At 65.3% G+C, this 113,886-nt stretch carries 109 protein-coding genes, 1 tRNA gene and 1 riboswitch (1 of these 111 only partly in view); of the genes, 63 read left to right on the top strand and 47 right to left on the bottom strand.

From position 1 onward, the window contains the following. On the top strand, positions 1-82 hold the 3' end of the coding sequence (locus K940_RS0122230) for a DUF3017 domain-containing protein (RefSeq protein WP_081706580.1). It extends 164 nt beyond the left edge of the window; only the last 82 of its 246 coding nucleotides appear in the window; the start codon falls outside the window, past its left edge; the stop codon is at positions 80-82. 137 nt (positions 83-219) lie between these two features. Here the strand turns inward: K940_RS0122230 and K940_RS0122225 are convergent, their stop codons facing one another. From K940_RS0122225 to K940_RS34040, 3 genes are all read right to left on the bottom strand, one after another. Continuing rightward, the gene (locus K940_RS0122225) at positions 220-1,377 is read right to left on the bottom strand and encodes a homoserine O-acetyltransferase (RefSeq protein ID WP_051407452.1); all 1,158 of its coding nucleotides are present in this window, start codon (positions 1,375-1,377) and stop codon (positions 220-222) included. Continuing rightward, complete coding sequence (locus tag K940_RS0122220; RefSeq protein WP_051407451.1) at positions 1,374-2,705, bottom strand: bifunctional o-acetylhomoserine/o-acetylserine sulfhydrylase; 1,332 nt, start codon at positions 2,703-2,705, stop codon at positions 1,374-1,376. Before K940_RS0122220 ends, K940_RS0122225 begins: the two co-directional genes overlap by 4 nt. 80 nt (positions 2,706-2,785) lie before the next feature. Beyond that, a riboswitch (SAM riboswitch) is annotated at positions 2,786-2,896 on the bottom strand. A gap of 43 nt (positions 2,897-2,939) precedes the next feature. Continuing rightward, positions 2,940-3,452, bottom strand: a complete 513-nt coding sequence (locus K940_RS34040) for a TetR/AcrR family transcriptional regulator (protein ID WP_304412488.1) — start codon at positions 3,450-3,452, stop codon at positions 2,940-2,942. Between the two features lie 26 nt (positions 3,453-3,478). Here K940_RS34040 and K940_RS0122210 point away from each other — a divergent pair, with 26 nt between their 5' ends. The 9 genes from K940_RS0122210 to yhjD all read left to right on the top strand — a co-directional run bounded on the left by K940_RS0122210 (position 3,479) and on the right by yhjD (position 13,883). Beyond that, on the top strand, positions 3,479-4,891 hold the full coding sequence (locus K940_RS0122210) for an MFS transporter (RefSeq protein ID WP_231390479.1): 1,413 nt from the start codon (positions 3,479-3,481) through the stop codon (positions 4,889-4,891). Positions 4,892-5,201: 310 nt separating this feature from the next. Beyond that, the gene (locus K940_RS0122205; protein WP_028479262.1) at positions 5,202-6,419 is read left to right on the top strand and encodes an NADP-dependent isocitrate dehydrogenase; all 1,218 of its coding nucleotides are present in this window, start codon (positions 5,202-5,204) and stop codon (positions 6,417-6,419) included. Positions 6,420-7,199: 780 nt separating this feature from the next. Beyond that, entirely contained in the window at positions 7,200-7,841 is a 642-nt protein-coding gene (locus K940_RS0122200) for a TetR/AcrR family transcriptional regulator (protein WP_036529855.1), read from the top strand. Positions 7,842-8,034: 193 nt separating this feature from the next. After that, the gene (locus K940_RS0122195) at positions 8,035-9,267 is read left to right on the top strand and encodes a lipid-transfer protein (protein ID WP_036529854.1); all 1,233 of its coding nucleotides are present in this window, start codon (positions 8,035-8,037) and stop codon (positions 9,265-9,267) included. A gap of 43 nt (positions 9,268-9,310) precedes the next feature. Next, positions 9,311-9,751, top strand: a complete 441-nt coding sequence (locus K940_RS0122190; RefSeq protein WP_028479259.1) for an SRPBCC family protein — start codon at positions 9,311-9,313, stop codon at positions 9,749-9,751. 88 nt (positions 9,752-9,839) lie between these two features. Continuing rightward, positions 9,840-10,676, top strand: coding sequence for an exodeoxyribonuclease III (locus tag K940_RS29925; RefSeq protein WP_081706576.1), 837 nt, complete (start codon positions 9,840-9,842; stop codon positions 10,674-10,676). Positions 10,677-10,841: 165 nt separating this feature from the next. Continuing rightward, a complete protein-coding gene (locus K940_RS0122180; protein WP_028479258.1) occupies positions 10,842-11,771 on the top strand; it encodes an oxygenase MpaB family protein in 930 nt (309 codons plus the stop codon). A gap of 22 nt (positions 11,772-11,793) precedes the next feature. After that, the gene (gene trpS, locus K940_RS0122175) at positions 11,794-12,825 is read left to right on the top strand and encodes a tryptophan--tRNA ligase (RefSeq protein ID WP_028479257.1); all 1,032 of its coding nucleotides are present in this window, start codon (positions 11,794-11,796) and stop codon (positions 12,823-12,825) included. Positions 12,826-12,842: 17 nt separating this feature from the next. Next, a complete protein-coding gene (yhjD, locus tag K940_RS0122170; RefSeq protein WP_231390478.1) occupies positions 12,843-13,883 on the top strand; it encodes an inner membrane protein YhjD in 1,041 nt (346 codons plus the stop codon). Between the two features lie 45 nt (positions 13,884-13,928). Here yhjD and K940_RS0122165 read toward each other — a convergent pair whose 3' ends face one another. Beyond that, positions 13,929-15,215 carry a D-alanyl-D-alanine carboxypeptidase family protein gene (locus K940_RS0122165; RefSeq protein ID WP_036529853.1) on the bottom strand — a complete coding sequence of 429 codons (1,287 nt, stop codon included), beginning with the start codon at positions 15,213-15,215 and terminating at the stop codon, positions 13,929-13,931. Between the two features lie 72 nt (positions 15,216-15,287). Here K940_RS0122165 and K940_RS0122160 point away from each other — a divergent pair, with 72 nt between their 5' ends. Beyond that, the gene (locus K940_RS0122160; protein WP_028479254.1) at positions 15,288-15,899 is read left to right on the top strand and encodes a TetR/AcrR family transcriptional regulator; all 612 of its coding nucleotides are present in this window, start codon (positions 15,288-15,290) and stop codon (positions 15,897-15,899) included. 15 nt (positions 15,900-15,914) lie between these two features. Here the strand turns inward: K940_RS0122160 and K940_RS0122155 are convergent, their stop codons facing one another. Further along, entirely contained in the window at positions 15,915-16,814 is a 900-nt protein-coding gene (locus K940_RS0122155; protein ID WP_028479253.1) for a phenylalanine 4-monooxygenase, read from the bottom strand. A gap of 152 nt (positions 16,815-16,966) precedes the next feature. Between K940_RS0122155 and K940_RS0122150 the strand changes: the two genes are divergently transcribed. Further along, the gene (locus K940_RS0122150) at positions 16,967-17,170 is read left to right on the top strand and encodes a type II toxin-antitoxin system VapB family antitoxin (RefSeq protein WP_028479252.1); all 204 of its coding nucleotides are present in this window, start codon (positions 16,967-16,969) and stop codon (positions 17,168-17,170) included. Positions 17,171-17,284: 114 nt separating this feature from the next. Here K940_RS0122150 and K940_RS0122145 read toward each other — a convergent pair whose 3' ends face one another. The 4 genes from K940_RS0122145 to sdhC form a co-directional block, all read right to left on the bottom strand. Next, positions 17,285-18,058 (bottom strand): succinate dehydrogenase iron-sulfur subunit, encoded by a 774-nt coding sequence (locus K940_RS0122145; protein ID WP_028479251.1) that lies wholly within the window; start codon positions 18,056-18,058, stop codon positions 17,285-17,287. Then, positions 18,058-19,824 carry a succinate dehydrogenase flavoprotein subunit gene (gene sdhA / locus K940_RS0122140; RefSeq protein WP_028479250.1) on the bottom strand — a complete coding sequence of 589 codons (1,767 nt, stop codon included), beginning with the start codon at positions 19,822-19,824 and terminating at the stop codon, positions 18,058-18,060. The genes K940_RS0122145 and sdhA overlap by 1 nt, the downstream gene beginning before the upstream one ends. Before the next feature lie 64 nt (positions 19,825-19,888). Then, on the bottom strand, positions 19,889-20,320 hold the full coding sequence (locus K940_RS0122135) for a succinate dehydrogenase hydrophobic membrane anchor subunit (protein ID WP_036529850.1): 432 nt from the start codon (positions 20,318-20,320) through the stop codon (positions 19,889-19,891). A gap of 2 nt (positions 20,321-20,322) precedes the next feature. Continuing rightward, the gene (gene sdhC, locus K940_RS29920; protein WP_051407450.1) at positions 20,323-20,721 is read right to left on the bottom strand and encodes a succinate dehydrogenase, cytochrome b556 subunit; all 399 of its coding nucleotides are present in this window, start codon (positions 20,719-20,721) and stop codon (positions 20,323-20,325) included. A gap of 571 nt (positions 20,722-21,292) precedes the next feature. On the opposite strand from sdhC, the gene K940_RS0122120 reads away from it, so the two are divergent. From K940_RS0122120 to K940_RS0122110, 3 genes are all read left to right on the top strand, one after another. Next, complete coding sequence (locus tag K940_RS0122120) at positions 21,293-21,718, top strand: cytidine deaminase (protein ID WP_036529848.1); 426 nt, start codon at positions 21,293-21,295, stop codon at positions 21,716-21,718. Between the two features lie 24 nt (positions 21,719-21,742). Beyond that, positions 21,743-23,047 (top strand): thymidine phosphorylase, encoded by a 1,305-nt coding sequence (locus K940_RS0122115; protein WP_028479248.1) that lies wholly within the window; start codon positions 21,743-21,745, stop codon positions 23,045-23,047. A 116-nt stretch (positions 23,048-23,163) separates the two neighbouring features. Continuing rightward, positions 23,164-24,261 carry an adenosine deaminase gene (locus K940_RS0122110; RefSeq protein ID WP_028479247.1) on the top strand — a complete coding sequence of 366 codons (1,098 nt, stop codon included), beginning with the start codon at positions 23,164-23,166 and terminating at the stop codon, positions 24,259-24,261. A gap of 32 nt (positions 24,262-24,293) precedes the next feature. On the opposite strand, the gene K940_RS0122105 is transcribed toward K940_RS0122110, so the two are convergent. Genes K940_RS0122105 through K940_RS0122085 form a run of 5 tightly spaced genes read right to left on the bottom strand, consistent with a single transcriptional unit; the run spans position 24,294 to position 27,697 of the window. After that, the gene (locus tag K940_RS0122105; RefSeq protein WP_028479246.1) at positions 24,294-25,535 is read right to left on the bottom strand and encodes a hypothetical protein; all 1,242 of its coding nucleotides are present in this window, start codon (positions 25,533-25,535) and stop codon (positions 24,294-24,296) included. Between the two features lie 33 nt (positions 25,536-25,568). Then, positions 25,569-25,910, bottom strand: coding sequence for a hypothetical protein (locus tag K940_RS0122100; RefSeq protein WP_028479245.1), 342 nt, complete (start codon positions 25,908-25,910; stop codon positions 25,569-25,571). After that, a complete protein-coding gene (locus K940_RS0122095; RefSeq protein WP_028479244.1) occupies positions 25,907-26,257 on the bottom strand; it encodes a hypothetical protein in 351 nt (116 codons plus the stop codon). Before K940_RS0122095 ends, K940_RS0122100 begins: the two co-directional genes overlap by 4 nt. Further along, positions 26,254-27,381, bottom strand: coding sequence for a C40 family peptidase (locus K940_RS0122090; protein ID WP_028479243.1), 1,128 nt, complete (start codon positions 27,379-27,381; stop codon positions 26,254-26,256). The genes K940_RS0122095 and K940_RS0122090 overlap by 4 nt, the downstream gene beginning before the upstream one ends. A gap of 4 nt (positions 27,382-27,385) precedes the next feature. Continuing rightward, the gene (locus K940_RS0122085; protein ID WP_231390477.1) at positions 27,386-27,697 is read right to left on the bottom strand and encodes a hypothetical protein; all 312 of its coding nucleotides are present in this window, start codon (positions 27,695-27,697) and stop codon (positions 27,386-27,388) included. 149 nt (positions 27,698-27,846) lie between these two features. Between K940_RS0122085 and upp the strand changes: the two genes are divergently transcribed. Then, complete coding sequence (gene upp, locus K940_RS0122080) at positions 27,847-28,470, top strand: uracil phosphoribosyltransferase (protein WP_028479241.1); 624 nt, start codon at positions 27,847-27,849, stop codon at positions 28,468-28,470. A 35-nt stretch (positions 28,471-28,505) separates the two neighbouring features. On the opposite strand, the gene K940_RS0122075 is transcribed toward upp, so the two are convergent. Beyond that, entirely contained in the window at positions 28,506-30,002 is a 1,497-nt protein-coding gene (locus K940_RS0122075; protein ID WP_028479240.1) for a phospho-sugar mutase, read from the bottom strand. Then, on the bottom strand, positions 30,003-30,782 hold the full coding sequence (locus K940_RS0122070; protein WP_028479239.1) for a purine-nucleoside phosphorylase: 780 nt from the start codon (positions 30,780-30,782) through the stop codon (positions 30,003-30,005). Between the two features lie 201 nt (positions 30,783-30,983). On the opposite strand from K940_RS0122070, the gene K940_RS0122065 reads away from it, so the two are divergent. The 3 genes from K940_RS0122065 to K940_RS0122055 all read left to right on the top strand — a co-directional run bounded on the left by K940_RS0122065 (position 30,984) and on the right by K940_RS0122055 (position 34,342). Next, a complete protein-coding gene (locus tag K940_RS0122065) occupies positions 30,984-31,682 on the top strand; it encodes an enoyl-CoA hydratase/isomerase family protein (RefSeq protein ID WP_028479238.1) in 699 nt (232 codons plus the stop codon). A 102-nt stretch (positions 31,683-31,784) separates the two neighbouring features. Further along, positions 31,785-33,089, top strand: a complete 1,305-nt coding sequence (locus tag K940_RS0122060; RefSeq protein WP_081706561.1) for a M20 family metallopeptidase — start codon at positions 31,785-31,787, stop codon at positions 33,087-33,089. A gap of 53 nt (positions 33,090-33,142) precedes the next feature. After that, positions 33,143-34,342 (top strand): M20 family metallopeptidase, encoded by a 1,200-nt coding sequence (locus K940_RS0122055; RefSeq protein WP_051407470.1) that lies wholly within the window; start codon positions 33,143-33,145, stop codon positions 34,340-34,342. A 37-nt stretch (positions 34,343-34,379) separates the two neighbouring features. Here the strand turns inward: K940_RS0122055 and K940_RS0122050 are convergent, their stop codons facing one another. Then, positions 34,380-34,853, bottom strand: a complete 474-nt coding sequence (locus tag K940_RS0122050) for a gamma-glutamylcyclotransferase (RefSeq protein ID WP_028479235.1) — start codon at positions 34,851-34,853, stop codon at positions 34,380-34,382. A 175-nt stretch (positions 34,854-35,028) separates the two neighbouring features. On the opposite strand from K940_RS0122050, the gene K940_RS0122040 reads away from it, so the two are divergent. The 5 genes from K940_RS0122040 to K940_RS0122020 all read left to right on the top strand — a co-directional run bounded on the left by K940_RS0122040 (position 35,029) and on the right by K940_RS0122020 (position 42,163). Continuing rightward, entirely contained in the window at positions 35,029-36,432 is a 1,404-nt protein-coding gene (locus K940_RS0122040) for an NAD(P)H-quinone dehydrogenase (RefSeq protein ID WP_028479234.1), read from the top strand. A 306-nt stretch (positions 36,433-36,738) separates the two neighbouring features. Next, positions 36,739-37,839, top strand: a complete 1,101-nt coding sequence (locus K940_RS0122035) for a hypothetical protein (RefSeq protein ID WP_231390476.1) — start codon at positions 36,739-36,741, stop codon at positions 37,837-37,839. A 73-nt stretch (positions 37,840-37,912) separates the two neighbouring features. Continuing rightward, the gene (locus tag K940_RS0122030; protein ID WP_028479232.1) at positions 37,913-38,899 is read left to right on the top strand and encodes a hypothetical protein; all 987 of its coding nucleotides are present in this window, start codon (positions 37,913-37,915) and stop codon (positions 38,897-38,899) included. Positions 38,900-39,067: 168 nt separating this feature from the next. Continuing rightward, on the top strand, positions 39,068-40,243 hold the full coding sequence (locus tag K940_RS0122025; protein ID WP_028479231.1) for a PLP-dependent aminotransferase family protein: 1,176 nt from the start codon (positions 39,068-39,070) through the stop codon (positions 40,241-40,243). A 192-nt stretch (positions 40,244-40,435) separates the two neighbouring features. Continuing rightward, positions 40,436-42,163 (top strand): glycerol-3-phosphate dehydrogenase/oxidase, encoded by a 1,728-nt coding sequence (locus K940_RS0122020; RefSeq protein WP_036529843.1) that lies wholly within the window; start codon positions 40,436-40,438, stop codon positions 42,161-42,163. Positions 42,164-42,199: 36 nt separating this feature from the next. Here K940_RS0122020 and K940_RS0122015 read toward each other — a convergent pair whose 3' ends face one another. Together K940_RS0122015 and K940_RS0122005 are read right to left on the bottom strand one after the other, a co-directional pair. After that, positions 42,200-42,982: an Fpg/Nei family DNA glycosylase gene (locus K940_RS0122015; RefSeq protein WP_028479229.1), complete on the bottom strand. Its 783-nt coding sequence runs from the start codon at positions 42,980-42,982 to the stop codon at positions 42,200-42,202. A gap of 117 nt (positions 42,983-43,099) precedes the next feature. After that, positions 43,100-47,656, bottom strand: a complete 4,557-nt coding sequence (locus K940_RS0122005) for an ATP-dependent helicase (RefSeq protein ID WP_028479228.1) — start codon at positions 47,654-47,656, stop codon at positions 43,100-43,102. A gap of 105 nt (positions 47,657-47,761) precedes the next feature. Here K940_RS0122005 and K940_RS0122000 point away from each other — a divergent pair, with 105 nt between their 5' ends. Continuing rightward, complete coding sequence (locus K940_RS0122000; protein ID WP_028479227.1) at positions 47,762-48,307, top strand: histidine phosphatase family protein; 546 nt, start codon at positions 47,762-47,764, stop codon at positions 48,305-48,307. Between the two features lie 543 nt (positions 48,308-48,850). Further along, positions 48,851-49,687, top strand: a complete 837-nt coding sequence (locus tag K940_RS0121990; protein WP_028479225.1) for an SDR family NAD(P)-dependent oxidoreductase — start codon at positions 48,851-48,853, stop codon at positions 49,685-49,687. On the opposite strand, the gene K940_RS29915 is transcribed toward K940_RS0121990, so the two are convergent. Together K940_RS29915 and K940_RS0121980 are read right to left on the bottom strand one after the other, a co-directional pair. Further along, the gene (locus tag K940_RS29915; RefSeq protein ID WP_081706560.1) at positions 49,680-50,756 is read right to left on the bottom strand and encodes a Gfo/Idh/MocA family oxidoreductase; all 1,077 of its coding nucleotides are present in this window, start codon (positions 50,754-50,756) and stop codon (positions 49,680-49,682) included. The two genes, K940_RS0121990 and K940_RS29915, sit on opposite strands and share 8 nt — an antisense overlap. Positions 50,757-50,764: 8 nt before the next feature. Then, a complete protein-coding gene (locus tag K940_RS0121980; protein WP_028479224.1) occupies positions 50,765-51,673 on the bottom strand; it encodes a sugar phosphate isomerase/epimerase in 909 nt (302 codons plus the stop codon). Positions 51,674-51,936: 263 nt separating this feature from the next. Between K940_RS0121980 and K940_RS0121975 the strand changes: the two genes are divergently transcribed. From K940_RS0121975 to K940_RS0121950, 6 genes are all read left to right on the top strand, one after another. Continuing rightward, positions 51,937-53,070 carry an iron-containing alcohol dehydrogenase gene (locus K940_RS0121975; RefSeq protein ID WP_028479223.1) on the top strand — a complete coding sequence of 378 codons (1,134 nt, stop codon included), beginning with the start codon at positions 51,937-51,939 and terminating at the stop codon, positions 53,068-53,070. Between the two features lie 22 nt (positions 53,071-53,092). Next, a complete protein-coding gene (locus tag K940_RS0121970; protein ID WP_036529840.1) occupies positions 53,093-53,575 on the top strand; it encodes an S-ribosylhomocysteine lyase in 483 nt (160 codons plus the stop codon). A gap of 103 nt (positions 53,576-53,678) precedes the next feature. Further along, the gene (locus K940_RS0121965; protein ID WP_028479221.1) at positions 53,679-55,475 is read left to right on the top strand and encodes a gamma-glutamyltransferase family protein; all 1,797 of its coding nucleotides are present in this window, start codon (positions 53,679-53,681) and stop codon (positions 55,473-55,475) included. A gap of 479 nt (positions 55,476-55,954) precedes the next feature. Beyond that, positions 55,955-57,208: a sensor histidine kinase gene (locus K940_RS0121960; protein ID WP_036529923.1), complete on the top strand. Its 1,254-nt coding sequence runs from the start codon at positions 55,955-55,957 to the stop codon at positions 57,206-57,208. 10 nt (positions 57,209-57,218) lie between these two features. After that, on the top strand, positions 57,219-57,863 hold the full coding sequence (locus K940_RS0121955; RefSeq protein WP_028479219.1) for a response regulator transcription factor: 645 nt from the start codon (positions 57,219-57,221) through the stop codon (positions 57,861-57,863). Positions 57,864-58,171: 308 nt separating this feature from the next. Further along, positions 58,172-58,786 (top strand): GNAT family N-acetyltransferase, encoded by a 615-nt coding sequence (locus K940_RS0121950; protein WP_028479218.1) that lies wholly within the window; start codon positions 58,172-58,174, stop codon positions 58,784-58,786. A 153-nt stretch (positions 58,787-58,939) separates the two neighbouring features. Here K940_RS0121950 and K940_RS0121945 read toward each other — a convergent pair. Together K940_RS0121945 and K940_RS0121940 are read right to left on the bottom strand one after the other, a co-directional pair. Further along, positions 58,940-59,016, bottom strand: a tRNA-Met gene (locus K940_RS0121945). Positions 59,017-59,084: 68 nt separating this feature from the next. After that, positions 59,085-60,614 carry an aldehyde dehydrogenase family protein gene (locus K940_RS0121940; protein ID WP_028479217.1) on the bottom strand — a complete coding sequence of 510 codons (1,530 nt, stop codon included), beginning with the start codon at positions 60,612-60,614 and terminating at the stop codon, positions 59,085-59,087. A gap of 112 nt (positions 60,615-60,726) precedes the next feature. Between K940_RS0121940 and K940_RS0121935 the strand changes: the two genes are divergently transcribed. After that, positions 60,727-61,179 carry an Lrp/AsnC family transcriptional regulator gene (locus tag K940_RS0121935; protein ID WP_028479216.1) on the top strand — a complete coding sequence of 151 codons (453 nt, stop codon included), beginning with the start codon at positions 60,727-60,729 and terminating at the stop codon, positions 61,177-61,179. Between the two features lie 64 nt (positions 61,180-61,243). Continuing rightward, on the top strand, positions 61,244-62,620 hold the full coding sequence (gene lat, locus K940_RS0121930; protein WP_051407447.1) for an L-lysine 6-transaminase: 1,377 nt from the start codon (positions 61,244-61,246) through the stop codon (positions 62,618-62,620). Here the strand turns inward: lat and K940_RS0121925 are convergent. From K940_RS0121925 to K940_RS0121910, 4 genes are all read right to left on the bottom strand, one after another. Then, entirely contained in the window at positions 62,575-62,922 is a 348-nt protein-coding gene (locus K940_RS0121925) for a hypothetical protein (RefSeq protein ID WP_028479214.1), read from the bottom strand. The genes lat and K940_RS0121925 overlap by 46 nt on opposite strands. Before the next feature lie 31 nt (positions 62,923-62,953). Beyond that, a complete protein-coding gene (locus K940_RS0121920; protein ID WP_028479213.1) occupies positions 62,954-63,892 on the bottom strand; it encodes a patatin family protein in 939 nt (312 codons plus the stop codon). A 51-nt stretch (positions 63,893-63,943) separates the two neighbouring features. Continuing rightward, positions 63,944-65,749: a biotin carboxylase N-terminal domain-containing protein gene (locus K940_RS0121915; protein ID WP_028479212.1), complete on the bottom strand. Its 1,806-nt coding sequence runs from the start codon at positions 65,747-65,749 to the stop codon at positions 63,944-63,946. A gap of 193 nt (positions 65,750-65,942) precedes the next feature. Next, positions 65,943-66,845: a sulfurtransferase gene (locus tag K940_RS0121910; protein WP_028479211.1), complete on the bottom strand. Its 903-nt coding sequence runs from the start codon at positions 66,843-66,845 to the stop codon at positions 65,943-65,945. Positions 66,846-67,053: 208 nt separating this feature from the next. On the opposite strand from K940_RS0121910, the gene K940_RS31965 reads away from it, so the two are divergent. Further along, complete coding sequence (locus K940_RS31965; protein WP_081706559.1) at positions 67,054-67,851, top strand: metalloregulator ArsR/SmtB family transcription factor; 798 nt, start codon at positions 67,054-67,056, stop codon at positions 67,849-67,851. Here K940_RS31965 and K940_RS0121900 read toward each other — a convergent pair. From K940_RS0121900 to K940_RS0121890, 3 genes are all read right to left on the bottom strand, one after another. Then, positions 67,780-68,412: a nucleoside triphosphate pyrophosphatase gene (locus K940_RS0121900; RefSeq protein ID WP_028479209.1), complete on the bottom strand. Its 633-nt coding sequence runs from the start codon at positions 68,410-68,412 to the stop codon at positions 67,780-67,782. The two genes, K940_RS31965 and K940_RS0121900, sit on opposite strands and share 72 nt — an antisense overlap. Then, on the bottom strand, positions 68,409-68,747 hold the full coding sequence (locus K940_RS0121895; protein ID WP_028479208.1) for an acyl-CoA carboxylase subunit epsilon: 339 nt from the start codon (positions 68,745-68,747) through the stop codon (positions 68,409-68,411). The genes K940_RS0121900 and K940_RS0121895 overlap by 4 nt, the downstream gene beginning before the upstream one ends. A 202-nt stretch (positions 68,748-68,949) precedes the next feature. Then, positions 68,950-70,590, bottom strand: coding sequence for an acyl-CoA carboxylase subunit beta (locus K940_RS0121890; RefSeq protein WP_028479207.1), 1,641 nt, complete (start codon positions 70,588-70,590; stop codon positions 68,950-68,952). Between the two features lie 249 nt (positions 70,591-70,839). Between K940_RS0121890 and K940_RS0121885 the strand changes: the two genes are divergently transcribed. Continuing rightward, a complete protein-coding gene (locus K940_RS0121885; protein ID WP_028479206.1) occupies positions 70,840-71,640 on the top strand; it encodes a biotin--[acetyl-CoA-carboxylase] ligase in 801 nt (266 codons plus the stop codon). A gap of 30 nt (positions 71,641-71,670) precedes the next feature. On the opposite strand, the gene K940_RS0121880 is transcribed toward K940_RS0121885, so the two are convergent. Next, entirely contained in the window at positions 71,671-72,624 is a 954-nt protein-coding gene (locus K940_RS0121880) for an acyl-ACP desaturase (protein ID WP_028479205.1), read from the bottom strand. Between the two features lie 181 nt (positions 72,625-72,805). Here K940_RS0121880 and K940_RS0121875 point away from each other — a divergent pair, with 181 nt between their 5' ends. The 3 genes from K940_RS0121875 to K940_RS0121865 are packed head-to-tail and all read left to right on the top strand — an operon-like array spanning position 72,806 to position 75,354. Next, positions 72,806-73,351: a PH domain-containing protein gene (locus tag K940_RS0121875; protein WP_028479204.1), complete on the top strand. Its 546-nt coding sequence runs from the start codon at positions 72,806-72,808 to the stop codon at positions 73,349-73,351. A gap of 16 nt (positions 73,352-73,367) precedes the next feature. Further along, on the top strand, positions 73,368-74,045 hold the full coding sequence (locus K940_RS0121870) for a response regulator transcription factor (protein WP_028479203.1): 678 nt from the start codon (positions 73,368-73,370) through the stop codon (positions 74,043-74,045). 1 nt (position 74,046) lies between these two features. Continuing rightward, the gene (locus K940_RS0121865; protein ID WP_028479202.1) at positions 74,047-75,354 is read left to right on the top strand and encodes a HAMP domain-containing sensor histidine kinase; all 1,308 of its coding nucleotides are present in this window, start codon (positions 74,047-74,049) and stop codon (positions 75,352-75,354) included. 1 nt (position 75,355) lies between these two features. Here the strand turns inward: K940_RS0121865 and K940_RS0121860 are convergent, their stop codons facing one another. Continuing rightward, the gene (locus K940_RS0121860; protein WP_028479201.1) at positions 75,356-75,895 is read right to left on the bottom strand and encodes a GtrA family protein; all 540 of its coding nucleotides are present in this window, start codon (positions 75,893-75,895) and stop codon (positions 75,356-75,358) included. A 39-nt stretch (positions 75,896-75,934) separates the two neighbouring features. On the opposite strand from K940_RS0121860, the gene K940_RS0121855 reads away from it, so the two are divergent. The 5 genes from K940_RS0121855 (at position 75,935) to K940_RS0121835 (ending at position 80,673) form a co-directional block, all read left to right on the top strand. Beyond that, positions 75,935-77,155 carry a 5-(carboxyamino)imidazole ribonucleotide synthase gene (locus K940_RS0121855; protein ID WP_028479200.1) on the top strand — a complete coding sequence of 407 codons (1,221 nt, stop codon included), beginning with the start codon at positions 75,935-75,937 and terminating at the stop codon, positions 77,153-77,155. Next, positions 77,148-77,663: a 5-(carboxyamino)imidazole ribonucleotide mutase gene (gene purE, locus K940_RS0121850; RefSeq protein ID WP_028479199.1), complete on the top strand. Its 516-nt coding sequence runs from the start codon at positions 77,148-77,150 to the stop codon at positions 77,661-77,663. The genes K940_RS0121855 and purE overlap by 8 nt, the downstream gene beginning before the upstream one ends. A gap of 54 nt (positions 77,664-77,717) precedes the next feature. After that, the gene (locus K940_RS0121845) at positions 77,718-78,404 is read left to right on the top strand and encodes a TetR family transcriptional regulator (RefSeq protein ID WP_231390475.1); all 687 of its coding nucleotides are present in this window, start codon (positions 77,718-77,720) and stop codon (positions 78,402-78,404) included. Positions 78,405-78,581: 177 nt separating this feature from the next. Next, a complete protein-coding gene (locus K940_RS0121840; RefSeq protein WP_028479197.1) occupies positions 78,582-79,742 on the top strand; it encodes an acyl-CoA dehydrogenase in 1,161 nt (386 codons plus the stop codon). Between the two features lie 625 nt (positions 79,743-80,367). After that, on the top strand, positions 80,368-80,673 hold the full coding sequence (locus K940_RS0121835; protein WP_051407469.1) for a hypothetical protein: 306 nt from the start codon (positions 80,368-80,370) through the stop codon (positions 80,671-80,673). 140 nt (positions 80,674-80,813) lie between these two features. On the opposite strand, the gene K940_RS0121830 is transcribed toward K940_RS0121835, so the two are convergent. Both K940_RS0121830 and K940_RS0121825 read right to left on the bottom strand, forming a co-directional pair. Further along, entirely contained in the window at positions 80,814-81,098 is a 285-nt protein-coding gene (locus K940_RS0121830) for a GNAT family N-acetyltransferase (protein WP_028479195.1), read from the bottom strand. A gap of 46 nt (positions 81,099-81,144) precedes the next feature. Next, positions 81,145-82,440 carry an FAD-linked oxidase C-terminal domain-containing protein gene (locus K940_RS0121825; protein ID WP_081706571.1) on the bottom strand — a complete coding sequence of 432 codons (1,296 nt, stop codon included), beginning with the start codon at positions 82,438-82,440 and terminating at the stop codon, positions 81,145-81,147. A 302-nt stretch (positions 82,441-82,742) separates the two neighbouring features. Between K940_RS0121825 and K940_RS0121820 the strand changes: the two genes are divergently transcribed. Next, positions 82,743-83,072, top strand: coding sequence for a hypothetical protein (locus K940_RS0121820; protein WP_051407446.1), 330 nt, complete (start codon positions 82,743-82,745; stop codon positions 83,070-83,072). Here the strand turns inward: K940_RS0121820 and K940_RS29910 are convergent. From K940_RS29910 to K940_RS0121805, 3 genes are read right to left on the bottom strand one after another with little or no spacing between them, the layout of a single operon-like run. After that, positions 83,011-83,745, bottom strand: a complete 735-nt coding sequence (locus tag K940_RS29910) for a Type 1 glutamine amidotransferase-like domain-containing protein (protein WP_081706557.1) — start codon at positions 83,743-83,745, stop codon at positions 83,011-83,013. The genes K940_RS0121820 and K940_RS29910 overlap by 62 nt on opposite strands. Before the next feature lie 6 nt (positions 83,746-83,751). After that, entirely contained in the window at positions 83,752-84,588 is an 837-nt protein-coding gene (locus K940_RS0121810; protein WP_028479192.1) for a maleylpyruvate isomerase family mycothiol-dependent enzyme, read from the bottom strand. Then, positions 84,585-85,046, bottom strand: coding sequence for an HIT family protein (locus tag K940_RS0121805; protein WP_028479191.1), 462 nt, complete (start codon positions 85,044-85,046; stop codon positions 84,585-84,587). Before K940_RS0121805 ends, K940_RS0121810 begins: the two co-directional genes overlap by 4 nt. A 479-nt stretch (positions 85,047-85,525) precedes the next feature. Between K940_RS0121805 and K940_RS0121795 the strand changes: the two genes are divergently transcribed. The 4 genes from K940_RS0121795 to K940_RS0121780 all read left to right on the top strand — a co-directional run bounded on the left by K940_RS0121795 (position 85,526) and on the right by K940_RS0121780 (position 88,970). Continuing rightward, positions 85,526-86,539: an NAD(P) transhydrogenase subunit alpha gene (locus K940_RS0121795; protein WP_231390485.1), complete on the top strand. Its 1,014-nt coding sequence runs from the start codon at positions 85,526-85,528 to the stop codon at positions 86,537-86,539. Continuing rightward, on the top strand, positions 86,539-86,853 hold the full coding sequence (locus K940_RS0121790) for an NAD(P) transhydrogenase subunit alpha (RefSeq protein WP_028479189.1): 315 nt from the start codon (positions 86,539-86,541) through the stop codon (positions 86,851-86,853). The genes K940_RS0121795 and K940_RS0121790 overlap by 1 nt, the downstream gene beginning before the upstream one ends. A gap of 17 nt (positions 86,854-86,870) precedes the next feature. Continuing rightward, a complete protein-coding gene (locus K940_RS0121785) occupies positions 86,871-88,280 on the top strand; it encodes an NAD(P)(+) transhydrogenase (Re/Si-specific) subunit beta (protein ID WP_028479188.1) in 1,410 nt (469 codons plus the stop codon). A gap of 270 nt (positions 88,281-88,550) precedes the next feature. After that, the gene (locus K940_RS0121780; RefSeq protein ID WP_051407468.1) at positions 88,551-88,970 is read left to right on the top strand and encodes a thioesterase family protein; all 420 of its coding nucleotides are present in this window, start codon (positions 88,551-88,553) and stop codon (positions 88,968-88,970) included. 23 nt (positions 88,971-88,993) lie between these two features. Here K940_RS0121780 and K940_RS0121775 read toward each other — a convergent pair whose 3' ends face one another. From K940_RS0121775 to pdhA, 3 genes are read right to left on the bottom strand one after another with little or no spacing between them, the layout of a single operon-like run. Then, the gene (locus tag K940_RS0121775) at positions 88,994-90,385 is read right to left on the bottom strand and encodes a dihydrolipoamide acetyltransferase family protein (protein WP_231390474.1); all 1,392 of its coding nucleotides are present in this window, start codon (positions 90,383-90,385) and stop codon (positions 88,994-88,996) included. A gap of 16 nt (positions 90,386-90,401) precedes the next feature. Next, complete coding sequence (locus K940_RS0121770) at positions 90,402-91,385, bottom strand: alpha-ketoacid dehydrogenase subunit beta (protein ID WP_028479185.1); 984 nt, start codon at positions 91,383-91,385, stop codon at positions 90,402-90,404. Then, on the bottom strand, positions 91,382-92,494 hold the full coding sequence (pdhA, locus tag K940_RS29905) for a pyruvate dehydrogenase (acetyl-transferring) E1 component subunit alpha (RefSeq protein WP_036529832.1): 1,113 nt from the start codon (positions 92,492-92,494) through the stop codon (positions 91,382-91,384). Before pdhA ends, K940_RS0121770 begins: the two co-directional genes overlap by 4 nt. Before the next feature lie 146 nt (positions 92,495-92,640). Between pdhA and K940_RS0121760 the strand changes: the two genes are divergently transcribed. From K940_RS0121760 to K940_RS0121750, 3 genes are all read left to right on the top strand, one after another. Beyond that, positions 92,641-93,132 carry an Lrp/AsnC family transcriptional regulator gene (locus K940_RS0121760; protein WP_028479184.1) on the top strand — a complete coding sequence of 164 codons (492 nt, stop codon included), beginning with the start codon at positions 92,641-92,643 and terminating at the stop codon, positions 93,130-93,132. A gap of 140 nt (positions 93,133-93,272) precedes the next feature. After that, the gene (locus K940_RS0121755) at positions 93,273-94,079 is read left to right on the top strand and encodes an SDR family oxidoreductase (protein WP_028479183.1); all 807 of its coding nucleotides are present in this window, start codon (positions 93,273-93,275) and stop codon (positions 94,077-94,079) included. 174 nt (positions 94,080-94,253) lie between these two features. Beyond that, entirely contained in the window at positions 94,254-95,072 is an 819-nt protein-coding gene (locus K940_RS0121750) for a sulfurtransferase (RefSeq protein ID WP_369797534.1), read from the top strand. A gap of 84 nt (positions 95,073-95,156) precedes the next feature. On the opposite strand, the gene K940_RS0121745 is transcribed toward K940_RS0121750, so the two are convergent. After that, entirely contained in the window at positions 95,157-95,519 is a 363-nt protein-coding gene (locus tag K940_RS0121745) for a hypothetical protein (RefSeq protein WP_028479181.1), read from the bottom strand. 492 nt (positions 95,520-96,011) lie between these two features. On the opposite strand from K940_RS0121745, the gene K940_RS0121740 reads away from it, so the two are divergent. The 4 genes from K940_RS0121740 (at position 96,012) to K940_RS0121725 (ending at position 100,592) form a co-directional block, all read left to right on the top strand. Continuing rightward, the gene (locus tag K940_RS0121740; RefSeq protein WP_028479180.1) at positions 96,012-96,386 is read left to right on the top strand and encodes an RNHCP domain-containing protein; all 375 of its coding nucleotides are present in this window, start codon (positions 96,012-96,014) and stop codon (positions 96,384-96,386) included. A gap of 11 nt (positions 96,387-96,397) precedes the next feature. Next, entirely contained in the window at positions 96,398-96,850 is a 453-nt protein-coding gene (locus K940_RS0121735; RefSeq protein WP_028479179.1) for an RNHCP domain-containing protein, read from the top strand. A 107-nt stretch (positions 96,851-96,957) separates the two neighbouring features. Further along, complete coding sequence (locus K940_RS0121730; protein ID WP_028479178.1) at positions 96,958-99,822, top strand: DEAD/DEAH box helicase; 2,865 nt, start codon at positions 96,958-96,960, stop codon at positions 99,820-99,822. Then, on the top strand, positions 99,819-100,592 hold the full coding sequence (locus tag K940_RS0121725; RefSeq protein ID WP_028479177.1) for an SWIM zinc finger family protein: 774 nt from the start codon (positions 99,819-99,821) through the stop codon (positions 100,590-100,592). Before K940_RS0121730 ends, K940_RS0121725 begins: the two co-directional genes overlap by 4 nt. Positions 100,593-100,597: 5 nt before the next feature. On the opposite strand, the gene K940_RS0121720 is transcribed toward K940_RS0121725, so the two are convergent. After that, a complete protein-coding gene (locus K940_RS0121720) occupies positions 100,598-101,668 on the bottom strand; it encodes an amidohydrolase (protein WP_028479176.1) in 1,071 nt (356 codons plus the stop codon). 225 nt (positions 101,669-101,893) lie between these two features. Here K940_RS0121720 and K940_RS0121710 point away from each other — a divergent pair, with 225 nt between their 5' ends. Genes K940_RS0121710 through K940_RS0121690 form a run of 5 tightly spaced genes read left to right on the top strand, consistent with a single transcriptional unit; the run spans position 101,894 to position 107,347 of the window. Then, positions 101,894-103,426: a CoA-acylating methylmalonate-semialdehyde dehydrogenase gene (locus K940_RS0121710; RefSeq protein ID WP_028479174.1), complete on the top strand. Its 1,533-nt coding sequence runs from the start codon at positions 101,894-101,896 to the stop codon at positions 103,424-103,426. A gap of 3 nt (positions 103,427-103,429) precedes the next feature. Continuing rightward, positions 103,430-104,569 (top strand): acyl-CoA dehydrogenase family protein, encoded by a 1,140-nt coding sequence (locus K940_RS0121705; RefSeq protein WP_028479173.1) that lies wholly within the window; start codon positions 103,430-103,432, stop codon positions 104,567-104,569. Continuing rightward, positions 104,566-105,633, top strand: coding sequence for an enoyl-CoA hydratase/isomerase family protein (locus K940_RS0121700; RefSeq protein ID WP_028479172.1), 1,068 nt, complete (start codon positions 104,566-104,568; stop codon positions 105,631-105,633). Before K940_RS0121705 ends, K940_RS0121700 begins: the two co-directional genes overlap by 4 nt. Beyond that, positions 105,630-106,526 carry a 3-hydroxyisobutyrate dehydrogenase gene (mmsB, locus tag K940_RS0121695; protein WP_028479171.1) on the top strand — a complete coding sequence of 299 codons (897 nt, stop codon included), beginning with the start codon at positions 105,630-105,632 and terminating at the stop codon, positions 106,524-106,526. Before K940_RS0121700 ends, mmsB begins: the two co-directional genes overlap by 4 nt. 44 nt (positions 106,527-106,570) lie before the next feature. Then, positions 106,571-107,347 carry an enoyl-CoA hydratase gene (locus K940_RS0121690; protein WP_028479170.1) on the top strand — a complete coding sequence of 259 codons (777 nt, stop codon included), beginning with the start codon at positions 106,571-106,573 and terminating at the stop codon, positions 107,345-107,347. A 44-nt stretch (positions 107,348-107,391) separates the two neighbouring features. Here K940_RS0121690 and K940_RS0121685 read toward each other — a convergent pair whose 3' ends face one another. The 5 genes from K940_RS0121685 to K940_RS29895 form a co-directional block, all read right to left on the bottom strand. Next, complete coding sequence (locus tag K940_RS0121685; RefSeq protein WP_028479169.1) at positions 107,392-107,940, bottom strand: MarR family winged helix-turn-helix transcriptional regulator; 549 nt, start codon at positions 107,938-107,940, stop codon at positions 107,392-107,394. An 85-nt stretch (positions 107,941-108,025) separates the two neighbouring features. Beyond that, complete coding sequence (locus K940_RS29900) at positions 108,026-109,099, bottom strand: ABC transporter ATP-binding protein (protein ID WP_051407443.1); 1,074 nt, start codon at positions 109,097-109,099, stop codon at positions 108,026-108,028. Beyond that, positions 109,096-110,646, bottom strand: a complete 1,551-nt coding sequence (locus K940_RS0121675) for an ABC transporter permease (RefSeq protein ID WP_369797533.1) — start codon at positions 110,644-110,646, stop codon at positions 109,096-109,098. The genes K940_RS29900 and K940_RS0121675 overlap by 4 nt, the downstream gene beginning before the upstream one ends. Before the next feature lie 2 nt (positions 110,647-110,648). Next, entirely contained in the window at positions 110,649-111,668 is a 1,020-nt protein-coding gene (locus tag K940_RS0121670; RefSeq protein ID WP_036529906.1) for an iron ABC transporter substrate-binding protein, read from the bottom strand. Between the two features lie 118 nt (positions 111,669-111,786). Next, the gene (locus K940_RS29895; protein ID WP_155981063.1) at positions 111,787-112,224 is read right to left on the bottom strand and encodes a hypothetical protein; all 438 of its coding nucleotides are present in this window, start codon (positions 112,222-112,224) and stop codon (positions 111,787-111,789) included. Positions 112,225-112,623: 399 nt separating this feature from the next. Between K940_RS29895 and K940_RS0121660 the strand changes: the two genes are divergently transcribed. Together K940_RS0121660 and K940_RS0121655 are read left to right on the top strand one after the other, a co-directional pair. Further along, positions 112,624-112,968, top strand: coding sequence for a hypothetical protein (locus tag K940_RS0121660; RefSeq protein WP_231390473.1), 345 nt, complete (start codon positions 112,624-112,626; stop codon positions 112,966-112,968). A gap of 139 nt (positions 112,969-113,107) precedes the next feature. After that, on the top strand, positions 113,108-113,886 hold a 779-nt coding region (locus K940_RS0121655; RefSeq protein ID WP_028479166.1), incomplete at its 3' end, for a cytochrome P450.

Genomic DNA, 113,886 nt, shown 5'->3' with positions numbered 1-113,886 from the left:
GTTCGACGTTGGTGCGCTGACATTGCTGGGGTCGAGCATCATGTTTCTCGCGGTCACGATCGATACCCTCGGTGTCGCCTAGGGGGCGGGTCGAGCTTGCCTGGGGCGTTCCGACGTGGTGTGCGTGGTCTCGGTCCCGAGTGGGCTCGGCGAGTCGGACTGTGCCGACCCGCCGGAATCGTTCGGTACCGTCTGCCCCGGCTCCGTGCGTGATGTCGCTCAGCGTCCGGGTTTCACGCCAGCGCGGGCAAGTCGCATGGTTTCGGTCAGTAGCTTCGATACTGCCGCACTCTCGGTGAGGAACCCATCGTGGCCGTAGCGTGAATTCACCACTTCCAGCCGATCGCAGCCCGGGAGCAGATCGGCCAGTTCCTGTTGGGTGTGTAGCGGATACAGCCGGTCGGAGTCGACTCCGCCGACGACGCAGGGCACTGGGGTCGCCGCGAGGGCACGCTCGACGCCGCCGCGATCGCGACCGATGTCGTGGCGGTTCATCGCTTCGGTCAGCAGTACATAGGTGGCGGGATCGAAGCGTTTGCAGAGCTTTTCGGCCTGGTGATCGAGGTAGCTCTGCACTGCGTACCGGCCCCCGGTCCACGGATCCTCACGGTCTTGCGGGTTGTTTTCGAACCGGTCGTCGAGTTCGAACTCGGTGCGGTATGTCAGGTGTGCGATACGCCGGGCGATGCCCATGCCCGTCATCGGGGCCCGTTCGGTGCCGTGGTATGCGCCGTTTTGCCAGTCCGGGTCCGCCTTGATGGCTGAGATCTGCGTGGTCTGGGTGCCGATCTGGTCCGCAGTGGCCCGAGCGCCGACCGCGAGCACCAAGGCGGCGGTGACCCGATCGGGTGTGCCGACCATCCACTCCAGCACCCGCATCCCACCCATGGAGCCGCCGACGACGGCAGCGAGTCGGTCGATGCCCAGCAGGTCCATGAGCATGGCCTCCGCGGTCACCTGGTCGCGGATGGATATGTTCGGAAACCTTGTCCCCCAGGGGTTTCCGTCTGGAGCCACGGACGAGGGGCCGGTGCTACCTTGGCAGCCGCCGAGCACATTGGTCGCGACCACACACCATTCGTCGGTATCCAGCGGGGCACCTGGGCCGACCATGCCGTCCCACCAACCGGGTAGTGGGTGTAGGTGGTCCGGCACGCCGACGACATGGGAGTCACCGGTCAACGCATGCTCGACGAGGACGACATTGTCCGCGCGCGGGGAGAGCTCACCCCAGCGCTGTACCGCCAGACGCACGCCCGGAACGACGCCGCCACTCTCCAGCGGGACATCTCCGATGTCGATCAGGCCGAGCTGTCCGTCCGATGGTGGCAGGATGAGGCCGGAGACCGGGGTGCTCGATTCGGCACTCGCTGTCACGTCGCCGCCGTGAATCCGGTGCGCAGATCGGCCAGTATGTCCTCGATCCCTTCGATCCCGACTGCAAGTCGGACCAGGCCGGGGGTGACCCCGGAGGCCAGCTGTTCTTCCGGCGTGAGCTGAGAGTGTGTCGTCGATGCCGGGTGGATCACGAGGGAGCGCACATCTCCGATGTTGGCCACGTGGCTGTGCAGGGACAAACTATCGACGAACTTCTTGCCAGCGTCCGCTCCGCCTCGAAGTTCGAACGCCACGACCGCGCCCGCGCCCTTCGGCGCCAGCTGCCGAGCGCGCTCGTGCCACGGCGAGGAGGGCAGGCCCGCGTAGTGCACCGTCTCGACCGCCGGCTGCGTGTTCAGGAACTCGGCCACCGCCTCGGCATTGGCGACGTGTCGCTCCATGCGCAGGCTCAGGGTCTCGATGCCCTGGCTGATCAGGAAGGCGTTGAACGGCGAGACCGCCGACCCGAGATCGCGCAGCAGCTGTACGCGAGCTTTGAGCGCATACGCGGGTGCACCGAGATCGGCATACACCACACCGTGGTAGCTCGGGTCGGGAGTGGTGAAGCCAGGGAATCGGGACTGTCCCTGTTCGTCGGTCACCGTCCAGTCGAAGGTGCCGCCGTCGACGATCACGCCCGCGACGGCCGCGCCGTGCCCGCCGAGGTATTTCGTCGCCGAGTGAACCACGAGGTCGGCACCGTGTGCCAGCGGTTGGATCAGGTAGGGGGTGGCAACGGTGTTGTCCACGATCAAGGGGATTCCTGCGGCATGGGCCACAGCGGAGACGCTGGGGATGTCGAGTACCGCGCTGCTCGGGTTGGCGATGGTCTCGGCGTAGCAGGCTTTCGTGTTCGGGCGAATCGCCGCCTTCCACTGTTCCACGTCGTCGGGATCTTCGAGGAAGGAGACCTCGATACCGAGCTTGGCCAGTGAGTAGCGGAACAGGTTGTAGGTGCCGCCGTAGAGCTGTGGGCTGGAGACGATGTGGTCGCCCGCTCCGGCGACGTTGAGTATTGCGAGAGTCTCCGCCGCCTGACCGGAGGCGAGCATCAGCGCGGCGACACCGCCTTCGAGTGCCGCAATGCGTTGCTCCACCACGTCCTGGGTGGGGTTCATGATGCGGGTGTAGATATTGCCCGGTTCGGTCAGACCGAACAGCGCCGCGGCGTGATCGGTGTCACGGAAGGTGTAGGAGGTGGTTTGATAAATCGGCAGGGCACGGGCTCCGGTGCTGTCATCGGGCGCCTGCCCCGCGTGGATCTGCTTGGTCTCGAAGGACCACAGCGTCGGGTCGTTCTCGGCCACGGGCGCGGTGGCTTCACTCATCGTTGCTCCAAAGTACTGATCGCCGGTTCGAATTGGGGTTAGCGGTGTGACGGGCGACAACACATGCCGGCGACCTCCTGAATGCGCGCTTGCCCCCGACTCTCGGGAGCCAGGTCATCACCCGGAGCACCCCACCGCGGCTGGAGGGTTGCCGACCAGCGAGCCGGGGCTTGTCGCTGGTACTCATGACCTTTTCGGCATCATAGCCGGCGAGCGGTCCGTGGCGGAAATCCGTCAGTGAACTCGCTGGCCGGTGTCGGTGTCGGTGTGCGGGGCGCAGCACACGCGGACGAACGTATCGAAGCTCTCCTGCAGGGCGTTGCGTACCTCCGTGGCGGCAGTCGCGGCGTCCCGCTGTAGGAAGCTCTCTTTCGCTACCGGTGCGAGGCAGCTCGCGCAGGGTGGTTGCGATAGCGGTATCGAAGTCTCGCGCAGGGTCGAGGACGATGTCTCTTTGCTATCGAAATAGCGGTTGATCGTGCGCGGCGAGACGTCGGCCACGCTGGCGATCTGCTCGATCGTTGTCGCGTCGAAGCCATGCCTGTCGCACAGATCCAGACCGGCGGCGACGATGCGCGCCTTGGTCTGCTGCTTCTTGCGTTCCCGTAGTCCTGGCGGTGTCGGGAGTCCTGGCGGTGTCGGGGGGCTCTGACCGTGTTGTCGCGGACGTATCGACGGACGAGGAGACGACTGTGACTCGAACGATGACGGCGGCGGAAACGCCACGAAGACAAGAGAGTTCGACACGCTGGCTCGCACTCGCAGTAATCGCGGTGGCCCAGCTCATGGTGGTGTTGGATGCCACCATCGTGACCATCTCGCTGCCGTTCGCTCAGCGCGATCTCGACATCAGCGACAGCGATCGGCAATGGGTGATCACGGCCTACACGCTGATCTTCGGCGGCCTTCTCCTGCTCGGCGGTCGATTGGCCGACTATCTGGGTCGCCGGCGAATCTTCATCGTCGGTTTGATCGGCTTCGCCGCCTCCTCGGCATTGGCGGGACTCGCGCAGAACGGTGCGGAGATGTTCGCTGGCCGAGCGCTCCAAGGCGCGTTCGGTGCGCTCCTCGCGCCTGCCGCGCTGTCGTTGCTGTCGGTGACGTTCACCGAACCCGGGGAGCGCGCCACTGCCTTCGGGGTGTTCGCGGGTATCTCTGCCGCGGGGGCCGCGCTCGGTCTGATCGTTGGGGGTGCACTCACCGAATACGCTTCGTGGCGGTGGTGTCTTCTGGTCAACACTCCCGTGGCGCTGCTCGCGCTGCTCGGCGCATTGGCATGGGTGATCAAAGATGTGCCGGTGCCACGCACGGGGGGCTATGACGTGCCGGGTGCGCTCACGGTCACCCTGGGTCTCGTCGCCGTCGTCTACGGGTTCGGCCTCGCCGCCGACGACGGCTGGCTGGCTGGCAGCACTCTGTCGCTACTGATCGCGGGAACCGCTTTGCTGGCTGCCTTCGTCGTCGTCGAACGGCGTTCGTCCAACCCGCTATTGCCACTGCATATTCCAGGAGAAATCAATCGAGGTGGCGCATTGCTCACCGCGTTGCTGATCCCGATCGCCATGTTCGCGATGTTCCTATTTCTCACCTACTACTTCCAGGTAACGCTCGGTTATTCGGCACTGAAGGCCGGTTTCGCGTTTCTGCCCCTGCCGGCCGGCATCGCGGTTTCTGCGGCCGTCACCAGTGTGTTGTTGCCGAAGCTGGGCCCACGTCCGTTGATGGTGGTCGGCAGTGTGCTCGGTACCGTCGGCATGCTGTGGTTGGCTCAGCTGAGCTATGGCGACAGCTACCTGGCCGGTGTCGCGCCTGCTCTGGTGCTCACCGCGCTTGCCATGGGTCCGCTGTTCGTCGGTATGCAGGCTGTGGCGCTGCACAATGTGGAAGAGGAAGATTCGGGTGTCGCCTCCGCGCTACTGAACGCAGCGCAGCAGGTCGGCGGGGCGGTCGGCACAGCGCTGTTGACCACGATCTCGGTGCAGGTCGCCGAAACCTACGCGCAGAACAATCCGACCCTCGACGATCTGGCCGCTCGTGCTGCGATCCACAGCTACGACGTAGCCTTCTACATCGGCGCCGGATTCTTCATCGCGACGATTCCGATCATCGTGGCGATGATTCGCGATCGACCGGCGAACTCGATCGAAGGCTCCGACGAAACGCCTCGGGTTTCGCCGGCGGAGTGACCGGGCGACCCGACGCCGCGCGCCGCATCGGCGGCGCGTGGCGTCGGCTGTCGCAGGCCATGGTGGATGGTTGCGGCGCGCACGGCCGGCATCGCGGTCCACCGACGGGCCGTAGAGGTGATCTCGGTCACTCGTGGGGTTGCCCGCGTAGTGTGGACGCAAGCAGCAGTACGCTCGTCTTGCTTGCACCATACGTCTCGTGGACAGCACGGGACACAAACGTAGTCTGTTGGAACAGCTGGGGTCCGCTCACAAGCGTGTTCACCTGGCCGTGCAATGAGGGCACCATCCTAGGAGGACACGAAGATCCATGTCCAAGATCAAGGTTGAGGGCACTGTCGTCGAACTCGACGGTGACGAGATGACCCGGATCATCTGGCAGTTCATCAAGGACAAGCTGATTCACCCGTACCTCGACGTGAACCTGGAGTACTACGACCTCGGCATCGAGTATCGGGACAAGACCGACGATCAGGTCACCGTCGATGCCGCCGAGGCCATCAAGAGACACGGCGTAGGTGTGAAATGTGCCACTATTACGCCAGATGAGGCGCGAGTCAAGGAATTCGGCCTGAAGAAGATGTGGCGTTCGCCCAATGGCACCATCCGCAATATTCTGGGTGGCACCATCTTCCGGGCTCCGATCATCATCTCGAACGTTCCTCGGCTGGTGCCCGGATGGACCAAGCCGATCATCATCGGCCGACATGCATTCGGTGATCAGTACCGTGCCACGGATTTCAAGGTGCACCAGCCGGGCACCGTCACGCTCACTTTCACTCCGGAGGACGGCAGCGAACCGATCGTCCACGAGGTCGTGAAGATCCCCGACGAGGGCGGCGTCGTCCTCGGCATGTACAACTTCAAGAAGTCCATCGAAGATTTTGCGCGGGCCTCCTTCAACTACGGCTTGCAACAGAACTACCCGGTGTACCTCTCTACGAAGAACACCATCCTGAAGGCCTACGACGGCATGTTCAAAGACACTTTCCAAGACGTCTTCGACGCCGAGTTCAAAACCCAGTTCGATGCCGCGGGCCTGACGTATGAACATCGCCTGATCGACGACATGGTCGCTTCGTCCATGAAGTGGGAGGGCGGCTATGTGTGGGCGTGCAAGAACTACGACGGCGACGTGCAGTCCGACACCGTAGCCCAGGGTTTCGGTTCGCTCGGTCTGATGACGTCGGTGCTGCTCACTCCGGACGGGAAGACATGTGAAGCCGAGGCCGCGCACGGCACCGTGACCCGGCATTTCCGTCAGCACCAGCAGGGCAAGCCGACCTCGACCAACCCGATCGCCTCGATCTTCGCGTGGACTCGTGGACTGGAGCATCGCGGCAAACTGGACAGCACACCCGAGGTGATCGGCTTCGCGCAAACCCTGGAAGATGTCGTCATCAAGACCGTCGAGGGCGGCCAAATGACCAAAGACCTGGCGCTGCTGGTCGGTGGAGATCAGGGCTACCTGTCCACCGAGGAGTTCCTCGGTGCGCTGGATGCCAACTTGGCTCGGGCGCTGCGCTGAGACCGCCACGACTCGCTGGGCCGATGGCGGTGTGGGGTCACCCCGCGTCGTCATCGGGTCGGGGGGACCAGACCGTGTCACATCGTGATATCCACAAGGTGGCCAATTCGTCACCATAGTGCTGAATGCACTACATTTTTCCTGCTAGTGCGACATAGGGCGCTGATTGCCTATATTATTCTGGCCTTGAACGCCGCCAATGTCGTCGGCGTTCCTGGTACTGATTTCCTCGAGTATCGGAACGTGGTTCGGACGATTCGTCCACGCGGATGCACTGGTCGACTCGCCGTTGTCTGCCCTCCAGATGACAGCCACACTGAAGATGGCTGGTCGGTGTAGCGGCTGGTCGGCAGGGAAGAAGGCAGTTGCAGCTTGCGCGGTGGGTCCACAGAGCAGGTGGGCGCCGGTTCGAACAGGGAGGGCGCCATGCGCGCCAGATGTCAGTCGCAGTCGGCATCAGGGACTGCAGACAACGCGTTCCGCACACGACCGGCGCCGGTGTATCGGCAGGGTCGTCGATCGACCGAGTTCGCCGGTGACGGTGACGTCGGTCGGCACGCCTCCACTCATGAGATATGACTGTGTGGCGAACCGACAGCTCGCGCTGTCGACGATACGATCCTCGTGCCACTCGCGTGGAACGACGCAGCGGCTTCGGCCTGCGCCGCGCTTACCAGCGCCGCGTGGGCAGGGGCGTGATGTCCCGCTTTCGCGGCATACCCGGGGAGGGCGCCCGGAAAGATAAACATGCAAGCCTGCAGGTAAGTGTACGATCGGCCGATGGCGATGAGCACAGTCGTGAAGCAGCCGCGTCGTACCCAGGAGCAGCGCAGTACCGAGATGCGCGTCCGATTGCTCGACGCGACGGTCGACTGCTTGGTCGAGTACGGATATGCCGGAACGACGACGCCACGGGTAGCCGAGCGTGCGGGAGTCACCCGCGGGGCGCAGGCGCACCATTTCGGATCGAAAGCCGACCTGGTGGTGGCCGCAGTGGGCCATCTGGCTCGGCGACGTGCCGAGACCCTCATGCGAGAGGTGTCCCGAGTCGAGACCGCCGCCGATCCGGTGGCGACCGCGCTGGACTTCCTGTGGGAACTCCACCAGGGGCCACTGTTCGTTGCGACTATCGAACTGTTCGTGGCCGGACGAACCGAACCAATGCTTGCGGAGGCGATGACGAAGCTGGAGCCGCTCGTCGACGATGCGGTCCTGTTGGCGGTTGCTCGGCTCACCCCCGAGGGGGTCAACGTCAAGGTTGCACGCGACTTCGTCCACACCGCAATGGACGCGCTGCGCGGCATCCTCATCTCGAACTTCATCGATCCGGATATCGACTGTGCGCGCCGCCGGTGGGCGCGCGCGTCCGCGCATCTGCGGGAGATCGGCAACGGCGTCCTCGACGCGCACCGTCGCGAGTAACGGCACCGATGCGGCCGGTGTGTCACAGGGTTTCCGCTGGCATCGGACGGGGTCGTGCCCCGCCGCTGTCGACACCGATCCGAAGGTCGCGGTCGGAGGGCTTGCCCACTTACATACAAGCTCGTATGTTTGTTCCAATTCGTTCGGGATGGTGGTCCGCGTCACGCGGTGCGCTCATGATGTGAGGTTTTCCATGGCCAGCAGGTTTGATGCCAACCGGGTCTACGTCGTCGGTGTCGGCATGACGAAGTTCGAAAAGCCCGGACGTCGCCAGATCGAGGCCGCCGACGGGACCAGTCGGCCCTGGGACTACCCGGACATGGCCCGAGAATCGGGAAGCAAGGCGCTCGCCGACGCGGGGATCACCTTCGACCTGGTGGAGCAGGCATACCTCGGGTACGTCTACGGCGAATCGACAGCCGGTCAGCGCGCCGTCTACGAACTCGGTATGACCGGCATCCCTACCGTCAATGTGAACAACAACTGTTCGACCGGTTCGACGGCGCTGTACATGGCAGCGCAGGCGATTCGCGGCGGGCTGGCCGAGTGCACGCTGGCCCTCGGTTTCGAGAAGATGCGGCCCGGGTCGTTGGCATCCACGTGGGATGATCGCGAGCAACCTCTTGGTAAGCACGTCACGGCTCTCACCGAAATCTCCGAGGCGGCGTTTCCGGTAGCGCCGTGGATGTTCGGGGCCGCGGGACGTGAACATATGAAGCAGTACGGCACCACCCCCGAGCATTTCGCCAAGATCGGCTACAAGAACCACAAACACTCGGTCGACAATCCGCACTCGCAGTTTCAGGACGAATACACGCTCGACGACATTCTGGGCTCTCGAATGATCTACGACCCACTCACGAAACTGCAATGTTCGCCGACGTCCGACGGGTCCGGCGCGGTTGTCCTGGCGAGTGAAGAATTCGTGAATGCCCACGATCTGGCCGGGCAGGCGGTGGAGATCGTGGGGCAGGCGATGACCACGGATTTCGCCTCGACATTCGACGGCACCGCCAAGAATCTCATCGGCTACGATATGAATGTTCGTGCCGCACAGCAGGTCTACCAGCAAGCCGGGCTCGGCCCAGAGGATTTCCAGGTCATCGAGTTGCACGACTGCTTCTCGGCCAATGAGCTGTTGCTGTACGAGGCGCTCGGTCTGTGCCGACCGGGTGAGGCCGGGCATTTGATCGACGCCGGCCAGACCACCTATGGCGGGAAATGGGTGATCAACCCTTCCGGGGGCCTGATCTCCAAAGGGCATCCACTGGGTGCCACAGGTCTGGCGCAGTGCTGTGAGCTGACCTGGCAACTGCGCAGTGCGGCGGGCGAGCGACAGGTCGACAACACTGCGGCCGCTCTGCAACACAATATCGGTCTCGGCGGCGCCGCTGTCGTCACTGCTTATCAGCGCGCAAACCGCTGACCCGCAGTTCGGCTCCGGGCGAAATCCAACAAGGAGCACAGCGATGATACACATCGAATCAACCAAAGACGTCAACGCTTCCCCGGATGCGGTGTGGGCGTTCATCTCCGATCCGTCCACCTGGAGCCAATGGATGACCATCTACGACCAGTTCGTAGAGGAGCCGCCCGCGGCGCTGAGTCAGGGCACCACAATGGTGGCCAGGGTCAAGGCATTCGGTATGTCGAACAATGTAGAAATGACCATCGACTCGATCGATGCACCGAACACGCTGAAGCTGAACGTAGCCGGCGGCGCCGGGGCCGCTGGGACTGCTGATTTCGTCTTCGAAGTCCAGCCCACGGCGGACGGTAGCACCATCACGATGAGCTTCGAGGTCAAGGGAGTGGCGTCCCGGGGCCCGATGGGGAAGACGGTGGAAGCGGTCGCCATCGACCAGACGAATCAGACACTGGCGCAGCTGGTCGATATCGTGCTGGCGTGACCGGTGGTCTCCGACGATCGGGTGGACGGGGCGATGGGGACGTCGATCCCCGCCCGGTTGCTTCCGACCGGCATTGTACGGTCTGGGCGTGCCATACATCTCGACCGTGAACGTGAACGGTGTCCGCGCGGCAGCAGGCAAGGGGCTACTCGCCTGGTTGGCGGTCACCGAGGCCGACATCGTCTGTCTGCAGGAGACTCGCGCAACCGATGCGCAGGTCAGGACCGCCTTGGCGGCTGCGCTCGATGCGGGATGGCACGTGTCACATGCCGAGCCGGAATCCAAGGGGCGTGCCGGCGTCGGAATTCTGTCTCGCTGGGCGCCCGCCGACGTGCGCGTCGGATTCGGTAGCTCTGAATTCGCCTCCGCTGGCCGCTACCTCGAAGCCGACTTCGACGGCATCACGGTAGCGAGCGTGTACGTACATTCCGGAGACGTCGGCACTGTGCGCCAGGACGAGAAATACCGTTTCATGGCTGAACTCGGCAGCTATTTGGCGACGCGGACCGGCGACTTCGTCGTGGCGGGCGACTGGAATATCGCGCATACCGAGCACGATCTGAAGAATTGGCGCGGCAATCTGAAATCCTCTGGCTTCTTGCCGCGAGAACGAGCATGGATCGACGAGGTGCTCGGCATGGGCTATGTCGATGTGGTGCGCAGCCTGTATCCAGGGGTCGCCGGGCCCTACAGTTGGTGGTCCTATCGAGGCCGGGCGTTCGACAACGACAGTGGGTGGCGCATCGACGCGGTGTACACGACCGATGACATCGCACCGTTGGCGGTGTCGGCGCGGGTGGAGCGGGCAGCGACGTACGCGGACCGGTGGTCCGACCATGCGCCGGTCACGGTGGAATTCAGTGAGCTTCCGGGATTCGGCGTCGCCGATCCTGGACGCACGACCCGATCGTGCTCCGGCGCATAGTTCGATTTCGAAAACTGTCACGATGTGGTCGCGCCTGGTTCGATCACGCCGCGATCACCGTGCAGTATCGGTGACCGCCTCGGGACCACGAGCTGCGGACCGGCCACCGAAAACGTCGTATCCTGGGGTCATCTCGTTGCCAGAGCTCTCGATGAGGAGGCGGCAATGTCGGAGCCCGGGTATTTCGGTGACCATTCGATGGTGCGGCGGGTGATGCGCACTCGTGCGGTGGGACTCACCTACGGTCTGCGCGCGTTGGTGGTCGGTGCGGTGCACCCCTTGTTGTATGTCGGCACCGCCGAGAACACCGGATATCGGACGATGCCCTATACCAGGCTGGCGCTGACCGGCCGGCTGTTCGAGGCGGTGTTCCTCGGCAGCAAGGCCGAGGCCGATCGGGCACTGGCATTCACTCGCAAGAAGCACGTCCTGGTGCGTGGTGTGCTGCCGGAGGACGCGGGAGTTCACTACCCGGCGGGCACGAGGTACTCCGCGTTCGACTCCCGTTTGATGTTCATGACGATGGCCTTCACCTTCGATTCGGCGGAGGTGATGTACGACGTTCTCGTGCGCACCATGACCGACGGCGAGCGTGAAGGTCTCTATCAGGACTACGTGCGCTGGGGCGAACTGTTCGGGATGTCCGTGGACGCAGCGCCCGCCAGCTACCGAGAGTTCCGTGCGTTCTTCGACGAGTATCTCGCGTCCGAGCAATTGTTCCTCACCGATGAGGCGCGAATGGTCGGCTCCTACTTGTCCGGACAGCGCCGTGCCCATCCGCTCGGCATCCCGGTGCAGCAACTCACCGCAGCGTTCTATCTTCTGGTGCAGGGAAGTTTGCCGCCTCGTATTCGCCGAATGTACCGAATGAACTGGGGTCTGGCCGAGGAGGTCGGCTACCGAACGCTGTCGCAGGCGGTCCGCGCGACGCACGCAGCGACCCCGGTGGCGCCGGTGCTACGTAGCGCTCTGAGCGGTCGTAGCGCGCCGGCCTATGCAGCGCTCGCCGATCGTGAGCGGGCGCTGGTCGGCAGCGGGCGATCGAGCATGCCCGGGATCGATCCGCGCAACTGGGTGCAGCGGAATTCGGCGTGACACGCATGCAAAGATCGGTGGTATGTCCAGTCCTGCGCCCATGCCGGCCGCCGAACGCAAACAGCGGGTTCTGTCCGGGATCCAGCCGACCAGTTCCTCGTTTCATCTCGGGAACTACCTCGGTGCGCTGCAGTACTGGGTGACCATGCAGGATGACTACGACGCGATGTATTTCATCCCAAATCTTCATGCGATCACCGTGCCGCAGGATCCGAAGGAGTTGAAGGCGCGGACCTCGTCGGCTGCCGCACAATTGCTTGCGCTGGGTATCGACCCGACGAAGTCCACTTTGTTCGTGCAGAGCCAGGTGCCCGAGCATGCGGAACTGGCTTGGGTGCTCAGCAGTATCACTGGTTTCGGCGAAGCCGGGCGGATGACTCAGTTCAAGGACAAGTCGGTCAAGCAGGGCACCGAGAATGCGACTGTCGGTTTGTTCACCTACCCGGTGCTGATGGCTGCGGATATTCTGCTCTATCGTGCCCACCAGGTCCCAGTTGGTGAGGATCAGCGTCAGCACCTGGAACTGACCCGAAACCTCGCGCAGCGTTTCAATACCCGTTACAAGAAGACCTTCGTGGTGCCCGAGGCGCATATCGTGCGGGGCACAGCGAAGATCTACGACTTGCAGGATCCGACGGCGAAGATGAGCAAGTCGGCTTCCACGGATGCAGGTCTGATCAACCTGTTGGACGATCCGAAAGTCACTGTGAAGAAGGTGAAGTCGGCAGTCACCGACACCGAACGTGAGATCCGATACGACGTCGAACACAAGCCTGGCGTCAGCAATCTGTTGGTGATCCTCAGTTCCCTGACTTCTACGCCGATCGTCACCCTGGAGAAGGATTTCGAAGGCAAGGGGTACGGCGATCTGAAAACAGAGGTGGCCGAAGCATTGGTGGAGTTCGTGACGCCATTGCGGGTGAAAGTGCAGCAGTACTTGTCGGATCGAGCCGAACTCGACCGCATCCTCGCCGCCGGATCCGAGCGGGCGCGCGCGATTGCCGGCAACACCCTCGCACAGGTATACGACCGGGTCGGCCTGCTGGGGCGTTGAGCGCATCCCGCGGGTCGGTGTCCGAAAGGGCGAACGGCGCAGTGTTCGACTCCATCGTGACCGGAGTCGAACAACGAATCCGGGCGCGTCCGTGGCTGGATCATCTGGTCCGCGCCGCAGCGCGGTATCGGCGGCAACGGGGCGACTACTACGCCGCCGGTATCACGTATTTCACGGTGCTGTCAGTGTTTCCACTGCTGATGGTCGCCTTCGCGGTCGCCGGTGTATTCCTGTCCAGCAATCCGGATCTGCTGCTGACACTCCAGGACAAGATCGTCGAGATCTCTCCTGGATCATTCGGTGAACAGGTCACCGACCTGGTCGACCGGGCGGTTGCTTCACGGGGCACAGTTGGCGTGCTGGGTCTGCTCGTCGGTCTGTATACCGGTCTGGGCTGGATGAGCAACCTGCGGGCTGCGCTCACCGAGCAGTGGGAGCAGAAGACGCCGGCTCGCCCGTTGTGGAGAACCAAGCTGTCGGATCTGGGCGCACTGATCGGACTCGGTCTCGCGTTCGTTGTCTCGCTGGGGCTGTCGGCGCTCGCGTCCAGCGCTCTGGGGCCGCAGGTGCTCGCCGGTCTGGACCTCGTGCACCTCCCCGGCGCCGAATTGCTGCTCACCGCGGGGTCGATCCTGCTCGGCCTCGTTGCCTCATGGGCCGTGTTCGCCTGGATCATTGCTCGGCTTCCCCGCGAGCCGGTGACTCTGGCCAGTGCTGCCAAGGCGGGCGCGCTGGCCGCGCCGGTGTTCGAAGTATTCAAGATCGTCGCGTCGATCTATCTGCAATGGGTGTCGAGCAGCCCGGCGGGTGTTGCATTCGGTTCCATCATCGGGTTCATGGTGTTCACCTACACCACCTATCGCATCACCCTGTTTGCCACGGCATGGGCGGCCACCGCCGTCGAAAACGAACCGGACACCGAGCTGCCTGCACCGGCACCCGCGGTGATCGCGCCGCGAGTCGGCGTCCACGACGCTTCGTGGGGCGTGGGTGCGGTTCTTTTCGGCCTGGGTGCTCTCGTGGCGCTGGGACTTTCGCGATTGCGTCGGCTTCGGTGACCAGCGGTGAACCGACGATGACCGATCGTGCGGCGGTTGGTTGTCTCAGCGCTTTCGGCCGAACCTACTGGCGCCCGCCAGTAGGGCGACGACCACGAGGCCGCCGCCGAAGATCAGCAACGTTCTGGTATCGGCGTAACGATCATGCGCGTTCGATACATCGGTGGGAGCGGTTCTCAGCGAGGTCGGCCGCGCCGTGGTGACCACGGCCTCGGGCTGTGCAAGGCCGTCACCGGGCAGTGTGCCGATGACGGCCTCGTGCGGCAGGGCGAAACCGTAGTCGAGCAGGCGGGCCGCCTGTTCCCATGGGCGCACCGGCTGTGCTTCGGCATGCAACAGTGTGACGACGAGCCGATGGCCGCCACGCTCGGCGGCGGCAACGAACGTATGGCGCGCATCGTCGGTGAAGCCGGTCTTGCCGCCGAGGGCGCCGTCATAGGTATAGAGCAGGCGGTTGTCGTTACCGATCGCGAAGCCGGGACGGTCGCTGTCACCGGGAGTCGTCGGGTCGGCGGGGTAGCCGGGAAAATCGATTTCCTCGGTGCGGATCACCTCGGCGAACAGCGGGATTGTCATGGCCTCGCGGAACAGCACGGCCAGATCGTAGGCGGAGGTGCTCATCCCGGGGCCGTCCAGGCCGGAAGGGCTGGCCGCACGCGTGTCCGAGGCGTGCAACGTTTGCGCCAGCGTATTCATCCGCGCAATGGTTGCTGCCTCACCTCCGAGTTGGGTGGCGATGGCGTGTGCCGCATCGTTGCCCGAGGTCATGATCAGCGCCTGCACCAGTTGCCGGTTCGTGTAGAGACCGCCCGGACCGATCCCCACCTTGCTGCCTTCGACGTTCGCGTCGTCCTGGGTGCCGACGACCACCTGGTCCATGTCCAGGCTTCGGAGCGCGAGTATGGCCAGCAGCACCTTGATGGTGCTGGCCGGCCGGTAGCGTCCGTGCGCGTCCTTGGCTGCGAGCACCGCGCCGGTATCCAGATCCGCCAGCAGCCACGCCGTCGCCGAGAGGCCCTGCGGTGCGGGTGGCGCGGCTTTCGGTAGCGCTACACCACATTCACCGAGTAGCCCGCCGCCGATCGGAGGGTTCGGGACCGACAGCGGAGCGGGACTCGGCTGTCCTGGCGCGGGTACCTCCGAGGCGTCGATCGGCGGCGGCGGCTGTGTCCGGTGCGGGCAGTCGTCGGTGTTCGGCGCGGTAGCCGGTGTCGTCTCACTCGGCGCACCGAGCGCTGGCACGGTCGTCACCCCGAATGCGACGACCAGGACACTGCCAACGACGAGCGAGACACGGCCCACGCAGAGTATGGCGCGGCGGACGCATTCCATGCTCTCCACCGCAGTGAGCCTAGTCGGCGCTCACGAACGCCTCGCACGCGCCGGCTGCGGCAGAATCGATACATGTCGGTGGAGCTACCTGCGGATGGCGCCGCACAGAAGGTGTACCAGCAGCGACAGGAACCGAATCGCCGGAGGATTCGTCAGCAGGCCTACCGGTTGTTTCGGGAGCAAGGGTACAACGAGACGACGATCGAGCAGATCGCCGCGGCCTCGGGGGTCTCGCCGAGTGTGGTCTTGCGCTACTTCGCCACCAAGGAGCAGCTCGTGCTCGCCACCGATCTCGATTCTTTGATGACGGCGGCGCTCGGTCGCCAGCCGCGCGACGCTCCGGCGAAAGTCGCCTTCCGTGACGCGGCGATCGAGGTCTTCCGGTATTTGCCCGCGGCCGAGGTGGGTTTCGAGCAGGAGCGGCGGGCATTGCTCAACCATGTGCCCGAACTGCGATCGGCCATCGGTGTGGAACTGCTACGCAACATCGACGTGGCCGCAGAGTTGCTGGCCGACCGGTCCGGTAGGTCCGCCGATGATTTCGAGGTCCGAGTATCGGCTGGCGCGATCGCCGGCGCCGTTTTGGCCATCTGGACGATGACGCCGATGAATGTCGACAACATCACCCGTATCTTCGATCTTCTGGACGCGGGTTTGCCGCTCGGGTCGGATCGCCGGTCATGACGGCGTCGTCGTGTTCTATCGCGTTCGGATGCCGCTCGAGCGCAGCAGCCGCTCGGGCGTGTCGTCGTCCATGTCGGTGAAGAAGCCCCCGATCACGTCCTCGATCTCGGCGATCGAATCTGCGCAGTAGAGGATGGGTTGGTAGCGCGTGATGTCGTACTGGGCGCTGCCCATCGCGGCGATGTGCAACGGGCGCAGTTGGGCACTGCGAAACTCACCGAGCTCACCGTAGGACGACAACAAGCCCGCTCCATAACACCGGATGTCCCCCTGTTCGCGCACCACGCCGAACTCCATCGAGAACCAGAAGACATCGGCCAGGAACTTCAGCGCGCGGTCGGTGCTCAGTCTGTCCACCGCGGCGCCCACTGCGGTGTAGACGGCGGCGAATCGCGGGCTGGCGAGCTGGTTGGCGTGCCCGATGATTTCGTGGATGGCATCCGGCTCCGGGGTGTACAGCGGCGCGGAGTGGTGGCGGATGTATTGCGTCGAATGAAAGACGCCTCGGCCGAAGGAGCCGAAGAACTGCCGTAGCGGTACCAGACCCGCGGCTGGGGCGTAGCGGAACCCGGTGAGTGGCTCGAGTGCCGTGGACACCTCGTCCAATTGTGGGATGTGGTCGGTCGGCAACGCCAGCGCCTCGGCGGCCGCGAGCACCTCTGCGCAGGCGTGCGTGCGGTGTTCGCGGGCCAATTCGGCGGAGACGGTCCGCCATACCTCATGCTCGGCATCCGTATAGTCGACCCGGGGCAGTGGCTCGTCCGGTGTGTGGTGCAGTGCCAGCGCGGCGATGGCGTTGCGCCGGTCTCGATAGTGCCGGTCGCGCACCCCGGGATGCTCGTCGCTCAGGTGTACGGTGACATCGCCGTCGCTGGTGTGGGTCACCGGCGAATACAGCTGGGCCTCGGTGAACATATGTGAATGCAAGCATCGTTCGGTCGCGGCGGACAACCGCGCTAGGTCCAGCTGCGCACATTGTCTAGTTGGACCGCTTTCGTCGAGTTCTCGATTTGCCGGACATGAGCGGGCTTCGTGACGCAAGATGGCGAATGTACGAAGGAGGGCGCATGACATCCGTGCGGATCGATCTCGACCACGATTTGCTTGCCGCAGCCGCGGCCATCATGGGTACGTCGACGAACGACACCACCATCAACGAGGCTTTGCGTCGAATCGTCGTGCACGAACGCCAACTACACCATTTGGCGAACCGTGCCGCAGATGTCTTGTTCGATATCCCCGCCTCTGCGGCTGCTTTCGCCGAGCGATAGCACGCACCGGTGAACAGGCGTGCTCCTGTTCACCGGTGCGTGGTGAGGGCCGCCGACATCGTGGCGGGCGGCCTCGTCGAGGGGCGGCCTCGAGGTGTTGGTGCGGCACGCCGCTCAGCGGGTGAAAAGCAGTGCTCGCTTGACTTCTTGGATGGCCTTGGTGACTTCGATTCCACGGGGGCAGGCGTCGGTGCAGTTGAAGGTCGTGCGACAGCGCCAGACACCCTCGGCGTCGTTGAGGATGTCGAGGCGTTCGCGGGCGGCCTCGTCGCGACTGTCGAAGATGAAGCGATGGGCATTCACGATCGCCGCCGGACCGAAATAGCTGCCGTCGCTCCAGTACACCGGGCACGAGGTGGTGCAGCACGCGCACAGGATGCACTTGGTGGTGTCGTCGAATCGAGCACGATCGGCTTGGCTCTGGATGCGTTCGCGGGTGGGCTCGTTGCCCGAGGTGATCAGGTAGGGCTTGACGGCGCGGAATGCGTCGAAGAACGGCTCCATGTCCACCACGAGATCCTTTTCCACGGGCAGGCCGCGGATCGGTTCGACGCTGACGGTCAGTGGTTTGCCATCCTTGGGCAGCATGTCCTTCATCAGTACCTTGCAGGCCAACCGGTTGACACCGTTGATGCGCATGGCGTCGGAGCCGCAGACGCCATGCGCGCAGGACCGACGGAAGGTGAGCGTGCCGTCGAGATAGGACTTGATATAGATCAAGACGTTCAGGAAACGGTCGGTCGGTAGAACCGGGACCTGAAAGGACTCCCAGTGCGCGCCCTTGTCGTCCTCCGGGTTGAAGCGGGCCACCTTGACAGTGATCATCACCGCGCCCTCGGGGATCGGAGCGGGGGTCTGCGCGGAAGGTGCTTCGGCAACTGCGGTCATCAGTACTTGCGCTCCATCGGCTCGTATCGGGTCTGCACCACGGGCTTGAAGTCCAGGCGGATCTCGGAGAGGAGTTCGGCAGGAGCATCCGCTTCGATGTGCTTGTAGGCCATGGTGTGGCGCATGAAGTTCACGTCATCGCGTTCGGGGTAGTCCTCGCGAGCATGACCGCCGCGCGATTCCTTGCGGTTGAGCGCGCCGACCACGGTGACTTCGGCCAGTTCGAGAAGGAAGCCGAGTTCGACGGCCTCCAACAGGTCGCTGTTGTAGCGTTTGCCCTTGTCCTGCACGGCGATTCGTGTGTAGCGCTCCTTGAGTGCGTGGATGTCGGTGAGCGCCTGTTTCAGGGTGTCTTCGGTACGGAATACCGAGGCATTGTTGTCCATCGAGCGCTGTAGCTCGGTGCGCAGGTCGGCGACTCGTTCGTCGCCGTGGTCGTTCAGCAGCTGGGTCAGCCACGTCTGCACCATGCGCGCCGGGTCTTCCGGCATCTCGACGAATTCGCTGCGCTGGGCGTATTCGGCGGCGGCGATCCCTGCGCGTCGCCCGAACACGTTGATGTCCAGCAACGAGTTGGTGCCCAGACGGTTGGCGCCGTGCACCGACACGCAGGCACACTCGCCGGCGGCGTACAAGCCCGGGACGACATCGGTGTTGTTGCGTAGCACCTCGCCGCGGATGCGAGTCGGGATGCCGCCCATCACGTAGTGGCAGGTCGGGAACACCGGCACGAGTTCCTTCACCGGGTCCACGCCGAGGTAGGTACGGGAGAATTCGGTGATGTCGGGCAGCTTCTCTTCGAGCACGTCCTCGCCGAGGTGAGTCACGTCGATGTAGACGTAATCCTTGTTCGGCCCCGCTCCGCGGCCTTCCAGTACCTCCAGCACCATCGAGCGCGCGACGATGTCGCGCGGGGCGAGGTCTTTGATGGTGGGGGCGTAGCGCTCCATGAAGCGCTCACCGTCGGCATTGCGCAAGATGCCGCCCTCGCCGCGGACCGCCTCGGAGATCAGAATGCCCAGTCCGGCCAGACCTGTCGGGTGGAACTGGTGGAATTCCATGTCTTCCAGCGGAAGGCCTTTGCGGAACACGATCGCCATACCGTCGCCGGTCAAGGTGTGCGCGTTCGAGGTGGTCTTGTACATCCGACCCGAACCGCCGGTCGCGAACACGATCGACTTGGCGTGGAAGACGTGCAGCTCGCCGGTGGCCAGTTCGTAGGCGACCACGCCGGTCGCGACCGGGCCGCGGTCGGTGTCGGTGAGCACCAGGTCCAACACGTAGAACTCGTTGAAGAATTCGACGTCGTGCTTGACGCAGTTCTGATACAGCGTCTGCAGGATCATGTGACCGGTACGGTCGGCTGCGTAACACGCGCGGCGCACCGGGGCTTTGCCGTGGTCGCGGGTGTGGCCACCGAAACGACGCTGGTCGATTTTGCCTTCGGGGGTGCGGTTGAACGGCAACCCCATCTTCTCCAGGTCGAGTACCGCGTCGATGGCTTCCTTGGCCATGATCTCCGCGGCGTCTTGGTCGACGAGATAGTCACCGCCTTTGACGGTGTCGAACGTGTGCCACTCCCAGTTGTCCTCTTCGACGTTCGCCAGCGCGGCGCACATGCCGCCCTGGGCGGCGCCGGTGTGACTGCGGGTGGGGTACAGCTTGGTCAGCACGGCCGTCCGGGCACGGGGGCCGGCCTCGATCGCGGCGCGCATACCTGCGCCGCCCGCGCCGACGATCACGACGTCGTAGCGGTGCTCCTGGATGGGGCGAGGTTCACCGGTCCCGGTGGTTGGTTCGCTGCGCTCACTCATGCGAGGGGGCCTGTTCCTAACTGATGTTGGGGTCGAAAGTGAAGATGACGTAGGTGCCCACGCTCATGATCAGGATCATCGAAACGGCCAACAGCGTGTTGAGCCAGAACCGGGTCGAGTCCTTGCGGGAGTAGTCCGCGATCACGGTGCGCAGACCGTTGCCGCCGTGCAGTTGCGCGAGCCACAGCATGGCCAGGTCCCAGACCTGCCAGAAAGGGCTGGACCAGCGGCCGGCGACGAAGGCGAAGTTGAGCCGCTTCACGCCGCCATCGATCAGCAGCATGATCGCCATGTGGCCGATCACCAGGACGATCAACAGCAGGCCGGAAAACCGCATGAACAGCCAGGCGTATTTCTCGAAGTTGTTGCTCGAACGCGCGCGGGGAGAGCGGGGCAGATCCAGGCTGGCAGGGCGGTCGTAGGACTTGCCGAGAACAGGTGCGCTCATGGTCAGTGCTCCGTGAACAGGTAGAAGAATTGGCGCCCGATGGAGGGAACGGCCAGCAGCAAGAAGGCTCCGAGGACGACCCAGAGCATCACACGCTGATACTTCGGGCCCTTGGACCAGAAGTCCACCAGGATCACGCGCACACCGTTGAGGGCGTGGAACAACACGGCCACGACCAAGCCCATCTCCATCAATCCGACGATGGGGGTTTTGTAGGCCTCGATCGATTGGTCGTAGACATCGGGACTCACCCGCACCAATGCGGTGTCCAGTACGTGGACGAAGAGGAAGAAGAAGATGGTGACACCGGTGATCCGGTGCAGTGCCCACGACCACATTCCGGGGTCGCCTCGGTACAGCGTCTTTCGCTTCGGCTGAGCCGGAGCTTCAATCGTGGTCATAGAGTGCGGTGCCTCCAACGTCGTTGATGGACCCGGTCCCAGGTCCGACGCCGGCTGCATGGGGGCTGAATGCCCAGGTGGCTGCACTCTTGCCCGTCGCAGGGAACCTGAACCGATCTGTTCAGGACTCTAATCCCCTCGCAATCGCGGAACTAATTCAGTGTGCCGTGCATTACGCGACAACGACTGGAGTTAGGTTTACCTTTCCCGAACTCTGTGAGCTTTCGTCGCACGCGTCGGACAGTGTGGTTCGGGTGGGCCGCAAAGGCGACCCTTCGTCGAGTAGCAACTGAAATATGCTGCTCAACAAGGTATTTCGATTGATTTACATTCTCTATATATCCGCTGGGCAGTTTCGGCTCGGTGTCGCGACTCACGGTGTCGACGGGTGAATTGTGATCCGTTGCAATGTGGAGAATGTCTCATTCGCCAATAGTCAAGTTACCAGCCGGTAATAGCAGCAAAGGCGGATTGTCTCCTCGCGGCACGGCCGCCGTCGATGGGGCCGGTGGACGCCTAGACTCGCGAGGAACAGCGAGGGTTGTCCAAACCTGTGGAAGGGGAGGCCGTCATGGACATCGATTGGGGGGCGCTTCGTGCCGAGGCCCGCGCAGTCATGCGCAACGCCTACGCGCCCTACTCCCGGTTTCCGGTCGGTGCCGCGGGCCTCACGGGCGATCGGGTGGTGGTCGGGTGCAATGTGGAGAATGTCTCTTACGGCTTGGGTCTGTGCGCCGAATGCGTCCTGGTCGGCAACGTCGTCGCCGGCGGTGGCGGGCGACTGGTGGCCGTGTCGGTGGTCGATTCTCGCGGTGCAATCCTGCTGCCGTGTGGTCGGTGTCGGCAAGTGCTCTACGAGCACGGTGGAGGGAACCTCTTGGTCGATCGCCCAGGTGGAGCGGCACCCTTGCGTCGGCTTCTCCCCGAGGCCTTCGGCCCCGACGACCTGTGTGCTGGACAAAAGCCCGACTCCGCACGCAACCGGACACCGCGGTGAGCTCCGCTGGGCATACTGTCGACTGTGACGGCATGCGACGCGGTTTCGATCATCAGGACCAAACGTGACGGTGGGGAACTGTCCGAGGCGCAGATCGACTGGGTGATCGGCGGATTCACTCGGGGCTCGGTAGCCGACGAGCAGATGTCTGCGCTGGCCATGGCGATCGTATGGCGTGGAATGACGCGGCGAGAAACGGCGCGGTGGACTGCCGCCATGATTTCATCCGGGCAAAAGATGGACCTGACCGATCTGCCCCGACCGACCGTGGACAAGCATTCGACCGGCGGGGTGGGCGACAAGATCACCCTGCCATTGGCGCCGCTGGTCGCCGCCTGCGGTGCGGCGGTACCACAGGTATCCGGGCGTGGGCTCGGATACACCGGCGGAACCTTGGACAAGTTGGAGGCTGTTGCGGGCTGGCGCGCAGAGCTGTCGCCCGCGCGCATGCGCGCCATCTTGTCCGATCCCGATATCGGTGCCCTGGTCTGCGCGGCCAGCGCCGATCTCGCGCCCGCGGATCGTCGGCTGTATGCCCTGCGGGACGTCACCGGCACGGTCGAATCGATCCCGCTGATCGCCAGTTCGATCATGAGCAAGAAGATCGCCGAAGGCACGGCGGCGCTACTGCTCGATGTCAAGGTCGGTGCCGGCGCCTTCATGAAGACACTCGACGAGGCGCAGGAATTGGCCACCACGATGGTGGAACTCGGTGTCGACGCGGGCGTCCGGACAGTAGCGCTGCTCACCGCGATGGACACCCCGCTGGGCTGCACCGCGGGCAACGCGCTGGAAGTCGCGGAAGCTACGGAAGTACTCGCGGGCGGCGGACCGTCCGACGTCGTGGAACTGACCCTTGCCCTGGCCCGTGAGATGGTGGCGCTGGCCGGGCTCGAGGTCGACCCCGCCGATGCGCTGGCGGATGGTCGGGCGATGGATCGTTGGCGCGCGATGGTTCGCGCCCAGGGTGGCGACCCGGACGCGCCGCTACCGGTCGCGACACATCGCGAGACGATTCGGGCCTCCGCGGACGGTGTGCTGAGCAGGCTGGATGCCATGGGCGTAGGGGTCGCCGCCTGGCGCCTGGGCGCCGGCCGTGCGCGCCAAGGCGACCCGGTGCAGTTCGGCGCGGGCGTGGTGATGCATGCCAAGCCAGGGGATCGCCTGCGTAGCGGGCAAGTGCTGTTCACCATGCATACCGATACGCCAGGGGCCTTCGTGGCTGCGGCTGCGGCGCTGCGCGATGCTGTTACCGTGACGGCTGTGCCGCCGGCAGCCTCCCCGGTCGCTTCTCGGCCGCGTCCGATTCTCGGTCGCATCGCCCCCTGATCCGCTGTGATCACCCGGGCGTCTCGCCCGGGGTGGCACGCATCCGGCCGACAACGAGATGGCCGCCACGCGGGGAGTCGGCTGCCGATTCGGCGTTCTGCGGTTACCTTCGATACATGACTGGACCGATGCCTCTGACTCTCGCCTCGATCCGCCAGGCGCCGAAAGCCCTACTACACGATCACCTCGATGGTGGTCTGCGGCCCGCGACGGTGCTCGAGCTCGCCGCCCACTGCGGCTACGCCGACCTACCCGCCGCCGACGAAGCGTCATTGGCGGAATGGTTTCGAGAGGCGGCCAATAGTGGGTCCCTGGAAAGGTATCTGGAGACGTTCGTCCATACCGTCGCCGTCATGCAGACTCCGGAGGGCCTGCATCGGGTGGCGCGCGAATGCGTGGAAGATCTCGCTGCCGACGGGGTCGTGTACGCGGAAGTGCGTTTCGCTCCCGAGCAACATTTGGAGCAGGGGCTCACTCTCGACGAGGTGGTCGAACACACTCTCGCCGGTTTCCGCGCAGGTACGGCGATCGCCGCCGAGCAGGGCATCACGATCGCGGTGACCTGCTTGCTCACCGCCATGCGGCATGCGGCGCGCTCTCGCGAGATCGCCGAATTGGCGGTGCGCTTCCGGGATCGTGGCGTTGGCGGCTTCGACATCGCCGGCGCCGAGGCCGGTTTTCCGCCGAGCCGGCATCTGGATGCGTTCGAATACATGCGGGCCAACAGTGCGCACTTCACCATCCACGCAGGAGAAGCCTTCGGCCTGCCATCCATTCACGAGGCGCTGGCGTTCTGTGGCTGTGACCGGCTCGGCCACGGCGTGCGGATCACCGACGACATCAGCGCGCCCGGCGCGATCGAGGACGCTCGACTCGGGTTGGTCGCCAGCTACGTGCGCGACATGCGTATTCCGCTGGAATTGTGCCCATCGTCGAATGTGCAGACCGGCACCGTGCCGTCGCTGGACAAGCATCCGTTCGATCTGCTGGCTCGGCTGCGCTTCCGGGTGACGGTCAACACCGACAACCGGCTGATGGGCGACACCGATATGAGCAGGGAGATGCACAAACTGGTCGAGACGTTCGGCTATGGCTGGAGCGATCTGGAACGGTTCACCATCAATGCCATGAAATCGGCGTTCATCCCGTTCCCCGAGCGGCTGCGAATCATCGATGACGTGATCAAGCCCGGATACGCGGTACTGATCGGATAGCGGTTCGCACTGGTGGCAGCGCCGCGATCCGCCTACTGCCTGTGTAGGCGGGACTCCAGATCGCCTTCCAGCTCGCGCCAGGCCTGTGCTTCGGCGGTGAACGGCGGATTCGGCGCCAGCCGTGTCGGGTCCGGATTCAGTAGATAGGAGACGTACCACCCCAGCGGGGTGGACTGCGCCAGCGCTTGCTCGACGGCATCGTTGTCGGTGTAGTCTGCCGCGTCGGTGAGCAACTCGACAGCCAAGTCGAGTTGCTCGATGTCGACCGATTCCGGGCCCTGCGCCAAGTCCTCGGCCAGGCCGGGCAGAACATAGACGTTCTCGTCGGTGACCTCGACCTGCAGTGAGCCGTCCGTCGCTGCGGTCCGCACGTCGGCGAACGTGCTCACTCGAGCCAGGTCGTGCGCATGCTCGTCGGCGAGGTAGCGGGCCAATGCACGCTCGGAGGAGAACACGCTGATCGAGCCATTGGCGCCCAGGAAGATGGGATCGTCACCCAGATAACAGCGCAGGGTGAAGTAGGTGCCCTCGGAGGTGACGATTTTGACCGGGTCGATACCGACCTCGTGCCAGAACGATTCGTCGTCGTCTTCTTCTTCGTCGAGGTCGACGGGTTCGAACTCCTCGTCGCTGTCACTGTCGGCGGCATCGTCGGCGTCGACGACGTTCTCCTCCGCAGCCAGCAATTCGGCCTCGGCAACTGCGACGGCGTCGGCGTCCACATCTGGTGTCTGCACGACGGAGTCGATCGAATCCAACACATCGTCCCAGCCTCTGGCGATAGCCGAGCCGATCTGCCCCCACAGATCATGCCCATCGCGACCGGCGAACGCGTTCACCCCGCCCGGTAGTGCGCCGAGCACCGGATGGGAGCCGAAGAATTTGGTCACCGACTCCAGCTCGCAGACCTCGCCGATATTGCGCACCATGCCGAGGGTGTCCTCCAGCTCGGCGATGCTGTCCACGTTCGGCTCGCCCGCGGCCAGCTCGGGTACCGCGACCAAGTCGAACGTTCGATCCTCCTGCGGCTCGAGTTCGGCAGCCGACAAACCTGCGACTACTTTCCACGCTGGATGGTCGATCAGGTCGTTGTCGGAGCTGGTACGAATGAATGCAGCCAACTCTGCGACGGACTCGAAACCGTAGAGAACGTCCTCGTGTCCGAGGAATGCCTCCCACTCATCATCACCGTCTCGCCAGCGCGGCGCCCACAGCGTGACGAGGTCGCCGTTGGTCAGGCCGAGTTCGATCGGGACGATGTCTCCAGAAGCCATGTCCGGTAGCCTATCGACCTTCCCCTTCGGCCACTATCCGGCCTGTCCCGTCGTCCGGTCCGCGGGCGAGGTTGTCGGAGGGACGAACGACTCGTTCAGTGTCGCAACAACCTTGGAGCGTTGTTCGCTGGCATCCAGGGCGGCTTGCCCGCACGCCCAGACCATCAACTGTCCCGCCTCGGTCGGTGACAGCGATGTGACCGACTCTGCCAGGGTCAAGCCGATGACCGCGCCGTCGCTGTTCACCTCGACGCTCACCATGCCGTCCTCGGTAGCGAATCGACCGCGTACCTGCTTCATTCCGTACAGTGCAGCTTCCAGCGCCTCCAGTTTATGGGTCGCGGACTCGACCAGATCATCCATCTCCGCGCTCATACCGGCCTCATCCAACTCGTCGGTCCAGTGTCTTCGTCATCGATTCGGTCGAGTTCATCGACCGCTTGTCGGCGGGTGGGCAGGCCGAGCCGGTCGAGAATGTCCGACGGCATGCCTGCCTCGGCGAGCAGCTCACGCCGACGCGCCTGCGCTGCGACCGTAGAACGTCGAGTGAGTCGTAGAATTTCGTTGGCCAACGACGTTGCGCCATAACGATATTCGCTGCGCTCGAACGTGATCTGCACCGGCATGCCTTGATCGGTCGCTCGCACCGTGATGGTACCCGACCGGTTGCTACTGCTCGCCACGGTGACGTTGGGAATTGGGGAACCGTCGGGCTGGGTCATGACGTCGGCCTGTAGAAGCCATGGAAATTCATACCTGAGTTCTCCGTTCGGATCGAACTGATCTGGACCGGGTCGCCGGCCTCGACGAGTTGTCCATTGCCGATGACCATGGCCACATGCCCGTCCCAGATCGCGAGGTCACCGGGCATCAGGTCACCAGGGGACACCGCTGCGGCGCCATTGCCCTGCTCGGCGGCGAGTCGGGGCAGATCGACACCGGCCTCGCCGTAGGCGTACTTGGTCAGGCCGCTGCAGTCCAGGCCCGAACCAGGGCTGTTTCCGCCCCAGACATAGGGGGTGCCGAGGGCGCCCATGGCCGAACGAACGGCGGTCGCGGCCTGCTCGTTCGGCGCCTCCACCACGCTGCCGTCGGGCAATGTGATCTTGACGCCGGTGCCATCGGTAGGTGCCCCCGATGAACCGGTTTCCGGTCGTGGCGGTGGCGCTGCGTTCCCGCCGCCACCACCGACGCCGCCACCACCGACGACGTATTCGGCTTGTGGCGGGGCAGAAGGCGCGGCCATCGAAGTGCTCATCATTTGGCCGATGCCGCTGAGCGCGCTGGAGGCGGCAGAGGCCACTTGCATGCCCGGACCGGGTCCGCCGGCGGCCGGAGGAGTCGGCGGCGGGGGAATCAGATCGCTCATCGACGCAGTACACGTTCGCAACTCGTTTTGGACTCGGCCGACCACGGCCAGTGCCTGGCCGAGATGGTCGATGGCCGTGTCGACCAGCATGGCCAACCCGGGCGGGGTGGTCAGGGCCGGTCCCATGCTCGCCGCGGCGGTCATGAACGATTGCACGATCCGGGTCAGCTCACGTTGACCGGTCTCGATCTCGGCCGCTGCCCGGCTCACCACCGCGGCCATCTCGTTTCCCCGGTCGGATATGGTGGCTGCGGATGTCTGCACTCGTAGTGCCGTGGCAGTAGCGGCATCTGCAGCGCGGCCGTCCCACGCGGCATTCATCGCGTTGATGCTGTCGCGCCCCGCCTGGTGGATCTGGTCCACCGCGGCCGACGTGCCACGCAGGGCATCCGTAGGTCCTCCCACGGGAAGCGCACCGGTGCCGAAGCCGGCGAGCAGGTCCAGGATCGGTTTGGCCAGCGCATTGACGTCGATCACGGGATCACTCCAGTTCGGTGGTCGCGTTCTGCAATATGCTCGCGTTGGCGGCATCGGTCTCGGCGAGCGTGGCCGCCGAGACCTGCGCTGCGCCACCCACGCTGGTCAGTACCGCCGACAGCTGGCCGATTGCGGCGAGGTGGCCGGCATGCGCCGCGGAATATGCCGTCATGAAGTCTGCGCCCACGAGACCCATGACCGGCCCCAGCGCCGCTGGTGTCGCCGTGGCCGCGCTGGCCCCCGCCTGCGCCATGTCGCTCGCCATTGCGCGAGCAGCTTCCCCGTACGCGGCGATACCCTCGGTATCCGCCGACATTTTTGGCATTCGAGCTTCCCCCGTCCGTTGTTCTCAGGAAGCCTACGTCATCCACGCGACTTGCCGCACGCCAACCGGGTTCGGTTCCGCCGCTTCACGAAAAGTCCGATGGCCGCGGCGCCGCATCCACGAGAGCCTATCGTTTCCCTATGCGTATCCACACCGTGGACCATCCACTCGTTGCCGCACTGTCGACCACGTTGCGGGACGAACGCACGCCGAATCCGGTGTTTCGCGCAGCGCTGCGTGATCTGACCGGAATCCTGATCTACGAAGCGCTTCGCGAGGCGCCGGTCGAGCGCTTCGAGATCCTCACGCCGATCGCAGCGACCGAGGGCGTGCGATTGGCGAAACCGCCGCTGTTGGTTCCCGTGCTGCGGGCTGGACTCGGCATGCTGGATGCCGCCGCAGAGTTGATTCCGGATGCCCGAATCGGATTCGTCGGCCTCGCCCGCGACGAAGACACCCACCTACCGGTGCCCTATTTGGAATCGTTACCCGCTGACCTGGCCGGAATACCGGTCTTCGTGCTCGATCCGATGCTGGCCACAGGGGGATCGATGCGGCACACGCTGGAGTTGCTCGTGGCCCGCGGAGCCACCGACGCCACGGCGGTATGCGTTACTGCAGCACCGGAAGGTATTGCTGTGCTGCACAACTCGAAGCTTCCGGTCCGTTTGGTCACCGCAGCGGTCGACTCGGGGCTGAACGAGAACGCCTTCATCGTTCCTGGTCTCGGCGATGCGGGCGATCGGCAGTTCGGTCCGCGCTGATCGGCAGTCGGGTCCGTGCCATCGGATCGGCATCGTCAAAGCGTTCGGCAGAAGTCGCGCAACGCCGCAAGGCGCACCTGCGCAGCGGTGCGTGCCGCCGGTAGCTCGGCAGGTGAACCGACCGGTTCGACGACCTCCAGGTAGCACTTGAGTTTCGGTTCGGTGCCCGAGGGGCGCACGACCAGGCGCGCGGAGCCGCCGTCGAAAATCAGTGCATCGGTGCGCATGCGACCGCGCGCGCAGAGTTGGTCGGTGAATGTCATCGCTGTGCCGGCGATCTCGACCGGAGGGCTCGCCCGCATCCGCTCGACGACCTCCGCAGCGGCAGTGGCCGAGTCCATCCGCAACGAGACCTGGTCGCCGGCATGGAGGCCGAATTCGACTGCACAACAGTCGAGTTCGTCCTGCAGTGTGCGTCCGTTCGCCTTCAGTCGGGCCACCAGGTCGGCGACGAGCACCGCGGTGGAGATGCCGTCCTTGTCGCGGACCGCAGTGGGATCCACGCAATGGCCGATGGCCTCTTCGTAGGCGTAGACCAGGTCGTCGCCGGTGCGGGTCAGCCACTTGAACCCGGTCAGCGTTTCCGTATAGCGACTGCCACGCGCGGCAGCCACCTTCGACAGCAGTCGTGAGGATACGATCGTCGTTGCCACCCGTGAGCCAGCCGGGGCCGTGCGTAGCACGTCGTCGGCGAGTAGTACGCCGGTCTCGTCTCCTCGTAGCATCGTCCAGCTGCCGTCCGGTCTGGGGATACCCACCGCGCAGCGGTCGGCGTCGGGGTCGAGCGCGATCGCCACATCGGCGCCGACCCGGGCAGCCAATGCGAGGACGAGCTCGGTCGCGCCGGCTTCCTCCGGGTTGGGGAACGCGACCGTGGGGAAGTCCGGGTCGGGCTCGAATTGCTCGTCGACTACCTCTACATCGTGCAAGCCTGCAGCAGCGAGCGCCGCGACCGCGAGGTCCCCACCGACTCCGTGCAGGGCGGTGAGTGCGATCCGAATGTCTGCCCGCGCGCCCGGACCACCGATCAGGGCCGGTAGTTCGGCGACGCGGTTCATGTACCGCTGTACTACCTCGGTGCTCGCGGGGGCGACCGGTGCACGGTCGACCGGTGCGGTGATGGCCGCGACGCATTGCTCGATCTCGGTATCGGCCGGGGCGATCAGCTGTGCTCCGCCATCGAGGTAGAGCTTGTAGCCGTTGTCGGTTGCCGGATTGTGCGACGCGGTGATCTGTACGCCCGCGACGGCGCCCGCGTCGCGTACCGCGAACGCGACCACAGGCGTAGGGACCGGAAACGGCAGCAGTGTCACCGCGAAGCCGGCGGCGGCGAAGACCTCCGCGGCCGCGGCGGCGAACTCCGCGGACCCGTGCCTCGCGTCGGCGCCGACGATTACGGCGCCGCCACCGAGACAGCGCCCTCGTAGCCACTCGACGATCCCAGCGGTCACCGTGGTGACCGTGGTGAGATTGATGTCGTCCGGGCCGTCACCCAGCCGACCACGAAGACCCGCAGTGCCGAAACGCAGCATCTACACCCGTTCCAGGACGCCGCGCAGCAGTTTGCCCAGCCGTGGCGCCGCGGCACGCCCTTCGGTGAGCACCTCGGCATGCGACAGGCTCGCGCCGGTGACACCCGCCGCCAGGTTGGTGACCAGGGAGATGCCCAGCAGCCGTGCACCGAGCGCCCGGCACGCGATGGCCTCGAGCACCGTGGACATCCCGACCAGGTCGGCGCCGACCGTGCGCAACATTCGGATCTCGGCCGGCGTCTCGTACTGCGGGCCGACGAGGCCGGCATAGACCCCCTCGGCCAGCGTCGGGTCGAGTTCACGTGCCAGTGCCCGAAGTCCGGGATCCCATGCGTCGACCAGGTCGACGAAGGTCGCCGAGGTGAGTGGGCTGCGGCCGGTGAGATTGAGGTGGTCACCGATCAGGACCGGTTCACCGACCCGGAAGTCGGGCCGGATACCGCCGGCGGCATTGGTCAACACCACGGTCTGTGCACCCGCTGCGACAGCCGACCGCACCGGGTGCACCACGGTGGCGGGTGAGTGGCCTTCGTAGAGGTGCTGGCGACCGACCAGCAGCAGGACCGAGGTGGTTCCGACCGCTACCGAGTGGACCACGCCGGCGTGGCCTTCCGCCCTCGGCGTCTCGAATCCGGGCAGCTCCGACATCGGCACCGATGCGTGCGGTGTCCCGATCTCGGCGGCCGCGCGTTGCCACCCCGATCCCAACACCACTGCGACCTGGTGGCGCGATACTCCCGTGCGGTCAGCGATCGCCTCGGCGGCCTGTTCGGCAAGCATGGACGTCACGATAGTCGCGAATCCGGCGCGGCACCCGTCCATCGGTCCCGGCGTGCCCATAGTGACTTTCGCCCGATTCGAGGGCTTCTCGCCGCGGTGATCCGCGTGCAGTGGACGGGGTCGGTCGATTCCCATGGCGCGAGGCCGAACCGTTCCTACCCGCGAGTCAGATAGGGCTCGGCCGCCCTATACGCTGCCCGCATGCCGTACTTGGAACGTGAGGGTGAAGTCTTCGTCGTCTATCTCGGGGAGCGCGATCAGACCGATAGTGAAAACCGTTTCCGCCCCGACTGGATAGCTGAGCTCGATGCGCTGTTGGACGAGGTCGAGAACTCCGAAGGCCCGGCCGCATTGGTGACCACGTCGACGGGAAAGTTCTACAGCAATGGCCTGGACACCGATCGTCTGGTCGCCGATCCGAAGGACGTACACGCCTACCTCGACCGGGTACACGCGGTCTACACTCGCTTGCTCGCCTTCCCGATGCCCACTGTCGCAGCGATGAACGGTCACGCTTTCGGGGCGGGCGCCATGTTGGCAACCTCGCACGACTTCCGGGTGATGCGTGCCGACCGCGGTTACTACTGCTTGCCCGAGGTGCACTTGGGTATGCCCTTCACCGTCGCGATGAACGCTCTGCTCACCGAGCGGCTGTCCAATCAGGTGTGCGTTCAGGCGATGACCACCGGCCACCGGTATCCGGCCGAGGAAGCACTCGCCGCGGGCATCGTGGACGGGACGGCTGCCGCCTCGGAACTGCTCGCTACCGCAATCGAGCGGGCCGCAGGGTTGGCGGCGAACCGCAAGCCGAATCTGCCGATCATCAAGCGTGCACTGCACGCGAAGGCGCTGGCCGGTCTCGCGGTGCCGACCACCGTGGAGAACTTGGGGGGCAACTGACCGGTCGTGTACCTGTGCTGCGCCGCAGGTACACGCGTCGGCCGACGCGGCCGATCGGCGCGGGGCGCACCGATCGGCCGGCGCAATGCAAGACTGTGTTGCATGCCAGTACCGCCCAGCGCGCGCCGCGACACACGTCATCGCGACCATGCCGCGCGCTCGGAAGATCTTTCGGCCGCGCGTAGCGCGATCGATGCGGCGTCCGATGGCGCAGTCGCGGCGTCTGATGGCGCAGTCGCGGCGTCCGATGGCGCGATCGATGCGGCGTCCGCCGAGCTGATCGCGCTCTCGCACGCCATCCATGCCGAGCCGGAGTTGGCATTCGAAGAGGTTCGCAGCGCCGCGAAGACGATCGCTCCGCTCATCGAGCGCGGTTTCGAGATCGAGACCGGCGTTGCCGAGCTGCCGACGGCCTTTCGTGCTCGCTACGGCAACGGACCACTCACGGTCGGTCTCTGCGCGGAGTACGACGCTCTGCCCGACATCGGGCACGCGTGTGGGCACAACATCATCGCCGCGGCCGCAGTGGGCGCGGCACTCGGCCTCGCCGAGGTTGCCGATGCGCTGGGTATAACGGTGTTGGTGTTCGGTACACCGGCCGAAGAGAGCGGCGGCGGCAAAGTGCTCATGCTCGAGCGGGGGGTCTTCGACGACGTAGCGATGGCCATGATGGTGCATCCGGGCACGCAGGACATCGTCGGCGCTCACTCTTTGGCACTGGCCGACCTGTCGGTGGTGTTCCACGGCCGGGAGGCGCATGCCAGCGCCGCCCCGGAACAGGGACGCAATGCTGGTGACGCCCTCACTGTGGCCCAGGTTGCACTGGGGTTGCTGCGGCAGCATCTCCTGCCTGGCCAGCAGCTACACGGTATAGTCGGTCACGGTGGTGTAGCTCCCAATATCGTGCCCGGGCATGCGGAATTGCTCTACTACCTACGCGCAGTCGACTCCGCATCTCTCGACGATCTGGTGCAGCGAGCATCGGCCTGCTTCGAAGCGGGTGCGCTCGCTACCGGCTGTACCCATGAGATTCGGACGCTTGCGCCAACCTATGCCGAGCTGACTCCGGACCCGGAGTTACTGCTCGCCTACCGTGAGCAGATCATCGCACTGGGCCGCGCGCCGATAGCTCCGGAGTTCGAGGCGCAGCGGCCACTGGGCAGCACGGACATGGGAAACGTCACCAACGTCATCCCGGGCATCCACCCGGTCATCGGCATCGAGGCCGGCGATGCGGTGACACATCAGCCGGGTTTCGCCGCGGCGAGCGTCAATGCCTCGGCGGATCGTGCGGTCCTCGATGGTGCACGGGCGCTGGCGCGCACGGCGACAACCGTCGCGCGCGACGAATTCCACAGAGACAGGTTGCTGCAACGGCTACTGCAACGACAGGAGGGCATTCGGTGAGCACAACCGGCCGTGCGCGAGATACGGACCCGCTCGCGGGATCCTGGGTGACCATGGCGGACAACGAGCACTCCGCCGTGTCCAACGGTAGCCGGTCCGGGCGGGACGCGGTCGGGGCATGGCTGTCGGATCATCTGGTCGATCTCGTTCAGTGGCGCCGGCACATACATGCCAATCCGGAACTGTCGCGTACCGAGTTCGCTACGACCGAGTTCGTCTCCGCATGGCTGACCAAGGCGGGCTTGATACCGCAGGTACTTCCCGGCGGCACCGGTCTGATCTGCGACATCGGGCCGGAAGGGCCGCGGATCGGGCTGCGCGCCGATATGGACGCGTTACCACTGCAGGAGTTCACCGGCCTGAGTTTTGCCTCCACCGTGCCGGGTGTGGCCCACGCGTGCGGCCACGACGCGCACACCACCATCCTGCTCGGTACGGCGTTGGCGCTGGCCGAGTTGCCGCAGCTGCCGGTCGGCGTGCGGCTGATCTTCCAGCCCGCCGAAGAAGTCATGCCCGGCGGAGCCATCGATGTGGTCGCCTCCGGCGCCATGGCAGGAGTGGAGCGGATGTTCGCGCTGCACTGCGACCCCCGCCTCGAGGTGGGACGGGTGGGTATCCGGGTCGGCGCGATAACTTCGGCTGCCGACACCATCGAGTTGGTGCTCGACTCGCCGGGTGGCCACACTTCGCGTCCCCATCTGACCAGTGATCTGGTCTATGCGATCGGTACCGTGATCACCGGGTTGCCCGGTTTGCTCAGCCGCCGCATCGATCCGCGCACCAGCACGGTCATGGTGTGGGGTGCGGTCAGCGCGGGCAAGGCGCCGAATGCGATTCCGCAGACCGGTATGCTCACCGGCACCATCCGCACCGGCGATCACGAGACGTGGTCGCTGCTGGAGCCGATGGTGCGCGAGATCGTGGATGGGCTGCTCGCGCCGACCGGCGTGCGCTACCAGCTGAACTACCGCCGTGGCGTGCCGCCTGTGGTCAACGAGGTGCAGTCCACCCGCATGTTCGAGGACGCGATCCGTGCGCTGGGACCCGATGCGCTGGCCGACACCATGCAATCCGGCGGCGGCGAGGACTTCTCGTGGTATTTGGAGGAAGTGCCGGGCGCGATGGCGCGTTTGGGCGTCTGGTCCGGCGAGGGGGAACAGCTGGACCTGCACCAACCCACCTTCGATCTCGATGAGCGCGCACTCGAGGTCGGCGTGCGAGTGTTGACCGATATCGTGCTACGCGCGCGCTGAGCCCCACCCGACCGCGCCACCGTCCCGACCGTCGGTGTCAGCCGAAGTTGCCCGGCCCCACGTTGCGGCTGTTGCGGGTTCGCAAGGTGTGGACATAATCCTCCGGAGCACCGGCCTTTTCGGCTGCATCGGCGATCACGCCGAGATAGCGAGCCGATGGCAGGCCGCCTTCGTAGGCGTCCAGCACGTACAGCCATGCCAGAGTGGATCCGCCGCCTTCGGCCCCGCGGCTGACGCGCAGGCGGATCTTCTTGTGGATGCCGAAGTCCGAGCCTTCCCAGCGGTCCAGGCGTTGCTCGTCTTCCACGGATACGTCGTAGAGCACGGCGAACACTCGGGAACCGGGATCTTCGACCACCGTCGCGAGCGGTCCCTCCCAGCCGATGTCGTCACCCGCGAAGGTGAGCCGCCAACCCTCCAACCAGCCCGTCCCGGACATGGGGGAGTGTGGACAGCGCTCGAGCATCTGCGAGGAGTCCATGTTGGACCCGTAGGCGGCGTAGATCGGCACTAGAAAAGGGTAGCCAATAACCGCCGGAGCCTGTGTTCGATTGCCCCGCGTGCGGCGCGGCGCACATCGAGCAGCCCTCGTGCATCGGCAACGCGCGCGGAGCTGCGCGATGGTTGCCGGATACCGTCTACCGTGTGCCGGAGATCCCGGTGCGAATGCTCGAGCGGAGGTATCCATGACCCGCATCGCGATCATCGGCGGTGGACCGGCCGGCTATGAGGCGGCGCTGGTGGCGGCCCAACACGGGGCGTCGGTGACGCTGATCGATTCCGATGGTATCGGCGGGGCGTGCGTGCTGTGGGACTGTGTCCCGTCCAAGACGTTCATCGCCTCGACCGGCGTGCGCACCGACCTGCGCCGCGCTCGCGACCTCGGGATCACCTTGGACCCGAACCAGGCGCAGGTGCAGTTGCCGGAGGTCAATGGGCGGGTGAAGGCCCTGGCGTTGGCGCAGTCCTCGGATATCCGTTCCAAGTTGCAAACCGTCGGGGTGACGGTGTTGGCCGGTCGCGGCGAATTGATCGATTCGGCCGGAGGCTTGGCCGCCCATCGAGTGCGGGTCGACCTCGTCGGCGGTGAGCAGCAGACCATCGAGGCCGAAGTGGTGTTGATCGCCACCGGTGCCAGCCCCCGCGTGCTGCCCGGTGCCGAACCCGACGGCGAGCGCATTCTCACCTGGCGTCAGCTCTACGACCTGGAGGGGCTGCCGGAGACGCTGGTGGTGGTCGGTTCGGGTGTCACCGGTGTGGAGTTCGTCTCCGCCTACACCGAAATGGGTGTGCGGGTGAAGCTGGTGTCCAGCCGAGATCGGGTACTGCCCGGCGAAGACGCCGATGCGGCGCTCGTTCTGGAGGACGCGCTGGCCGAGCGGGGCGTCGAATTGTTCAAACATGCGCGCGCGGACGCGGTAGGGCGTACCGCCGAGGGCATCGTGGTCGAGCTCTCCGACGGTCGTGTGGTTTCCGGATCACACGCACTGATGACCGTCGGCTCGACACCCAACACTGCGGGCCTCGGGTTGGAGCGGGTGGGTATCGAGCTGGACCGGGGCGGCTATCTGCGGGTGGACCGGGTATCGCGCACTCCGGTGCCCGGCATCTATGCCGCGGGCGATTGCACCGGTGTACTACCGCTGGCCTCGGTGGCCGCGATGCAGGGACGCATCGCGATGTACCACGCCCTGGGCGAGGGCGTCAGCCCGATTCGGCTGAAGACCGTTGCATCGGCGGTGTTCACCCGACCAGAGATCGCGACCGTGGGCGTGGGCCAGACCGCGATCGACAACGGTGAGGTGCCGGCGCGTACGGTGATGCTGCCGCTGAACACCAATCCGCGCGCGAAGATGTCCGGTCTGCGCCGCGGTTTCGTCAAGGTCTTCTGCCGCCCGGCGACCGGCGTGGTGATCGGCGGCGTCGTCGTCGCGCCGATCGCTTCGGAGTTGATCCTGCCGATTGCGCTTGCCGTGCAGAACAATCTGACGGTCAACGACTTGGCGCAAACGTTCTCCGTCTACCCGTCGCTCACTGGTTCGGTGACCGAGGCGGCGCGTTTGCTCATGAGGCACGACGACTTGGGGTGACATCGGTTCGGTGGATGCGGCCGTAGCAGGAGCTCCGACAGTGGTCTGGGCGAATACCGATCGTGCCGTGTTGCTGTGGGCTGCATTGTCACCCACGGTTATTCGCCGCGTTGCCCATACCGCTCTCGTATGGTTCACTCTCTGCGCAGAGATGCGATCGTAGGGCGGTCGCGAGGTTCGTTGTGGGGGACAAGCTCTTTCCAGATAGACACGGCGGACGGCTCGGATCGTTCGACGGTCAGGCGTCTCACCCAGAGGCAACTGAATGTGATCGGAAGGTCGCATCCGGGAAGGGATTTGCGAAAAGTGAAACATCGTAAGCCGAGCCGGGCGCAGCGAGTGATGGCGAGTACATCGCTGCCACTGGCCACAGCGGCTGCAGTGGCCACTCTCTTCGCTGCGCCGGCGGGGGCGGCTCCCGACGATCAGCCGACCACCCCACCGACCCCAGCTCCAGCGCAGCCGGACGCCGACGAGCCGTCGAGCACGCCGGAGGCTACCCAGCCGGAGTCGCCGGAACTCGAATCCGAGCAGGATCCGCAGACACCGGAGCAGCAGACGACTCCGCAGCAGCCGGGCGTCACCACCCCGGAGCAGATGCCGGAGAACGGTTCGACCCCGCAGCAGCCCGGTGTCACCACCCCAGAGGAGACGACGCCGGAGAACGAATCGCCACGTCAGCCTGGCGTCACCTCGCCGGAGCAGCCGGGCGACGGGGACGATCTGATGGTGGAGCAGCCGCAGCAGCCGGGGGTGACCACCCCCCGAGTTGCGCCGTTGCCGGTCCCCGGCCAGCAGGACAGCGAGCCACCTGCCGCGACCGTGCCGGAGGATGGGACCGATCAGCAGGTCACACCACCGGCGAATGCGGGGAACGGACAGAATTCCGACGCAGGGCAGTCCGACAGTTCCATCTGGACGCAGCCTCAGTGGGAAGCACCCCGACTGGATGCGGCGCCACCTGCGCCGGTTGTGGAAATGACCGGCCCGCACGCAGAGGTCGGTGGGAATATCGACGGTGGCACGTTGATGCCGGGATATGTGGCCAACACTCACCACTTCGCCAACGAGGCAGGCTATGTCGGCACGATCGGTTACAGCACGCCGACGGGTGTGGGCGAGGCCGGTGCCTCGGTGGAGTTCATCGACATGAACACCATTCACATCACCACCTACACCGGTGGTGAGGGAACGGCCGACAACGGCACCACCATGGTGCTCGACACCACGCAACTGAACATGGCCAGAGCGGCGGTGGAGGACTGGATTCGAGAGCAGCCGGGCGGTGCGGCCGCGCTGGAGGCCGCGGCGAATATCGAATTGCCGCTGCCGCCGGGTGAGATCGAGCCGCAAACTTTCGAGGTGGGTGGTGTCGTCACCCAGTGGGGTGGTTCACTCCAGTACTGACACGAACCGATTTCGATGGGTGGGGCGGTCGTTCACGACCGCCCCACCTGTGCGTCCTGGGAAAGGATTGGCTGTGGCTTCCGAGGGTGATGCGAAGGAGAACGAATCCGATCGGTCTGGTTCGGAGTTCGGCCCGCCACTCGGGGAATTCGGTCCGCCGGTGTCGGAATTCGGCCCGCCGGCGGGAACCGACACCGGTGTAGGGTGGCAAGCGCCCCACCGGCCGACCGACCATCCCGAACTCGCCTGGCGTCCGGCCGATGATGCGACCTCGGCGCCCGGATCGCAGTATCGCGCCCCGGATTCCGGGGCCCACACCGATGACTCGACTGCGCCCCCGTCACCGGGGCGAGAGCAGCCCGCCACGGAGACCGGGCTCCCACAGGCCGCTGGTGGTGAGCGGGAACTGTGGTGGAACCATCCGACCACCGAGGGTGGTGTGCCGAAGCCGCCCGAGCCTTCCGAGCCGGGCTTGTCCTGGGCCGAGGATCCGATCGCCAAGCGGTTGGCGCCGACCGGCCCCGCGGCGCCGGTGTCGGTGCGACGTGCTGGGTCCTCGTCGTTGTCGGTCCTGCTCGGTGCGGGCGCGGTCGTCGTGGCAGTGATCGCGCTGATCGTGACGATCGTGGCTACTCGTGGCGACAGCGACACCAGCGCCGAGTCTCGGGCCGGTGGTGCTGCGGCGGCATCGCGGTGTGAGTCCGACACCGACGGCGCGGTGACCGTGGGCAATGGGCCCGGCGACGTCAGCAGCGGCGCGGGCGCGATTCTCGGCTTCCAGCACGCCTTCTACGTCGAGCGCAGCGGAGAGCGCGCGCGGCGGTTCGTCGCCCCCGACGCGACGAACATTTCCAGTGCAGAGGTCATCCAGAAGGGAATCGACGAGCAGGTGGCGGTGGGCACCGAGCATTGCCTGACGATCACCGAATTGACCAGCGATACGTTCGGCGTCGTTCTGACCGAATACCGACCCGACGGAACCAAACAGGAATATTCGCAGATGGTGACCACAGTGAGTCGGAACGGCAAGGTCCTGGTCCAGCAGATCGACGTCGGCTAGCGGCGACCGAGATCGCGCGAACTGCCGCACGGACCAGGAGCGGCGTAACCCCGGATGTTGGCTGTCGTTCGAGGCGCAGCCACGAAATATCACATCATGGGATGAATATTTCGAATTCTGATCGAGAATGTGCGACAGTGGAGTCCCGCGTGCTCCAGGAGGTCGCTCATGTCACCAACCCACCCACCGTTGGCCGGCAGGCTCGACGGACTGCGGAGTTCGGCGATTCGTGACCTGCTGAAGCTGACCGCACGGGGGGATGTCGTCAGTCTGGCCGGCGGGCTGCCGGACGTCGAGCTGATGCCGCGGGAGCGCCTGGCCGCCGCGGCAGAGGCCGCACTGAGTCACAATCGCTGTTTGCAGTACACCGAGTCACCGGGCTGGATGCCCTTGCGCGAGGTGCTCGCGGATCGGGAGTCGACGAGGTTGCGCCGCTCGGTGGAACTCGGCGAGATCTTCGTGACCCACGGATCCCAACAAGCTCTGTCGTTGCTGGCCGATGTATTGCTCGATCCGGGTGCACTGGTCGTGGTGGAGGATCCAGCGTATGTCGGTGCGCTGCAGGCCTTTCGAACCGCAGATGCCCGCATCGTCACAGTGCCCTTGGACGCCGAGGGCATGTGCACCGACGATTTGGCCGCACTGCTCGCCGGTGGGGCGCGCCCGGCCGTGGTGCACACGGTGAGCAATTTCCACAATCCGGGCGGCGTGACCCTGAGCTCGCAGCGGCGTCGAGAATTGGCACGGCTGGCCGAAGAATACGGCTTCTGGGTGATCGAGGACGATCCGTATGGTGAGCTGTGGTTCGACAGCCCGGCTCCCGCTCCCGTGGCGTCCCACTCCCGCAATGTCATCCGGCTCTCCAGCGCCTCGAAGATCGTCTCGCCCAGTCTGCGCGTGGGTTGGATGGTCGCGCCCGAACCGGTCTGCCGTGCGGTCGAGCTGTTGAAACAAGGTGCCGACCTGTGTGGTTCGGCACTGGCTCAACAGATCGCGGCCGACGTGCTCGCCGACGTGCCCTGGCTCACCGACCATGTCGATCATGTCCGTGAGGTCTACGGCGAGCGCGCGAAGGCGCTGGTGCACGCGATGCGTACGCGGATCGGGGACCGGGTGCATTGTCGCGACGCCTCGGGCGGCATGTTCGTGTGGGCGCAATTCACCGACGGCACCGATGTCGATCGGTTGCTGCCGGAGGCGCTCGCCGCGGGTGTGGCCTACGTTCCTGGTTCGGCATTTGCGGTCGGCGGTGGCTATCGCGACTCCATGCGGATGTGCTTCACCACGTTCGACGCGGCGACCTTGGATCTGGCCGTCGATCGGCTCGCGAGTGCTCTCGGTTAGCTGCTGGCCGCGAATGCGCGGGTCACTGCGCGACAGGTGTGCCCGCCGGTCGGTCGGGATCGTTGGCGCTACTGGCGAGTAGTTCGATCACGACACGATGTCGGCGGCGGCCGGTCCGGGGGCGGGGATTCGCACTAGCCTGGAGAGAAACGCTCGATCGGGCACATTCCGCGTCGGCTGGAGGAGTCGAGCATGAAACCGAGTTCGCAGTTCCTCGGTCCGCAGCAGCGCAGGACAGCGTGGGAGCGCTTCGGTACGGAGCACTTCGATATCGTCGTCGTCGGCGGAGGGGTGGTTGGGGCAGGGATCGCGCTGGATGCGGCTACGCGAGGGCTCCAGGTCGCGCTGGTCGAGGCACGTGATCTCGCATCGGGTACCTCCAGTCGGTCGTCCAAGATGTTCCACGGCGGGTTGCGTTATCTGGAACAGTTGGAGTTCGGACTGGTGCGTGAGGCGCTGCGCGAGCGTGAGTTGTCGTTGTCCACGCTGGCGCCGCATCTGGTCAAGCCGTTGCGCTTCCTGTACCCGTTGACCCATCGCGCCTGGGAGCGGCCCTACGTCGCAGCGGGTTTGGTCCTCTACGATTCCATGGGCGGAGCCAAATCCGTTCCCGGTCAACGCCACCTGACGCGTGCGGGTGCGTTGCGGCTGGCCCCGGGGCTGCGGCGGGACGCGCTGATCGGCGGCGTCAGCTACTTCGACACGGTGGTCGACGACGCGCGCCACACCATGACCGTGGCGCGTACCGCGGCGCACTATGGCGCCACGATCCGCGTGTCGACGCAGGTGATCGGTCTCCTGCGCGAGGCCGACAGAGTGGTCGGCGTCACGGTGCGTGACACCGAGGACGGGCGCACCGGGGAGATTCGTGGGCACGTGGTGGTCAATGCGACCGGCGTCTGGACCGACGAAGTCCAAGCACTGTCTCATCAGCGAGGTCGGTTTCATGTGCGCGCCTCCAAAGGCGTGCACATCGTGGTGCCGCGCGACCGGATCGTCAGCGATGCGGCGATAATCCTCCGTACCGCGACCTCGGTATTGTTCGTGATCCCCTGGGGCACGCACTGGATCATCGGCACCACCGACACCGACTGGAACCTCGATCTCGCGCATCCGGCCGCCACCAAAGCCGATATCGACTACCTGCTCGAACGGGTGAACCAAGTGTTGGTCACCCCGCTCACCCCCGCCGATATCGACGGCGTGTACGCGGGTCTGCGTCCGCTGTTGGCGGGAGAGATCGACGAGACCTCGAAGCTGTCGCGTGAGCACGCTGTCGCCCGCCCCGCACCCGGCCTGGTCGGCATCGCGGGGGGCAAGTACACCACCTATCGCGTGATGGCCTGCGATGCGGTGGACGAAGCGGCGCAGGACATACCGGCTCGGGTCTCCCCCTCGATCACCGAGAAGGTGCCGCTGCTGGGCGCGGACGGCTATTTCGCCTTGGTGAACCAGACGGTGCAGCTGGCGCAGGCCTACGGCGTGCACCCGTATCGCATCAAGCATCTACTCGACCGATACGGTTCGCTGATCGATGAAGTTGTGGCCTTCGCGGATGGAATGCCCGAACTGCTGCAACCGATTACGGACGCCCCGTCGTATCTGCAGGTAGAGGCGGTGTATGCCGTAGCAGCAGAGGGCGCCTTGCATCTGGACGACATCCTGGCGCGCCGCACCCGGATCTCGATCGAGTACTCACACCGCGGTGTCAACTGCGCCGAGCAGGTAGCGCAGCTGGTCGCACCCATCGTGGGGTGGAACGACGAGGAGATCGACTGGGAGGTCGAGACCTATCGGGCACGGGTGGAGGCGGAAATCTGCTCGCAAACCCAGCCCGATGACGTGTCAGCGGACGCCTTGCGAATCGCGGCTCCCGAACCTCGTCCGCAGATCTTGGAACCCGTGCCCTCCGAGCGCTGAGGGCGCGTGTGCTCGATCAGCCGTAGGGGAGTCGGATCAACCGGCCGGGGCCGGCTGGCAGCGAGGGCAATAGTAGATTCCGCGTTCGCGCTGCACCACGCGATCGTAGTCGGGTGCGGTCTCGCCGAGCAGCTCGCTCGCCAGTGGGGTGCCGCAGCGCTGGCACGGACGGCGGGCGCGGCCGTAGGCCAGTGGCCGGCGCACCGGTGTGTCGACGGCTTCGGTCAGAATGCGGCGCGCTTCGTTGACCAGGGCGAGCAGATTCGGGACATCGGCGACGAGAGTGGCGGGATGCACCCGCCGCAGAAAGCACACCTCGCTGCGATAGATGTTTCCGATACCAGCCAGATTGCGCTGGTCGAGAAGCGCTACCCCGATCGGCCGGCCGGGATGGCGTGCCAACCGCCGCACGGCTTCGGTGGCATCCCAGTCGGGTCCGAGCAGGTCGGGTCCGAGATGATCGATGATCCGATGCTCGTCGCGCCCGGGTAGCACCTCGACGGTGCCCAGCGAAAACCCGACGGCCTCCAGCTGCTCGATCCCCAACACGACCCGCGCTGCGACCCTGGGCTTCGTCCATCGTTGTCCACGGTGGAACACCCGCCAGCTGCCCTCCAGTTTCAGATGGCTGTGAACGCTCATCGTCGGCGTGCGAATGAACAGATGTTTACCATAGCTGCCCACGTTCTCGATCGTTTGGCCACGTAGATCGGCGGTCGCATACCGTGGTACCCGAAAATCGCTGCGGGTCAATATCTTTCCAGCCAGCGCCGCATGCAGGCGTTTGGCGGTCAGGAAGACGGTGTCGCCCTCAGGCATCCGACGATCCTGCCCGCTCGAAGGGAACCTCGACGGCTCGGTTGCGCAGTCGTCGGTTCATGGGACGGACTGTAGGCGCAATCGCGCGTACTCCACCACGCGCCGCACCGAACCCGTTCATGGGTGGCGTCGTAGTCGAAGTCCACGTGGGGTGGCAGCGAAGCCCGCCTCGAGGAGAAATCCGGCAAAGGTGTTGCCGTGCACGGTTTCTCCGTTGACCCGATCCACGACCAGCGAGTCCACCCGGCGCTGCCGGACCAGCTCGGCGAGCGAGTGCGCCGCGCTGCGGCGGGTGTCGGGGTCCTCGGTGAAGGTCAGCAAGGTCTTGCCACCGCGTTCCACATAGAGAACCAACTCTCCGTCGACCAGAACGACCAGCGCACCAGCTTTGCGCCCGGGACGGTGTCCGCCGTCGATGTCGCTCTTCGGCCAGGGGAGCGCGGCCCCGTACGGGTTGGCTGGATCGCAGGCAGCCAGCGCTCGGGTCGTCTGCGGCAGCCGCTCGGGCTCGGCGCCGGCGCGGTCGGTGTCGACAGCGCGCAGGCGGTCCACGACATCGGTGGTGGAGAACTGTGCCCCACCGAGCGTGTCGATGAAATACCCACGCCGGCACCGCCCGCGATCTTCGAACTCGGTCAGTACGCGGTACATGAGTGCGAAGCCGCCCGGTACTCCTTCGTTCTGCACCGAGCCCTTGGTCAGGACGCCGTACCGCTCGAGAAGCAGATCCGCGGCGGCGTGCGCACGGACCGTGTTGTCGAAGGCCCGCTCGGGCAGTAGAGACCACCGCCCAGCCACGGCTGGCGGGCCGGAGCGGGTGGGCATATTCGGTCGGGGAAGATAGGACCGCGCTCGCGGCGCTCGTCGCGGAGTCCGGTGTGCTGTGGTGGTGCGGGTCGGTGCGGACAACAATGCCCGCACCGGCGCGAAGGTGTCACCGGAGACCAATCCTGCCCAGACGAGTTCCCACAGCGCGGCCGCCGCGGTGTCGTCGAGCAGGGCCGTCGCATCCGACAGCTGCCGGAAGAAGAACGCCCCACCGGCTGGCGGCCCGACGACCGGGTCGGCGCCGGTTGGTCCGAGAGGCATCCGGGATGTGACGGTGGCCCCCAGGACAGCGAGGAGTCGTTGTTGGACGTCGGTCGGGTCGATGTCATCCGGCGGTGCGAGCGTGAGGGCGGCCTGCTCGGCCAGGTGCAGGGCAATCCAGCCGTCTTTGGCGGTGATGGCGCCGTGACCGGACCAGATCACCTCCCCGGTGGCCATGAGTTCGTCCAGCATGGCCGGGGTGTAGTCGGTCACCCGCGCGGGCAGAACCAGCGACTCCCAGGCCGATGCCGGAATCGGGACGCCGGCAAGTTGTTCCACCACCGCCGCCACCCCGTCCACGCCCCGCAGCGCATCGGTACCCACATGCTGCCAAGCCGGGAGGAAACGGCCGAACGCGGCGGTGGTGACCGGCTCGACCTCGTGTCGTGCCGCGGCGAGCGAACGGCGACGCAGTCGGCGCAACACCTGGACGTCGCACCATTCACCCCCGGTGGACCCGGGGGTGAATTCGCCCTCGACCACACGCTTCTCCGCCACCAGTCGGTGCAGTGCGGTGGCAGCGACCGCCGCCCCGAGCCCAAACCTGGCTGCGACCGCCTCGGTCCCGAACGGGGCGTGCGTACGGGCGTAGCGGCCGATCAAATCGCCGAGCGGGTCGGCTACCGGTTCGATGAACGCCGCCGGAGTGCCGATCGGTAGGGGAACCCCCAAGGCGTCACGCAGGCGGGCGGCGTCTTCCACCGCCGCCCACCAGATGCGGCCGGCGAACGACACTTCCAGCGCTCGGCGCGCGCCAGTGAGGTCGGCGAACCACGCGGTCGGGTCCGCGGCGCAGCGCTCGGCGGCCTCGGCAGCCGTCAGCGGCCCGAGTAGTCGCAACAGATCGGCCAAGCCCTCGGCATCTCTCGCGTGTCGCTCAGCGGTGAGTCGCTGTAGTTCCCGCTCCGTCTGTTCGGCCACCGCGGCATCGAGCAGTTCGCGAAGCTCGACTCGGCCCAGCAACTCGGCGAGCAGACCGGAGTCGAGCGAGAGTGCGGCTGCGCGGCGCTCGGCCAACGGACTGTCGCCGTCATACATGAACTGTCCGATGTAGTCGAACAGCAGAGCATTGGCGAACGGCGACGGCGTCGCGGTCTCGACCTCGATCAGCCGCACATGCCGGCGCGCCACCTGGCCGAGCAGCCCACGCAGCGCCGGCAGGTCGTAGACATCGCGCAGGCATTCCCGCACGGTCTCCAACAGAATCGGGAACTGGGGAAACTTGCGTGCCACGTCGAGCAGCTGGGCCGATCTCTGCCGCTGTTGCCACAATGGGGCGCGTTTGCCCGGGTCGCGGCGCGGCAGCAACAGGGCGCGAGCGGCACACTCCCGGAATCGGGAGGCGAACAGCGCCGAGCCGCCCACCTGCTCGGTGACGATGTCGTCGATCTCCTCGGCCTCGAAGACGAAAAGCTCGGCGCCGGGCGGATCGTCGGTGGTGTCGGGCAGCCGCACCACGATGCCGTCGTCGGAGGCGTTCGGCGCGGCGTCCACGCCGAACCGCTCGCGCAGCCGGGCCCCGACAGCCAATGCCCACGGTGCGTGCACGGGCAGACCGAATGGCGAGTGCAGCACCAGCCGCCAGTCGCCCAGCTCGTCTCGGAAGCGTTCGACCACCAGGGTGCGGTCGGTGGGCAGGTGCCCGGTTGCGGTTCGTTGTTCGTCGAGGAGCGCGACCAGGTTCGCCGTGGCATTGTCGTCCAGGCCGGTCGATTGGTCGATTGCCGCCTCGGTTGGTTCGCCGGTACGTGGTCGCCCGGCCGTACGCACGAATTCGCCGAGCGCCGCGCCGAGTTCCGAAGGGCGTCCCAGTCCGTCACCGTGCCAGAACGGCAGCCGGCCCGGCTGGCCGAACGCGGGCGTCACCAGTACTCGATCGTAGGTGATCTCTTCGATTCGCCAGCTCGTCGCGCCGAGGGCGAACACGTCACCGACCCGGGATTCGTAGACCATTTCCTCATCGAGTTCTCCCACTCGTGAGGCCTTTTCACCCACCATGTACACCGCGAACATGCCGCGGTCGGGAATCGCGCCACCCGAGGTCACGGCCAGCCGCTGCGCACCGGGTCGGCCGGTGAGTGTCCCGGCGTCTCGGTTCCAGACCACTCGAGGTCGCAACTCGGCGAACTCGTCGGAGGGATAGCGCCCCGACAGCAGATCCAGCACCGATTCATAGGCCGACCGCGGCAGCGAGGCGTAGCTCCCCGTACCGCGCACGACCTCGAACCACGCGTCGACATCGATTGGATCCAGGGCGCACGCGGCGACGGTCTGCTGTGCGAGAACGTCGAGTGGGTGTGCGGGGATCTGGATCGCCTCGATCAGGCCGGTGGACATGCGCTGTGCCGTGACCGCGCAGTGGATCACGTCGGTGCGATGCTTCGGGAAGATCACCCCGCGCGAGATCTCGCCGACTCGATGCCCGGCCCGCCCGATCCGCTGCAGGCCGCTCGCGACCGACGGCGGCGCCTCTACCTGAACAACCAGGTCGACCGCTCCCATATCGATGCCGAGTTCCAAACTACTGGTGGCGACGACGCAGCGTAGCCGCCCGCTTTTGAGATCGTCCTCGATCAGTGCTCGCTGCTCTTTGCTGACCGAACCGTGGTGCGCGCGTGCCAGCAGGGGTTCTGCGCCGTGGGTCACCTCGGTGGACGCCCCGAGGTGGGCGGGGGGTTTGTGGTCGGTGCGGACCGGCTGCCCCACCCGCGCCGCATGCGCCTCGTTCAGCCGGGCCGTGAGGCGCTCGGCCAGCCGGCGCGAATTGGCGAATACGATCGAGGACCGATGCTCGAGCACCACATCCACGATCGCCTCGTCGACATGGGGCCAGATCGACCCCGGCTGATCGGAGTCACCCGGCTCGGTCATATCCGCCACCGGCACCCGGACCGACAGATCGAACGTCTTCGGCGCGGGCGGTGCGACCGTTGTGATCGGTGCCGCGCCGACCAGAAACTGCCCGATGTCCTCGGGCGGGCGAACCGTGGCGGACAAACCGATGCGTTGCGCCGGTCGTTCGGTGAGTAGATCGAGGCGAGCCAGCGACAGCGCCAGATGGGCGCCGCGTTTGGACCCGGCGATGGCGTGCACTTCGTCCACGATCACGGTCCGGACATTGCGCAGCGTCTGTCGTGCCGCCGAGGTGAGTATGAGAAACAGCGACTCCGGGGTGGTGATCAGGATGTCCGGTGGGGTGCGTTGCATCGAGCGTCGTGCGGCGGCAGTGGTGTCACCGGAACGAACTCCGACGGTGATCTCCGGAGGCTCGAGTCCGAGCCGTTTGGCGGTCTGCGTGATTCCGACCAGTGGCGCGCGCAGGTTGCGCTCCACGTCGACGGCAAGCGCTTTCAGCGGTGACACGTACAGCACGGAGGTGCCGGCGGGCTCGGTCGGCAGCTTTCGGGTGGCCAGTCGATCGATCGCCCAGAGGAAGGCCGAGAGTGTCTTGCCGGACCCGGTGGGTGCGATGACGAGGGTGTGCTCACCGGCCGCGATCGCCTGCCAGGCGCCCAACTGAGCGGGCGTGGGCGCCGGAAATGCGCCGTCGAACCACTCCTGAGTGGGGCGAGAGAACTGGGCCATGGCATCAGTGTGCCCCGCACGACCGACATGCGGGGCGCCGGATGACGAGCTCACCCACGGCCGGCGCCGCCCGGCACGATGCCGCCGAGCCGTACCCTTGCACGGATGCAGACGGTGCTCAAACTCGGCTTGGTGAGCCATGGCATGACCGAGGCGATGCGTGCGGCGCGTTTCCCGGCCGACGAACCCCTCACGCCCGCGGGACGTAGGTCGCTGTCGGAATGTGGGCCGCTCACCGCCTCACGGGTATCCATCGGGCCGGAGTGCCGGACGTCGGAGACCGCTGATGTCCTGGGATTGCAGGGAATGACCGACTATCGGTTGCGTGACCTGGGCGCAGGTGATTGGCGTGGTCGTGAATTGACATCGATACCGGAACCGGACCTCCACCGATGGCTGACCGACCCCGAGTTCTGCGGGCACGGAGGGGAATCCGTGGTCGCTGTCATCGAACGAACCAGGGACTGGTTGGCCGAGATCGTCGCCCATGCGGAATCCACCATTGCGGTCACGCATCCGGCGATCGTCCGCGCGGCGCTGCTGATCACGCTCGACGCCCCGCCGGAATCGTTCTGGCGTATCGACATCGCACCCGGCAGCGTCACCCGCATGCACTACCGCGGTGCCTGGACACTACGTCTCACGGTGTGATGCGCAGGGCGTGCCGTCGAACTGATGTATGCGTTCGCGAGCGAACTCATGCCGGGCCATGCGCTGCGAGTGCGGTGTCGAGGTCCCCAGCCGAGATCGAGTGTTCCCGCGATCTCATCGATTCCGGGTACCCGGGCTTCGCTCCCGGTGCAGAAGAACCCGATGAGGTCACCGTCGTCGGAGCGCGCCTTCACAGAAGGGTAGGAACCCACAATGGCAGGCACGCGACCGTTGAGATCGTAGACACTCCAACGGTCGTTGCAGTGCCAGTTGGATATCGCTTCTGCGTCGTGCAGCGACATCGGGCAGATGACGAGATCTGTGGGCCATTTCGCAGTCACGACGCACATATTTGTCGCAGGCGCGATGGCGAGCAAGTATGCCGTCGAGCATGGCGAAGTCCGTTGTTTGCACCGAAGGGCGGATCGAGCTGAGATGATACCGGGTACGACTCGCGACGAGCCGATCGTTGCCACGAGTCCGTGCAGCTGCGGTCGTGGAGGCGGAGACGTCCGCCACGAATGCGTAACAAGGAGCCTTCGCATGAGAATCCTCGGATCCGACTACCCCGGCATCGACGTGGGCAAGGCCACCGTATTGATCACCGGTGGCGGCCGTGGTATCGGCCGGGCCACTGCGGAGCTCTTCGCTGCCAAGGGCTCTCGTGTCGTGCTCGCCGACGTGGACGAACCCGCCGTCGAGGCAGCGGCCGCCGCGATCGGTGCGGACCCCTACGAACTGGACGTGCGCTCGCGTGAGCGGTGGGACACGGTGGTCGCCGAGGTGGGCGAGATCGACATCCTGGTCAACAATGCGGGTGTCATGCCGGCGGGCGCGTTCCTCGACGAGCCGGACACGGTCGGGCGGACCACGATGGATGTCAACGTGTGGGGCCTGGTTCACGGAATGCGGGCTGTCGCGCCGGGCATGATCGAGCGGCGCCGCGGTCACATCGTCAATGTCGCCTCACTGGCCGGCAAGGTGCCGATCCCCGGACTTGCGCTCTACAACGCGAGCAAGTTCGCCGCTGTCGGTCTATCGGCCGCAACGCGCCTGGAATTCGCCGCACAGGGCGTCAGCGTCAGTTGTGTGCTGCCCTCGGCCGTGCGGACTCGCCTGTCTTCGGGACTGACACTCGGGCGTGGTATGCCGACTGTCGAGCCGGAGGAGGTCGCCGCCGCGATCGTGCACACCTGCCTCACCCGCCGGGCCGAGGTGGCGGTGCCGAACTATCTCGGCCCGGTGGATATCGCGCTGGCAGCGGCGCCGGAACGTGTAGTGCGTCTGATTCGTGGAGCGTTCGGTGGCGATCGGGCACTGCATCCCGCGGACGAGCAGACCCGTGCCGAATACGAACGGCAGGTTCGTTCGATCAGCTGATTCGGTGTGAAGTGCGCTGGGAAGTCGGTAGGTCGCGCGCCCCTCGGTGAGCGGCACCCAGGAATTCCTCGGCGATCTCCGCGGGCTCGACGGGTCGCCGCTGAGCGCGGGATACCTCGCAGGCCTCGGATACGAGTAATGCCGTGAGAGCCTCCCGGCCATCGCACGGATTGCCGATTTCTCCCGCGACGACGCGGAGGAAGGCATCGATCTCGGCTTTGTAGGACACCTCGAAGCGTTGGAGGAAGCCCTGCCACGGGTCGGGAGGTCCCGGCACGCCCGGTTCCACCGATGTGATCGGTGTGCGGGCATCCAGGCCGACCCCGATTTGGTCACGGGAGCCCGCGAGCTCCATCCGAACGTCGTGCCCGGCGCCGTTGTAGCGGGTGGCGGTCACCGCCGCCAGGGTGCCGTCGTCGCACGTCGCTACCGCCACGGCCGTGTCGACGTCCCCAGCCTCGGCGAAGTAGTCGGCGCCACCGTTGGAACCCATCGCATACACTTCGACGATCTCGCTGCCTGTGATCCATCGAATGGCGTCGAAGTCGTGGATGAGGGCGTCGCGATACAGACCGCCCGACAGTGCGACGTACTCGGCGGATGGCGGCGCCCTGTCGGTGGTGGCGGTGCGGATGGTGTGCAGCCGACCGATTCTGCCGTTTCGTACGGCTTCCCGTGCCGCGAGGTAGCCGGGATCGAATCGGCGCTGGAAGCCCATCTGGAGTATGGTGCCGGCATCCTCGACCTGGTCGAGCACCGCGACTGTCTCGGCGAGGTCGAGGGCCAGCGGCTTCTCGCAGAACACCGGTAATCTCGCGCGTATGGCGCGGGCGACGAGCTCGGCGTGGGACGCGGTGGCGGAGGCTATGACCACCGCATCGATCTCGGAGTCGAACGCCTCGTCGATGGCGCCAGCGGCCCACACACCCGACCCGAGTTCAGCCGCCACGGCAGCGGCACGTGCGGCGCCGGCGCCGGCAACGATGAGTTCATCGACCGCGGGGTGCGCGTGAAGCGTCGCGGCGTGGAAAGCCCCGAGGCGTCCGACGCCGACAAGCAGAACCTGCATGAGAAATCTCACTCGATGAAGGAGCGCAGAACAGCAAGAGTGCGCTGGGCGATCGGCAATGGTCGAGTCGGCGTGCAGGGGTACATGTCTTGTTCGACGATGGCGAACACCTCGCTACCGAGGCTCCGTGCTGCCGTGAGCACCGGTTCGAGAGCCGGCAACCCGGTCGGAGGCTCGCACATCACACCGCGTTGGACAGCGGTTCCGAAGGGCACGTCGTTCTCGATCACTTCCGTGAGGACGACCGGGTCGACCTGCTTGAGGTGCAGGTAACCGATTCGATCGCCGTCGGTCTTGATCAGGTCGAGGGCATCACCACCGCCATAGGCGTAGTGGCCGGTGTCCAGACATAGACCGACCGAGTCGGCATCGGTGTCATCGAGGAAGCGTCGCACGCTCGCAGGGGTGTCGAGGTGAGTGTCGGCGTGTGGATGCACGACAAGCTGTAGACCGTAGATGTCGCGCACCCGGCGACCGAGCCATTCGGAGCCGGACGTGAGATTCCTCCACTGTTCGGTGGTCAGCTGCCGCGCCTCGACGATTTGCCCGGTCTTGTCGTCGCGCCAGAGTGCGGGAACATCGACCAGGTATCGAGCGCCCACAGCCCGAGCGCACTCCGCGACCGGGCGAACCTGCTCCCAGGCATGGTCCCAGGCAGCCGGGCCGTGGTGGAGGGACGTGAAGACGGTACCCGCGCAGAGGTGAAGCCCTCGGCCCAGCAGCTCCCGCGAGAGCCGGGCAGTGTCGGTCGGCAGGTAGCCGTAGGGGCCGAGTTCGATCCATTCATACCCTGCTCGGGCAACTTCGTCGAGAAATCGCGGCCACGGTACTTGTCGAGGATCTTCGGCGAACCAAACGCCCCACGAAACGGGAGCGGATCCAATTCGGATTCGCCCCTGAGCTGGAATGGAGGACATGAGAAGAATTCTCCCCTCAGGTCGATATCGAGGTCCTGGTAGCTCGACTGCTGCCGAGCAGCGATACACTGTGCAACGCGACTTCATTGTAGTTCTGGACGAAAGTCGCATTCAACCGAAACGGGGTGCGTGTCCGCTTTTTCGGATACGAGCGTCTCATAAATGTCGCGCATGGCGGCGATCATCGGGAATATGTATGGTGGCGAACATCTCGAATGCAGTTTCTGTTTGCCTGTCAGAAGATCAGCGATGAATGAGGACCTATGTCTGTTTTGCGGCAATGGCACGCTGATGCTACCCAGCGTGTGCAGTGGAGCACGGGAGTCTATCAGGGGCTGCTCGATGTCACCCCCGAAGAAATTCCGACACTTTTCGGCGATTTAGATGCATCGCGGAGAAGATTTCTGGCCGTCGATGCGAACGTGTGGCGCATCTACGGCCAACAGATTACAGATCTGCTCAATCGTTTCGGGGTCGAATATAGCGATCCGTGCATAATTCAGGGAGGTGAATCAGCGAAAACTCGCGATACGGCCCGCCAAGTTTACAAGGAATTGGAGAAATTCGGTGTCGCGCGTTTCGGGGAGGCTCCGATCGCGATCGGGGGTGGCGTCCTGCACGATCTGTTCGGGATGGTGGCCGGAGAGTACCGCCGGGGCCTCACCTGGGAGTTCATCGGGACAACCGTGACGGCCGCGATCGATGCCATGTTCGCCCTGAAGTGCGCGGTGAACGACGAGTGGAAGAACCGCAGCGGCCTCTACCATCCGGCGCGATATTCGTGGACCGACCCGCGGTTCTTCGAGACGCTCCCGCTGAGTGATATTCGTGCGGGGTTCGCCGAGGTCATCAAGGTTGCGGTCGCGGGTGATCAGGTGCTGTTCGACCTGCTCGAAGACAATGGGCCGCGCGTGGTCGGTGAGCGTTTCCAAGGAGCCGACGAGGCAGCAGCGGAGATCCTCGCCCGGGCTATCGCATGGATGATGTGTGAGCTGGAATCCAACCCCTGGGAGCGTAACCCGGCTCGGGCGTCCTATCTCGGGCACAACATCTCCCCAGGGATCGAGCCCAGACTGCCGCACGGACGGGCCGTCGCCCTCGATATCGCGTGGACGACGATGATCGCGTGGCGGCGTGATCTGGTCGACCTCGCTACGCGAGACCGAATCCTGCAGGTCATCCGGTCGGCCGGTCTCGAGGTGTGGCATCCCGTGATGGAGGAGTCGCAGCGGCTGATCGCCGCGCTCGAGGACACTGCACTGCACCGAGGTGGTGAGCAACTGGTTCCGACACCGATCGGCATCGGGTCCGTCACATACCTCAACGACATAACAACCGCCGAGTTGTTGGGTGCAGTCGAGGATCAACACGGGGTGTGGCTCGCCGACGCGTCCTGAGTTCGACCGGAAGGAGGCGCCGATGGCCGATCTCGATCATCGCCACGTGGAGCCCCCCTATTTGCGGGTGATGTCCAGTTACGGGCCGCCCGGCGGGGAGAGTTCGGCCGCGGTGTGGGATTTTCGACTCGTGCGCCCCAACCGAGAGCAGGTTCCTGGCCCGGTCAACCATTCGCTGGAGCACTTCCTCGGTGCGTACGTCCGGCGCAAGCACCCGACGATCATGAACGTCGCCCCGATGGGCTGTCGGACCGGACTATATGTGTGGACCATCGGCCCGTGGACGATCGATGCTCTCGCCGACGTCCTGGCGAGTGGATTGCGCGCGATCGGTGAGGCGGAGGCTGTGCCGCTGGCGAACGTCATTCAGTGCGGATGTGCGCACTACCACTCGCTTCAAGGGGTGAAGGAGCTGGCGGCGCAACTGCTCCGGCACCGTGCCGGATGGAGCGATCCAGGCCCCGACGCGCACGAAGTGCGCGAGCGCGACCTGTTTCTCCTGTAGCACCGGTGCTGTTCGGTTCGTGCAGCACGAACGGTGGCCGAATCATTGCGAGTGAGGTGCCGATATCGCCTGGGTCCACATAGGATCGTGTGGAGGACTTGCGATGCGTTTCCGCCCGGAACTACACGGCAGCTACGGCGCCGTCTCGTCGACCCACTGGCTGGCCTCCGCCGCGGGTGCGGCGGCGTTCGAGCGGGGCGGCACTGCGTTCGATGCGGCGGCGACGGCTGCCTTCGTTATCCAGGTGGTCGAACCTCACCAGAACGGCCCTGGAGGCGAGGTGCCGATCGTCGTGTACGACGCAGCCACCGAGGAGGTGAAAGTCATCTGCGGGCAGGGGCCGATGCCCTCCGCCGCGACAGTGTCGGCATTCCGGGAGCGCGGGCTTGCCGAGGTCCCCGGTTCGGGCCTGTTGTCTGCCTGTGTACCAGGCGCATTCGGCGCATGGATGCGCCTGATGCAGCAGTACGGCAGACTGCCGATCGCGGACATCTTGGCTCCTGCCATCGGGTACGCCGAAAACGGCTATCCTTTGCTGCCGCAGGCAGCGATCATGATCCATGCTTTGGCGTCGTTGTTCCGCGAGGAGTGGACGGAGTCGGGAGCTACCTATCTCGATGGTGGGCGCGCGCCGAGACCAGGTGCGCGCGTGCGCAACCAGGTCTTGGCGCAGACCTATCGGCGCATTCTCGAACAGGCCTGTGCGCGGACTTCGAACCGTGAGGGCCAAGCCGAGGCAGCCCTGGACGTGTTCTACACCGGGTTTGTCGCGGAGGCCATCGACACGTTCATGGCGACGGCGACACCGATCGACTCCACAGGCATGCGCAACGCTGGTTTCTTGACCGGCGCGGACCTGGCGGCGTGGCGTCCGACCGTCGAGGACCCCGTGAGTCTGGACTACCGTGGCTACCTCGTGCACAAGCCGGGCCCCTGGTCCCAGGGCCCGGTCTTTCTCCAGCAATTGGCGCTGTTGGAGGGGTTCGATCTTCGAGCGGCCGGTTTCGGTAGCGCGGATCATATTCACACGGTGGTGGAATGCGCGAAGCTGGCCTTCGCCGACCGCGAGGCATGGTACGGCGATCCCGACCACGTGGAGGTGCCGCTCGCGGCGTTGCTCGACCCCGCGTACTCCGCGGCGCGGCGCGCGCTCGTCGCTAGCACGCCCTCGGGCGTTCTGCGCCCAGGCCGACCCGATGGCCGAACCCCGTGGGTGCCACCCCTCGCCACGTCCTCGACTCCTCCATGGGCGTCGGATCGGCTCGCCGAGCTCGGCGATGGCTTCCCGGAGATCGTGCGCCTGACCACGAGCGCAGGTGACACGGCGTGCGTCAGCGCGACCGACCGCGAGGGCAATATGGTCGTCGCCACCCCCAGTGGAGGCTGGCTGAAGAGTTCGCCGGTGGTACCCGGCCTGGGTTTCCCGCTCGGCACGCGCGGCCAGATGGCACTGCTCGCCGAGGGACACAACAATGCCCTCGCGCCGAACAAACGGCCCAGAACCACGCTGAGCCCGACACTCGTCCGCACCGAAGACGGCAAGCCCTACCTGGCGTTCGGCACCCCGGGTGGAGATCAACAGGACCAGTGGACGCTGAATTTCTTCGTCGACCACGTCGACTTCGGCATGAGCCCGCAGCAAGCCGTCGAGGCCGCCACCTTCCACAGCGAACACATGCCGACATCGTTCACTCCGCGGCGGTCCCGCCCCCTGGGTGTGGTCGTCGAGGAGGGCATCCCTGAGCCCACCGTCACCGAGTTGCGCCGTCGTGGCCACGACGTGCGCATTGCTCCCGCGATGTCCCTGGGCAAGATATGTGCGACCGGGCCTGGTTCAGTTGGCGGGGTGCTCGCTGCAGCGAGCCCGCGCGGGGAGCAGGCGTACGGTGTCGTGCGTTGAACGAGCCTGTGCGGGCTGCGCGATCTCTTCCATGAGCATTCGTAGGGTTGGCGAGTGTTTTTCTGGTGGCAGTGCGTCCAACGCTGCTGCTGCAACACGATCATGTCGGCGCTCAACCGGCGTTGGATCTCGCCAGCTCCGACACCCATATAGTCCCGGCCCTACCTGACCAGGCGCTCCTCCCATTGTGCGACTCCGGATGCCGAAGGGCGCAAGCGAGCCGAGAATCCTTGTGCCAAAAGGTCGGATGCGACAACGGGCGCGATGGAAGTCGCAGCAAGGTGGCTCAGGAATTCGCGCCGGTTCGCATTTCGACGATGCCCGGGACCGATCATGTCGGGCTCTTGTGCCCCGTGCCCACGATGGATCGACTGCTGGACTACCACCGTGCACTTGGTTCGACACTGGTGCCAGCACCACCATGGCGATTCCAGACTGCAGGATGGAGGTGCGGTCACACACCCGGAATCCTGTTCTCCATGATCGATTTTGCTCAGCTTCGGCGTGACCTCGCCTATCTGCTGCCCGGCATCGTGATCGGGCTGGCGACCTACACCACGCTGCTCACCGGGGTGGTGCTGGGTCTGTCCCTGCTCATGATGTGGGTCGGTGTTCCACTGCTGGTTGCCACACTGGAGCTGGCCAAGAGATTCGCCGCCGTGGAGCGGCGAAGGATACGGGCGGTTCTCGGCCGAGAATTGCCACCCGCCTACCACCGGGCAGCAGATGCCTCCGATGAAATTCTGCGTCGCTTCCTGGTCGTCTTGCAAGACCCGCAGTGCTGGCGTGACGTGCTGTTCGGTGTGCTGTTGCTGCCGGTGACCATAGTGACATGGGGTATCTGCGTGATCTGGATCTGCGCCGCGGTGTTCGGGTCGCTGTATCCGCTGTATGGGTGGCTGATACCGCACAGTCCCGATGCGGAGTCGTTGGCCGGCGTGTTCGGGTGGCAGGGATATGTCGGGACCGCGGTCGTGAATGTGGTGCTCGGCGTCGTATTCCTCCTGTCCGCCCCTCGAATGCTGCGGTTGCTGGTCAGCGCGCACGTCGGCCTGGCTCGCTCCCTACTGACCAATGAGAAGGCGGCTCTGCGAGTCCGAAACGCGCAACTCACCGCGAGTCGTGGTGCGGCCAGGCACGCCGAGGCACAGACCTTGCGCCGTGTCGAACGGGACATCCACGACGGTCCACAGCAGCGTCTGGTTCGATTGTCCATGGACCTGGAGGCGGCCCGTCGCCGCTTCGACGACAATCCTGCGGCAGCAAAGACATTGGTGGACGAGGCGATCGTGCAGAGCAACGAGGCGCTGGCGGAACTACGGGCCGTGTCCCGCGGCATCGCGCCACCGATTCTCGTCGATCGGGGACTCGCGGCAGCGGTGGCTGCGGCGGTCACCCGGTGTCCGGTTCCCACGGTGCTGGAATATGCACTGGACGACGAACTGCGTTTGCCCGAATCGGTGGAGACTGCTGCCTACTTCGTGGTCAGCGAGGCATTGACCAATGTCGCCAAGCATTCGAGCGCCGCCGAGTGCACGGTGCGCGTGACAGCGGAGGACACCGCACTGTGGATCAGGGTGACCGACGACGGTGTCGGAGGTGCACAGCAGGTCGGCGGACACGGGCTGTCCGGCCTCTCCGACCGGCTTGCGGGAGTGGATGGCCGGCTCGACGTGTTCAGCCCGGTCGGCGGGCCGACCGTGCTGACCGGGGAGATCCCGATAGCCCAGTAGCATGACTGGCGTGCGGGTGGTGCTGGCCGAAGATTCTCTGTTGTTGCGAGAGGGCTTGATTCGTTTGCTGAACGAGGCGGGCGCCACCGTGGTCGACGCCGTCGGCGATGGCGACGCTCTGGTGGACGCGGTGGTCGCGCACCAGCCCGACGTGGCGATCGTCGACGTGCGCATGCCGCCGTCGTTCACCGATGAGGGTTTGCGCGCCGCGATGCAGGCCCGTCGTCGCGTCCCGGGCACTGCGGTGTTGGTGCTGTCGCAGTACGTCGAGCGCGCCTATGCCGCGGACCTGTTGTCCGAAGCCGGGATCGGCGGAGTGGGCTATCTACTCAAGGACCGAATCTCCAAGCTCGAGGAGTTCGCGGACGCTCTACACCGGGTGGTCGGCGGCGGCGCCGTACTCGATCCCGAGGTGGTCGCGGGATTGTTCGCGCGTCGTCGGCGCGACCCGTTGGACACATTGACTCCACGAGAGCGGCAGGTACTGGCGTCGATGGCCGAGGGCCGCACCAACGGCGCGATCAGTAAGCGTTTGGCGATCAGCGCCGGCGGGGTGGAGAAGCACGTCTCCTCGATCTTCGCCAAGTTGCAGTTGCCGCCGTCCGCCGACGACCACCGCCGAGTACTCGCCGTGGTGACCTGGCTGAAATCCTGAATGCGCGGATAGGGCACCCGCGTCTCGATTCGCAGGACGGGTCCGAGTCGGTGTAGCTGCCACGCTGGCCTGGCTGGTAACTGGCGGCCCCCACCCGATCCGTCGAGCCGCACGACTCGCGTCCCTGTGGCGGCGCGTCGCGTCGCTCAGCGGAGCTGGGCTGATAGTTCTATGTGGGTAAACCCCAGTGGGTCTGGATGACATTCCTCACAGTCCGCGGCTCCCGGATGCGACACCGGGAGCTTTCGAATCGAGTACCCGCAGCAGTTCTGGCCGCGAAACCGACACCGTTCTCAGGAGGTCAGCACGTGCCCAGCACTATCCGTGACGCCACCGAGTCCGACCTCCCTGGTTGTGTCCGAGTACTCTCCGAAGCGTTCGCCGACGACCCGGTGACGACAGCGATCTGGCCAGACCAGCAAGGACGCTACCGCGCACTGCCCAAGTACTTCGCCGCGATGCTGCATCACTTCCACAGTGCCGGCGCCGGAGTGCAAATCGGCGTCGACCACGGCGGACACATCGGCGCCGTCGCGGTCTGGGATCCTCCCGGTCAGTGGAAGCGCAGCGTTGCACGGACAGTGCGGGCCCTGCCGGACCTGTTGCCTGCGGTCGGAACTCGCATGGTCGGCGCCATACGTGTCGGTCGCACCCTGGACCGGCACCACCCGGACGAGCCGGTGCACTGGTTTCTCGACCTCATCGGCACACCGGTCAGTCACAGGGGCGGGGGCTACGCCGCTGCGCTGATCGAGCACCGCGTGGAATCTTCGCCCGGAATCGGCGCCTACCTGGTGTGTACCAGGGAGGAAAACATCACCTACTATCAGCGATTCGGATTCGATGTCATCGATCCCTTCAGACTCCCGATAGGTGATGAACCCACTGTGTGGTCGATGGCGACCGCGCTGGGGTCGCCATAGCATTCGCGGCAGGTCGGGTGGACGGTCGCAGCCGCCGGTCGCGCAGCATCCGTTGCTGTTGGGAATGTGATGTTTGCTGTGAGGACGGCGGACACGGTTTCGACAATTTGAAAAGCCCAGGTCGAACCTTCGAGTTCGGCCGACCTGGGCTGCTGGTAGCGGGGACAGGATTCGAACCTGCGACCTCTGGGTTATGAGCCCAGCGAGCTACCGAGCTGCTCCACCCCGCGTTGCGTGGACAACCTTACACACCACAGGTGCGAAATGGCGAATCGTGCTGGTGGGGTGTATCGGGGAGTCAGCCGAATTCGATTCCCTGGGCGAGAGGAAGGTCGTTGGAGTAGTTGACGGTATTGGTGGCTCGGCGCATGTAGGCCTTCCAGGAGTCCGACCCGGATTCGCGTCCTCCGCCAGTGTGTTTCTCTCCGCCGAAGGCGCCGCCGATCTCGGCGCCCGACGTGCCGATATTCACGTTGGCGATTCCGCAATCGGACCCGTCGGCGGCCAGGAAACGTTCGGCTTCGCGGTGATCTGTGGTGAATATCGACGACGAAAGACCTTGTGGCACAGCGTTGTGCATGGCGATCGCAGCGTCGAAGTCGTCGTATGTGAGCACATAGAGAATCGGTGCGAATGTCTCTTCGCGTACCACAGCGGTCTGCGCGGGCATTCGCACGACAGCGGGCTGCATGTAGTAGGCGTCGGCGCCGAACCCGTCGACTCGATCGCCGCCGCAGACCAGTTCACCGCCGTCGGTCACGGCTTTGTCCAAGGCCGCGCGCATCTCGGCGTATGCTTTCGCGTCGATCAATGGACCGACCAGCACCTCGTGGTCGAGTGGGCTACCCACACGGAGTTGCCGATACGCGTGCTCGAGGCGCTCGACCACCTCATCGACCACCTCGCGGTGTGCGATGAGTCGGCGGAGAGTCGTGCATCGTTGTCCGGCGGTGCCGACCGCTGCGAATACGATGGCTCGCGTCGTGAGCGCCAGATCGGCGGAGGCGGTGACGATCGCGCCATTGTTCCCACCCAACTCCAGCAGGCACCGCCCGAACCGTTCGGCGACTCGCGGCCCGACGAGCCGACCCATCCGTGTCGAGCCGGTCGCGCTGACCAGCCCTACCCGTTCGTCCTCGACCAGGCGAGATCCGATCTCGCTGCGGCCTTGGACCAGCTGATGCACTTCGGGATCCGCGCCCACCTCGATCGCTGCGCGCCGCAGCAATGCATGGCAGGCCATCGCCGTCAGGGGCGTCTTCTCCGAGGGCTTCCACACCACGGTGTCGCCGCACACCAGCGCGATCGCGGTGTTCCATGCCCACACCGCAACCGGAAAGTTGAACGCGGTAACCACGCCGACCACACCGAGGGGATGCCAGGTCTCCATCAACCGGTGTCCTGGTCGTTCCGAGGCCATCGTGAATCCATAGAGCTGCCGGGACAAGCCGACGGCGAACTCACAGATGTCGATCATTTCTTGCACTTCGCCCACGGCCTCGGCCGGGATCTTTCCGACTTCCACGGTCACCAGCTCGGCCAATGCGCGTTTGTGCGTGTCGAGCAGCTGCCCCAGCCGGCGTACCACCGCGGCGCGAACCGGTGCGGGAACAGTGCGCCATGCCCGAAAGGAGGTGGTCGCCCGTCCGATCGCGGCGTCCACCTCATCGGGTGTGCTGGGATGCAGGCTCAGCAGCTGCCCACCGGTGATCGGCGTGCGCGCGGGCAGGTCGCCTGATTGTGGTGGGGGTGCGCCGAGCTCGCGCAGCGCCGCGATTGCGAGAGCGGCGAGTTCACTGGTGGTTTCGTGACTCCATTGCTCGGTCATCGCTGGTTCCGCCAACCTTTCGGCCGCATCGCGGCGTGCCTGTCCCGTGCAGCGGGAGAATGGGAACTCGGGTTGTGGGCACGAGTGGGGTCGCCTGGGTTAGCCTTCGCTGATGGCGGATACACCGGCAAGACCCGTACTCGACGACATCGATCGCCTGCTGATTCGTGAACTGATGGCCGACGGACGAGCCACCTTGTCGAATCTGGCCGAAAAAGCGAGCCTCTCGGTATCTGCTGTGCAGTCGCGGGTGCGTCGATTGGAAGCGCGGGGTGTGATCCGCGGGTACACGGCACATGTCGATCCCGAGGCGCTCGGTCAGCTGCTGTCGGCATTCGTCGCGATCACTCCTCTCGACCCCTCGCAACCCGATGATGCACCCGCGGTATTGCAGAATGTCCCCGGAATCGAGGCGTGTCACTCGGTGGCCGGCGACGAGAGCTATGTGTTGCTGGTTCGAGTGGCTTCTCCGCGGCACCTCGAGCAGTTGCTGCAAGAGATCAGAGCCACCGCCAACGTGCGCACGCGGAGCACCATCATATTGCAGACATTCTATGACAAATAGCAAAACCGTGGAATAAATCCGACTCGGGCTAGTGTATTTGCGATATTTTTCGTACTCTCGGGGTGTGACCATCGAACTGGAAGGCACCCGCCCGGCGGTCACCCCCGCTGCCCGGGTCCACGAGATCTTGTCGGCCAGCATCCTCGCCGACGGCTTCGATCTGGTGCTCGACCTTCGACAGTCGCGTGGCTGCCGTCTCGTCGACGAACGTGACGGCAGCCACTATCTCGACATGTTCGGCTTCTTCGCATCCAGCGCTCTGGGCATGAACCATCCGGCCCTCGCCGAGGATCAGCAGTTCCGCGCCGAGCTGGCCGCCGTCGCGCTGAACAAGCCGAGCAATTCCGACATCTATACCGTCGAGATGGCCCGCTTCGTCGAGACGTTCGTCCGCGTGCTCGGCGATCGACGGCTACCGCACCTGTTCTTCATCGACGGCGGCGCACTCGCGGTGGAGAACGCGCTCAAGATTGCGTTCGACTGGAAGCGCCAGCACAACGAATCCCATGGCCGCGCACCGGAACTCGGTACCAAGGTGCTGCACCTGACCGGCGCGTTCCACGGCCGTAGCGGCTACACCATGTCGCTGACCAACACCGATCCGGTGAAAACAGCGAGCTTCCCCACCTTCGACTGGCCTCGGATCAAGGCCCCGTACACCACCGACGCGTTCGATGTACGCGAGGCGGAGGAGTGCGCCCTGGCCCAGGCGCGGCGAGCATTCGCGGAAAGTCCGCACGACATAGCATGTTTCATCGCCGAGCCGATCCAGGGTGAAGGCGGCGACCGTCATCTGCGTCCACAATTCCTGCAGGCCGTGCAGCGGTTGTGCCGAGACAACGATGCACTGTTCATCCTGGACGAGGTGCAGACCGGAGTCGGCATGACCGGAACCACCTGGGCATACCAGCAGCTCGGGCTCGAGCCCGATGTCGTTGCGTTCGGCAAGCGGACCCAAGTATGCGGCGTCATGGCGGGTGGACGCGTGGACGAGGTACCGGACAATGTGTTCGTGGTCGGCTCCCGGCTGAATTCCACCTGGGGTGGCAACCTCACCGACATGGTGCGCACCCGGCGCATCCTGGAGGTGATCGAGCGCGACGATCTGATCGCTCGGTCCCGCCCCCTGGGTGGACACCTTCTCGACCGTCTTGTCGCACTCACCGCTCGGCATCCCGATGTCAGTGAGCCCCGCGGACGGGGGCTGATGTGCGCGGTGACACTGTCGTCGGCTCGGCTGTGCGACGCGGTGCTCACCGCGCTGTACGAACAAGAACACGTGCTGATCCTCGGGACCGGTGAGCGCGGCATTCGATTCCGCCCCCCATTGACGGTCACCCGCGCCGAACTGGACGAAGCCGTGGATGCACTCGACCGGGTACTGACCAACCTTGCTCAGGTCACACCGATCGGGCGCAAACCCAAGCCGTCCTCGACGTAGCGCCGGACTGCCGACACACCGGCGTCCAGCGCGGACTCATACCCGGAGCGCGCCCACCCGGTGACCTTCGCGGCGCCGTCGCCGGTCGGCGTCACCCCGACTTCGGCCACCATCTCGGCTGTGGTCGGCTCGCACACCGCCCACGAGAAATGGGTTTCCTGCTCCCAGCCAGCGCTGCGCCGGGCCACATAGTCCGGGTCGGTGGTCCCGGCGGCGGCCAGGGCGGGGCGGTCATCGATCCGGTCGTCTGCGCGCAGGGCGCGTAGGTACCACGTACCTGCGTTGATCTCGATCGGTTCCATCGAACTCGGTTCCCTTTCGTGCGCTCGATGCTCACATGCTCGCCACAGTGTCGGCGAGTGCGGTCAGAACGGCCCGGCGGCCGATGCCCAAGGCCTCGCCCAGTAGCGCAGTGTCGCGTGAGGCTGCGTCGACGTCGGGTGATCCGAGTGGGGGACGGATCTGCAGCACGGATTCGCCCAGGTCGGCCAGCACCCGGTCCTCGATGTCCTGCTGACTGCGGCGTTCGATCCATGCCCGGTAGGCCCCGGGCGCTGTTGCGCGCAGGTACCCACCGCCGACGATCTGGTGCAGTAGTGACGCAGGCGGGCGCCGCTCGTCGACGCGCCGTGTCCGCAGCACCAGGGCGTGTGTGGCCGCGGAGCCCACAGCGCTGCGGATCGGTACCGACTCGGCGAGACCGCCGTCGAAGTAGGCGCGGTCACCGATCCGGACCGGCGGACCGGCCAGGATGGGCAGGCCCGCGGACGCGCGTAGTGCCCGCATGAGTGTGTGCTTGTCGGTGATGTGCGGATGCAGGTCTACGGCGTGACCGGTATGGGTATCGGTGGCGATGGGATGCAGTGTGGTCGAGTTGGCCAGGATGGCGTCGAAATCCATCGGCTCGATCCCGTCGTACACCTGGTGCACGAGGTAGCGCAGATCGAACGGCGGTTGCCCGCGTAGGAAGCGGGTCGGATCCACCGCGCGGCGCATGATCGCGGGATCTGTCCACGAGCGCATGCCGGAGATCGCGCGGCCGGACAGTAGCCAGGCGCCGTTGATGGCACCTGCCGACGTGCCGTACACCGCGTCGAATATCGAAGCAAGGCCGAGCTCCTCCAGCGCGGACACCATGCCGCTGGAGTACACGCCCCGGCTGCCGCCGCCCTCCACGACCAGCACCAGCCGATGACCGTCGGCCCGGCTGGCGGTGCTGCGCCGGGCGCGGATGAGCTCGATGACAGGGGACGGACGCGGCGAACTGGTCACCGAATCACGATACGGCACACCCCGATGGGACCCGATCGCTCGTGGCGGAACCTACTTGATCTCGGCGAGTACTGTTCCCTGGGTGATCGCCGCACCCGCCGCGACGGCCAGGCCAGCGACCACACCGGCCTTGTGTGCATTGACCGGATTCTCCATCTTCATGGCCTCGAGCACGACGATCAGGTCACCCGCCTCCACCGACTGGCCTTCCTCGACCGCGACCTTGACGACGGTGCCCTGCATCGGAGCGGTGACTGCGTCGCCCGAGGTGGAGCCGCCGCCCGCGCCACCGCGGGTACGCGGCTTCGGCTTCTTGCGGATCACGCCGGCTCCGTTGCTCGCGCCGGCGTGCGCCGCACTGCCGACGCTGAAGTTGCCGGGTAGCGAGACCTCCACACGCCGCCCGCCGACCTCCACGACTACCCGCTGGCGGGGCAGAACCTCGTCCGTCTCGGCCGCAGCGCCGTCACTGGTGAACGGTGCAATCGTGTTGACCCATTCGTTCTCGATCCACTTGGTGTAGACATCGAACTTCTGTCCGTCACCTACGAATGCCGGGTCCTCCACGATCGCGCGATGGAATGGAATGACCGTGGCCAACCCATCGACCTCGAACTCGGCCAGCGCGCGCCGCGCTCGTTCCAGCGCTTGGGTCCGGTTCTCGCCGGTCACGATCAATTTGGCCAACATCGAGTCGAACTGTCCGCCGATGACGCTGCCGGCTACGACACCGGAGTCGACTCGAACGCCGGGGCCGGACGGTTCCCGGTAGACCGTGACCGGACCCGGGGCGGGCAGGAAGCCGCGTCCGGCGTCTTCGCCGTTGATCCGGAACTCGATGGAATGTCCGCGGGGCTGTGGATCTTCGGTGATGTCCAGCCGCTCGCCATTGGCAATGCGGAACTGCTGACGCACCAAGTCGATGCCCGCGGTCTCTTCGGTCACCGGATGCTCGACCTGCAGTCGAGTGTTGACCTCGAGGAAGGACACGGTATCGCCCTGCACCAGATACTCCACGGTGCCGGCGCCGTGGTACCCGGCTTCTCGGCAGATTGCCTTGGCCGAGGTGTGAATCTTCGCGCGCACCTCGTCGGACAAGAACGGCGCCGGAGCTTCCTCCACGAGTTTCTGGAAGCGCCGTTGCAGCGAACAGTCGCGGGTGCCGGCAACGACCACATTGCCGTATTCGTCCGCGATGACCTGTGCCTCGACGTGTCGCGCTTTGTCCAGATATTGCTCGACGAAGCATTCCCCCCGGCCGAACGCGGCGGTGGCTTCGCGGGTGGCGGACTCGAACAGCTCCGGGATCTCTTCGATGGAGTGTGCGACTTTCATTCCGCGCCCGCCGCCGCCGAACGCGGCCTTGATGGCGACCGGAACACCGTAGGTCTTCGCGAACTCCACGACCTCCTCGGCGCTGGCGACCGGCTCCTTGGTGCCCGCGGCCATCGGCGCGTTCGCGCGTTCGGCGATATGTCGGGCGGTGACCTTGTCTCCCAGATCGCGGATCGACTGCGGAGAGGGGCCGATCCAGATCAGTCCGGCGTCGAGGACCGCTTGGGCGAAGTCGGCGTTTTCGGACAGAAAGCCGTATCCCGGGTGGATGGCGTTTGCGCCGGACTGTGCGGCGGCGTCGAGGATTTTGTCGAACACCAGATACGATTCCGCTGAGGTCTGCCCGCCCAAGGCGAATGCCTCGTCGGCGAGTTTCACGAATGGCGCCTCGGCATCTGGGTCGGCATACACTGCGACGCTACCGATGCCGGCGTCCTTGGCTGCCCGGATCACACGCACGGCGATCTCGCCTCGGTTGGCTACGAGTACCTTCGTGATCCGCGCGCTGGCATGGCTGGGCACTGAGCCTCCTGTGGTGCATTCTTCTGGTTGCTTCGCGGGGATGGTTGCTGCGTAGCTCCGCTCCCGTACTCGACGAACTGACGTCTCGGGCGAGTGTAGGCAGTACGCCAACAAGGGCCGAACCCGGCCGGCCCTACTCGGCAGTAGGTCGTAGATCACAATGTACGCGGTCCGTTATCGGGTCACACACGGCCTACCCTCCGCGAACGACATCTGCAGCGACCACGCCGGGTTCGTCGCCCATGACTATCGGCATCCGCACGGTGTTGCCCCACTCGGTCCACGAGCCATCGTAGTTGCGCACGTTGTCGCGGCCCAGCAGATGGGTCAGCACGAACCAGGTGTGACTGGAACGCACGCCGATATGGCTGTAGACCATCACCTCGTCGCGTTCGCCCACCGCCCGGTAGACCTCGTCGAGTTCCCCGCGTGAGCGGAATCGACCGCCCGAGGTCAGTGCCTCGGTCCATGGGATGTTCGCCGCACCGGGAACATGACCACCGCGCATTGCGGCCGCGTCGTGGTGATCGTCCGGCTCGGTGCGCGCGCCGCGGTACTCCGCGGGTGTGCGCACGTCGATCAGCGGCTTGCCGAGATGCGCCAGCACGTCGTCGCGGAAGGCTCGGGCGGCGTCGTCGCGGTGCACGGCCGGGTAGTCGCTGCGTCCGAGGTGGGCGGGCTCGAACGTCGTGTCGCGTTCCTCGGAGAGCCATGCTGCTCGGCCGCCGTCGAGCAACCGCACATCGGCATGCCCGAACAGGGTGAAAATCCACGCTGTGTGCGATGCCTGCGTGTTACTACGGTCGCCGTAGATCACAACGGTGTCATCACGTTCGATTCCCTTGGCGCGCATCAGTTCGGTGAACCGAGTTCCGTCGATATAGTCCCGCGTGATCGGATTGTTCAGATCACGTCGGCAATTCAGTTTGATGGCGCCTGGGACATGTCCGATGTCGTAGAGCTGCGTGTCGTCGTTCGCTTCGATGATCTTCAGTCCGTGCGTGCCGATGTTTGCCGACAGCCACTGCGTGGTCACTAATCGGTGAGGATCCGCGAAGGAATCGAAAGCGAAATGAGGATCCGGGGCAACAGGCACGGGTTAGGTCCTTCACGCGTGGGTAGGCGGTGTTGTACACCGGTGCGGTGTGGGTGTACAGGGTTCGAGTTCTACAGCGGTTCGGGTCGCAGAGTGTCGGTCGGCTACCGAGGTATCGGCGATTCGCAGGTCGAATCGCAAATCGGATGAGGGGTGAATACACGGGGTGCAGACGTCCGATAAAGTCTCCTGAAAGGAGGGGCGAGCTATGTCCGATTCTTGGCCGCGACGGCGACTGCTCGCGATCCTACGTGGCACCAGCGCGCCTCTCGACGCCCGAGAACTGGCCAGGATCACCGGGCAGCACGTCACCACGGTTCGATTTCATCTGGATGTGCTCACCCGTGAGTCCCTCGTACGACAATTCCAACAGCCGCCGCGGGGCCGTGGACGTCCGCGCATCGGTTACAGCGCGGTACAGCGATCGGTCGGCTACCAGGACTTGGCCCGGGTGCTCGCCGATCAGTTGGGGGCCGATCCGCACCTCCGGGCGCAAGCTGCCGTAGCGGCAGGCCGGGCGTGGGGGGCGCGGTTGGGTATCGGTGATGGTCGGGTGACGTCGTTGGACGACGCCAAGGACGTCACGATGACATTGATGTCGGAACTCGGTTTCGCGCCCGAACGCGATACCTCGTGCAAGACCGAGGGCAGAGCAGTCATCCGACTGACGGCGTGCCCGCTGCGGGAACTCGCCCGGACGCACTCCGAGGTGGTCTGTGGTGTGCACCGGGGGCTGATCGAAGAGGTGCTCGATCGTCGGGGTGCGCGGGGTGGGATCGCCGTTCAGATGCATCCATTCATCGAACCGGAGCTGTGTGTGGCGCGGCTGGAACTCGCCGTCGTGCGGCGGGACGCGGTTCGGCAACCGGCTCGAGTGCCCACAGGTGGCGATGGCACAGCACTGATCGCCAACGGCGAGGCGGTGATAGCACCGTCAGGTCGGGTGGTTCCACAGGTGCGTGATGCTGATCCCGACATCGCCAAGCAATCGGCGCAGCAATGGTAGCCCGATTCCGATGACGCTCGAGGGGTCACCGTCGATGCGGTCGACGAACCAGCCGCCCACACCGTCGAGCGTGAAGGCGCCGGCTACGTGGAGCGGCTCGCCGGTCGCGATATAGGCATCCAGCTCGTCCGGCTCCGGCTTGGCGAAATGGACGGTGGTGCTGCTGCAATCGACTGCCTCTGCCGTGGCCTGTCCGTTGCGCAACCGAACGACGCAATGCCCGGTCACGAGGTCTGCGCTTCGTCCTGCCATATCGCCCCAGCGTGCCCGGGCGATCTCGGGGGTGTGCGGTTTGCCCTGCAATCGGCCATCGAGCAGCAGCATCGAATCGCACGCCACGACGACGCAATCGTCGGAGAAGCCGGGCAGATCGGCCGCGACGGTGGCCGCCTTGGCGCGGGCGAGTTCCACCACAACGTTCTGCGGTGGGGTGTCGGCAGGCAGGGACGCGGCCACCGCGTCTTCGTCGACAGCCGACACCCGAACGATCGGGTCTATGCCGGCCGCAAGAAGGACCGCCCGGCGCGCCGGCGACGCGGAGGCGAGTACCAGCCGAGTCACTCGTGCGGCTGCGATACGTGCGAGAAGGCGTAGGGGGAAAACGGCGAAACCCCGCGGTGCAGCGTGCTCGGCCGGCCCCACAGGTCTCGGGGGGCGGGCGGGTCGTTCGGGGCGCCGCAGCCCGCCGTGGCCGAGAGTACGCACACCAGAGCGGCGAGGTCTTCGTCGGTGGGCGAGCCCTTCACCACACGGAACATCGGCTGCGCAGTAGCCTCGGTCGGCTGTCGGGCCGCGGATGCGTCCGTGCCGGCAGCTGTCCCGGACGCATCGGCGGCCGCGTCGACCGCGAGATCCAGTTCGACAGTGCTCAACGCGTCTTCTGCCACGGTTGTCACAGTGCGGATCCTCTCTGTGCCTCGATCACGACGGTGCGATCACAGGCTGTTGTCGTATCCGATCGTTCTGTCGTCGTATCCGATCGTTCGCGGATGCCGCGGTCAATCTTCACTGTACTCAGTGCGATGTGCTCACGACTCGGTGCAGTGTGCCCAGATCGTCTTGGTAACCGAGTGTCTGCCGGCGATCCGGACATGGCCCTCACAGTGGGATGTTGCCGTGCTTCTTGGACGGGAGGGTCACCATCTTTCGCTCGAGCAGTCGCAGTGCCGACACGATCTGCCCGCGCGTATGAGCCGGCGGGATGACCGCGTCCACGTACCCGCGCTCGGCGGCCACATAGGGATTCACCAGCGTGCTCTCGTATTCGTTCTGCAGTTCGAGCCGCAACGCGTCGACATCTTCGCCGTCCTGTGCGGCTTGCTGCAACTGTTTGCGATAGACGAACCCCACAGCACCCGAAGCGCCCATGACCGCGATTTGAGCGGTCGGCCAGGCGAGGTTCACATCGGCGCCCATGTGTTTGGAACCCATGACGTCATAGGCGCCGCCATACGCCTTACGGGTAACGATTGTGATTTTCCCCACAGTCGCTTCGCCGTAGGCGTACAGCAGCTTTGCTCCGCGCCGAATGATGCCGTTGTACTCCTGTCCGGTACCCGGCAGGAAACCGGGCACGTCGACCAAGGTGATGATCGGGATATTGAATGCATCGCAGGTGCGCACGAATCGTGCGGCCTTCTCGGAGGCATCGATATCCAGGCAGCCCGCGAACTGCGTGGGTTGATTGGCCACGATGCCGACACTGCGACCGTCGATGCGGCCGAAGCCGACGATGATGTTCATCGCTCGCGCCGCCTGCACCTCGAGAAATTCCTCGTCGTCGAGCAGACGATGGATTACCTCGTGCATGTCGTAGGGCTGATTCGGCGAGTCCGGGATGATCGTGTCGAGTTCCAGGTCTGCCTCGGTGAGCGCGTCCTCGATCGCCTCGGCGATCGGGTTGGTCGGTGAGAACCGCGGCGCCTCGGCGCGGTTGTTGCTCGGCAGGTAGGACAGCAGATCTCGCACGTAGTCCAACGCGTCCTGCTCGCCGGAAGCAACATAGTGTGCGACGCCGGACTTGGTCATGTGTGTGTGCGCCCCGCCGAGATCCTCCATGGTGACGTCCTCGCCGGTGACCGTCTTGATGACATCCGGCCCGGTGACGAACATCTGGCTGGTGCGGTCGACCATCACCACGAAATCGGTCAGCGCGGGCGAATACACATGACCGCCGGCCGCGGGGCCCATGATCAGCGAGATCTGTGGGATCACCCCGGATGCCCGGATATTGCGGTGGAAGATCTCACCGTAGAGGCCGAGCGAGACCACACCTTCTTGAATGCGGGCGCCCGCGCCTTCGTTGATGCCGATCAGTGGACGACCGGTCTTCAGCGCCAGATCCATCACTTTGACGATCTTCTCCCCGTAGACCTCGCCGAGGCTGCCGCCGAACACGGTGACATCTTGACTGAAGATGCACACGTCACGTCCATCGACGGTGCCATAGCCGGTCACCACACCATCGCCGAGTGGGCGGTTGTTCTCCAGGCCGAAGTTGACGCTGCGATGGCGAGCGAGTGCGTCGAGTTCGACGAAGGATCCCTCGTCCAGCAAGGCGAGAATGCGCTCGCGGGCGGTCATCTTGCCCTTCGCGTGCACTTTGTCGACCGCAGCCTCGCCCATCGGACTCTTGGCCTCGTCCAGTCGATTGCGCAGGTCGGCCAGCTTCCCGGCAGTGGTGTGGATATCGGGGGAGCCCGCCGGACCTGATGCGGGCGGCTGCTGGACACTCGTCATGGCTCCGGAGTGTAACGAGTACCAGCGCCTGCCCTCCAACCCAGTCCAGCTACCAGCGGGTAGAAAACCGCAGCTAGATCCTTGTTCCGATGGGCGAATCCCCTGGTCGGTTGGGCGGCGGAAAACAAGTATCGCCGGCCCGTGGTCTCCGGATGATCTGGAGCCCGGCTTCGAAGTCGAGGGAGAATGGGATTCTCGGCGCCTACGAATTGGCTGGGTAGTACCCGGCCCGACGGGTAACCTGCCGGTGTGCAGAGGCCACCGTTGGATGCAGAGCAATTGCAACGCAGCGTTGTCGAGTCGCCGGAACTGGCGTTCTTTTCCGGGGTCGACGTCGTGGAATCCACCGGGTCCACGAATACGGACCTGATCGCGCGTGCAGCCGAGCCGGGCGCCGATCACGTCGTGTTGCTGGCGGAGACCCAACTGCACGGTCGCGGCCGGCATGCGCGAACCTGGGTCAGTCCGCCGCGCTCGCAGATTGCCATGTCGCTGCTGGTGCGATTGCCGGGGGTCGACCCCGCGGCACTGGCCTGGCTGTCGCTGCTGACCGGCATCGCGGTGGTCGATGCGCTGCGGACGACCGCGGGCGTGGTCGCGGATCTGAAGTGGCCCAATGACGTGTTGATCGACGACCGCAAGGTCGCGGGAATTCTTGCCGAGGTGGCAACCGGCGGCGCCGAGCCAGCGGTGGTGGTCGGTATCGGACTCAATGTGAGCCTGACCGATTCGGAACTGCCGGTGCCGTATGCCACCTCGCTCATTCTCGCCGGTGCGAAGGAAACCGATCGCACGGTGCTCGTTCGCTCACTGTTGGCCGAGTTCGCGCGACGTTTCACCGCCTGGCGCGACGCCGGCTGGGCGACGAACGATCTGGCCGCTGCCTACCGCGAGCGGTGCGCCACGATCGGAATGCTGGTCCGCGCCGAATTGCCGGGCGGTCAGCGCTTGACCGGCATCGCCGAGGATATCGACGACGCCGGTCGGCTGATCATCGGTGATCAGGCGGTGTCCGCGGCCGATGTCACCCACGTGCGCGCAGCGAGGTGACCGCCCACGACAGACGTCGCCGCCACCGCCTCAGAGCTGGTGTGAGAGGCCGCGCGCGGCGTCGCGAGCGAGCGCCCGATCGCGTTGCTCTTCGAACCTGACCACGTCGTTGTCGAGCTTCGCCACGAATTGGCCGAGCGTGTCGCGCGCCTGCTCGCCACGCGGGCCGAAATCGGACCGATCGAAGACATCCCACTGCTTGAGCACCGGCTGGATGACTTCTTCCAGGTGCTGGCGCAGATCGTAGATGCCGTGCTTGGCCATCACCACACTGTTGCGCCGGAAGTTGGGCATCCCGGCGCCGGGCATCAGGAAATTCGTCACGATCTTGGTGATCGCGGGCATCGCCTGGTCGGGCGTCAGATCGAGCGCCGCCCCACAAAGGGATCGATAGAACACCATGTGCAGATTCTCATCCGCGGCGATGCGCTGCAGCATGCGTTCGGCAACCGGGTCGTTGCACGCCTTGCCGGTATTGCGGTGCGACACGCGGGTCGCCAGTTCCTGGAAGGTGACGTAGGCGACCCCCTCCAGGAACCCGCCCCAGCCGTCCGGCGATTGGGCGCCATTGGTCATGTGGATCATTCGAGCTTCTTCGAGCGCCACCGGATCCACACCGCGGGTGACAACCAAATAGTCACGCATGACGATGCCGTGGCGGTTCTCCTCGGCGGTCCAGCGATCCACCCAGGTGCGCCATGCTCCCGCTTCGGAGAAGTTCTGCGCGATCTCCCGGTGGTAGGAGGGCAGGTTGTCTTCGGTGAGCAGGTTGGTGATCATGGCAACCTTGGCCACCTCGCTCAACTGCGATTGCTCCGGAGCCCAGTCCTTGCCGCCCATGGCGGCGAAATTGTGGCCTTGGGTCCATGGAACGTATTCGTGTGGGTTCCAGTCTTTCGCCATCGACAGGTGCCGATTGAGATACTGCTCGGCCACCGGTTCGAGTTCGGTCAGGATTTCCAGCTGGGTCAGGTCCATGGTCAGGCATTCCTCCACGGTCGGATTCGGTGGTGATGTCGAGCCGAGGGTTGTGCGGTGCTCGCGGGCGGGGGTGGAACCGGACAGAGCTACTGCGCGAAATCGTCACATGCAGGGTGACGATTGTGCAGTATGACGCGCTGCGCTGTCCGCAGTTCGGGCATCGACACCCGGTAGGGTGCCTGGCATGGGTTATCCGGAGGATGTGCTGGCGCCCGATGAACACCTCGTGCTCCACCGTCATCCGCATTGGAAGATGCTCTTCTGGCCGATCGCGACGCTCTTCGCCGCCACTGCACTCGCCGGTTTCACCGCAGGGGTCGTCTCCCGGACGGTCGAAGGCACTGCCCGGTCGGCGGTGCTGCTCGTGGTGCTCGCGACCTATCTGGTAATTCTCGTATGGCGTTGTGTCGCACCGGTTGTCAGTTGGAAGTCGACGCATTTCATCGTCACCGACCGCAGAGTTCTGGTGCGCGAAGGGGTGATCACTCACAGCGGGATCGACATTCCGATGAGTCGGATCTCCAGTGTGCAGTTCCGGCACGGATTGTTCGATCGGTTGCTCGGGACCGGGACGCTGATCATCGAGTCGTCCTCCTCCGAGCCGCTGGAGTACGACGACATACCCTCGGTTCAGCACGTACATTCGTTGCTGTATCACCAGGTGTTCGAAGTGGAGCGCCATCACAACGGGCGCGACGAGCGCTCGGACGACAACCGGAGTTGGCGCTGAGCCGTAACCTGGGGGTATGACCGCTGTATTGCTGGCCGAGGACGACGAGGCCATCGCTGCCCCGTTGTCCCGGGCTCTCGGCCGCGAGGGGTATTCGGTAACCATCGAGAGCTTCGGCCCGTCGGTGCTGCGGCGGGCACTTGCGGGTAGTCACGATCTGCTCATCCTGGACCTGGGCCTGCCCGGCATGGACGGGCTCGAAGTGTGTCGCCAGGTGCGCGCTCGCGGTGCTGATCTGGCCGTGTTGATGCTCACCGCTCGTACCGACGAGGTGGACTTCGTGGTGGGTCTGGACGCTGGCGCCGACGACTACGTCGGCAAACCGTTCCGGCTCGCCGAACTACTCGCTCGAGTTCGAGCACTGCTGCGGCGCAGCGGGATCTGCGACGACACTGTCGAAGTCGGCGGAATCCGCTTGGAACCGGCGGCACGTCGGGTGTTGGTCAATGGTGTCGAGATCAACTTGGCCAACAAGGAATACGAGCTGCTGAAAGTGCTGATCGATCGGGCGGGCCAAGTGGTGCCCAGGGAGACCATTCTGCGCGAGGTGTGGGGGGACGCCGAGCTGCGCGGCTCCAAGACCTTGGACATGCACATGTCGTGGCTGCGCCGCAAGATCGGTGACGAAGGCCCACTGGCCGAACGGCGCCTGGTCACCGTCCGTGGTGTCGGCTTCCGTCTGAACACCGACTGACGTGCGTCGTCGGATTCTTCGCTCGATGCTCACCGTGTTGGCGCTCACCACGGTGGTGCTCGGCGTGCCACTCATCTACACCGCATGGTCGTGGGTGGACGACATCACGCGTAGCGATCTGCAGAGTCGGTTGGACCGGATCGCCGCGGAGCTCATCGCCCAGGAGACCACGGATGGCGCGGTGGTCGGTGAGCTGGATATTCGGTCGGTGGCGCCGTTGGTGCCCGACGACGGCAGACTCACCATCATCTACCCGTCGGCGGAAGACAGTGCATCCCGACGCGATGTGGGGGTGGCCGAGGTGCCCGACCCACTGGTCGAGTCGCTGTCGATGGGCACCTCCGGGTCGTTGCGTTTGGAGGTGCCGTCCGCGCCGGTGCACGCGATGCAACGGCAGGCGGTCGCGGTGGTGGCCTTGGCGATGCTCGCTTCGCTGGGCGCGGCCATCTCGGTCGCCGTCGTTACCGCCCGCCGGGTGGCCTACCCGCTTCGCGACGTAGCAGCGCGCGCCGCACGGTTGGCGATGGGCGACTTTCGGCCCGATCCCCGCCGGCACGGCATTGCCGAACTCGACCGGGTCTCCGACGTCCTCGACTCGGCTACCGTCGAAATCGCCGGACGACTTCAACGCGAACACGCCCTCGTTGCCGACGTTTCCCATCAGTTGCGCAGCCGGTTGACCGCGGTGCGGCTGCGTCTGGACGAGTTGTCCGCCCACAACGACCCGGAGGTCGTGCACGAGGCCGACGAGGCGATGGCGCAGGTGGATCGGCTCACCGATGCGATCGACGACCTGGTGCGCGCCTCTCGGTCCGAGGATGCGGCCGACCGGGACCCGGTTCAGGTCATGGACGAGTTGCGCCGTGTGGTCACCGAATGGACGCACCCGTTCACGGAGGCGGGGCGGTCGCTGTCGTTGACCGGCGACGGGTCGCTGCGCGCGCCGATGACCGGTTCGCGGTTACGCGAGGCGGTGACCGTGCTGGTCGACAATGCGCTCGTGCATGGCGCCGGAGACTGCACAGTGTCGGTGCGGACGGTATTGCCTGGAGCCAATTGCGATCCTCTGGTGTGTGTCGAGGTCGCCGACGAAGGCGAGGGGGTGTGCGACGAACTGGCGCCACACATCTTCGATCGGGGATTCTCCGGTGGCGGTTCGACCGGTGTGGGACTGGCGCTGGCTCGAGCGCTCGTCGAAGCGGACGGCGGAAGGCTCGAACTGCAGCGGCGTAAGCCCGCGCTGTTCGCGGTGTTCCTCGGATCGGTGAAACACCGTTCGTCGAACTCGGTGGCGCCCGAGCCGCGGTGATTCAACTTCGGCCGAGTTCCTCTTCGACGAGGTCTTCGAATTCCGCGTCGAAGTCGCTCATTTCGTCGGGGAAGACCCAGCGGCGCATCGCCCAGAACCGGAAGCTCATCTGGAGGAGGTTGCCGATGATGAACGCGCTGATGAAGTCGGCGATGTTCTCGACGGTGAAGCTCACATTGGGCTGGCGTAGATCGAAGACGTAGCTGGAGATGATCAGCGGGGTGAACGACAGCACGACGCCCACGCCGCTGACGCCGAAGAACAGGAGCGCTTCGTGATGGCGTTCGCGTCCGCCTCGATGCTTGAACGACCATTCCCGATTCAGAATGTAGGACGCGATCACCGCAATGACCCCGGCGATGATCTTGGCTGTGACCGGTTTCTCCGCGAGTACCGTCCACTTCAGCATGAAGAACAGTCCGGTGTCGATCACGAAGGTGGTCGCGCCGACGACCGCGAATTTGATCAATTCCCTATGCCGGTATGCGATTCCCTGCAGCGGCTCGGGGAGGACGCTGACCACGCCGTCGACGAAAGACACAACAGCGGAGTGTACCGGTACCGATCATTTGCGTCGGACATGACAATATTGTCCGACGTGAGTGTACGTCCCTTCGATCCATCGGCAATGCCCATCGTCACCATGATCGGTGGCGGTCAGCTGGCGCGCATGACACACCAGGCGGCGATCATGCTGGGCCAGCGGTTGCGCGTGCTCGCCGAGCGGCCAGAGGATCCGGCTGCTCAAGTAAGCCCCGAGGTGGTGTTCGGCAGTCATGCCGATCTGGCCGCCCTGCGTAAGGCCGCGGTCGGTTCACATGCAGTGACGTTCGACCACGAACAGGTGCCGACCGCGCATCTGCAGATGCTGCGCGCCGAGGGGGTGAATGTACAACCGCCCCCGACCGCGTTGATATACGCCCAGGACAAGCTGGCGATGCGCACCAAGCTGAGTGAGTTGGGACTGCCGGTGCCCGCGTTCGCGCCCGTGGCGTCGACGGCCGACGTCACCCGGTTCGCCCAGGAGCACGCGGGGCCGATCGTGGTGAAGGCGATCCGCGGCGGCTACGACGGTCGCGGCGTATGGTTGCCGAATTCTCTCGGGGAGGCCGAGGCGATCGTCTCCGAACAACTCTCGCGCGGCATTCCGCTGCTCGCCGAAGCCAGGATCGCCCTGAAGAGAGAGCTGTCGGCGATGGTGGCCCGGTCGCCGTTCGGGCAGGCGGCAACCTGGCCGGTGGTGGAGACCGTGCAACGTAACGGGCAATGCGCGGTGGTGATCGCCCCTGCCCCCGATCTGGCCGAGGAAACGGCAACCGCGGCGGAGGCCATGGCGCTGAACCTCGCCGAGCAACTCGGTGTCGCCGGCGTCATGGCCGTGGAGTTGTTCGAGACCGAAAGCGGGCAGCTCTTGGTGAACGAACTGGCCATGCGTCCGCACAACTCGGGGCACTGGGGGATGGATGGCGCCCGCACCGGGCAATTCGAGCAGCACCTGCGCGCTGTGCTCGACTACCCACTCGGGGACACCACTCCACTGGCGGAGGTCACCGTGATGGCCAACATTCTCGGTGCGGCCCAGGCTCCTGCCATGTCGATGGACGAGCGGCTGCACCACCTGTTCGCCAGGATGCCCGACGCGAAGGTGCACCTCTACGGCAAGGCCGAGCGGCCCGACCGCAAGATCGGACATGTCAACATTCTCGGCGACACCGTGGCCGAGGTTCGAGAGAAGGCAGAGCGTGCGGCGCACTGGATGTCGCACGCGGTCTGGAGCGACGGATGGGATCCGCATGAGTGACGCAGTAGCCGAGACCCCGGTCGTCGGCCTGATCATGGGCAGCGACTCCGACTGGCCCACCATGGAGGCCGCAGCGCAGGCGTTGGCAGAATTCGGGATTCGCTTCGAGGTGGGCGTCGTCTCTGCGCACCGCACGCCGCAGCGCATGCTCGACTACGCGCGTGACGCCGCAGGCCGGGGGGTGCAGGTCATCATAGCCGGCGCCGGGGGCGCGGCCCACCTGCCGGGCATGGTCGCTGCGGCCACCCCACTGCCGGTGATCGGCGTACCTGTTGCGCTGAAACATCTCGACGGCATGGATTCGTTGTTGTCCATCGTGCAGATGCCTGCCGGGGTCCCGGTGGCCACGGTGTCCATCGGTGGCGCCCGCAATGCGGGTTTGCTCGCCGTACGTATTCTCGCTGCAGCCGACCCGGGGCTGCGCGACCGGATGCGGCGGTTCCAGGCTGGACTGGAGCAAATGGTGCTGGACAAGGACGATGCCCTGCGCGCCAAGCTGCTGGGCTGAGCCCGTGTCGGCGCGTTCGACGGTCGGGTATGCGACCCTGACTACGGTGAATGTGTGACTATTGGTGATATCACGCGGTCCCGGGGTGAGGGCGATACTGCCCACTTTCGGCTCACAGTGGTGGATCAGGCGTTACGGTTGTTCGCCGAGCAAGGCTACGAGGCAACGACGGTGGACGAGATCGCCGAAGCCGCTGGGATCTCGCGGCGTACTTTCTTTCGGCAATTCCGGTCGAAGGAGGACGTGATCTTCGCCGATCACGAGTTCCAGTTGGAGCAGGCCCAGGAGTACCTGTCGGCGTCCGGGGAGGACCCGTGGGAGGCGGTGTGCGCGGCGGCCGTGCAAGTGTTCGAGCGCTTCACGCAATGGCGCGAGATCGCGGCACGGCGGTATCAGGTGGTGCGCCGGGCTCCGGCTCTGCGTGAGCGGGAGATCGTCACGGTCTTCCGCTACCAGCGGCTGTTCACCGACTACTTGCGGGAGCGACTGCCCGATGTGCCGGACCTGTCGAGAGTGCAGTTCACTGCGGCAGTGACGGCAACGCACAACTATCTCCTGCGCCGTATGGTGCGCGGGGAGTCTGCCGCGGGGGCATCGGACCTGCGTGCGGAGTTGGCGGCGATTCCACGCGGCGCCGCGCGCGCGGCGCGCGCCGACGAGATGGTCCTTGCCGTCTTTCCCCGCGACGCTGCGCCGAGACAGGTCGCCGATCTACTGATCCGCAAGCTCGGTACTCTGTGATACATACCGAAATGTCACATATCTGGCACCATGTGCCATGTCGTTTTCCCATGTAGTTAGGGTGCGCTAGTTGTCAGGTCCACGTACAGTGGCACTGAGTGCCGATCCATTTGCTGTGTGCTGACCGTGCGCTGTGGGAATCCGGCGATCACCACCGACGACCAGGAGTTGAGCCTGATGACGGGAAACCCCGATTTCGACCTGTTCAAGCTGGAGGATTTTCACGATGAGCTGCGCGCGGCGATCCGTGGTCTCGGCGAGAAGGAGATCGCCCCGCACGCCAAAGACGTCGACGGGGATTCCCGCTTTCCCGAGGAGGCGCTGACCGCGCTCAAGGCTGCCGGATTCAATGCCGTGCACGTGCCCGAAGCCTATGGCGGTCAAGGCGCCGATTCGGTGGCCACCTGCATCGTGATCGAGGAGGTTGCCCGAGTATGTGGCTCTTCCTCACTGATCCCGGCGGTCAACAAGCTCGGCACCATGGGCCTGATCTTGAACGGATCCGAAGAGCTGAAGCAGAAAGTTCTACCCGACATCGTCGGTGGCGAGATGGCCTCGTACGCGCTGTCCGAGCGCGAGGCGGGTTCGGATGCCGCCAGTATGCGGACTCGGGCCAAGCGCGAGGGTGACGACTGGATCATCAACGGCTCCAAGTGCTGGATCACCAACGGTGGCAAATCCTCCTGGTACACCGTGATGGCGGTGACCGATGCGGAGAAGGGCGCCAATGGCATCTCGGCGTTCCTCGTGCACAAGGACGACGAGGGCTTCGTGGTCGGCCCGCTGGAACACAAGCTCGGCATCAAGGGCTCGCCGACCGCGGAACTCTACTTCGAGAACTGCCGGATCCCGGGCGACCGCATCATCGGCGAACCCGGCACCGGTTTCAAGACCGCGCTGCAGACTCTCGACCACACCCGACCGACCATCGGCGCCCAAGCGGTTGGGCTCGCTCAAGGCGCGTTGGATGCAGCCATCGCCTACACCAAAGACCGCAAACAGTTCGGCAAGGCGATCGCCGACTTCCAGAACACCCAATTCATGCTCGCCGACATGGCGATGAAGGTGGAGGCCGCCCGGCTGATGGTGTACACCTCCGCCGCGCGCGCCGAACGCGGCGAGGGCAACCTCGGCTTCATCTCCGCCGCCGCGAAATGTTTCGCTTCCGACGTCGCCATGGAAGTCACTACGAATGCCGTGCAGCTGTTCGGCGGCGCGGGCTACACCACCGACTTCCCGGTGGAACGCATGATGCGTGATGCCAAGATCACCCAGATCTACGAGGGCACCAATCAGATCCAGCGGGTCGTCATGTCCCGTGCCCTGCTCAAGGGGTAATTCGCCGGATCACGGCACGGTCGGCGGCCTGAAATTCATGCTCAGGCCGCCGCCAGGCCGTCAGACGAACGAGGCCGCCCGAACACATCATCGATTGCTTGCCGTGCGCGCTCATGACTGGACGACACCATCGGCGGCACGCCTGCGCCATCTGTAGAATTCCCGATCCAATCGGGCCGACTTTGACATAACCGAGCGGGGCTGGGCACGCCGAGAGCCGTATCCGACTGACCTTCCGCAGCCGAGCACGAATCGGCCGGCCCTGTGCCCGGTCCACCGACCGTGGTCTCGTCATCCGGGCTCAGACAGACGATCGTCGCTTTGACACTGCGGGCGTGCGTCCTGCAGCAGGCCGTCTGACCTGCGTTTGTGTTCCCGCGCCCCTCCAGCGTCAAGGGCGCCTGCGGCGTCGGCTTCGCTGATGGCTACGCCACCCTTGACCCCGGAGCCTCTACGCGAGAAGGGCAGGCCCTACGGGGCAGGCGGGTAGCCAGCCCGCGGTATGCGCAGGCCAACCCAGAGCAGGGCCAGTCGTGGCTCAGACACGCATAAACGGCGGTGGCACAGTCTGCCTCGACTACGCCTTGTCGGATGCCCCTACTGCCGGTCCTTCAGAATGATGGCCATGACCGACGATCCCTTCCACGTACCCATTGCCGAGCTGCGAAGGTTGCTCGACATAGTGCTGAGCCATATAGAGGCCGCTACGAACAGCCCTGCTGTCGACTTGGAGAAGGATTACTTCTGGTCTATTCCGCCCGACGCGCTGTACGACGTCTACAAGAGTCCAGCAGACCTGACAATCGGCCAGCTTTCCGAGTCCTGGCAGAACGCTAGGGGCCTCCTTGCCGATCCGGGTAAGGTCATCGGATACGACCTGGTGTTTCTGTCCGACGTTCTCCGGGCCATCGGCCATGGAGCCACCGGCTAGCAGGCGTGGCGCAGCCGCCGTCTGTGGGCCGTGGCGGAAAATTCGCGGTCATGTCCCCCGAGATCGAGCCGAGGAGCTCATCTGGGAGGGAATTCGGGTTCGAGAACCGTCGCCGATCGTCGAGCAGCGAAGCGATCGAATCACAGCAGCAAGTCGGTGTACTCGGAATGTCCGTCGATATATTTTTCGACATACCAACAGGTAGGAATAACAGAAAAGCCCGCGTGGCGAGATTCGTCGAGGGCGTATTCGACGAGCGCGGCCGCCACGCCGTGCCCACGAAATTCGGGGAAAGTCATGGTGTGGTGAAAGTCGCGCGCTTTGGGGTGGTCGCGTTCGGCGTAGTCGGCGTACCCGGCGAGGGTGTCGTCGATATAGATCTCGAACCGGGTGTCGGCGACATTGTGTACCAGCCTGGTCGTCATGACCGGATATAACCTCGGGTCAGGGGAGGATGTTCCATTGTGGTGATCACAGCATCGTGCCGGGATTGAGGATTCCGTGGGGATCGAGTGCGTCTTTGACACGGCGAGTGAGTTCCATGACATCGGGGCCGAGCTGATCGGGTAGCCATGGCTTCTTCAACCGTCCGACCCCGTGCTCACCGGTGATGGTGCCGCCGAGGGCGATGGCCAGATCCATGATCTCGCCGAAGGCGTGGTGGGCTCGGGCAGAGTGCTCCGGGTCGGAGGGGTCGTGCACGATCAAGGGGTGAGTGTTGCCGTCGCCGGCATGCGCGATCACCGATACGGTCACCTGGTTGCGTTCCGCGATCGTGGCGATACCGGTGACCAAGTCGCCGAGTTGCGGCAGTGGCACCCCGACGTCTTCGAGTAGGAGCGGGCCGATTCTCTCCACGGCGGGAATGGCGAAACGCCGTGCGGCGGAGAAGGCTTCACCTTCGGCAGGGTCGTCGGTGTGGAATACTTCTTTCGCGCCCGCCTTCTCACACGCTGCCGCCATGATCTCGGCCTCACGCCGGGCGAACTCGCCGGGCGCGTCGGAGCGCGCGACCAGCAGCGCGGCCGCCGTACGATCCAAACCCATCCGCAGCTCGTCCTCCACGGCGTTGATCGCTACCGAATCCATGAACTCGAGCATCGACGGTCGCAATTCGCCGGTGATGGTCAAGATCGCCTCGGTCGCCGCGCCGAGCGTGCCGAAGCTCGCGACCACGGTGCTCTGCGGAGGTTGTGCGGGCAGCAAGCGCAATGTCAGTTCGGTGATCACGCCGAGGGTGCCTTCACTGCCGACGAACAGCTTGGTCAAAGACAGTCCTGCCGAATCCTTCAATCGTGGACCGCCGAGTCGTACGACGGTGCCGTCGGCGAGTACCACCTCCATGCCGAGGACGTAGTCGGTCGTCACTCCGTACTTCACACAGCACAGGCCGCCGGCGTTGGTGGCAGCGTTGCCGCCGATCGAGCAGAATTCGTAGGAAGAGGGATCGGGCGGATACCACAGACCGTGATCGGCGACTGCCTGCTTCACTTCCGCGTTGAGTAGACCCGGCTGCACCACCGCAGTGCGCGTCACCGGATCGACCGTGATCGCACGCATTCGTTCGGTGCTCAACACGATTGCGCCGTCGATCGCGGTTGCGCCGCCGGACAGCCCGGACCCGGCGCCGCGCGGAATCACGGGCACGTGGCGGGCGCTGGCCCACCGCAGCGTGGCGGCCACGTCGGCCGTGCTGGTGGCGCGGACGACGGCCAAGGCGGTTCCCGCGTCCGGATCGCGCGCCCAATCCTGCCGATAGCTCGCCATGAAGTCGGCATCGGTATGCACCGCACCGGGGGGGAGGCGGGCGGTCAGTTCATCCAGGTCCACGACCCTCACGCTAGCCTCCCGCGCACGAAATTCGCCCCTCGGCCCACTCGGCTGTCGGTGATGGTGCCCGCTCGACACTGTGATGTCGGTTGCCCCGGTGGCGCAGCCGCCCAGCGCGGACAACAATGCCGAACAGGGCTCGACACGTTCGAGGCGTCGAGTCCCACTGGCATCGGAAGTCTCTGGTGCCCCCGCGAACCGCTCGAAGGGATGGAAGGGATCTCGAAGGGATGGAAGGGATGGAAGGGAAGCCGCACGCACGACACCGCCACCGAGAGTTGGTCGCCGCGATGTTCGCCAGCGAATTCGTCGACGGGGAAATCGATCCCGAGACGCTGCGCCGAGTACACGCCGGTGAGCACGACGAGTGGCTGACTGCATTGGACCGCTCCGGCATGGTCGGGAAGGAAGTCCTCGCAGACCTGGCCGAAGTCTGGCGAGGTGACCCTCGCGAATTGCTCGAGGCATTGCTGGCGGAGGCCGACGAGGTTGCCCGGCGTCGGTGCCTCACGGCCTGGGCGCGCTTGGACCACGCTGCGCACCGTCCCGCCCAGACACGGATCGGCTGAGGGTCCGGCCGGTCTCGGGCTGCGCCCGACCCGCAGCAATCAATTCTTCGGTTCGCTCTCCGTCCACGACGATCACATCGTCGTCGGTGAGTGCCCAGTGTGCGATGCCGTGGGACCGGTACCACGTGGCCAGCCTGCTGCAGCCCCCGTCAGGATCGGTAGTCGAATCCACGTGCGGGACGATGGCGCGATCGACCAAGGCCATCCCTTCCCAGAGTGGTTCGATACCGCAGGCCGGCCCGACCTCGGCCGGGTCGTCGAGTGTGTCCAGGCCGTGGAAGTCCGGCGTGAGCACACACGCACCCGCGCTGTAGCCTGCATAGACCAGTGTGTCGGCGGCGAGCAGCCGTGCAAGGGCGATATCTGCTCCACTGCGTGCGAATTGGGCGCGCAGCACGAAGGTGTTCCCACCCCGCACCCACACCAGTGGGAAGTCGGCCAAGCGTCGCTCCAGCTCCGCGGCCTGTGCGACGAACTCGCGTAGATCGATCTCTTGCGGGGTGTACCCCAGAGCGCGCAGCGGTACCAGTTCGCTGGTGAGCGCCGCTGCCCGCGCGGCGGGCCATGCGTCACACGCATTGGCGATCACCGCGACTCGGCTCGGCGGGCCGGCGAGCGTGGCCAGCCGATCGTAGTGTGCTCCGAAGCGGTAGCTGGATAGGAACAGCCGCATCGAGCCTCACATGATGAACGCCAAGTGGCCGACCAGTTGGCGCCCGAGTTCGGCATCACCGTTCACGGTGATCTTGTCCGCATGCTCCGCGGCAGTGGTGCGGCCACTTGCCAGCCGCACGAAAAGTCCGGAATCCATAGTGATTTCGACTGTTGCGGGACTGTCGAACGAGTCGACGTAGCTCGCCCGGCCCGCCACCTGGATGCACAGGGTCTTGGCCAGTGGACCGGTCAGTGCGAAGGTGATCCGCGCGCCTTGTGGCGCGCCGCCCTGTTTGACCACTGCCCGGGGAACGCCGCCGGCAAGCTCGGTGAAGGCCAACTCCCCACGTGGTCCGCCTTCTTCGACGTGTACGCCGAGCGCGTCGGCGATATCGAGCTCGTGCATCCAGCAGTCGAAGAACCGCACCTGCATGAATCTGCCATAGCTCACCGATCCGACCGGCGACATGGTGACATTCGCCCATGTGGCGTCGTCCATCGCGCGCAGCGCCGCGCAGCGGCGACTGGTGACGTCGCGGTAGCGCTCGAGTAGCTCGGCGCCCGACAGCGGCCGCAGGCGATCCACCCAGATCTCATTGGCCACCGCGGTGTCGTTGCGCACGTGGGTCAAGGAGCGGACGTCGACTTTCGGTCGACTGGGGTCGTGTGCCGGCGGTTGCTCGCCGAGCAGCCAGGACTCGGCCCCGACGACATGGGCGACAAGGTCGAATACCGTCCAGCCGGGCAGGGCGGAGGGGGTGCGCCAGCCGGCTTCGTCCAAGGGTGCGACCAGTGCCTCGATCGTGTTCCACTCCTGCGACAGCAGGCCGATTTGTGCGGTTCGGTCGATTGTCTGGTTCATTCCTCGGTTCTTCCTTCTCCGGCTGGGCCCTCTGTGTCGAGCGTTACGATGCCATGGCGAATGGCCGAGGCGGTGGCGATAGGGTCCCGCGAGCGCCGCAGCAAAAACCCCTGGGCGAACCGGAAGGTGTCGCCATGTCGACGCGGGACCACGTGTAAGTGGACGTGTGGGACCGTTTGGAAGGCCGCCTTGCCATCGTTCAACACGAGGTTGGCGCCGTCGGTGCGCAGGCTACTGCGCCGAATGGCCAGCGCGAGCCGGTGTCCGGTCCGGAAGACCTGCGCGCCGACCTCGGGGTCGAGATCCTCCAGTTCCGCGGCGTGTTGCTTGGGAATCACCAGCGTGTGGCCGCGTGTGATCGGCCGGATGTCGAGGAACGCACACAGCGCGTCGTCCTCGTACACCTTGTCGGCCGGGGCCTCGCCTGCCGCGATGCGGCAGAAGGCGCAGTCGTTCACATGCTGGACCATACGGCGTACAAGCCGAGTGGAACACCCCTTCGGGCAAAACGGAGGAAAAGGGACGGTCGACCTGTGGTCTGAAATCCGCCAGCCGGCGAGTTGTTTCGAGGCGCAGACTCCAGTCTGTGGATGGCGATCGGAACGAGGTGGCGACCATGCACGAGGAGGCGACCATGGCACGTTCGGCGGACCCCGGCTCGTCCACAGGCAGAACCACCCGAGCGCCGCTAGGCTGCCAGTTGTGACGGGCATCTCAGTTGGACTCGCCGCGCGCCGGGTACAGTTGCGAGGATCCGAATCAACTTACTCAGCAGTAATATCCGACCGTCTACCTGTTGCTTGAAGCTCAGCACGAGAAGGAAGTCCGACAAGTGGAGACAACGCAGGGCGTGGGCGAGCGATCCCCACATGGCGCGCGTGTCGGAGTGGTTCGCGAATCCAACGCGGACGAACGACGTGTCGCATTGGTGCCGAAGATGATTCCGAGCCTGCTCGGATGGGGCGTCGAGGTCGTCGTCGAGGCAGGAGCCGGCGGCGGCGCGCTGATTCCGGACAGCGCCTACGTGGACGCGGGTGCGTCGATCGGCGACCCGTGGGCGGCCGATGTGGTCGTCAAAGTGGCCCCGCCGAGCGTTGCCGAGGTGGCAAAGCTGTCGGCGGGACAGACTCTGATCGGATTTCTCGCGCCGCGCAATGCGGACAATCGGATCGACGCACTGAAGGCGGCTGGGGTGCAGGCCTTCGCGGTCGAGGCAATTCCGCGGATCTCCCGCGCCCAGGCGATGGACGCGTTGTCGTCGCAGGCAAACGTGGCCGGCTACAAAGCGGTACTGCTGGCGGCCTCGGAGTCGACACGGTTCTTTCCGATGTTGACGACCGCCGCAGGCACCGTGAAGCCGGCGAAGGTGCTCGTCTTGGGTGTCGGCGTTGCAGGCTTGCAAGCACTGGCGACGGCCAAGCGTCTCGGTGGTCGGACCACCGGCTACGACGTTCGGCCCGAGGTCGCCGACCAGGTGCGTTCGGTCGGCGCGCAGTGGCTCGACCTGGGTATCGCCGCAACCGGCGCCGGAGGCTACGCCCGCGAGTTGACCGCGGACGAGAAGGCCCAGCAGCAGCAGGCACTGGAAGACGCGATCAAGGGTTTCGACGTGGTTGTCACGACCGCACTGGTACCCGGTCGCCCCGCGCCGCGCCTGGTGACCGCCGCAGCGGTGGAGGGGATGGCGCCCGGCAGCGTGATCGTGGATCTCGCCGGTGAGACCGGCGGCAACTGCGAACTGACCGAGCCGGGCAAGACGGTGGTGGCCCACGGCGTGACCATCGCCTCGCCGTTGAACTTGCCCGCGACCATGCCCGAGCATGCCAGCGAACTGTATTCGAAGAACATCTCGGCATTGCTGGACCTGATGCTGGTCGATGGCGAGCTGGCACCGGATTTCAGTGATCAGGTGTTGGCGGATTCCTGCGTCACACGTGAGGTGGAGGCCTGATGTACACCGAGCTGTTGGCGAACATCGCGATCCTGGTGTTGTCGGGATTCGTCGGTTTCGCCGTGATCTCCAAGGTGCCCAACACCTTGCACACCCCACTGATGTCGGGCACCAATGCCATTCACGGCATCGTGGTGCTCGGTGCCCTGGTCACCTTCGGCGCTGCGCAGGAGCCTTCGATTCTGACGCAGGTGATCCTGTTCGTCGCGGTGGTCTTCGGCACCCTCAACGTGATCGGTGGCTTCGTGGTCACCGACCGCATGCTCGGCATGTTCAAGACCAAGAAGGACACTGCCAAGAAGGCCGATATCTGATGCATACCTCCGACAATCTGACCTACTTGGTCAACGGCCTCTACATCGTGGCGTTCTCGCTGTTCATCTACGGTCTGATGGGGCTGACCGGCCCGAAGAGCGCAGTGCGCGGCAACCAGATCGCGGCGATCGGCATGGCTGTGGCCGTGGTGGCCACTCTGATCGCGATTCGGGACACCAGCAACTGGGTATTGATCATCGCCGCTCTGGTCGTCGGTGTGGTTCTCGGCGTTCCGCCGGCCCGCTACACCAAGATGACGGCGATGCCGCAGCTGGTGGCCGCGTTCAACGGCGTCGGTGGAGGCACGGTGGCGCTGATTGCCTGGTCGGAGTTCCTCGATTCCGAAGGCTTCTCGCGTTTCGACGAGGAACCCACCGTCCACATCGTGATCGGCTCGCTCTTCGCGGCGATCATCGGTTCGGTGTCGTTCTGGGGTTCGCTCGTCGCATTCGGCAAGCTGCAGGAGATTCTGCCCGGGCGTCCGATCGGGATCGGCCGGTTGCAGCAGCCGCTGAACCTGGCACTGCTGCTCGGCGCGGTCGCTGGCGCGGTCGTGATCGGCGTCGGCGCCACCGGCGACGGAGTGTCACAGCTATGGATGATCGCTGTGCTGGTCCTGGCGGGAGTACTCGGCCTCATGGTGGTTTTGCCGATCGGCGGCGCGGACATGCCCGTCGTCATCTCGCTGCTCAATGCCCTGACCGGTTTGTCCGCGGCGGCAGCGGGTCTGGCCTTGAACAACACCGCAATGATCGTCGCGGGCATGATCGTCGGCGCGTCCGGCACCATTCTGACCAATCTCATGGCCAAGGCGATGAACCGGTCCATCCCGGCCATCGTGGCCGGCGGATTCGGTGGCGGCACAGTTGTCGGCGGGTCGGGTGGCGAGCAGAAACAAGCCAAGTCGACTTCGGCAGCGGACGCCGCGATTCAAATGGCCTATGCCAACCAGGTCATCATCGTCCCGGGCTATGGAATGGCCGTCGCCCAAGCGCAACACGCCGTCAAGGAGATGGCGGCGTTGCTCGAGGGCAAGGGCGTGGAGGTCAAGTACGCCATTCATCCGGTTGCCGGCCGCATGCCGGGCCACATGAACGTGCTGTTGGCCGAAGCGGAGGTCTCCTATGACGTCCTCAAGGAAATGGACGAGATCAACGGCGAATTCTCTCGTACCGACGTCGCTTTGGTGATCGGAGCCAACGACGTGACCAACCCGGCCGCCCGTGAGGATTCCGCCAGTCCGATCTACGGCATGCCAGTGCTCAATGTCGATCAGGCCCGGAATGTCATCGTGCTCAAACGATCCATGAAATCCGGCTTTGCCGGCATCGACAATCCACTGTTCTACGCCGACCGCACCTCGATGTTGTTCGGTGACGCCAAGCGATCGGTCGGCGAGGTCAGCGAAGAGCTGAAAGTGTTGTAGGCCGGACGGCGACATGCGTGGCGCAGTCGTAGGCGCCGACCCCGCCCGCGGAACCGGTCGGGGACCCCATTGTCCCGGTCGTGCTCGGTTGTGCGGCGCTCGACGGTGCGCGCCGCATCCGCGGGCGAGTTCCCTTTATCGGTTCAACGCCGCAGTGGGTTCGAACATTCCGGATTCTGGCGCCCGGCGCCCGTTGTCCCCCACGTGGTGCCCCTTGGACTGTGAGCTATCGTCGGCCGGGTGACGCAGCAGTATCCGGTGCTATGGCCGATGCCGACTCGATGGGCCGACAACGACCACTACGGGCACGTGAACAACGTGACGTACTACTCCTACTTCGACACCGCGGTCAACGGATGGCTGATGCATGCCACAGGGGTCGACATTCGTTCGCTGCCGGCGCTCGGAGTGGTGGCCCAGACCTCGTGCCAGTACCTCGGGTCGGTCAGTTTCCCGGATCGACTGCAGGTCGGTTTGCGCATCTCCCGGCTGGGTCGCACCAGTATCACCTACGATCTGGCCATCTTCCGCGAGGCGGACGACGCGTTGGAGTTGGCTGCTACCGGCACTTTCGTGCATGTCTACGTGGATGCGGAAACCCGCAAGCCGGTCGAGATTCCAGACATCGTCCGTAGCGCAGCCGCAGCGCTGGTCACCGACCGACCCTCCGAACGGTCGCGGGTCGAGTAGGGGCATCCGGTACGGGCACGGCCTCACAGGCGACCGAGCAGGGTCAGTGGGTCCTCCAGCAATCCAGCGGTAGTGGCGAGAAAACGCGCCGCCAATTCGCCGTCGATCATGCGGTGATCGAACGCGACGCCGAGAGTGGTGACCCAGCGCACGGCGAGTTCGTCTCCGACCACCCACGGCCGGCGGCGGATCGCGCCGAGACACAGAATCGCCGATTCGCCCGGGTTCACCAGAGGCACTCCCGCGTCCACGTCGAAAACACCGATGTTGGTGATGGTGAACGTGCCGCCACCGAGGTCGGTGAGCGTCGCGCGCCCAGCACGGGTCACGTCGACGATCCGGCCGATCGCGCCGGCGAGTTCGGTCAGGCTCGACACCTGCGCCTGCTTGATGTTCGGCACCAGCAGGCCGCGGTCGGTGGCTACTGCGATGCCCAGATTCACCTCGTGCTCGATGACGATCTCCTGGTTGGGTTCGTCCCAGTAGGCATTCATGCCGGGAAATTCGGCGAGGGCTACCAGCGCCGACTTGGCGACCAGCGCCAAGGGGGTGACCGCCACACCCGAGGGAGATGGGGTTGCGCGCAGGTGGTCGAGCAGTTCCATCGATGCGGTGCAGTCCACCGTGCGGAAGACAGTGGCTTGCGGAATGGTGCGGGCGCTGGTGACCATTGCAGTGGCGGTGGCTTTGCGGACGCCGCTGATCGGGATACGAACCTCTGAGGTACTCGCGCCGGCGGTCCCCATGTCCAGGTCCGTGTAGGCGGGGTCCGACCCGCCGTGAGCGTGGGCGCCGGGCTGCGCGACACCGGTCGTACCGAGCACGTCGTCCACCGTGACCGCGCCTCCCGGTCCAGAACCTGCGATGGACGACAATTCGATACCGAGTTCACGAGCCAGCTTCCGTGCGGCCGGTACCGCCGGGCCACGCGTCGGTGGACTGTCGTCGGCGCGTGCCGGTTCGCTGCCGGTATCGTCTCCAGGCGCGATCGCCCGGCCAGAGGGCGAGGCGCCCGAGGGTTGCTTTCTGGCAGGGTATCGCCGCCGGGACGGCGTGTCGTCGGTCGGGCCGTATCCGACGAGAACCGATGTGTGCGTGTCGACCCCACCGCTGGGCTGATCGGCCGAGTGCGGTTGCTCGATGCGTATGAGCGGCGCGCCTACCGAGACGGTGTCTCCCGGCTGCGCCAGCAACTCGACGACCCGGCCGGCATAGGGGGATGGCAGCGACACCACGGCTTTGGCCGTCTCCACCTCGGCGAGCGTCTGGTTCAACTCCACGCAGTCGCCCACTTCCACAGCCCATGACACCAGGTCGGCGTCGGCAAGGCCTTCCCCTAGATCGGGCAAGCGGAACTCGAGCACGGCAGCGGCAGGAGGTTGCGGAATGTCGTCGTGCATATGGGTGCCTTTCATGGTGGCGAACCCCGGGTCACGCGGCGAGCGCACGGTCGAATGCGTGCAGAATACGGTCCGGGTCGGGGAGATGGTGCCGTTCGAGTTTGGCCGGCGGATAGGGAATATCGAATCCCCCGACGCGCAGCACGGGTGCTTCGAGATAGTAGAAGCAGCGCTCGGTGATGCGGGCAGCGATCTCCGCGCCGAGCCCGGCGAATACCGGCGCCTCATGCGTGACGATCAACCGTCCGGTCTTGGCGACCGACTCGGCCACGGTGTCGAAGTCGATCGGTGACAGGCTGCGCAGGTCGATCACTTCGAGTGCGTGGCCCTCCTGCGCCGCGATGCGCGCAGCCGACAACCCGGTCGACACTGTGCCGCCATACGTGACGACGGTCGCGTCCGAGCCCACGGTGCAGACCCTGGCGCGATCCAGCGGCAGCGCGCCTTCCTGGTCGAGAGCGTCGAGGTCGACCTCGGCTTTGTCCCAATACCTGCGTTTGGGTTCGAAAAAGATCACGGGATCGTTCAGTGCGATTGCCTGCTGGATCATCGTGTACGCGTCGGCCGGATTGCTCGGCGTCACGACGCGCAGTCCGGCGGTGTGCGCGAAATACGCTTCCGGAGATTCGGAATGGTGTTCCACCGCACCGATACCGCCACCGAAGGGGATGCGTATCGTGAGCGGAGCTCTGACCTGCCCGCGCGTCCGGTAGCTGATCTTGGCTACCTGCGAGACGATCTGATCGAACGCCGGATAGACGAATCCGTCGAATTGGATTTCGCACACCGGTCGATAGCCGCGCAAGGCCATGCCGAAAGCCGTTCCGATGATGCCGGATTCGGCGAGTGGGGTATCGATGACCCGATTGTCGCCGAAATCCTTCTGGAGTGTGTCGGTCACCCGGAACACCCCGCCGAGCCGGCCGATGTCCTCGCCCATCAACACGACCTTCGGGTCGTCCTCGAGCGCGCGGCGCAAGCCGGCGTTGAGCGCGGCGGCGAAGGTTGTGATCATCGCGAGACTCCTTCCGGTGGTGCGGAGGACCACCCGGGATCGCCGGTCAGGTACTCCAGATACTCCCTCCGCTGTTCGGTGATCAGCGGGTGCGGTGTGTTGTAGACGTGGTCGAACAGTTCGGTCGGCGCAGGGTCGGGCATGCCGATGGTCGCAGTGCGCACGAGGTGGGCGACGTCGTCGGCCTGTTCGGCGATGTGGCGGGCGAATTCGTCGTCCCAATGGCCCTCGAGCTCGAGCAACCGGCGAATCCGGTCGATCGGATCCCGCCGAGCCCACTGCTCGGTCTCGGCGTCCGAGCGGTAGCGGGTGGGATCGTCCGCTGTGGTGTGCGGACCCATGCGGTAGGTGAGCGCCTCGATGAACGACGGACCGCCGCCGAAGCGTGCCCGGGCCACCGCCTGCCTGGTCACCGCGAGTACGGCCAGCACATCGTTGCCATCGACCTGGACCCCGGGCATGCCATATCCGTATGCGCGATGGGCGAGGGGAGTGGAGCTCTGTAGCTGAACTGGTTCGCTGATCGCCCAGTGGTTGTTCTGGCAGAAGAACACCACCGGCGCGCACCAACTCGCGGCGAATCCGAGTGCTTCGGCGATATCGCCTTGGCTGGTGGCGCCATCTCCGAAGTAGGCGATGGTAGCGATGTCTGCGCCGTCCATGTGCGCGGCGAAGGCGTAGCCCGTTGCGTGCAGTCCTTGCGAGCCGACAACGATGTTCGGGTTGGTCATGTTCACTGCGTGCGGGTCCCAGCAGTGATGGGCCGCGCCACGCCACAGCCGAGTGAGATCACCGGGTGGTACACCCCGACAGTAGGCGACTGCGGTCTCGCGATAGCCACAGAACACGTAGTCGTCGGCCTGCAGTGCGTGCGCCGAACCGACTTGGGCGGCTTCCTGTCCGAACAGTGGCGCCCACAAGCCGAGCTCACCTTGGCGCTGCAGCGCGGTGGCTTCGGTGTCGATACGGCGGGTGAGGACCATGTCCTGATACAGGGCGCGAATCTGCTCTGGTCCGACGTCGGCGACCAGTGCGGCGTGCTCGGGAGCGAGGACGCGGTGGCCGTCCGGCTGGACCAACTGGACCGGATACTCGGACGGGTTCAGCATCGATGATCGCCTCCTCACGCACTGTTCCGCTGTGGAATGTGCCTCACATCACAGCATCCACAACGACACGAACTGCGCAACCGATGACTGCGTGGATGGGCAGAATGCGCAATTCGGGACCCCCTCGTGGTGTCATACTGCGTTGTATGACCAGTGAATCCATGGGCATGAGCTTGGATGCCACCGACGCTCGGTTGCTGCTAGAGCTGGTTGCCAACCCGAGAGCGACCGGTGTCGATCTGGCCGCACGGCTGCGTCTGTCTCGGAATACCGTGCAGGCCAGGTTGTCTCGTTGGCAGACCGGGGAGGTGCTCGGTAGTTTCGAACGCCGCATCGAGCCGCGTGCTCTGGGCTATCCGCTCGCCGCGTTCGTTGCCGTGGTCGTCGATCAGCATCGACTGGATTCCGTGGTGGACGCTCTCGCTCACGTACCAGAGGTGACCGAGGTGTGCGGTATGACCGGACTGACCGATCTCACGGTGCGGGTGGTTGCGCGCGACGCGGACGACCTCTACCGCATCGCCGGACTGATTCTCGAGATCCCCGGTGTCGAGCGCACCACGATGGCGCTGGTGATGCGACAACTGGTCGGTCCGCGCGCGACGCCGCTGCTGGAGCGCTTGGCGAACCCGACGTGACCCTGGTCGCCTGACTGCACATGATCTCGGGCGTCGATCTCGGGCGTCGTTCGTCGAGCTGCTGCCGAGGGTTCGTCGAGCTTCTCTGGTGGGTTGTCGTTTCCCGCTGGAGTGTGGGGGTTTCCCGCTAGGGTGCGGGAATGGAGATTTCGGGCAGAGTTGCGATCGTCACCGGAGCCGGGGCCGGCCTGGGCGCGGCGCTGGCGAGTCGACTCGTCGCTGCTGGCGCTCGCGTCGTCCTCGCCGACCTTGATGGCGAGAGTGCGGCTGCGCTGGCACGAACACTGGGTTCCAGCGCGGTCGCGGTCGCGGGCGACATGACCGACGAAACGGTGATTCGGGCATCGATCGAACGTGCGGAAGCCGACTTCGGTCCGGTCGACCTGTATTTCGCGAACGCGGGTGTCGGTGGGGGAGGGGGAGAGGCCACGACCGACCAGGAGTGGGCGGCGACGTTGGAGATCAATGTCATGGCTCATGTCCGCGCCGCACGGCTGTTGGTGCCGGGCTGGCTGGAGCGCGGTAACGGCTACTTCGTCAGCACAGCGTCGGCGGCGGGTCTGCTCACCCAACTCGGTTCAGCGCCCTACTCGGTGTCCAAGCATGCCGCCGTCGGTTTTGCCGAGTGGCTGTCGGTGACCTACGGCGACCGAGGGATTCGGGTCAGCTGCGTGTGCCCCATGGGCGTGGACACCCAGCTGTTGTACGGTGATTTCGCGTCGTCGCGGTATCCCGCCGAGGCCGAATTGGCGATGAAAGCGGTAACCAGCGCCGGACCAGTGCTGTCCCCGGACCGGGTCGCCGAAGTCGTGCTCGCCGGGGTGGCCGACGAGCGCTTCCTGATACTGCCGCACCCCGAGGTATCGAAGATGTTTCAGCAGAAAGGCTCGGACTACGACCGTTGGTTGCACGGCATGCGCCGCTTCCAAGCGTCGCTGCTCGCCTAGGGACGCCCTGGATGGGCGCAGGGCACACTGCTGGACGCTGTCGGTACCGGGCCCGGGGCTCACGACCACGAGCACAGGTCGGAACTCCGGCCGTAAGGACAGTGCATCGACCGCCTCGATGCGTAGTGTAGGGAAGTCGGTGCGCGAGGACGCGATTCGGAACGAGGAGCTGAGTTGAGCGCAGTGCTGGTCTCGCCGCAGGAACTTCGAGAAGCGTTGGACAACAAGCGGGTCTGCCTGCTGGACGTCAGGTGGGCGCTGGGCGATCCGGATGGTCCGCAGCACTATCTGGACGGCCACATACCCGGGGCTGTCTTCGTGGACCTGGAGACCGAATTGGCGACGCCGCCTTCGCCCGCGCGTGGCAGGCATCCCCTGCCGGATGTGACGCAGTTGGAGAAGTGCGCGCGCAGCTGGGGTATGGCCACCGGTGACCCGGTGGTCGTCTACGACGCTACGGGAGGTCTCGCAGCGGCTCGCGCGTGGTGGCTGCTGCGTTGGGCAGGTGTTGCCGACGTGCGGATTCTCGACGGCGGGTTGCCGGCGTGGGTTCGGATGGGCGAACCGATCGCTACCGGAGCCGAACCGGACCCCGAGCCAGGGGATGTGGAATTGCGCCCGGGACATCTTCCCGTGGCCGACGCCGACGCCGTGGCCCGTTGGCGGGGTGTGCTGCTGGATGCGCGCGCGACCGAGCGCTATCGCGGCGACCATGAGCCGATCGATCCGCGCGCCGGGCACATTCCCGGCGCGTCCAGTGCTCCGACCACACAGAACCTGGACGCGGAGGGGAGGTTCCGTTCCGCGGACGAACTACACGACCGTTTCGCCGCATTCGGGCCTGGACCGGTCGCGGTGTATTGCGGATCCGGCGTCACGGCGGCGCATCAGATCGCGGCGCTGGCGGTGGCCGGTATCGAGGCGACGTTGTATCCCGGTTCGTGGTCACAATGGTCCAACGATCCCAAGCGGCCGGTGGCGACCGGTGCCTGAGTGCGCGGTCGACGTCGGCATTCACCTCGATGGGGCACGGCCTCGACCGCGACCCGGTTCTCGGGTGGCGCCTACCAGCGACCGCTACAACCAGGCGCGGGCCAGGAGGTCGTCGTCGTCGACCTCGCTCGCTCTGGGTGGGAATCGGGTGGCCGCGATCGACTCGGTATGTGTCCCATCGTGCCCGACCAGCCAGGAGCCGCCGCGCTCCTCGCATTCGGCGATCTTGGCGAACGTGGCGAGCAGGAAATTGATCGCTTCGCGCGGGTCCATGGTTCGAGCCAGGCGTTGAGACTCACCAGTGCGCGACAGGTCCAGCCATACGCCGCCCTGTCCGTCGAGTCGCATGCCGACGATCTTGTCGGCGTGCACGAAGGTGAATTTTCGCCGTTCCCATGGGGTCGTCGGCGTGAAGCTCTGCTCGAGTACCTGGAGCAGAATTGTCATGCTGCTTCCTCGGCTTCCCTTGACACCAAGCTGCGGTTCCTCAGCGAGCACCAGCGGATATTCCAGTATGGTCCGAAACCGGCGCCAATGGGTAGCGACACGTCCATCGCGTCCGGGGTAACGGTATTTCACTGTATTTCGCTACCACGTCGACCAGGGGCGCCCGCGGCTCTATGGATACTGTCGATGATGCCCCTGAACCGAGGAGTTCGCAGCCGGCACGAGCGTTGCCGTTGCCGGCATCGGGAGAACTCGGAAATTCGATGGAGAAGCCGTGACGCCGTTGTTATCGTGGGCGCGGCAAGAACGACGACTTGCGATCGAGGGGGTCGACGCCCCCTGGGAGGATTTCTATGACCCGGCCCGTGCCGAGGACGCCTCGGCAGTACTCCGTCGGCTGCCGCTGAATACATCGGTTGCCGCTGAATACCTCGAGGCGCACTCGGCCTGCTCCGTTGCTCGAATACAGTTCACGAGTAAGGAGTCATCCGGGTGTCTCACAACACCACGAACGGTACCGGTCGCGCACCGAGTACCGATACTTTCACCTGTCTGCGTTGCGGTTCGGTCGTCAACCGGATCGCACCCGACGACAGCAGGCGCAATCACTGTCCGAGTTGCTTGACCTCACGGCATACCGACGACCACATCGATGGCGGCGTCTCGGAGTGCCAGGCCAGGATGACGCCGCTGTCCATCGCGGTGCTGCGTAGCGGTCGGTGGGCTCTGATCCATCGATGCACCCGTTGCTACGAACTATCGTTGCACCAGGTCGGTGGCGACGACAATCAGCTGATCCTGATGCGGCTGGCGGTACGCCCACTCGCGGAACCACCGTTTCCGCTCGACGTCTTCGCCGACCTGTAGGGGTGGTCGAGATGCCACGCAGGAAGACCGCCCGCGGGAAGGACGACAACCGTCGCCCACAGCGCGGCAAGGATGCCTCCCGCCGCGTGCTCGGCACGAGCGCGTTGCACGAGCGAGGTCGGCGATCGGCTGCCACGTTCTTGTGTGTCGGCTGTCGGCTGCATGTCCCGACGGTCGTGCTGGGTACCGCTCACCGCAATCATTGTCCGCAGTGTCTGACCAGCCGGCACGTCGATCGCCGGGTGCCCGGTGATCGAGCCGAACTCTGTGGGGGCCGGATGACGGCAGTCAGCATGTTCGCCCGCAGAGGCGGTGAATGGGTGCTCGTACACCAATGCGTCGTCTGCGGGGTGCTGAAATCCAATCGCATTGCCGGCGATGACAATGCTGTCGCTCTGATGCGCGTCGCGCTGCGTCCGCTGGCAGATCCCCATTTCGGGCACCACGCGCTGCGCGCACTGTGAACGTGGTGGGCCGGCCGTCCGTGTTCGGCCCACCACGCCGACAACGGGTGTGCCGACCGCGCTGCGGTGGGCGCGGCCACGTCGGGTCCACCTGATTGGATGGGCTCATGCTGCACGGTCTGTGGTCGCCGGATTCAGGACTACTGCTGTGGTCCGAATCGCCGGCCACCACGGTGCCCGACGAACGCGACCTCGGACTGCCCGACCCATTGGGTAGCGTGCTGCGCACCGCGAAGTTCCGGCATCGAGCCGAGGTCCTGATCGGCACACCGGACGGCACTGTCACCGAACGGGTGCGCGCGCATGCACTTGCCCCCGTCGAGGCCGCCGATCTGCTGCGCGGGCACTTCCCCGTCGGTGCGGTATCCGGGGATCTGCGCTTCCTCGCACATGTGGTTCGAGGTATCGAGCGCTGGGTGCGCGCCGGGCGCGTCGTTCCGGACCTACGCAGGCAAGACCATCAGTGGTGGGTGTGCTGGCGGCTGGTCGGTGGCCAGCGCCACCGTGCCTGGCTGGCGGAATTGGCCTGCGCCATGCCTCGAGCTCTCCAGGTGTCCGGGAATCCGGCTGCGGTGCTCGATGATATGGTCACCGAACTCACCGATCCGATAGCCCGGGCGGTGGCCGGATCGCCCGATTCGTCGCATCCGCTGGTAGCCGCATTGGTCGGCGATATTCCGTGGGACGGCGGAAGCTATCAGTTGGCCGACCTCCTGCAACGATGGCGGGCCAGCCTGACCGACGGTGACGAACCGGATCTGGTGCTTCGTCTGCACGAGCCGGAACTCGGTGCGGCCGAGGAGGCGGTGGTGCTATGGCGACTGGAGGTGTGTCTGGGCATCTCCGAACAGGCGCCCGAACCGGTTTCGTTGCACGGTGATCCGAATCTCGTCCGGACCGCGGTGGACAAACTCGGGCCTGCACAGCAGGCCTATCCGCGGTTGCGTGACGTGCCGGGTGACGTGCGTAGCTTGGATATGTTGTTGCCCACCGAAGTGGTGCTCGACCTGGTCGAGCACGGGGTGCACGCGCTGCGCTCCGCGGGAGTCCGGCTGCTGCTGCCGCGCGCCTGGAATGCCGCCGAGCCGAGTCTGCGGCTGCGGGTGGACAGTTCGGCGCCTGCTGCGCACACCTGTGTCGGCAAGGGTGATCTGGTCTCCTACCGCTGGGAGCTCGCGCTCGGCGACATGGTGGTGACGGCCGCCGAGATGGATCGACTCCTGCGTAACGCGGCCGATCTCGTTCAGGTGCGCGGCCAGTGGGTGCGGGCAGACCACAAAGCGCTCGCCGCCGCCGCCCGCTATATCACCGCACACGCCGGTGACTCGATGGTCACCTTCGCGGACTTGCTCGGCGACATCGCGAACACTCGTGTGCCGCAGGTGCCGATCAGCGAGGTGACCGCCTCGGGATGGGTTGCGGACCTCCTCGATAGCACTCGCCAACCGTCACCGGTGGCCGCGCCGATCGGGTTGCACGCCGAGTTGCGTCCATACCAGCAACGTGGTCTGGCCTGGCTGGCCACGATGAGCCGGCTCGGGTGCGGCGCGATCTTGGCCGATGACATGGGACTCGGCAAGACCGTTCAGGTGCTCGCCCTCTTGATGTACGAACGGGAGAACGCGACACCGCGTCCCGCCGCGGAGGAGGTGACGGGCCCGGCGGAACTCGCCGAGCCACCGGGCCCGGCATTGTTGGTGTGTCCCATGTCGGTGGTCGGCAACTGGCAGCGAGAGGCTGCACGCTTCGCCCCGGATCTGCGCGTATGGGTACACCACGGCGCGGGGCGTCGGACGGGTGCAGGACTGGACGAGGCGGTCGCAGCGGCGGATCTGGTGATCACCACCTACACGCTCCTCGGCCGCGATATCGCCGAACTCGGCCGGCAGCGATGGGACCGTGTCGTTCTCGATGAGGCCCAACACATCAAGAATTCGGGAAGCAGGCAAGCGCAGGCGGCGCGGTCGTTGCGCGCGCGACACCGAGTGGCGCTCACTGGAACTCCCGTGGAGAACCGATTGGAAGAGCTGCGCGCGATCATGGATTTCGTCATGCCGAAGGTGCTCGGCAGCCCGCAGTCGTTTCGTGCCCGCTTCGCGGTGCCCATCGAACGCGAACGCGACCAGAACGCGATCAGTCGCTTGCGTTGGCTGACTCGACCCTTCGTGTTGCGCCGGGTGAAGACCGACCCCACCGTGATCACCGACCTTCCACGGAAATTCGAGATGACGGCGCGAGCCAACCTGACTGCCGAGCAAGCTGCGCTCTACCAAGCGGTCGTCGACGACATGCTCGCCACGATCGAAGCCGCTGACGAGATGGCTCGCCGGGGTGCGGTGCTGAGCGCACTGACCCGGCTCAAACAAGTCTGTAACCATCCGGCACATTTTCTCGGAGACGGGTCCGGTGTGCTGCGCCGCGGAGCCCACCGGTCCGGAAAACTCGCCCTCGTCGAGGATGTGGTGGACGCGGTGCTCGCCGACGGTGAAAAGGTATTGCTCTTCACCCAGTTCCGCGAGTTCGGTGAACTGGTCGCGCCGTATCTGGCCGAACGATTCGGCGTGGTCGCGCCGTTCCTGCACGGTGGTGTGCCGAAGAACAAGCGTGAGGAGATGGTCAGGGGTTTCCAGGCTCCCGACGGCCCGCCCCTCATGCTGTTGTCGTTGCGGGCAGGCGGTACCGGGCTCAATCTCACGGCCGCCAACCATGTTGTCCACCTGGACCGCTGGTGGAATCCCGCTGTCGAGAATCAAGCTACCGACCGCACTTTTCGGATCGGGCAGCAACGCAATGTTCAGGTGCGCAAGGTGGTATGTGTGGACACCGTCGAGGAGCGCATCGACGAGATGATCACCAGCAAGCGCCAGCTCGCTGATCTGGCGGTCGGCGCCGGCGAGAACTGGATCACCGATCTGAGTACCGACGAGTTGCACGACCTGTTCTCTCTGGGCGCCACGGCGGTGGGGGAATGAGTCCGTTCGTCGACTACTCCGAGTACGGCAAGAGGCGGCCGGTGCGTGGCGGCATGGCAGCCCGCAGTCGCCGCGGCGCGTTCGCTCGCACCTGGTGGGGGAAGGCGGTGGTGGAATGGATGGAGCACGTGGGCGAGCCCGGCCGCCTGGCGCGTGGCCGCACCTATGCCCGAGCGGGCCAGGTGGTGAGCTATCATGTCGAACCCGGTTCCGTGGCTGCAGAAGTGCAGGGCAGCCAACCGCGTCCGTTCACCGTGACCTTCACCGTGCGGCCACTGGGTCCGGATGAACTCGCGGCGCTGTTCGAGACCGTGCGTTCGACGCCGGGCATGCTCGCCGAGGTCGTATCCGGCGCATTGCCCACCGAGCTCGGGCCACTGCTCGTGCCGGCGTCGGGCGCGGATGTGGATGTCACCTGTTCGTGTCCCGACCCTGGTTGGCCGTGCAAGCATGCGGCGGCAGTGTGCTACCTATTGGCCGAGCGAATCGACGAACGTCCACACGAGCTTCTCACGCTGCGCGGTCTCGATCTCGACACGCTGATCGGTGGCATCGAACGCACGGTACAGCACCACGCCTCCACCGACATCTACGGCGACGACCTCGTCTTGCCAGGGCTGCCCAGCGTCGACTTTCGCCCTGCGCCAGCGGATTTGGACCCGCAGTTGCTACTGCGAGCGCTACGCGCGAGCGCGGCCGATGAGACGATCGCTGCCGCCGGCCTGCGCGAGCTCAACGGACTGTACCGGTCGTTCGACGACGCGCGCTGAAGGGATCAATCGGGGATCCGATAGACACGTTGTGCGACGGCCCGGAAGACCTGCTCGAGTTCCGGGCGATGACCCCCGTGGCCGGATATCGCACGCGCGATGGTTTCGATACTGCCGGCGATGCTGGTGATCGGCTTGTCCACCGGGTAGTTGGAGCCCCAGATCAGGCGGTCGGCGCCGAAGACGTCGAGGGCGTGCTCGACCAATGGGCCGACTCGGTCGAGCAGGTGCGGCACGGGGGTCGATGTGCCGCGCGGAGGGACGGGGTGGCCGAGAATCGGCATCATCAGGCCGCTGACCTTCGCGACCGTATTGGGTCGGGAAGCCAGCGCGGCGAGATTGTCGCGCCATTGCACCAGCAGTTGTCTGCGTACTCCGGGGTGTGTGCCGGTATGTCTGCCGACTGCGCCGACAATGCCCGCAGGGGTACCGAGGTGATTCAGGACGATCGGTACTTCGGGATAGCGCTCGGCCAAGGCGGTGACGTCGGGAATGGAGTGTGAGTAGACCCATGCTTCGAAGGACAGACCACGGTCGGCCAGCTGTGCGAAGCCGTCCAAGAATGCCTTGGTGGTGAGCCTGCCGGGCTTGTCGGTGAACGACCGCACGCCGGGATCGGGATGATGGGCGGCAATGGTACGGATGCCGCGCAGCAGGGGTGACGCCGCGGCATGCGCGTCCAGCAACTGGGCGAATCCGGGCGCCGCCGGGTCACCGCCGGCGAGTATCGCACCGAGCCGTGGAGCCGTACGCAGCGGCAAGCTCGCAACCCACGCGGTTTCGTCGGCCTTGCCCAGTGGTCCTCGTGATGACCATTCGGCTTCGACGTGCGCCGCCACGTCGATCGCGGCCTTGCCGATGTCGGCGCGATAGTCGGCGGGGAGATACGGCCGCAGGTAGGCGCTGGGATCTCCGGCGAACTGCCGATCGCGCCGCGGCACGAGGAGTGCGACCACCTGCATCGGCACCGGCACCAGCCGAATCAGCTTCGAGATCGTGCCCAACTGCCTCGGCGTCGTGAACGGATCCCATTGGTGAATGTGCGCGTCGATGATCCGAAGGTCGGAGAATTCCATGCTCGCCGTCCCAACCGAGTCGATGGTCTGCCCGGCGATTGTCACACGTTTCGCGGTGTGCCGCCTGGGAATTGACGCCGTTCGTCGCCTCGGGAGCGCCGTCGATCCGCCCAGCGAGCGCACTGTGTCACGATGGGGCGAGCCCTGCTATTATTGGACATCCGACTATAGGATGGCCGGATACTGATTCGTGGTGGCCTGTTCGGTTTACGAGAGGGGACTGGCATGGTTCGCGAGCTCACTCACTTCGTCGGTGGTCGGCATGTGTCGGGCACGTCCGGTGCGTTCGGTGATGTCTTCGATCCCAATCTCGGCCGGGTACAGGCACGGGTGCCGTTGGCGAGCGCATCCGAGGTCGAGGCGGCTATCGCGGTCGCCGAGGCCGCACAACCGGCGTGGGCCGCGCACAATCCGCAGAAGCGGGCACGGGTGTTGATGAAGTTCCTGACTCTGGTACAGGACGAGATGGACTCCCTCGCTGCGCTGTTGTCTTCCGAGCATGGCAAGACCATTGCCGACGCCAGGGGCGACATCCAGCGTGGTCTGGAGGTCATCGAATTCGCCGCCGGCATTCCGCATCTGCTCAAGGGTGAATACACCGAAGGCGCAGGCGCCGGAATCGATGTCTACTCGATGCGTCAGCCGCTGGGGGTTGTCGCCGGCATCACTCCGTTCAATTTCCCGGCGATGATTCCGTTGTGGAAGGCGGGCCCGGCCCTGGCTACAGGGAACGCATTCGTGCTCAAGCCGTCCGAACGCGACCCCTCGGTGCCGCTGCGGCTCGCGGAGTTGTTCCTCGAAGCGGGTCTGCCCGCCGGAGTCTTCAACGTGGTCAACGGAGGCAAAGACGCTGTCGACACCCTATTGGGCGATCCACGGATTCAGGCCGTCGGTTTCGTCGGCTCCACACCGATCGCGCAGTACATCTACCGGACTGCGACGGCGAACGGCAAGCGCGCCCAGTGCTTCGGCGGCGCGAAGAATCACGCGATCGTGATGCCCGATGCCGACCTCGATGACGTCGCCGACCAGCTGATCGGTGCAGGCTATGGCTCCGCCGGGGAGCGCTGTATGGCCATTTCGGTCGCCGTGCCGGTCGGAGCCCGCACTGCAGACCGGCTGGTGGCCAAACTGACCGAGCGGGTGCGCAAGCTGACTATCGGCCGCTCCGACGACCCCGGCGTCGACTACGGCCCGTTGGTGGGTCAGGATGCGGTGCACCGAGTCCACGACTACATCCAGCTCGGCATCGATGAGGGTGCCGAGTTGGTGGCCGACGGTCGTGGTCTGGTGGTGGCAGGCGCCGAGGACGGCTACTTCGTCGGCGCAACGTTGTTCGACAAGGTCACGCCGGAGATGCGGATCTACCGCGAGGAGATCTTCGGTCCGGTGCTCAGCGTGGTCCGCGCCGAGGACTACGAGGCAGGGTTGCGCCTGGCCAACGAGCACCAGTACGGCAACGGTGTGGCGATCTTCACCCGTGACGGCGACACTGCCCGCGATTTTGCTTCCCGGGTGCAGGTCGGAATGGTCGGCATCAATGTGCCGATCCCGGTGCCGATCGCCTATCACACCTTCGGTGGTTGGAAGCGTTCTGGATTCGGCGACCTGAACCAGCATGGACCGGATTCGATTCGTTTCTACACCAAGACCAAGACCGTTACCCAGCGTTGGCCCGAAGGGATGCGGGGCACGATGTCCCGCGATCGGGTCGCCGATTCGGACGCCAACGCATTCGTCATCCCCACGATGGACTGACCGATGTTTGCACTCGACGACGCAGAGAAGGCCATCCGCGATACCGCGCGCGGATTCGCCGACGAGTACCTGGCGCCGAACGCGCTGGACTGGGACCAGCGGGGACACTTTCCGATCGACGTGCTGCGCAAGGCCGGTCCGCTCGGCCTCGGTGGCATTTCTGTGCGCTCGGATGTGGGCGGTTCGGGGCTACGCCGGCTCGATGCCGTACGCATCTTCGAACAGTTGGCCACTGGTTGTCCGACCATCGCCGCCTACATCTCCATCCACAACATGGCAGCCTGGATGATCGACCACTACGGCGACGACGACCAGCGCCGACGATGGTTGCCGTCGCTGACCAGAATGGAGCAGCTGGGCAGCTATGCGCTCACCGAACCGGGCGTCGGTTCGGATGCGGCGGCGTTGAGCACCAAAGCCGTGCGCGATGGGGACGACTACGTTGTCAACGGCGTCAAGCAGTTCATCTCCGGTGCGGGAGCCACCGACGTCTACATCGTCATGGCACGCACGAGTGATGCGGGGGCGCGGGGTATCTCGGCGTTCATCGTGCCTGCCGATACCCCGGGTCTGTCGTTCGGTGCCAACGAGAAGAAGATGGGGTGGAAGGCTCAGCCGACCCGCCAAGTGATCTTCACCGACGCTCGAGTACCCGCAGCCAACCGGCTCGGCGCCGAGGGCGACGGTTTTCGCATTGCGATGAACGGGCTCAATGGCGGCCGGCTCAACATTGCCGCGTGCTCGGTCGGCGGCGCGCAGGCTGCGCTGGACAAGACTGTGCCGTATCTCGCCGAGCGGCATGCGTTCGGCGCACCGCTGTCGACGAACCAGGCACTGCAATTCGACCTCGCGGACATGCGGACCGGATTGGAGGCCGCGCGCACGCTGCTGTGGCGGGCTGCGGCCGCATTGGACGCCGACGCGGCGGACAAGGTGGAACTGTGCGCCATGGCCAAGCGCTTCGCCACCGACGCCGGCTTCGACGTCGCCAACAAGGCGCTACAACTCCACGGCGGCTATGGGTATCTGGTCGAATACGGCGTGGAGAAGATCGTCCGGGATCTACGCGTGCATCAAATCCTCGAGGGGACAAACGAAATCATGCGGGTGGTCGTCGCCCGCTCGGTGGTAGGAGCGGTATGACGGAACCGGAAGTCCTGCTCGAGCAGCGTGACGGGCTGGGCTGGATCACGCTGAACCGGCCCAGAGCGATCAATGCACTGAATCATGCGATGGTCACCACCATCACCGACGCGTTGCGTGCGTGGGCGGACAACGACGCGGTGCGCACCGTCGTCGTCACCGGTGCGGGGGAGCGCGGCTTGTGCGCCGGCGGCGATATCGTCGCCATTCACGACGATGCGAAAAGCGGGGCCACGAACACCGATTCGGCAACAGGCCGGTTCTGGCGAGACGAGTACATCCTCAATGCGCTGATCGGCCGCTACCCGAAGCCGTACGTCGTGGTGATGGATGGCATCGTGATGGGCGGTGGGGTCGGCCTTTCCGGGCACGGCAGCCATCGCATCGTCACCGAACGATCCACGATCGGCATGCCCGAGGTCGGCATCGGTTTCGTTCCGGATGTCGGCGGTACCTATCTGCTCACGCGCGCCCCAGGCGAAATCGGCACCCATATCGCACTCACCTGCGCGCGAATGAGTCCTGGTGATGCCATTGCGGCTGGCTTCGCCGACTATTTCGTCGCCACCGAACACCTGCCCGCTCTGTTCGACACTTTGCGTAGCGAAAGTGCCGAGGTCGCAGTGGCCAAATGTGCGACCGATGCGCCGGAATCCACCCTGATCGCCCACCAGGAGTGGATCGACGCCTGCTACAGCGCCGATTCCGTACCGGAGATCGTCACGCGGCTTCGGGCACACGAATCGCCCCAGGCGCATGCCGCGGCCACCGAGATACTGGCCAAATCACCGATCGCGCTGGAGGCCACGCTGCGCTCGCTGCGCTCGGCCAGGACCACGCCGAGCCTGGAGGCGGTGCTGAACGAAGAGTATCGTGTATCCATCGCATCGCTGGCTTCCCTCGATCTGGTCGAAGGTATTCGTGCTCAGGTGATCGACAAGGACCGCAACCCACAGTGGTCGCCCGCGACGCTGGCGGATGTCACACGCGCGCAGGTGGACGTATACTTCGCCGGATTGGGTGATCGAGAACTGGGACTGGTGACTCCGGAGGTGGTGCGATGAGCGCAACGGTCGGCTTCCTCGGTCTCGGCAATATGGGCGCACCGATGGCGGCCAATTTGGTGCGCGCCGGCTACGATGTGCGCGCTTTCGACCCGGTGCCCGCAGCGTGTGAACAGGCCCGGCGTGATGGCGCGACAGTTGTCGATTCGGCTGCCGAGACCGCCGCCGACATCGTGATCACGATGTTGCCCAGCGGCACACTCGTACTGGACGTGTACGGCGAGCTACTTCCGGTTGCCGCACCGGGCACCCTGTTCATCGACTGTTCGACCATCGATGTAGCCGATGCCAGGACCGCCGCCGAACGCGCCACGACGGCTGGACATCGTGCGCTGGACGCCCCGGTCTCCGGCGGCGTGGCCGGGGCCGTGGCGGGAACGCTGACCTTCATGGTCGGAGGTGGCGCCGACGATTTCGCCGATGCGCGCCCGCTGTTCGAGGTGATGGGCGGCAAGGTCGTGCATTGCGGTGGCGCTGGCGTGGGCCAAGCGGCAAAGATCTGCAACAACATGCTCCTGGGCATTTCGATGATCGCATTGGCGGAGTCGCTGGTGCTCGGCGAGAAATTGGGCTTGAGTCACGAGTCCTTCTTCGACGTGGTCTCCACGGCCTCGGGCCAGAGTTGGGCGCTGACGAACTATTGCCCGGTCCCTGGACCAGTGCCGACCAGCCCCGCCAACAACGACTACCAGCCCGGCTTCACCACCGCGTTGATGACCAAGGATCTCGTCCTGGCCGCGAACGCACTGCGCGAGAACCAGATCGATGGTCGTTTCGGGGAACTCGCAGCCGAGATCTACACCCGGTTCAATCAGACGGATGCACAGCGCGACTTCTCGGCCATCATCACCGATATCCGTGACAGAATCGGTGGCCTCGGTTCGAACAGCTGACCTCGTCACCGATGTCCACATCCGTTCCTATGGAGAGGTGCCGCATGACCGAGTTCGAGACGATTCTGCTGGAACGCAAGGGCCGAGTCGGCTGGATCACACTGAACCGCCCCGAGGTACTGAACGCACTGAGCCTGCAGGTCCTCGATGACGTGATTGCCGCGCTCGACGAACTCGAGCGTGACGACGAGGTCGGTGCGGTCGTGATCACCGGGTCGGAGCGAGCTTTCGGTGCGGGCGCCGATATCAAGGAGATGCAGCCCAAGTCGTACATGGACATGTACCTGAGCGACTACTTCGCCCGGTGGGACCGACTTGCACAGTTCCGCAAGCCCACCATCGCCGCGGTAGCGGGCTATGCGCTCGGCGGTGGTTGCGAGCTGGCCATGATCTGCGACATCTTGGTGGCCGCCGACACTGCCACGTTCGGTCAGCCGGAGATCAAGTTGGGCGTCATTCCTGGTATCGGTGGCTCACAACGCTTGACTCGCGCGATCGGCAAGGCCAAGGCAATGGATCTGGTGCTCACCGGTCGAAACATGGACGCCGAGGAGGCGGAACGAGCCGGGCTGGTCTCGCGTCTCGTGCCCGCGGCGCACCTGCTCGATACCGCACTCGAGATCGCCGAGACCATAGCGTCGATGTCTCTGCCAGTTGCGATGATCGCCAAGGAGTCGGTGAATCGCGCGTTCGAAACCACCCTTGCCGAGGGGTTGCGGTTCGAACGCCGTGTGTTCCATTCACTGTTCGCGATCGAGGACCAGAAAGAAGGCATGAGCGCTTTCATCGACAAGCGCCCCGCACAGTTCACCCATCGCTGACGCCGGGGTGTCCGGCCGAGTCGTTCGGGCGCAGATTCCGCGGCTCATTCTGCAGTCGTAGCCCAGCGTGCCGTACCCCCCGCGGTCTCGAAGTCGCCTGCGGCGTGCCGGAATTCGGCCAGTATCTGTAGGAGAGTGTGCAAGCGATCCGGCGGGAGTCCCGGGAGCGCGAATACTTTGGCGTTCAGTTCTTCGGTCGCTTGCGCTACCAATTTTCTTCCAGCGTCGGTGATTTCGATCAAGGTCGTGCGACGATCGCGTGGATGGGGTACGCGCGAGACGAGTTCGGCTGCTTCGAGTCGGTCGACGGTATTGGTCACACTGGTGGGATGCACTTGTAGCCGCACACTGGCCTTCGTCATCGGTAGTGTTCCGGTCTTGCTGAAACTCAGCAGCATGAGCAGTTCGTACCGCGAGAATGTCAGACCGGTTGGTTTCAGGGCTTCGTCGACTCGGGCCATCACGATTTGCTGAGCTCGTACCAACGAGGTCACTGCAGCCATGCCGTCGGCGACATCTCCCCAGCCGTGGCCGACCCACTGGCGGTGGGCCTCCTCGATCGGGTCCAAAGGAAGCGGGCGTGGCCGAGACATGGTCCGATCATTCCATGCTCCGGATCGGGAGCGGAGCAACCGGTCGGGCCGCGGATCGGCCGTCGGCTCGGCTGGGCGATGTGGGTCATCCGCGAGGCGGTGGAGACCACCGGGTGGGATGGGTCGAATTCGACGTGGGGTACGCCACCGCGGAGCCGAGCACTTCGAGGTGCACTCGCTGTCCGGGAGGCGGTGCGGCTGCGCTGGGACGGCGAACTCGCACCGCCGTGGCCCCGCCGTCCATGTCGATGGTCAACACGACATCGGCGCCGCGGAATTCGGCGGTACGAATCCGCCCGGTTGCTTGCTCGTCATCCGGCACCGAGTGAGCCACCAACTGCTCTGGTCGCAGCATGAGGGTCGCCGGTCCGGTCGGAGCATGGTGTTGCACCGGAACCTCGCCGAGTGCGCACGAGGCCGTGTCGGCTGTGACCACGGCGTCGAACAGTACGCACTCGCCGAGGAAGCCAGCGGTGAACAAATCCCGTGGTTCGCCATAGACTTGCTGTGGTGTGCCGATCTGGGTGAAGCGTCCCGCGCGCATCACCGCGACCTGTTCGGCGAAGCTCAGGGCTTCCTCCTGGTCGTGAGTGACCAGAATGCTGGTCATCCCTGCCGCGCGCAGAGTGTCGGCCACTGCTTTTCTGGTCGCGGCACGCAGGCCGGCGTCGAGGGCGTTGAACGGTTCGTCCAGCAGCATCACGGAGGGTTTGCGGGCCAGTGCCCGGGCCAGCGCGACGCGCTGTTGTTGACCTCCCGACAGCTGTTGAGGGCGCCGATCGGCGTAGGACGGATCGAGTGCGACCGTGTCCAATAGTGTCCTTACCTGCTGCCGGCTCCGACGGGGTAGCCCGTAGGCGATGTTCTGTCCGACGGTCAGATGCGGGAAGAGCGCCCCGTCCTGAGCGACGTAGCCGACATTGCGACGCTGCGGAGGAATCGAGATATGTTCGCCGACAACAGTGTTCGATCCGATCGATACACGCCCCGCATCGGGGGATTCGAATCCGGCGACAATGCGTAGCAGCGTCGTCTTGCCGCAACCGGACGAGCCGACCACAGCGGTCGCGCTGTGGTCGGGCACGTCGAGGCTGATCTCGTCGAGTACTCGAGTGTCGCCGAAAGTCTTCGATACAGCTGTGATCACGACATGGCTCATGCCCCGGCCACCGCCCGAGAGCGGTTGAACAGCAGATATGTCACCGGCACCGATACCACGATCATGATCAGGGCGTACGGTGCGGCGGCGGCATAGTCCAACTCGCCGGAAAACGCCCAGAATCGCATGGCCAGAGTGCGGGTTCCGAGTGGCGCGAGCAGGAGTGTCGCGGTCAGTTCGGTAGCCACCGCGACGAACACCAGTGCGCCTGCGGCAGCCGCTGCGGGCGCGGTCAACCGTAGAGTGACCAGGAAGAATGTGGCGAGCGCCGACTTGCCCAGTGAGCGAGAAGCTTCTTCGAGGCCGACCGGAACTTGAGCGAATCCGGCGCGCACCGCGACCAGCGCTCGGGGCAGGAACAGCAGGACATATGCGGCGATCACCATGCTCGCTGTTTGGTAGAGCGGTGGCGCCCATCGAATGGTCACCGTCACCATGGCCAGAGCGATGACGATCCCCGGTAGTGCGCTGGTGACGTAGTTGGCGCCCTCGACCAGTCGCGCGAACACGCTGGCGGAGCGTACCGCGATCCACGCGACCGGGAATGCGCATGCGGTGGCCAGCAGCGCGGCCACCGTAGCGAGTCCGAGCGTCTGCCTCAGTGCGTGGCCGATCTCGCCGAGATTCCACACGGCCGCGCCGCCGATGTGCAACCAGCGTCCGATGGTCCACAGCGGTACACCGAGTGCCGCGACGGTCACGCCGGCGAGTACGACCAGCACCGGAAACACGCCGATACCCAATCGTATTCGGGTCGCGCTGCGTTGTGTGCCGCCGCCGACCCGCGCATAGCGGCCACGGCCGCGCAGGCCGGCGTCGACCCCGAGCAGCGCGAAACAGCACAGCACGAGTACGCCGGCCAGCATGCTGCCGGCCGGACCAGCGAAACTGGATTGGTACTGCTCGAAAATAGCCGTGGTGAATGTGTCGAATCGGATCAGTGCGAAAGCTCCGTACTCGGCCAGTAGGTGCAGTGCAATGAGCAGCCCGCCGCCGAGGACGGCCAACCGCAGCTGCGGCAACACGATCCGGATGAACGCTGCCACCGGTCCGGAGCCCAGTGCTCGGGCCGACTCCTCTACCGCGGGGTCCAACCGGCGAAGCGTGGCCGCAGCAGGTAGGTAGGCCAGCGGGAAATAGGACATCGTCGAGATCAGCACACCTGCCCACAGTCCGTGCATGGTCGGAAACAGGCTGATCCATGCATAGCTGTCGACGAACGCGGGTACCGCGAGCGGTGCGACGAACAGTGGGCCCCACCAGGATTTTCCGGGCACGTCCGTGCGTTCGACCACCCACGCGAGCCCGATCCCCAGCGCCACGCAGATCGGTGCGGTGCACACGACCACGCCGAGCGTATTGCGCAGCAAATCACCGACTCTCGGCCGGAACACCAGATCTGCCGCTCGATCGATCCCGATGGAAAAGATCGTCGAAACGATGTATCCCAGCGGTACGAATGTCGCCGCCATCAGCAGTAGCGCAACACCGGTCACCACCGCCCCAGGCCTGCCGACCGGAGGTGTGGTGACAGTGCTCGGTGCCACAATTACAGCAGTCCCGCGTCGGTCATCAGCTGTGTGACCTTCCTCGAGTCGAGGCGAGATGGGTCGATCGCTGGAGCTTGCAAGTCGGCCAGCGGCACCAGTGCCGGGTTGGCGGCTACAGTGCTGGCGACCGGGTACTCCATCGATGAGCCGTCGCGCAGCACGGTCTGTCCGGACATGCCGGTGATGAATGCCAACAATTTCTGTGCTGCGGGCTGATTGTCGCTCGACGCGAGCACGCCACCGCCGGAGATACTGACGAATGCGCCCGGGTCTTGGTTCCTGAAGTAGTGCAGTGCGGTGTCGGCGCTGTTCTCCTTGGTATTGGCCTGGTCGCGGTACCAGTAGTAGTGGTAGATCACGCCGGCTTCCGGGCTGCCGGAATCGACCGCTTTCATGGTGGCTACGTTGTTCGGGAAGGCGGTCGCATTTTCCTTCATACCCTGCAGCCAGGCGCGGGTGGTTTCTTCGCCCTTCAATGCGAGCAGACCCGCCACGATGGCCTGAAAATCCGCGCCCGATACCCCGGCGCCCCAGCGGCCCTTCCATTGTGGTTGTGCCAGATCGAGCAGCGAGACAGGCAGTTGATCGGCCGGTATTTCGCTTTTGTTGTAGACGAGGACCGTCGACCGGGCGGCAATGCCGGTCCATTTTCCGGTGGACGGGCGAAACCGTGTGGGTACCTGGTCCAAGGTCCGTGGGTCCACATCGGCGAACAGTCCGGCGTTCTCCACCAGCATCATGGCGGGAGAGTTCTCGGTGAGGAAGATGTCGGCAGGCGAGGCGGCGCCTTCGGCGACCAGTTGGTTGGCCAATGCGGTGTCGCTGCCTTGCCGCAGGGTCACCTCGATGCCGGTCTCCGCAGTGAAGGCATCGATCCATTCTCGGGTGAGCGATTCGTGTTGCGCGTTGTAGACGATGATCGTGTTCGCGTCGTTCGAGGAATTCGCGCAGGAGGTGAGGCCGAGCACGATCGCGAGGACCGTCATGGCGGTAGCCATCGATGTCCAGACCGGCTTCATCGGTGTCCTTCGGATCGAGGGTCCCGCGGATCGAGCTCGGAACCGGATGGGTAGGTCGAGGTCGCATCGCCCAGTGGCCGCGGCTCTCGGGTGGCGGGGCAGTCGGGTGGCGGGGAAGTCAGCCTGCCTGTCTGGCGGAACAGACCTTCCACTCGCCGTTTTCTTTCTTCAGGTGTTCGGTCGTGTTGGTCTCGGTGTCGGGCTGCTCGCCGGGAGCCATGACGGTGAGCGTGCCGGCGACGTGCGCGGTCGCGGTATCCCCGGTGACGGTGATGTCATCGATCGTGTCGATGGCGACCACGACCGAAGCGTCGTCGAATTCTCTTTTCTGGTCTTCGGTCATCATGTCGAACGCGGCGAGTTCGCTCGCGCACACTTGCTCGATAGCCGAGCGGAACCCATATGTGCCGAGCGCGTCATAGAAGTCACGAATCGCCAATTCGATCTTTTTCTCGTCCGAGGCGAATGGACCTCGACCTTGGGTGGTCAAGAATATGCCGGCGATCGCTGCACCGGCGATCACCAGTGCTACGACCACGACCAGGCCGACGATCATGGTGGTACCACTGCGCGGAGATTGCGGTGGATATCCCAACGATGGATTTCCCGTCCCGGAGTGATCGGTTGGGTGGTGATCGAGCGGGGGCGGTGGATAGTCGATCGGCTGTTGTGAATATCGTGGATCCTTCGGCGGTTGTCCGCTCGGTGGATAGGCCATGTCGTCCTCCGGTCCACCCCCCGGTGCCTGGAACTTTACGGCACGTGCGTGCCCCGACGATCGAAAACGACACTCTCGTACGGAGCGCTCGCAGCCTATGGCGAACTCCTGGCGAATAGCCTGGATACGGTGCTATCTCGGGAGATATAGCCTGTTTCGCTGACTCGACAGTGGTCGCGGCCTCGGGCGTGTCGCCGACTAGTGGCGGCGAGGCACGATGCCAGCTAACATTCGAACATGGGTTCGACAAGCGAGGGTGTGCCGCGGACCGAGGGCACGGAACCGGAGTTGGTCTACCCGAACAGGACCGGCCATTACTACCGAACGTTGACCTACCCGCCGCGGCCGGTGTGGGTACGGCTGGACGCGGTCTCGATCCGTGACCCGGGGACTCCACGCCATGTGAACGGCGCTGGCGTCATCATGCGTGGTGAGCGCCCCGGTACCTTGACCCATTGGTTGCCCACCGTGGACGGAGATTGGCTCGGTCGAGTGACCTACAGCATTCAATTCGCCGACGGTCGGCCGGATCTGCACGTGCGGGACCAACTCGTCCCCGCCTATGCCCTACGACCGCGATGAAGCGAAGTATCCACCGGCGGATCGAGCACGCTGTCTGTGACAGTGCGACCTGTCGGCGGTAGGCTTTGGCTGTTCCGTACACTTGTCCATACACGCGGTTCGAACCTGTTCTACCTGGTGACGTAAGCAAGGAACGCCGATGCAGTCCTTAGCGAAGTACGTACGACTTATCGATCCGGCTGTCCGCCCGGACCCGTACCCCATCTTCGGGCAGATGCGGCACGATAGCCCATTCCGTCTCAGCCACCTGCCTGCGGTTGTGGTGGCCCGCTATGCCGATTGCATCGCTGTGTTGCGTGATCCGCGGGTGAGTGTCGATCGCTCACTGTCGCGGATGCGGAGCGAGGTCCTGCAGGGCACGGACAAGGTTCCGCGCGATTCGAGACGGACTCAGCGGATGTTTCTGTTCATCGATCCGCCGGACCACACTCGGCTGCGTCGGTTGGTGTCGAAGGCGTTCACGACACGTGTGGTGCAGCGGTTGGAGCCCCGGATCGAGGAGCTCGCCGATACGCTGCTCGACCAACGTGCCGGTGCCCGCGATTTCGATATCGTCAATCATTACGCGTACCCGATCACGATGACCATTATCCGTGAGCTGCTCGGCATCCCGTTCGAGGACGAAGCCCGACTGCATGTCTGGTCGACGCTGGCCAGCCGCGCCCTCGACCCGTCGGCAGAGATGGGAGCCCAATACACTGGCGACCCGGCCGAGTTCCAGCCCGCGGGCAGTGAGTTGATTTCCTATTTCGACGAGCTGGTCGAGCGGCGGCGCGGTGCTCCTGGTGAGGATTTGCTCTCCGAGCTGATTGCTGCCGAGGATGCCGGGGACAAGCTCACCCGTGCGGAGCTGAACTCGACGTGTGTTCTGTTGTTGATCGCCGGGCACGAGACCGGGCTCAACTTGATCGCCAATGC

Origin of the sequence: Nocardia sp. CNY236 (assembly GCF_000482385.1) — a bacterium.
In the GTDB taxonomy this organism is placed as follows: Bacteria; Actinomycetota; Actinomycetes; order Mycobacteriales; family Mycobacteriaceae; genus Nocardia.
The sequence above is the reverse complement of the archived record's forward strand: the minus strand, read 5'-3'. Positions and strand labels throughout refer to the sequence as shown.

What these genes read in the sequence shown, in the direction of transcription:
- K940_RS0122220 (WP_051407451.1), bottom strand. Translation starts at nt 2,705, where the DNA reads ATGAGTGAAGCCACCGCGCCCGTGGCCGAGAACGACCCGACGCTGTGG.
- K940_RS0122205 (WP_028479262.1), top strand. Translation starts at nt 5,202, where the DNA reads ATGTCCAAGATCAAGGTTGAGGGCACTGTCGTCGAACTCGACGGTGAC.
- K940_RS0122200 (WP_036529855.1), top strand. Translation starts at nt 7,200, where the DNA reads ATGGCGATGAGCACAGTCGTGAAGCAGCCGCGTCGTACCCAGGAGCAG.
- K940_RS0122195 (WP_036529854.1), top strand. Translation starts at nt 8,035, where the DNA reads ATGGCCAGCAGGTTTGATGCCAACCGGGTCTACGTCGTCGGTGTCGGC.
- K940_RS0122190 (WP_028479259.1), top strand. Translation starts at nt 9,311, where the DNA reads ATGATACACATCGAATCAACCAAAGACGTCAACGCTTCCCCGGATGCG.
- K940_RS0122180 (WP_028479258.1), top strand. Translation starts at nt 10,842, where the DNA reads ATGTCGGAGCCCGGGTATTTCGGTGACCATTCGATGGTGCGGCGGGTG.
- trpS (WP_028479257.1), top strand. Translation starts at nt 11,794, where the DNA reads ATGTCCAGTCCTGCGCCCATGCCGGCCGCCGAACGCAAACAGCGGGTT.
- K940_RS0122165 (WP_036529853.1), bottom strand. Translation starts at nt 15,215, where the DNA reads ATGGAATGCGTCCGCCGCGCCATACTCTGCGTGGGCCGTGTCTCGCTC.
- K940_RS0122160 (WP_028479254.1), top strand. Translation starts at nt 15,288, where the DNA reads ATGTCGGTGGAGCTACCTGCGGATGGCGCCGCACAGAAGGTGTACCAG.
- K940_RS0122155 (WP_028479253.1), bottom strand. Translation starts at nt 16,814, where the DNA reads ATGTTCACCGAGGCCCAGCTGTATTCGCCGGTGACCCACACCAGCGAC.
- K940_RS0122150 (WP_028479252.1), top strand. Translation starts at nt 16,967, where the DNA reads ATGACATCCGTGCGGATCGATCTCGACCACGATTTGCTTGCCGCAGCC.
- K940_RS0122145 (WP_028479251.1), bottom strand. Translation starts at nt 18,058, where the DNA reads ATGACCGCAGTTGCCGAAGCACCTTCCGCGCAGACCCCCGCTCCGATC.
- K940_RS0122135 (WP_036529850.1), bottom strand. Translation starts at nt 20,320, where the DNA reads ATGAGCGCACCTGTTCTCGGCAAGTCCTACGACCGCCCTGCCAGCCTG.
- sdhC (WP_051407450.1), bottom strand. Translation starts at nt 20,721, where the DNA reads ATGACCACGATTGAAGCTCCGGCTCAGCCGAAGCGAAAGACGCTGTAC.
- K940_RS0122120 (WP_036529848.1), top strand. Translation starts at nt 21,293, where the DNA reads ATGGACATCGATTGGGGGGCGCTTCGTGCCGAGGCCCGCGCAGTCATG.
- K940_RS0122110 (WP_028479247.1), top strand. Translation starts at nt 23,164, where the DNA reads ATGACTGGACCGATGCCTCTGACTCTCGCCTCGATCCGCCAGGCGCCG.
- K940_RS0122105 (WP_028479246.1), bottom strand. Translation starts at nt 25,535, where the DNA reads ATGGCTTCTGGAGACATCGTCCCGATCGAACTCGGCCTGACCAACGGC.
- K940_RS0122100 (WP_028479245.1), bottom strand. Translation starts at nt 25,910, where the DNA reads ATGAGCGCGGAGATGGATGATCTGGTCGAGTCCGCGACCCATAAACTG.
- K940_RS0122095 (WP_028479244.1), bottom strand. Translation starts at nt 26,257, where the DNA reads ATGACCCAGCCCGACGGTTCCCCAATTCCCAACGTCACCGTGGCGAGC.
- K940_RS0122085 (WP_231390477.1), bottom strand. Translation starts at nt 27,697, where the DNA reads ATGTCGGCGGATACCGAGGGTATCGCCGCGTACGGGGAAGCTGCTCGC.
- upp (WP_028479241.1), top strand. Translation starts at nt 27,847, where the DNA reads ATGCGTATCCACACCGTGGACCATCCACTCGTTGCCGCACTGTCGACC.
- K940_RS0122075 (WP_028479240.1), bottom strand. Translation starts at nt 30,002, where the DNA reads ATGCTGCGTTTCGGCACTGCGGGTCTTCGTGGTCGGCTGGGTGACGGC.
- K940_RS0122070 (WP_028479239.1), bottom strand. Translation starts at nt 30,782, where the DNA reads ATGCTTGCCGAACAGGCCGCCGAGGCGATCGCTGACCGCACGGGAGTA.
- K940_RS0122065 (WP_028479238.1), top strand. Translation starts at nt 30,984, where the DNA reads ATGCCGTACTTGGAACGTGAGGGTGAAGTCTTCGTCGTCTATCTCGGG.
- K940_RS0122060 (WP_081706561.1), top strand. Translation starts at nt 31,785, where the DNA reads ATGCCAGTACCGCCCAGCGCGCGCCGCGACACACGTCATCGCGACCAT.
- K940_RS0122055 (WP_051407470.1), top strand. Translation starts at nt 33,143, where the DNA reads ATGGCGGACAACGAGCACTCCGCCGTGTCCAACGGTAGCCGGTCCGGG.
- K940_RS0122040 (WP_028479234.1), top strand. Translation starts at nt 35,029, where the DNA reads ATGACCCGCATCGCGATCATCGGCGGTGGACCGGCCGGCTATGAGGCG.
- K940_RS0122025 (WP_028479231.1), top strand. Translation starts at nt 39,068, where the DNA reads ATGTCACCAACCCACCCACCGTTGGCCGGCAGGCTCGACGGACTGCGG.
- K940_RS0122020 (WP_036529843.1), top strand. Translation starts at nt 40,436, where the DNA reads ATGAAACCGAGTTCGCAGTTCCTCGGTCCGCAGCAGCGCAGGACAGCG.
- K940_RS0122015 (WP_028479229.1), bottom strand. Translation starts at nt 42,982, where the DNA reads ATGCCTGAGGGCGACACCGTCTTCCTGACCGCCAAACGCCTGCATGCG.
- K940_RS0122005 (WP_028479228.1), bottom strand. Translation starts at nt 47,656, where the DNA reads ATGGCCCAGTTCTCTCGCCCCACTCAGGAGTGGTTCGACGGCGCATTT.
- K940_RS0122000 (WP_028479227.1), top strand. Translation starts at nt 47,762, where the DNA reads ATGCAGACGGTGCTCAAACTCGGCTTGGTGAGCCATGGCATGACCGAG.
- K940_RS0121990 (WP_028479225.1), top strand. Translation starts at nt 48,851, where the DNA reads ATGAGAATCCTCGGATCCGACTACCCCGGCATCGACGTGGGCAAGGCC.
- K940_RS29915 (WP_081706560.1), bottom strand. Translation starts at nt 50,756, where the DNA reads ATGCAGGTTCTGCTTGTCGGCGTCGGACGCCTCGGGGCTTTCCACGCC.
- K940_RS0121980 (WP_028479224.1), bottom strand. Translation starts at nt 51,673, where the DNA reads ATGTCCTCCATTCCAGCTCAGGGGCGAATCCGAATTGGATCCGCTCCC.
- K940_RS0121975 (WP_028479223.1), top strand. Translation starts at nt 51,937, where the DNA reads ATGTCTGTTTTGCGGCAATGGCACGCTGATGCTACCCAGCGTGTGCAG.
- K940_RS0121970 (WP_036529840.1), top strand. Translation starts at nt 53,093, where the DNA reads ATGGCCGATCTCGATCATCGCCACGTGGAGCCCCCCTATTTGCGGGTG.
- K940_RS0121965 (WP_028479221.1), top strand. Translation starts at nt 53,679, where the DNA reads ATGCGTTTCCGCCCGGAACTACACGGCAGCTACGGCGCCGTCTCGTCG.
- K940_RS0121960 (WP_036529923.1), top strand. Translation starts at nt 55,955, where the DNA reads ATGATCGATTTTGCTCAGCTTCGGCGTGACCTCGCCTATCTGCTGCCC.
- K940_RS0121940 (WP_028479217.1), bottom strand. Translation starts at nt 60,614, where the DNA reads ATGACCGAGCAATGGAGTCACGAAACCACCAGTGAACTCGCCGCTCTC.
- K940_RS0121935 (WP_028479216.1), top strand. Translation starts at nt 60,727, where the DNA reads ATGGCGGATACACCGGCAAGACCCGTACTCGACGACATCGATCGCCTG.
- K940_RS0121925 (WP_028479214.1), bottom strand. Translation starts at nt 62,922, where the DNA reads ATGGAACCGATCGAGATCAACGCAGGTACGTGGTACCTACGCGCCCTG.
- K940_RS31965 (WP_081706559.1), top strand. Translation starts at nt 67,054, where the DNA reads ATGTCCGATTCTTGGCCGCGACGGCGACTGCTCGCGATCCTACGTGGC.
- K940_RS0121890 (WP_028479207.1), bottom strand. Translation starts at nt 70,590, where the DNA reads ATGACGAGTGTCCAGCAGCCGCCCGCATCAGGTCCGGCGGGCTCCCCC.
- K940_RS0121875 (WP_028479204.1), top strand. Translation starts at nt 72,806, where the DNA reads ATGGGTTATCCGGAGGATGTGCTGGCGCCCGATGAACACCTCGTGCTC.
- K940_RS0121870 (WP_028479203.1), top strand. Translation starts at nt 73,368, where the DNA reads ATGACCGCTGTATTGCTGGCCGAGGACGACGAGGCCATCGCTGCCCCG.
- K940_RS0121855 (WP_028479200.1), top strand. Translation starts at nt 75,935, where the DNA reads ATGACAATATTGTCCGACGTGAGTGTACGTCCCTTCGATCCATCGGCA.
- purE (WP_028479199.1), top strand. Translation starts at nt 77,148, where the DNA reads ATGAGTGACGCAGTAGCCGAGACCCCGGTCGTCGGCCTGATCATGGGC.
- K940_RS0121840 (WP_028479197.1), top strand. Translation starts at nt 78,582, where the DNA reads ATGACGGGAAACCCCGATTTCGACCTGTTCAAGCTGGAGGATTTTCAC.
- K940_RS0121835 (WP_051407469.1), top strand. Translation starts at nt 80,368, where the DNA reads ATGACCGACGATCCCTTCCACGTACCCATTGCCGAGCTGCGAAGGTTG.
- K940_RS0121830 (WP_028479195.1), bottom strand. Translation starts at nt 81,098, where the DNA reads ATGACGACCAGGCTGGTACACAATGTCGCCGACACCCGGTTCGAGATC.
- K940_RS0121825 (WP_081706571.1), bottom strand. Translation starts at nt 82,440, where the DNA reads ATGGCGAGCTATCGGCAGGATTGGGCGCGCGATCCGGACGCGGGAACC.
- K940_RS0121820 (WP_051407446.1), top strand. Translation starts at nt 82,743, where the DNA reads ATGGAAGGGAAGCCGCACGCACGACACCGCCACCGAGAGTTGGTCGCC.
- K940_RS29910 (WP_081706557.1), bottom strand. Translation starts at nt 83,745, where the DNA reads ATGCGGCTGTTCCTATCCAGCTACCGCTTCGGAGCACACTACGATCGG.
- K940_RS0121810 (WP_028479192.1), bottom strand. Translation starts at nt 84,588, where the DNA reads ATGAACCAGACAATCGACCGAACCGCACAAATCGGCCTGCTGTCGCAG.
- K940_RS0121795 (WP_231390485.1), top strand. Translation starts at nt 85,526, where the DNA reads ATGATTCCGAGCCTGCTCGGATGGGGCGTCGAGGTCGTCGTCGAGGCA.
- K940_RS0121790 (WP_028479189.1), top strand. Translation starts at nt 86,539, where the DNA reads ATGTACACCGAGCTGTTGGCGAACATCGCGATCCTGGTGTTGTCGGGA.
- K940_RS0121780 (WP_051407468.1), top strand. Translation starts at nt 88,551, where the DNA reads ATGCCGACTCGATGGGCCGACAACGACCACTACGGGCACGTGAACAAC.
- K940_RS0121775 (WP_231390474.1), bottom strand. Translation starts at nt 90,385, where the DNA reads ATGAAAGGCACCCATATGCACGACGACATTCCGCAACCTCCTGCCGCT.
- K940_RS0121770 (WP_028479185.1), bottom strand. Translation starts at nt 91,385, where the DNA reads ATGATCACAACCTTCGCCGCCGCGCTCAACGCCGGCTTGCGCCGCGCG.
- pdhA (WP_036529832.1), bottom strand. Translation starts at nt 92,494, where the DNA reads ATGCTGAACCCGTCCGAGTATCCGGTCCAGTTGGTCCAGCCGGACGGC.
- K940_RS0121760 (WP_028479184.1), top strand. Translation starts at nt 92,641, where the DNA reads ATGACCAGTGAATCCATGGGCATGAGCTTGGATGCCACCGACGCTCGG.
- K940_RS0121755 (WP_028479183.1), top strand. Translation starts at nt 93,273, where the DNA reads ATGGAGATTTCGGGCAGAGTTGCGATCGTCACCGGAGCCGGGGCCGGC.
- K940_RS0121745 (WP_028479181.1), bottom strand. Translation starts at nt 95,519, where the DNA reads ATGACAATTCTGCTCCAGGTACTCGAGCAGAGCTTCACGCCGACGACC.
- K940_RS0121735 (WP_028479179.1), top strand. Translation starts at nt 96,398, where the DNA reads ATGCCACGCAGGAAGACCGCCCGCGGGAAGGACGACAACCGTCGCCCA.
- K940_RS0121730 (WP_028479178.1), top strand. Translation starts at nt 96,958, where the DNA reads ATGCTGCACGGTCTGTGGTCGCCGGATTCAGGACTACTGCTGTGGTCC.
- K940_RS0121725 (WP_028479177.1), top strand. Translation starts at nt 99,819, where the DNA reads ATGAGTCCGTTCGTCGACTACTCCGAGTACGGCAAGAGGCGGCCGGTG.
- K940_RS0121720 (WP_028479176.1), bottom strand. Translation starts at nt 101,668, where the DNA reads ATGGAATTCTCCGACCTTCGGATCATCGACGCGCACATTCACCAATGG.
- K940_RS0121710 (WP_028479174.1), top strand. Translation starts at nt 101,894, where the DNA reads ATGGTTCGCGAGCTCACTCACTTCGTCGGTGGTCGGCATGTGTCGGGC.
- K940_RS0121705 (WP_028479173.1), top strand. Translation starts at nt 103,430, where the DNA reads ATGTTTGCACTCGACGACGCAGAGAAGGCCATCCGCGATACCGCGCGC.
- K940_RS0121700 (WP_028479172.1), top strand. Translation starts at nt 104,566, where the DNA reads ATGACGGAACCGGAAGTCCTGCTCGAGCAGCGTGACGGGCTGGGCTGG.
- mmsB (WP_028479171.1), top strand. Translation starts at nt 105,630, where the DNA reads ATGAGCGCAACGGTCGGCTTCCTCGGTCTCGGCAATATGGGCGCACCG.
- K940_RS0121690 (WP_028479170.1), top strand. Translation starts at nt 106,571, where the DNA reads ATGACCGAGTTCGAGACGATTCTGCTGGAACGCAAGGGCCGAGTCGGC.
- K940_RS0121685 (WP_028479169.1), bottom strand. Translation starts at nt 107,940, where the DNA reads ATGTCTCGGCCACGCCCGCTTCCTTTGGACCCGATCGAGGAGGCCCAC.
- K940_RS29900 (WP_051407443.1), bottom strand. Translation starts at nt 109,099, where the DNA reads ATGAGCCATGTCGTGATCACAGCTGTATCGAAGACTTTCGGCGACACT.
- K940_RS0121670 (WP_036529906.1), bottom strand. Translation starts at nt 111,668, where the DNA reads ATGAAGCCGGTCTGGACATCGATGGCTACCGCCATGACGGTCCTCGCG.
- K940_RS29895 (WP_155981063.1), bottom strand. Translation starts at nt 112,224, where the DNA reads ATGATCGTCGGCCTGGTCGTGGTCGTAGCACTGGTGATCGCCGGTGCA.
- K940_RS0121660 (WP_231390473.1), top strand. Translation starts at nt 112,624, where the DNA reads ATGGGTTCGACAAGCGAGGGTGTGCCGCGGACCGAGGGCACGGAACCG.